We start from the raw sequence: 109,992 nt of genomic DNA, 5'->3' as shown, positions 1-109,992 counted from the left end.
TTTCCTTGAATTCAGCGCTTTGTTCCTGCCCCTTCATAGGGGGAGTCTCTAGGTCAGGTCACCCATGTCTGATTTAAGTCTTCAACTGCAGCAGGCCGCAAGCCAACTACCAGTTTCCACTTATTTCGATGAAGCGCTGTTCCAGCGCGAATTAAGCACGCTCTTCCAGCAAGGCCCGCGCTATGTCGGTCACCAGCTGGCGGTGCCCCACTCGGGCGACTATTACGCCCTGCCCCACGAGGCCGAAGGTCGGGCTTTGGTGCGCAACGCCCAAGGCGGGGTTGAACTCGTCTCCAACGTCTGTCGCCACCGCCAAGCGGTCATGTTGAACGGCCGTGGCAACCTCAGCACGCAGCAAAAAGGCAGCGCTGGCGGCAACATCGTCTGCCCGTTGCACCGCTGGACCTATTCCCCCAGTGGCCAGTTGCTGGGCGCCCCACATTTCGCGCACGACCCCTGCCTGAACCTGAACAACTACAAATTGCAGGAGTGGAACGGCTTGTTGTTTGAAGACAACGGCCGCAACATTGCCACCGATTTAGCAGGCATGGGTCCAAGGGCACAACTCAATTTCGATGGCTACGCGCTCGACCGCGTTGAGCTGCACGAGTGCAACTACAACTGGAAGACCTTCATCGAGGTCTATCTGGAGGACTACCACGTCGGCCCGTTCCACCCGGGCTTGGGCCAGTTCGTCACCTGCGACGACCTGAGCTGGGAGTTCAAGGAACACTATTCGGTGCAGACCGTGGGCGTATCGGGTGGCTTTGGCAAGCCTGGCTCGGACACTTACAAAAAATGGCACGAGGTGCTGCTGAAGTACCGCAACGGCCAACTGCCAGAGCGTGGCGCCATCTGGCTGACCTACTACCCGCACATCATGGTCGAGTGGTACCCGCATGTACTGACCGTGTCGACCTTGCACCCGATCAGCCCCAACAAGACGCTGAACATGGTGGAGTTTTACTACCCCGAAGAGATCGTGGCGTTTGAGCGCGAATTCGTCGAGGCCCAGCAAGCGGCTTACATGGAAACCTGCATCGAAGACGATGAAATTGCCGAGCGCATGGATGCAGGCCGCAGGGCCCTTATGGCAAGAGGTGACAACGAAGTTGGCCCTTACCAAAGCCCCATGGAAGACGGCATGCAGCACTTCCACGAGTGGTACCGCCGCCAGATGAAAACGCTCTGAGCTGCAAGCGCCGATGCAAGCCTCTTGGATGATATTGGCGTCGCTTTTTTTTGCGACCATGAGCGTTTGCATCAAGTACGCCGCGCCCCACTTTCACACTTTTGAGCTGGTGTTTTACAGGGGCTTGATTGGAATGGCCTTCATGGCCACGCTTTGCCGAGTTCAAAAAGTCCCCCTGAGCACCCAAATTCCCATGATGCATGTGTGGCGCTCCGTCATCGGGGTGGCCTCTTTGTCGGCCTGGTTTTACGCCATCGCACACCTGCCCTTGGCCACGGCCATGACGCTCAACTACATGAGCGGGGTGTGGGTGGCCGCGTTTTTGATCGGCGGCACTTTGGTCATGGGCCGGGTGCAGGACATTGGCCGCCAGGGACCACTGGTGCTCACGGTGATCGCAGGTTTCAGCGGCGTGGTCATGCTTTTGCGCCCCACCATTGAGCAAAACCAGTTGTTTGCGGGCGTCATCGGTTTGTTGTCGGGTTTGGGCGCCGCGTTGGCCTACATGCAAGTGGCGGCACTGGGCCGATTGGGTGAACCCGAATCGCGCACGGTGTTTTACTTTTCGATCGGCACCACCTTGGTGGGCGGTGTGGCCATCTTGTTCACGGGGGCCAGTGCCTGGACTTGGCCCACCGCGCTTTGGTTGTTGCCGATAGGGGTTTTGGCCGCACTGGGACAGCTGAGCATGACCATGGCTTACACCAAGGGCTCGACCCTGGTGGTGGCCAATTTGCAGTATTCGGGCATCGTATTTGCCGCACTCTACGGTTTGTTTTTATTTGGCGACCAAATCCCCTTGATGGGCTGGGCGGGCATGCTGCTCATCATCATGAGCGGCATCGCCTCGACAGCTTTGCGCAGCCGCACCCTGCCTCGCGCCCCGGCCGAAGAACATTGAATTTTGGAGACCCACGACATGTACACCTTGTTAATCACTGCTTCTCAATTGCAACAGCTGCAAGCCCAAGGCACGCCCTGTGCTGTGCTCGATTGCAGCTTTGATTTGATGAAGCCCGAACTGGCAGAGGGTTTTTTTGCTTCCGAGCGGATTGCGGGTGCATTCCCTGCCAATCTGGACAAAGACCTGAGCAACCATACTCCTGGTCAAGCCGTCAACGGAGGCCGCCACCCATTGCCGCAGCGCGAAACGGTGGCCCAGTGGCTGGGCAGCCTAGGCATCCACAACGGCATGCAAATCGTGGTGTATGACCGCCACAAAAGCGCCTACTGCGGCCGCTTGTGGTGGATGCTGAAATGGTTGGGGCACGACGCTGTGGCGGTGTTGGACGGTGGTCTGCAAGCTTGGAAAGACGCCGGGGGCGCACTGGATTCGGGGGCTGCGCCCACACCAAAGCCTGTGCCATTCGATCTGAAAGCCCCCTTGCGCCAATTGGTGCTGACCGAGACTGTCGCCCAGGATTTGGGCCGTCCACAGCAAACCATCGTGGACGCCCGTGCCGGTGCGCGTTACCGTGGCGACATGGAGCCACTCGACCCGGTGGCGGGGCATATTCCCGGCGCTTTGAACCGGCCATTCACCGACAACTTCACCGAAGACGGACGCTTCAAAAGCCCGGAACTGCTCAAAGCCGAATGGACCAAAGTGCTTGCAGGCCGCCCGGCCAGCAGCGTGGTGCACCACTGCGGCAGCGGCGTGACCGCCGTACCCAATGTCTTGGCGATGGAGTTGGCCGGATTTGGCCAGACCGCTTTGTATGCCGGCAGCTGGAGCGAATGGTGCCGCACGCCCGGCCTGCCCTGCGCCAAGGGCTAAGGCCCTTCAACTCAGTGCTGGTGCCCCCCCAGGGCACTGACCAACACCACCATGCCCATGCCCACGCCGAGCCAAAAGATTTGGGCGGCGGTTTCCCGGGCCGACAGGCGTTTTTGCAATTGCGGAATCAAGTCGGCCAAGGCCACATAGACAAAACTGCTGCTGGCCACCACCAAGAAAAATGGCAACCAGTCGTGCAAAGCATCGACCAGCACATAACCCACCGCACCACCGAACGCGGTGATGGCCCCGGCCATGGACACCTTGACGATCGCCGCACGGCGGCTGCTGCTGCCTTGGCGCAAAACAGCCAAATCGCCCATGTGGTGAGGTACTTCATGCGCCAACACAGCCAATGCGGCGATGACGCCCAAGCGCATGTCGGCGATGAAGGCCGAGGCGATCAAGATGCCGTCGCCAAAACAATGCACGCTGTCGCCTGCCAAAACGGCCCATTGACCACGAGGCGACTCGTCTGAATCTGCGCCATGGCTTGCGTGTTCGTGGCCATGGTGAGCATGGTGCCCATGGTCATGCCCATGGTCGTGGGAGTGTTCGTGCCCGTGGTGCCAAAGTTCAGCCTTGTCGAGCAAGAAGAAAAACACCAAGCCCAGCAAAAGCGTCAGAAACAACTGATGGGCACCGGCTTCACTTTCGAAAGCTTCTGGCAGCAAATGTAAAAAAGACGTGGCCATCAAGGCCCCGGCGGCAAGACTGAGCATGTGCTGGGTGTATCGGCTCAAAATACCAAAGCTCAGCCAAGCGGCGACCCAGACGCTGCCAATGCCCGCCACCAAAGTGCCCACCAATATCGCCAATAAAGTCATCATGTTTCCCGGGGTGCCCTGCACCCCATAAGAAACCGCCCCGAAGGGCGGTTTCTGCGTTCAAAAATCAGGCTACGCCATTGCGTTTGAGCCAGGCCAGCAAGCGTTGCCAGCCATCGTCTGCTGCCGCCTTGCGGTAGCTGGGGCGGTAGTCGGCATGGAAAGCGTGCGGGGCTTCAGGATAAACCACAAATTCGCTGGCTTTGGCCGCAGCTGGCCCTTGAGCCAGTTCAGTTTTCATCTTATCAACTGTGTCAAGGGGGATGCCCGTGTCGGCCGCCCCGTACAAGCCCAGCACCGGCGCCTTCAGGTTAGCGACCAAGGCCACAGGGTGAGCTGGCGTCAGAGGTGTGACATTGCCCACCAAACGGCCGTACCAGGCCACACCTGCCTTGATTTTGGGCTGGTGCGCCGCGTACAACCAAGTGATGCGCCCACCCCAGCAAAACCCGGTGATGGCCAGTTTGTCGGTGTTGCCGCCATTGGCAGCGGCCCAGGCAACCGTGGCGTCCAGATCGCCCATGACCTGCGCGTCAGGCACTTTCGAGATGATTTCGGCTTGCAGTTTGGCAATCTCGCCGTACGCACTCGGATCGCCCTGGCGCACAAACATTTCTGGTGCAATGGCCAAGTAGCCCGCTTGGGCCAGGCGGCGCGTGACGTCGGCAATGTATTCATGAACACCAAAAATTTCGGAGATCACCAACACCACCGGTAAACCCGTTTTGCCTGCCGGAGCACTGCGGTAAGCGGGCATTTTGAAACCATTGACGTCAATGGTCACTTCGCCAGAAACCAAACCCGTGACAGGGGTTTTGATGGCTGTTTGCGCCATGATCGGCATCGCGGAGGCGGCATAGCCGACACCAAAAGCCGCTTTCAAAGCCGTGCGGCGGGTGGCCACAGCGTCTCCTGCTTGTCCACCCAGCAGGGCTTGCGTGTCTTCAATCAAGTAGTGGTTCAAGGGATGTCTCCTCGGTTCTGCCAATAAAAAGAATGAGATCTTGGCACAGTCGCTTCGGGCTTGCACAAGGGCGGCGATTTAAACTACCGCCATGTCAGACATCGCCCTGCCTGTCCTGTATTCGTTTCGTCGTTGCCCCTACGCCATGCGGGCGCGGCTGGCTTTGCACGTCAGCGGGTTGGCGTATGAGCACCGTGAAGTGGTTCTGAAGCACAAACCGGCCCATATGTTGGCCCTCTCACCCAAAGGCACAGTACCGGTTTTATGGCTACGCAGCGCGGCAGGCGAGCAGGTGCTGGAGCAAAGTGTGGACATCATGCTGTGGGCACTGCGCCAGCACGACCCTCTGGGCTGGCTACCAGGCTCGGATGCGGATATGGAAGAAGCCATGGCTTTGATCACACACAACGACGGCCCTTTCAAGCGACACCTGGACCGCTACAAATACCCCAACCGTTCAGGCCTAGAGAGCGGCCAAGCCGACCGCGATGAGGCGGCTGACTGGTTGTTCTCGCTCAATGCCCGACTGGCTTCACAGGCTTATCTGGCAGGCGGGCAATGGGGCCTGACCGATGCCGCCATCGCCCCTTTTGTGCGGCAATACGCCCACACCGACCCCAGCTGGTTTGCCGCGCAGCCCTGGGACTCTTTGGCGCGGTGGCTCACCGCGTTTGAAGGCTCCGAGCTGTTCGCCACCATCATGCACAAGCATGCCGCCTGGCAAGAGGGCACTTGAAGCTCAGTGCGCCTGCTCCCAGTTCGGGCCAAAGCCCACTTCGGCCAAGAGCGGCACTTTCAAATCAGCCACCCCCGCCATGATGCGCGGCACCTCGGTTCGCACCCATTCGACTTCTGATTCAGGCACTTCAAACACCAATTCATCGTGCACCTGCATGATGACTTTGGTGGCCTTGCCTTGTTCGTCGAGCGCCTTTTGCACCGCGACCATGCTCAGCTTGATCAGGTCAGCCGCCGTGCCCTGCATGGGGGCGTTGATGGCGGCGCGTTCGGCCCCGGCGCGGCGCGGGCCATTGGGGCTGTTGATCTCGGGCAGCATCAGGCGGCGACCAAACACGGTCTCGACATAACCCAGCGCCTTGGCCTGCTCGCGGGTGGCGTCCATGTAGTGTTTGACACCCGCAAAGCGCTCGAAGTAGCGGGTGATGTAGTTCTTGGCGGCGGTGTTGTCGATGGAGAGCGCCTTGGCCAAGCCAAACGCGCTCATGCCGTAAATCAAACCGAAGTTGATGGTCTTGGCGTAACGGCGCTGCTCGCTGCTCACGGTGTCAGGCGTTGACCCAAACACCTCAGCCGCCGTGGCCTTGTGCACGTCTAGCCCTTCATGGAAGGCCTTGAGCAAGGCCGCATCGTCGCTCAGGTGGGCCATGATGCGCAGCTCGATCTGGCTGTAGTCGGCACTGGCGATCACGCAGCCTGCGGGGGCCACGAAAGCTTCGCGCACCTTGCGGCCTTCGGCGGTGCGCACCGGGATGTTTTGCAGATTGGGCTCGTTGCTCGACAAGCGACCTGTGACGGCCACCGCTTGCGCGTAATGCGTGTGCACACGCCCCGTGCGCGGCAAAGCCAGCTGCGCCAGTTTGTCGGTGTAAGTGCCTTTGAGCTTGGCCAGGCTGCGATGCTCCAGGATGCGGGCCGGCAGCGGGTAGTCCTCGGCCAGTTTTTCCAGCACCTCTTCGTCGGTGCTGCGGGCCCCGGTGGCGGTTTTTTTGATGACGGGCAGGCCCAGCTTGTCAAAAAATATCTCCCCCAACTGCTTGGGGCTGGCCAGGTTGAAGGGCTGCCCCGCGATCTCGTAGGCTTCTGTTTCGAGCTGCACGATACGCTCACCCAGCGCCTGGCTTTGCGCGGCCAGCGTGGGCGCGTCGATCAGCACGCCGTTGCGCTCGATGCGGTAGAGCGCTTCGCTGGTGGCGATTTCCAGGTCGTAGACGTACTTGAGTCCGGCATGCGCCTCGATCTGCGGCCACAGCGCCAAATGCACGTCCAGGCACTGGTCCGAGTCTTCACACGAATAGTGCGCGGCCTTGTCCACGTCCACCTGCGCAAACGGGATCTGGTGCGCACCCTTGCCGCACAGGTCTTCGTAGGTCACGCCCCGGCGGCCCACATGGCGTTCAGCAAGACTTGAAAGACCGTGCGGCTTGTGCACTTCGAGCACGTAGCTTTCCAGCATGGTGTCGTGCGCGTAGCCCTGCACCTCAATGCCGTGGTTGGCCAGCACATGGCGGTCGTATTTGATGTTTTGGCCCAGCTTGTGGCGGGCCGGGTTTTCCAGCCAAGGCTTGAGCTTGGCCAGCACCTCGGCCAGAGCCAATTGCTCGGGCGCACCCGGGCCGTTGTGGGCCAGCGGAATGTAGGCCGCCTCGCCGGGCGTGATGCTCAGCGAAATGCCCACAATCTCGGCACGCATGGCGTCCAGCGATGTGGTTTCGGTGTCGATGGCGGTGAGCGGGGCTTGCTCGATGCGGGCCAGCCAAGTGTCGAAGGCGGCCCAGTCGAGAACGGTGTCGTATTTCAGTTCACCTTGTACCGAACTGGCAGCGGTATCAAGCACAGGTGCTGCTGGTTCGTCTTCTTGAGCTGAGCCGAACAAATCCCCCATGCCCGTGTCTTTGGGTTTGGCCGCTTTGGATTTGGCCGCAGTCGCAGGCACAGCCCCACCCAGCGACTGCACCAGCCCTTTGAAACCATAGGTCTGGTAAAAATTCAGCAGCTTGTCCTTGTCGGGCTCGTGAAGGTGCAAGCTGGCCAGCGACGGCAAGTCGGGCACCCAGGCGGTCAAGTCGCAATCGGTTTTCATGGTCACCAGCGCCCGGCCCTTGGGCAGCCAGTCCACCGCTTGGCGCAGGTTTTCGCCCGCCACGCCCTTGATGTCGTGGGCGTTTTCCATCAACTTGTCGAGTGAGCCGTATTCCATCAGCCACTTGGCCGCCGTCTTGGGGCCGACCTTGGCGACGCCCGGCACGTTGTCCACCGTGTCGCCCACCAGGGTCTGGTAGTCGATCATCAGCGAGGGCGGCACGCCAAACTCGGCCGTCACGCCCGCCACATCGCGCACCTTGCCGTTCATGGTGTCGATGATGGTGATGTGCTCGTTGACCAACTGGCTCAAGTCCTTGTCGCCGCTTGACACCGTCACTGTGATGCCTTGCTGCGCCGCCACATGCGCCAAGGTGGCGATGACGTCATCGGCCTCCACGCCGGGCACGTCCAGCACCGTCCAGCCCATCAGGCGCACCAGTTCGTGGATCGGCTCGATCTGCGAGCGCAAATCGTCAGGCATGGGGCTGCGGTTGGCTTTGTATTCTGGGTACAACTCATCCCGGAAAGTGGGGCCTTTGGCGTCGAACACGCACACGGCATAGAGGGCCGGCACGTCTTTGCGCAGCCGCTCCATCATGTTGATCATGCCGCGAATTGCGCCTGTGGCGGCACTGGTTGGGTCACCGGGCACAGCCCGCAGGTCGGGCATGGCATGAAAAGCGCGGTACAAGTAGCTGGAGCCGTCGACCAGCAAAAGGCTGGGCTGAATGGAGGCAGGGGCGGTGTCGGTGTCAGGGGTGTTTTCGCTCATCCCCCGATTGTGTACCGGGTTAAAGCATTTTCGTCCCTCAGCAAATCGGGACATGGGTTTGCTTCGGGGCGATTTGGCAACGCGGAGCGCTCTGACCACTGACAACTCTCCAGATGGTGTGTGGTGGCTGCGCTGAGGCGATGTGGCAAAGCGAAGCGCCTCTGAGCCTTGGCGCAGCCACCACACACCATCACCTACGACAAAGGCAGACCCGCAAAGGGCTGACTGCGCTGGCCCTCAGAGTCGCTTCGCTTTGCCACATCGGCCCAGCGCAGTCAGCCTTTTGCGGGTCATTTGGGTCTTTTCGCCCTCTACAATCCGTGTTTTGCTCACCCAAGCCAGACCCCTCTGGCGCTTTGACGGTTTTCTCCCCCATGGCGGTATTCACCGAAGTCACTCCCTCGCAGGCCGACAGCCTGATGCAGTCCCTGAACTTGGGGACCCTCACCGAATTGCGCGGCATTGAAGGCGGCATTGAGAACACCAACTACTTCGCCACCACGACCCAAGGCGAGTACGTGCTCACCTTGTTTGAGCGCCTGACGCAAGAGCAACTGCCTTTTTACCTGTACCTGATGAAGCACTTGGCGGGCCGTGGCATCCCGGTGCCCGACCCGGCGGCCAACCGCGATGGCGACATCCTTCACACCATGAACGGCAAACCTGCCGCCGTGGTCAACAAACTCGCTGGCAAAAGCCAATTGCAACCGCAGGCCGTGCACAGCGCCGCCGTGGGCGACATGCTGGCGCGCATGCACCTGGCCGGGGCGGACTACAACCGCAGCCAACCCAACTTGCGCGCCCTGCCTTGGTGGAACGAGACCGTGCCGGTGGTGCTGCCCTATCTGGATGAAGCCCAAGCCGCCTTGCTGCGCAGCGAATTGGCCTTCCAAAACCACACGGTCAACACAGCAGCCTATGCTGCCCTGCCCCGCGGACCCGTCCATGCCGACCTGTTCCGCGACAACGTCATGTTCGATGGCGAGCAACTGACCGGCTTTTTTGATTTCTATTTTGCTGGCGTGGACACTTGGCTGTTTGACTTGGCCGTGTGCCTGAACGACTGGTGCATCGATCTGCCAACAGGGGTCCACCACAACGAGCGTGCCCAGGCCATGCTCAAGGCCTACAACCAAGTGCGTCCATTGAGCGGCGCTGAGCGAGAGCTGCTGCCTGCCCTTTTGCGGGCAGGGGCTTTGCGTTTTTGGATTTCACGGCTGTGGGACTACCATCTCCCCCGTGAAGCGTCCATGCTCAAGCCTCACGACCCGACCCACTTTGAACGCGTTTTGCGTGGTCGTGTCCAGCACCCTGTCTCAGCTTCTGCCTTGATCTGAACCCATGAATCTGCAAATCGTTCCCGCCCGCGCTGGCCTCAAATGGGCACGCCAGGGCATGCGCACCTTTTGGCGGCAGCCTTTGGCCATGTCGGGTCTGTTCTTCTTGTTCATGGCCACGGTGTCGGTGGTTTCCATGGTGCCCTTCATTGGGGGCGCTTTGGCCTTGGTGGTTTTGCCCGCCCTCACGCTGGGCATGATGGCTGCCACCCAAGTGGCCTCGGACGGCAAATTTCCCATGCCCAGCGTGCTTTTTGCGGCTTTCAAGAAAGGGCCGCACCGCCAAACCATGTTCATTTTGGGCATCTTGTACGCCGTGATCTTTTTGGTGGTGATGGGCTTGTCCACACTGGCCGATGGCGGCACCTTTGCGCAGGTGTACTTTGGCGGCGCCCCCATGACGCCGGAAGTGGTCACGACAGACTCGTTTCAGACCGCGTTGTGGGTGTCCATGCTCTTTTATATACCGCTGTCCATGATGTTTTGGCACGCGCCCGCCTTGGTGCACTGGTACGGCATGCCTGCTGTCAAAAGCCTGTTTTTCAGCTTCATGGCGTGTTGGCGGAACCTCAAAGCTTTCACCGTTTATGTCTTTGCTTGGGGTGTGATTTTCATGTCGGCCGCGGTCTTGGCCATGATCATCGCCAGCTTGCTGGGCAACCCGGGCCTGATGATGGCCACCTTCATGCCGATGGCCCTGATGGTGGCGGCCATGTTCTTCACGTCCATGCTGTTTTCGGTGCGCGACTGTTTCGCCACCGATGTCTATGACGAGCCGCCCGCCAGTGCGGAGCAGCCCGACTGACAGGCCATCAGTGGTGGTGGCCGTGTGCGCCGTGCGCATGGCGGTGCGTGACCTCTTCGGCTGAAGCGGCACGCACCTCTTGCACGGTCAAAGTCAACGTCAAGTGCTGACCGGCCCAAGGGTGGTTGGCGTCCAAAATCACCTTGTCGCCCTTGATCTTGACCACGTTGAACACCTGCTCCTGGCCTTCGGCAGAGCGACCGCGCAGCTGTCCCCCCACCTTCACGCCTGGCGGAAATTCGCTTTTGGGGATGGTTTGAACCAGGCTCTCGTCGCGCTCACCAAAAGCATCGGCCGGCGCCAGCTTCAAAGTGGTGGTGAAACCCACTTCTTGGCCTTCCAACGCAGCTTCGATTTTGGGGAAAGTGTTGTCATAACCGCCGTGCAGGTAAGACGTGGGCTCTTGTGTCTTATCGAGCAATTGACCTTGGGCATTCACCACTTTGTGGTGCATGGTGACAACGGTGTCTTGGGTGATTTTCATGGGGCTCTTTCGCTACAGGGAATCGGGATTAAACCAAGGTGAGTTTGGCGACGCTCAGCGCCAGCCATTTCACGCCGTGGCGCGGAAAATTAACTTGGGCACGGGCATCGGCCCCCGCGCCTTCGACGGCCAGGACTTTGCCCTCACCGAACTTGGTGTGGAACACTTGTTTGCCTGCAGAGATGCCGTGTTCGGGCGCGGCTTTTTGCAACGGAACAGGGGGGCTTTTGTAGGTTTCGGTGCTCAAACTGCTTTGACCCCAAGCCGGACGCGCATGGCGGTTGAAAGCAGGGGTTTGCGGCCAAGCACCGCCGGATGCACCGGAGCCAGCTGCAGTGCCTAAATTTGAGAAACCAGCGGTTTTGGGCGTCACCCACTTCAAGCAGGCTTCGGGCAATTCATCCAGAAAGCGGCTTTTCAAGTTGTAGCGGGTCTGGCCGTGCAGCATGCGGGTTTGCGAATGGCTCAGGTACAAGCGCTTGCGGGCACGGGTGATGGCCACATACATCAGGCGACGCTCTTCTTCGAGGCCATCGAAATCGTTCATCGAATTTTCATGCGGGAACAGGCCTTCTTCCAAACCGGTGATGAACACCGCATCAAACTCCAAGCCCTTGCTGGCGTGCACGGTCATGAGCTGCACCGCGTCTTCCCCGGCCTGCGCTTGGTTGTCGCCCGCCTCCAGCGAGGCGTGCGTCAAGAAAGCCGCCAGCGGGCTCATGATCACGCCGTCTTCGCTGAACTCGTCCACCGTGCCGAGGTCTGTGTCTGTTGAGCCACTCAAGCCTTGGCTGGCCGGGCTTTGCCCCAGGCCTGAGGTGCCTTGCGGCAAAGCCACCGCACTGCGCCCAAAACCTTCTTGGGTGACAAAACTCTCGGCGGCGTTGACCAATTCTTCCAAGTTCTCAACGCGGTCCGCACCTTCTTTTTCGGTGCGGTAGTGGTTGACCAGTCCGGTTTTTTCCAACACCAAGTCGATGATCTCGCGCAGCGTCATGCCCTCGGTCTGTTCGCGCAGCACATCGACCATGGCCACAAACGCGGCCAGATTCGCCCCGGCCTTGCCGGTGGTGGCACTCACCGCGTCGTGCAAGGAGCAGCCTGCAGCGCGGGCCGCGTCTTGCAATTGCTCGATGCTGCGGGCCCCGATGCCGCGCGGCGGAAAGTTGACCACCCGCAAAAAGCTGGTGTCGTCGTTCGGGTTCTCCATCAGGCGCAAATAGGCCAGCGCGTGTTTGATCTCGGCCCGTTCAAAAAAGCGCAAACCGCCATACACCCGGTACGGAAACCCGGCGTTGAACAGCGCGGTCTCCAGCACCCGGCTTTGGGCGTTGCTGCGGTACAGCAGCGCCACTTCCTTGCGCTCAAACCCGTCTTGCTTGACCAACTGACGCAGCTCTTCGATCAGCCACTGCGCCTCGGCAAAATCTGACGGCGACTCCACCACCCGCACCGGCTCGCCAGCGCCCTGATCGGTGCGCAGGGTTTTGCCCAAACGCGTCTTGTTGTGGCTGATCAGGTGGTTGGCCGAATCGAGGATGTTGCTGAAACTGCGGTAGTTTTGCTCCAGCTTGATCTGGTGCTTGACCTGAAATTCGCGCACAAAGTCGGCCATGTTGCCCACGCGGGCACCCCGGAAGGCGTAAATGCTCTGGTCGTCGTCGCCCACGGCCAAGATGGCGCATTCGCCTCCCTCGCCAGGCAAGCCCGCCAGCTGCTTGAGCCAGGCGTATTGCAGCTTGTTGGTGTCTTGAAACTCGTCCACCAGGATGTGCCTGAAACGGCGGCGGTAGTGCTCACGCACATGCGCGTTGTCGCGCAGCAACTCAAAAGAGCGCAGCATCAGCTCGCCAAAATCCACCACGCCTTCGCGTTGGCATTGCTCTTCGTACAGTTGGTACAACTCCACCTTGCGGCGGGTTTCGTCGTCGCGCACCGGCACATCGCCCGGGCGCTGGCCGTCTTCTTTGCAGCCCGAAATGAAATACTGCACCTTCTTCGGGGGGAAGCGGTCTTCGTCCACATTGAACTGCTTGCACAGCCGCTTGACGGCCGAGAGCTGGTCTTGTGTGTCCAGAATCTGAAAGGTCTGCGGCAAACCCGCCAGCTGGTGATGCGCCCGCAAAAACCGGTTGCACAGGCCGTGGAAGGTGCCAATCCACATGGCGTTCACGTTCACCGGCAGCATGGATTGCAGGCGCAACTTCATCTCTTTGGCGGCCTTGTTGGTAAAAGTCACCGCCAAAATGCCGCCGGGCGACACCTGCGAGGTCTGCAACAGCCAGGCGATGCGGGTGGTCAGCACCCGTGTTTTGCCCGAACCGGCCCCCGCCAGGATCAAAGCGTGCTCGGCAGGCAAGGCCACAGCCCGGTGCTGCTCATGGTTGAGCTGGGCGAGCAAAGGCGAAGTGTGCGCCGTGGGGTCGAAAAAGGGAGACATCATCCCGTTGATTGTAGAAAGTTCCGAAAGCAAGCCTGCGTTAAGGCTGAGCCATCGCTGCAGACCTTTGCGAACGCCGAAAACCTAAGGCAAACCCTAGGCATTTGGGTGTAAACGAGTATTTACAGAAGGCCAAATTACGGTTAAAACCGTATATACGGTTTGAGCAGAAAGGCCCGTCATGTCACTCATCCACTCTTTGGTAACGAAAATAAGCCGCATCCCTCAGGATCTGGCTTGCTTTTTCTATATGCCATCGGCCACGGGCTCATTCGAGCACGGCCATCAGAGCTTGGGACCCACGGCTTCGTCGTCTGTTTCACACCACAATTGGCCAGAGGCCGCTCGCAAGCCACTGCCCATGATCAAGATTGCGCCTCGCGTCAAACATTGATGGTGGCGCCACCAAACTGACGCAAACTGTCAGCCGATTCCAGTAGAATCAGACACCGGGCCCAAGATTCTTGTGCCCGGTTTTTTTTCGCTTGCGGTCCGCAACGGACCGGCAGTCAAGCAACAGAAACCGGCCAAGCCAAGCGCTCATTCGTTCCTTTTAACGATTCCTCTTTGGAGCTTGGTTTTCTCATGGAAATTTTTGATTACGACAACATCCTGTTGCTGCCACGCAAATGCCGCGTGGAAAGCCGTTCTGAGTGTGACGCGGGCGTAGAGCTGGGTGGCCGCAAGTTCCGCCTGCCGGTGGTGCCAGCCAACATGAAAACGGTGGTCGACGAGTCGATCTGCCTGTGGATGGCGCAAAACGATTACTTCTACGTCATGCACCGCTTTGACCTGGACAACGTCCAGTTCGTGCGCGACATGCACGGCAAAGGCGTATATGCCTCGATCTCGCTGGGCGTCAAAGCGCCAGACCGCGCCACCGTGGACCAGCTGGCTGCCGAAAACCTGGTACCCGAGTACATCACCATCGACATCGCCCACGGCCATGCCGACAGTGTGCGCGACATGATTGGCTACATCAAGGGCAAATTGCCCAAGAGCTTCGTCATCGCGGGCAACGTGGCCACGCCTGAGGCCGTGATCGACCTGGAAAACTGGGGCGCCGACGCCACCAAAGTGGGCGTGGGCCCCGGCAAAGTCTGCATCACCAAGCTCAAGACCGGTTTTGGCACGGGCGGCTGGCAGTTGTCTGCGCTCAAGTGGTGCGCCCGCGTGGCCACCAAGCCCATCATTGCCGACGGCGGTATCCGCAGCCACGGCGACATCGCCAAGAGCATCCGTTTTGGCGCGAGCATGGTCATGATCGGCTCGCTGTTTGCCGGCCACGAAGAGTCTCCCGGCAAGACCGTTGAGGTCGATGGTGAGATGTTCAAGGAGTACTACGGCTCAGCCAGCGACTTCAACAAGGGCGAGTACAAGCACGTGGAAGGCAAGCGCATTCTGGAGCCGATCAAGGGCAAGTTGGCCAACACGCTGATTGAAATGGAGCAGGACGTGCAAAGCTCGATCAGCTACGCGGGTGGCACCAAGCTGATGGACATCCGCAAGGTGAACTATGTGACATTGGGCGGCGACAATGCGGGCGAACACCTGTTGATGTGAACCCATCGTCGCTTGGACAAAAAAGGGAGCCTCATGGCTCCCTTTTTTGCGTTCAAAGGCGTTAGCGCAGAGCCCTGAGCGCCAGCATCAGACCGCTGACGACCAACAGGCCGCAAATGATCTGTCGCAGCCGGGCCACGGGCACAAGGTGTGCCACACGGTGCCCCAGCCAAACACCACCCAAGGCCACACCGATCAGCACCAGCCAGCGTTGCCAGAGCAGGTCACTACTCAATCGCCCCTCCCAGCCCATGCCCGCCAGCACGGTGCTGGCGGCCACGGTGATGATCATGGGTGTGCTGGCACGCATTTGCTGCACATCGGCCACACGGCGACTCAGCCAGGCCACCACAAGCGGCCCCGCGGTGCCAAACAGCATTTCAACCAAGCCAATGGCCGTGCCCACCGGATACGCCCAGATGGGCGCGGGCAGACCTGTGCGCTCTGCCGCCGGGCGCAAGGCATTGACGCCCACAGCCGCCACATACAAGCCCAGCAGCAAGAGTGGCCAGCTGGCCTGCAAATGCGGCATGAGCCACAAACCCAGCACAGTGCCCACCACCAGCCCGGGAAGTAAACGCCGCAACTCACGCCACTGAACCTGCCGCCAGTTCAGCCCACTGTGAAACGCTGAAGCGGGCACATCCATCAGCAAAGTCAACGCCACCACCTCAGGCAAGGGCCACTGCCAAGCCAGCAGCGGCACGATGACCAGTGCCGAGCCAAAGCCCGTCAACCCCAATACGGTGTAACCCAGCAAAACCACGCCCATGGGGTAAAGCCACTCTTGCATCCTGATTCCTTTTTGGCCGTCAATCGGTCAAATGCTTTTGAACAAAGTCGCGAAAAACCGCCATGACAGGCAACTCGGTTCTGCCCGCGAGCGTGATGAGGGCCAGTCGGGCCTGTCCTTGGAGGGGCGTGCCCATACCCAATTCCACCAAACGGCCTTGGGCCATGCCCTCTCGCGCAGCCCCCACGATGCCCAGGTAAATCGCATCGGTCTGGCTCGCCACATCGAGCAGGCTCGCAATGTCTTCACACTGCAAGGTGGTCATTTGCGCCGGATTGGCACGCGGCCCATAGTGGTCCACCAGCAAGCGGGCCACCTCTTGCGACAACTGAATCGAGGCGATGGGGAAAGCCAGCAAAGCCTCAAAAGGAACGTCTTTGGGGTGAAGACTGAGCAGCGGGTGCCCTTGGCGGCACACAAAGCCTGCGCGCATCTCCACCACATGCGTGATTTTCAAGTCGGGCGCGGCTTCCACACGCCGCACGTCCACCACCAGTGCATCGAGTTGCCGCTCGCGCAGCTGGGTCAATTGCAGCTCGGTGGACCCGCGTGAGACGGTCACCTGCACCGTGGGGTGGTGCCGGGCCATGTAAACCAGCCAAGGCGTCATCAACATGGCGCCGGGGCCGGAGCCCAAGCCCACCCGCAAGGTGCCCAGGCCACCCTGCTGCAACAAGGCAGCCCCTTGTTGGAGTTCCTGGGCTTCGTGCACGATGCGCCTTGCCCGCTCCAGAACCGAACGGCCCAAGGGCGTGAGTTCGTTTTTTTTGCCAACCCGGTCCACCAGCATCCCGCCCAGATCATCCTCCAGGGCCTGGATGCTGCGACTCAAGGCCGACTGTGTGATGTGCAGCTTTTCTGCCGCACGGCTGAAGGAGCCGGTTTCGGCCAGTGCCAGCCAATGCTCCAAGTGTCTGAGGTTCATGTATTCATTTTACGAATGAATATCAGAAAAATAAGTCATTGGACACATTGAATTGGCATTTTTACGATGCAGCCATGGTCACTTTAACCATGCAGAACCTCAAACCGGAGACATCATGAACGTCAAAACCCTTCTCAGCAGCTTGGTCGTGGTCGCCAGCGCCTTTGGCCCTGCCATGGCGCAGACCTACCCTTCTAAAACGATCAACCTGATCGTGCCCTACCCAGCGGGTGGGCCGTCTGACTTTTTTGCCCGCAAGGTACAGCCCGACGCGGAAGCCAAACTGGGGCAGACCATGATCATCGAGAACATTGGCGGGGCCGGTGGTGCGATCGGCATGGCCAAATTGGTCAACTCACCAGCCGACGGCTACACCCTGAGCCTGGGCAGCCCGATGGAGCTGGTGCTGGCCCCCATGGCCATCCAAGGCGTGAAGTACAAATCCGAAGACTTCAAGCTGGTGGCGCAATTTGCCACCACCACAACCATCTTGGCCGTGCGCAACTCGCTCAACGTCAAGACCGTCAACGACCTGCTGGCACTGGCCCGTAAGAATGCCGACAAACCTTTGAGCTACGGCAGCGTGGGTCCTGGCTCGCTGTACCACCTGGTGGGCGAAAAATTCTCCCAACTGACCAAGGTACAGATGCTGCATGTGCCCTACAAAGGCATTGCGCCTTTGCTCACCGACTTGATGGGCGGTCAAATCGACATGGCTTTCCTGCCCATGGCGGGCTCGATTCCCCAAACCATCATTGACGGAAAAATTCAGGGCTTGGCCGTGACAGCCAAAACCCCGCACGCTCTGTTCAAGCAGTTCCCGGCCATGGCCGCCATGAAAGGTCTGGAAGGCATGGACTTTGACATCTGGGCCGGTGTGCAAGTGCACAAAAACACCCCGGACGCCGTGGTCAACACCCTGAACAAGGCCTTTTATGCGGCCGCTGAAGTGCCCGAAACCCGCAAGGCCCTTGAAGCCAGCGGCAACGTGGTGTTGCCTTCACGCACCCCCACGGAACTGGCTCGCATTTACCTTGGCGACATCGAGCGCTACCGCGCCATCGCCAAATCGATTAATCTGCAAGCTCAGTAATCCACACCCCCCAAGAGGCCCTCCATGAACGCACCCAGCGAAGCTTTTCTGCACGACAAACTGCACGCCTTGCATGCCCAGGCGGATGAATTCATCGCGGTGCGCCGTGACATCCACAAGCACCCAGAGATGGGCTACAAGGAGTACCGCACCAGCGATCTGGTGGCCGAGCAATTGAGCGGCTGGGGCTACCAAGTCACGCGAGGTTTGGGCGGCACGGGCCTGGTCGGGCAGCTCAAAAAAGGTTCAGGAACGAAAAGCATCGGCATCCGTGCCGACATGGATGCTTTGCCAATTGACGAGGCCACTGGCCTGCCTTACGCCAGCTGCAACGTGGGCATCATGCATGCCTGCGGTCATGACGGTCACACCGCCATGCTGCTGGCAGCAGCCAAGCACATCGCCCAAAAAGGCATCTTCTCGGGCACCGTGAACCTGATCTTCCAGCCCGCCGAAGAAGGTCTGGGCGGCGCTAAGAAGATGATGGAAGACGGTCTGTTCAAGCGCTTCCCGTGCGACGCCATCTTTGCCATGCACAACATGCCGACACACCCGCAAGGCCACCTGGTCTTTCGCGACGGCTCGGCCATGGCGTCTTCGGACAACGTGACCATCACCTTGCACGGCAAAGGCGGGCACGGCGCCATGCCGCATGTGGCCGCTGACCCGGTGGTGGCTGGCTCAGCCATCGTCTTGGGGCTGCAAAGCATCGTGGCCCGCAATGTCGATCCGCAGCAGATGGCCATCATCACGGTGGGCGCGTTCAACGCCGGGGTGGCGAACAACGTGATCCCACAAACCGCCACGCTCAAACTGAGCGTGCGCTCGCTGGACCGCGATGTGCGCATCCTGCTCGAAAAGCGCATCACCGAACTGGTTCACGCGCAAGCCCAAAGCTACGGTGTCACGGCAAACATCGACTACCAACGCGGCTACCCTGTGCTGGTGAACCATCTGGCTGAAACCGATTTCGCCCGCGATGTGGCCGAAGAGCTGGTGGGGGCTGACAAAGTGATGCGCCAAGGCCGCGCCCTGAACGGCAGCGAAGACTTCGCCTTCATGCTCGAAGAGGTGCCAGGCAGCTACTTGCTGATTGGCAATGGCGATGGCACGGGTGACGGCCACGGGGCGTGCATGGTGCACAACCCGGGCTACGACTTCAACGACAAGAACGTGGCTGTGGGCTCGGCCTATTGGTCACTGCTGGTCGAGCGTTTCTTGCCTGCCTGAGCAAACGCTCACACCAAGCAAAAGGGCAAGCCTACTGGCTTGCCCTTTTTTTGGAGCGTCAGTTTCGATCAGGCTGATGGCAGCTCGATCAAGGTTTTGGCCAATGCATTCAAACGGCTGCCGACACGGGTCAAATCCGTCACCACGCTGAAGTGGTTCAACCCGGCCAACTCTTCGCAGACAGGCACCGTCTTGGGGCCCCAAGCCTGGTGGATCAAGCGGTTGTGACGCAAAAACTCTGGGCTCTCATCACCCCCCACAACGGTGAACAAAACGCCCTTGCGGGGCCGCTGCCATTTGGCAGGGCTGGCCATGCGCACATGCTGAGGCGTCAAGCGCAGATCGCCCTGCACAAAAGGCGTCTTGCGCACGGGTGCCAAATCAAACAAGCCCGAAATCGACATGGTTTTACGCACCAGGCCCGCAGGCAAATCGCGCCCCACGGCCTTCCAGTCACAGCCCAGCAACATGGCTGCCAAGTGACCACCAGCAGAATGACCGATCACGGTGATGTTGTTGCGGTCACCACCATGCTCGGCAATTTGCCGCCAAACCCAGGCGGTGGCCCGCGCCATTTGCAGGGCGATATCGGGCACTGTGACAGGCTGAGCATCACTGCCAGGACACAAAGCGTAATTGACCACCACGACACAGGCGCCCATGTCGCGCAAGGCTGGCGCGACAAAAGAATGGTCTGACTTGTCCAGGCTGCGCCAGTAACCACCATGAATGAAGATCACCACAGGTGCGTTGGCCTTGGCGGCAGGGAAGATGTCCAACATTTCACTGGGACCCTCACCATAGGGAACGTCCAGGCGGGGCTTGAGCGTGTCGCAGGCTTGAGCCGAGGCGTTTTTCCAGTGTTCGAAGTGATCTGCAAAATCGGGCACCAATGCCCGGTTGTTGTACATGCGGTCGTGCCAGGCGGCGTCTTTGATGGGCATGGTGGTCTCCTTTTAAATCTTCATTTCCAACCGAAGTTGGATGTTGCGCCAATTGCTGTCGATGGTGCGGGCCGTCTCTTGCTGCACACCCATGTTGAAAGTGGTGGCCGTTTCATAGTCACGCGGCAACAAATTGCTGACCGTCAAACGCAGGGCGGTCGCCGCCGAGAATCGCCACTGACCATACACGTCCAGCACGCGCTTGATGCCCTGGTAAGACAGTTGCTCTTGACTGCGTCGCGTATCGTAGTCGGGGTTCCAATTGACGTTACCCCCCAAGGTCAGAGGCACCCCCCTCAATCGGTAGTCGCCCCCTAAGTTGGCGGTCATGCTGGGTTGTTGGTCCAATCGGTTGTCGGGGCCGGGCACATCCTTGACCTTGGAGCGGAAAAAACTCACGTTGCTGCGAATGTCCACAGGCCAAGCCTCGGTCCAAGCCTGGTTCAATCGGAATTTAGCTTCCAGCTCGATACCCTGTGTGACGGCGTCGCCCACATTTTGGGGGCTGGACACCCAACGCTGTTGGCTGGACCAAGACACGCTCTGCAAACGGGTCTGGTAGCGGATCAGGTCTTGGATATTGCGGCGGAACACGTTGGCGCTGAGCACACCCCCGCCCTCCAGATAACGCTCAAATCCCAGGTCAACGCCGGTGGCCAACTCAGGCCGCAAGTCAGGGTTGCCGACCCGGTCAGGTTGGGTGGGGACGTTGCTGGGAAACAGGTCCGGCTGATAGTCGCGCGAATAACGCAAGGGGGCGACCATGTTGTACAGGGTGGGGGTTTTGTAACTGCGCGTCAGGCTCATGCGCACTTGGTCACGTTTGGCCGGATCAGGCTTCCACATGGCGTGCAGCAAAGGTGTCAACACCTGGCTCTTGTTGCTTTTAAAGTCCTCTCCCACTTGCCCCTCGGTCAAGATGCTCTCATAGCGAAGGCCTGCATAGGCCGACCAGTTGGGGTTGATCTTGAATTCATCTTGGGTGTAGGCTGCCCAACGGGCTGTTCGGGCCTTCAGGTTACCGCTCTCGTCGCCAGCGCCTGCGCTGGCCTCTTCGACACGCCGAACCCCTTCGTGTTCTAGACCACTGACCCATTGGTGGCCATTGTCCAAAACACGGGTCCATTTGCCGTTCAAACTGGTACTGCGGTCAGTGAAGCGCTGCTCGTCCAGCGCATTGGACAAGAGCCCAGTGCTACGGACAGCCGTCTGCGTGATGTGCTGGTCGTATTTGGATTGGCCCACCCCAAAACGCACTTCCAAGCGGTCATCGGCCGACAAGCGCTGCCCCCACTGGCCATTCAACCGCGCGGAAGCATATCGGCTTTCGTTGTCCGTCAGGGCGGTGTCGGTGATGGCTGGTGACGAGAGCCGCCTGGCATCCATGCGACCTTGAGCAGCGTATTCGGAGTAAATCAGAAAAGGTGTCAAGGTCAGTGTTTTGCCCTGCTCACCTTTCCACTGCAAGCGGGCATTGGCATGCACCCCTTGGCGACGTCCCGAAGATTCAGACAAACGCACTTGGTCATCCCGGTAATCTGAATCGATCTCGGTCAAACTCTGGTCAGCACGCTGGTTGTCCATGGCCGACAAAGTGAAGGTGCCGCTCAGGGGGGAAGTGTTGAGGTTGTGCACCCAGTTCAACATGCTCGAGCCTTGGCCATGCTCTTGGCTTCGGGTGATTTTCAAATCGTCTGGCGTGGCTTTTCGGCCTTCGCGCAGCACGATGTTGATGGTGCCTGCAATCGCACGGGCGCCGGTTTCGGCCGTAGGTGCTCGCAAAATCTCAATGCGCTCCACCTGTTCAGGGGTCAAAGAGTCGACCGAAAAACCCGGGGGCATGCGCTCACCGTCTAGCAAGATTTGGGTGTAGCCACCACCCAGTCCGCGCATCCGAATGGCGCCGCCACGGCCAGGTGCACCCTGCACCGTCACGCCCGGCAAGCGCTTGAGCACATCACCCAAAGTCGCATCACCTTGTTTTTCAAGCTCTTCACGCCCAATCACGATTTTGGAAGCCGTGGACTCTTGGCGTGCTTCGGAGTCGGTGTTGCGGTTGCCTCGGATTTCGACCTGCCCGAGGTCGGTGGCAACACCTGCTGCAGATGGGGCTTGGGCCAATGCGCCCATCGGCCCGGACAGCATGGCCACCGCTGATGCGACAAAGCCCAGCGAAAAGTGGGGCCCGTGCCCGGTCAAACGCTCAGAAAAGGCAGGGAAAGAAGATGGAGAGAAGGTATCGCGCATGAAGCCATTTTGACAGCCTCAATTGACGTCTGTTTGTCGACCCGGTAAAGACCGGGACTCCCACCCGATCAATCCTGCAGGCGCTTGCCCGTCAGACAAGCCGAACGCAGGCTCTTACTCGCCGGATTTGAACAAGGCCGCCACTTTGCGCTTGGGCTTGATGTTGGCCGAAATCGAGGAGCGAACGGTTTTAGGTCCGCTGGGTTCCCAGCTGGGCGGCACGTCGGTCGCCGCTGGCTCGTAAGGCTTTTGGAAAAATGGATCGCGGTTGATCGGCGCAGGACGGAAGCCACCGCGTCGCTCGTGGGGTGCATCCAGTGCATCACGGGGATCGTGCTCGCGGCGACGGCCCTCGGAGGTGCGTGAACGTGGACGATCTTCTGCACGCTCGCCCCATTTTTCGGGTGCTGGGCCTGCAGGTCGGGTGTCGAGCTGCAGCGTTTCCACTTCCAGCTTTTTCTTGATCAGCTTTTCAATGTCGCCCACCAAGCGGGCGTCAGACGGACTGACCAAGGTGACCGCCAAACCAGAAGCTCCGGCGCGTCCAGTGCGACCAATGCGGTGCACATAGTCTTCGGCGTTGAAAGGCACATCGAAGTTGAACACGGCTGGCACATCTTTGATGTCCAAGCCGCGGGCGGCCACATCGGTACACACCAGCAAATCGACTTCGCCTTTTTTGAAGGCTTCCAAAGCCTTCAAGCGTTCGTCTTGGCTCTTGTCGCCGTGCAAAGCCGCAGTGCGCAGGCCTTCACGCTCCAAGGAGCGGGCCAAGCGGCCGCAACCGAGTTTGCTGTTCACAAAGATGAACGCCTGCTTGATGCCCCGGTCGGTCAGCACCTTGCGGATCACGCGGCGCTTGTCGTCGTCTTGGGCGGCGTAAAAACGCTGCTCAACCGTCGAAGCCGTCTCGTTGGGACGGGCCACTTCGATGGTGATCGGGTTTTGCAGGTAGCTGCCGGCCAGGCGCTTGATCTCGGGCGAGAAGGTGGCAGAAAACAGCAGCGTGGTGCGCTGCTTGGGCAAAAAGCTCAAAATGCGCTGCAAATCGGGCAAAAAGCCGATGTCGAGCATGCGGTCGGCTTCGTCCAGCACCACATATTCCACTTGGTTGAGCACCGCGTTTTTGGCTTCGATGTGGTCAAGCAAACGGCCTGGCGTGGCGACGAGGACCTCAACGCCTTTTTTCAGCTCCAGGGTCTGGGGCTTCATGTCCATGCCACCAAAAACCACCGCGCTGCGCAGCTGGGTGTATTTGGCGTACATCTTGATTTGTTGGGCCACCTGGTCGGCCAGCTCACGCGTGGGCAACAACACCAAAGCGCGCACCGGGTGACGGGCGGGCGAGGTGGAGGGGTTTTCGTGCTTGAGCAGGCGCTGCAGCAGGGGCAACGAAAAAGCAGCCGTTTTGCCTGTGCCGGTTTGGGCTGCGCCCATCACGTCCTGGCCCGTCAACACCACTGGAATGGCTTGGGCCTGGATAGGGGTCATGGATTCGTAGCCCATTTCGGCTACGGCTCGTGCCAGCGTAGGCGCCAGCGATAAATTGGAAAAAGAGTCGGTCATTAACCCGCTATTGTCGCATTTTGGGCTGGCAGGCCAAAAACAGAGGGTGGAGCCTCAGGTTTTAGGCAGCGTCACGCCCACTTGGCCCTGGTACTTGCCACCCCGGTCCTTGTAGCTGGTTTCGCAAACTTCATCGCTTTCCAAGAACAAAACTTGGGCGCAACCCTCACCCGCATAAATCTTGGCAGGCAAAGGGGTGGTGTTGCTGAACTCCAGCGTCACATAGCCTTCCCACTCGGGCTCAAAAGGCGTCACGTTCACGATGATGCCGCAGCGGGCGTAAGTGCTTTTGCCCAAGCAAATGGTGAGCACGTTGCGCGGAATGCGGAAATACTCCACCGTGCGGGCCAGGGCAAAACTGTTGGGCGGGATGATGCAGACATCACCTTCGATGTCCACAAAGCTACGCTCGTCAAAGTTTTTGGGGTCTACCACTGTGCTGTAGATGTTGGTGAACACCTTGAATTCCGGCGCACAACGAATGTCATAGCCATAGCTGCTGGTGCCGTAGCTCACAATTTTTTGGCCGGCCGCGTTTTGGCGGATCTGTCCGGGCTCAAACGGCTCGATCATGCCGTGCTGCTCTGCCATGCGGCGGATCCATTTGTCGCTCTTGATGCTCATGGTGTGCCTTTGTAACGATCCGGCTATTTTAGAGTCTTACCCGGAGACCCTGCTCCGGGCTGGCCAGTCAGCGGGCGATGCGGCCCACGACCCCTTGCACCAAGTAGTTCATGCTCAAAATTTGGGCGTCTGTCAGGGTCTGCCCAGCAGGCAAGACCAACTTGCCCTCGTTGTCGCTGATCGGGCCAGCAAAGGGCTGCAGCTTGCCTGTGCCCACTGCTTTTTGCTGGGTCAATATTTCAGCCTGCACGGCCTTGGGCACCTTGGGGCCGAAGTCGCCCACGCGGATCATGCCGTCCTTCACCCCGCCCCAGACGCTGCCCGATTTCCACTGACCGGCCAATGCAGCCTTGACGCGGGCCGTGTAGTAGTCGCCCCACTGGTGTGTCACGGCGATGATTTGGGCATCCGGCGCAACCCGGCGCATGTCCGAGTGGTAGGCCACAGCCATCTTGCCGCGCTCTTGCGCAGCAGCCATCACGGCGGTCGACCCCGTGTGGAAAGCGATCACGTCCACATCCTGGTTGAACAAGGCCATGGCCGCTTCACGCTCTTTCGGAGGATCAAACCACGCGTTGAGCCAAACCACCTTGACAGTGGCTTTAGGGTTGACCGAGCGCATGCCGAGCGTGAAGGCGTTGATGCCCTGGAGGACTTCGGGAATCGGAAAGCCCGCCACATAACCGGCCACGTTCGTTTGTGTCATGCGCCCAGCCGCGATGCCCGCCAAATAGCGGCCCTCGTAATAGCGGGCATTGGAGGCCGCCACGTTGGGCGCGGTTTTGAAACCGGTCACCGACTCGAACTTCACGTTGGGAAAGTCTTTGGCCACCCGCAGCGTGGGCTCCATGTAGCCAAAACTGGGCGTGAAGATGATCTGATGGCCTTGGCTGGCCAGGTCGCGGATCACGCGTTCGGCGTCAGCGCCCTCGGGCACATCGGCCACAAAGGTGGTCTTGACCTGATCGCCCAAAGCCTTCTCAACGGCCTTGCGGCCCTCGTCGTGCTGACGCGTCCAGCCCGCCTCGGTGATGGGCGAGACATAGACAAAACCGGCCTTGATGGGCTCGGTGGCTGGTTTGGAGTTTTGTGCCTGAACGGCAGGAAGAAAAAAGCAGGCGGCCACGAGCGTGGCAGCGAGGTTTTTATACATGGTAGTCCTCTACATGGTCCCGGTGATACAGAAGACGAAGCCCGCCGAGACAGCAGACTCCGGGGTGGATTTTAACCACCATGCGGACGCGCTTTAATCCTGCTCAGCAAACCCCTGAAAGCAAGCTTTCAACTCATGCATCCAGCGGTGCTTGTCTTCCTCTGGTGCGAAGCTCGCTTCGATGCTGTTGGCGGCCAGCTTATAGGCTTGCTGAGCGCTCAAGTGCAGGGCGGCAAAAGTTTGCAGGTAGTTGTCGTTCAGGTAGCCGCCAAAGTAGGCCGGATCGTCCGAGTTGAGGGTGATGCACAGACCCGCATCCAGCATCTGGCCCAGGTTGTGGTCGGCCAAACTGTTGAACACACACAGCTTGAGGTTGGACAGCGGGCACACGGTGAGGGGCAGGCGGCTTTGGGCCAAGCGTTTCATCAACGCTGCATCGTGGATGGCCTGCACGCCGTGGTCAATGCGCTCCACCTGCAGCACATCCAAAGCGCCCCATATGTAAGAGGGGGGGCCTTCTTCACCCGCGTGAGCCACGCAGTGCAAGCCCAGCTCGCGGGCTCGGGCGAACACGCGGGCAAACTTTTCGGGTGGGTGACCCAACTCGCTCGAATCGAGCCCCACGCCGATGAAATGTTCGCGCCAAGGCATGGCTTCTTCCAAAGTGGCCAAAGCGTCGTCTTCGGACAGGTGACGCAAGAAACACAAAATCAAATCGGCGCTGATGCCCAGCTTGGATTGGGCATCACGGCAGGCGCGGTGCAAGCCTTCGATGACCGTGCCCATGGCCACGCCTCGCGCCGTGTGGGTTTGGGGGTCAAAGAAGAGTTCGGCCCGCACCACATGGTCGTCGGCGGCTTTTTCAAAATACGCCCAGGCCATGTCGTAAAAATCCTGCTCCTGCAGCAAGACACTCGCTCCGGCGTAATACAAATCCAGAAAACTTTGCAGATTGGTGAAGGCATAAGCGCTGCGCAGGGCGGGCACATCGGCATAGGGCAGTTGCACACCATTGCGCTGGGCCAGTGCAAAGATCAACTCGGGCTCCAATGAACCTTCTATATGAATGTGCAGCTCGGCCTTGGGCATGACGCGCAGCAACTCGGGCAGGCGCTCTGGGGGAATGGCGTGGACTTTGAACATGGTCAATCCTGAAAAAATTGGGCATGAATCACGGAAGCATCGAGATGCAAGAAAGTGCTGTTGTGCCGGTCGGTCAAAGGTCCACCACCCGGCACAACATGGCCACTGGGGTCATAACCGATGGCCTTGAACTTCCACTGTCCGTTGATCCACTTGAAGTTGCCGACATGCAAGCCCGCCGTGTCATGCAAAGCATGAACGCCCTCGTTGATTTTTTGAATGTGCATGCTGGCAGTATCCATGCAATTCAACGGCTTTGAAAATCGCCCCGCTCCATCCACCACGAGACCGCGAACCCAGCCACCAAGCCCCAGAAAGCCGCGCCAATGTTGAACAAACCGATGTCGGCCACAGTCACCAGCAAACTCACCAAGGCGCCAAGCGAAAACTTGCCCGTACCAAACGAAGCCACAAACGCGCCCTGCAAAACGCGCAGCATGGCCAAGCCGCCCAGCACCATGATGAACTCTTTGGGTGCAGCCAGCATCCAACCCGTGAAAGTGGGTGCCATCAGGCCGAACAACAGCGCCAGCACGCCAAACATCAGCGCCCCGGTGTAGTGGCGCGATTTCTCGCCAGACGAGGTGAGCAAGCCATTGGTTGGCCCCGTGAGGCAAGTGCTGACCGCGCCAAATACGGCGCTGATGGCGGCACCTATACCGCAGGCCACAGCGATCATGTTGACGGGTGGCTCGTGCCCGGCGTTTTTGAGCACGGCCACGCCTTGGCCGTTTTGCACCACCAGTACCGTGATGGCCAGGGGCACTACCAGCTCGAGCATTGCGGCAAACGACCACACCGGAGCCTGAATGACAGGCTGCGCCAAAGTCAGTTGCCCCACGGCAGCCGCATCGAGACGGCCAGATACCGCCACCGCCAAAGCGCCCACCAGCAAGGCACCAATGACCGGCGGCAGGCGCTTGCCCCAATCGGCCCGGGCAGACAGCAACAAAAAGACCGCCACCATGGGCGCTGCAATGGCCACGTCGCTCTGCAACGCCCGCACGATGTCCAGGCCAAAGCGCAAGAAAACCCCGGCCACCATGCCCATTACAATCGGCATGGGCAGCGCAGCCATGACACGCTTGACCCAGCCGCTCAGGCCCAGTACCAAAATCAGCGCACTGGTCGCATAAAAAGCGCCAATCACCTCGGCAAAACTCAGGTGCTGCAATGCTGGCCCCACCAAGACCGTGCCGGGTATCGTCCAGCCAAACGCCAGCGGCGTGGTGTAGCGCCAGCTCATGAGCAAACTGACCAGCCCGTTGACAAAAAACACGCCAAACACCCAGGACGCCAGCTCTTCAGGGGACAACCCGCCGCGGGTGCCTACCGACAAAATGATGGCCACGGGTCCGGTGGCAGCAAAGATGAAACCAATCAGCGCATTGGCAGCGTAAGTGGTCCCAAAGTCTTTGCGGATTTGCTGCCAAGACCTAGGATCTGCGGTGGAGGACTCCAAATGATTCAACAAAACAGGTGCTTTCATGGGGGCAAGGTGACTCCAGCGTATCAAAAAGCCAGCGGCACGTGTGACGCGACTTCAACGGCGCAAGAATCGACCAGACCCTGTTCCCACAGCTTTACCTTGGGAGAACGCCCACTCGCCATTGACCATGACACGTTCAATGCCTTCACACATTTGGCGGGGGCTTTCGTAGGTGGCTTTGTCTTGAATGATGCTGGGGTCCAGCAAAACCAGATCGGCAAACGCACCTTCACGCAGCACACCCCGATCGTGCAACCCAAACCGCTGAGCAGACAGACCCGTCATTTTGTGAATCGCCTCGGGCAAGCTGAACAGTTTTTCATCTCGACAGTAATGTCCTAAAACACGTGCAAAAGCGCCCCACAAACGAGGGTGAGGACGCTCATCGTGAGGCAATCCGTCAGACCCGATCATGCTCATAGGGTGAGCCAGCACACGGCGCACATCATCTTCTCGCATCTGGAAATAGCAGGCACCACCGGGCATCAGCCGCCTGCAGGCTTGCAATTGGTCTGTTCCCCACTCCTGTGCAATGTCTGCGAGATAACGACCTGCCATCTCCGGATAGGTGTCGCTGCGCGTGATCAGTATGTCAATGATCCCGTCAACCAGATCCTCTCGCAGCAAGGTCGATCCCGCGCTATAGGGATACACATCGGTGCCCACACTTTGGCGTTGACTCAGCCGCTCCAGCAAAGCCAGCGTTTCAATCGTCCGGCCCCAGTTACGTGGCCCGGCGCATTTGTGGTGCGACATGACCCATTGGGCTGCCCCGGATTGCGCAGCATCCGCAGCTTCCTGCATGGCTTTCAGGATGTCGTCCATCTCGCTTCGGATGTGCGTCACGTAAACGCCACCATGACGTCCGACCACACGGGTCAATGCTTCCATTTCCGCCATATCAGCAGAATAAGCCTGAAGGTAGAAAAGGCCAGAAGACAAGCCCAAGGCCCCTTGAGACAAGGCCTCATCGAGCAACACTGCCATATTCTGGGCTTCCTCAAGCGTCGCGGCACGTGTGAGGTCCTCCATGACCTTGGCGCGCAAGGTTGTGTGACCGATCAAGGCCCCGACATTGACGGCAGGCGGTTTGTCGGCAATCGCTTGGGCGTAATCGTTCAGGTGCGCAAAACGGAATTCGGACGTGTGCAGCAAATCCAGCGGAGAACCCGGGGCCTCACTGACCAAGGGCACGAGCGACAAGCCGCAGTTGCCCGTGATGACGGTGGTCACACCTTGTGACAATTTGGGCAACATGCTCGGATCGCGCAGCACGATGGCGTCGTCGTGGGTGTGCACGTCAATGAACCCAGGCGCGACGGTCAAGCCACCCACGTCAACGACTTCGTCGGCCAAAATCGACAAATTTCGACCAATTGTGGCAATGCGGTCACCCCGTACAAAGACATCTGCGATTCGAGCAGGTGCACCAGTGCCATCGACCAATTGCGTGTTGCGCAACAAAAGCGTTTTCATGCTTGAGCATCTTTCTCAACGGTGGACCATGCCCAGTCCACCGTGGGGTGTTGGTCCACATCCTGCCCATGGGCTTGCAAAACAGACTTGAACTGTGCAAGGTGCCTTGCTGCATCTGGCCCCAAGGCTTGCAGCACAAGAACCATCAATAATTCGATCACCAACAAATGGGCGATGTAAGCCTCAGTCCCTACACGCATCACGGCGTCAGGCGGCACACTCACCCCAATCACTACATCGGCCATCTGGGCCAAGGCCGTATCGGGTTGCGTGATGGCGATCACTTTGGCGCCTTGCGATCTGGCAAACCCCACAGCTTCCAACATGAACGGCATTCGACCCACATGCGAGATCGCCACTGCTACACCTGAAGGGCCCAAAGTGGCAGCAGAAATGAGTTGCTGGTGCGCATCGTGAACCGCATGTGCATGCCGCCCCAATCGAAATAATCGGCCTTGCAAATCACTCGCCATGAAAGCGGAAGTGGCGCCTACAGAATAACAGTCGATGCGCTCGGCCCCTGCCAGCAGAGTCGCTGCCTTTTCAAGGACCAGCGGATTCAGTTGCTGCTGCAGGGCGGTGATAGACGCGGCTGCACCGCTTAGGATTTTGTGCACGATGGCAGTGGTGCTGTCATTCATCGTGACCGAACTGTGCACAGGCACGAGGCGCGCCAAGTCTTGCGCCAAAGCCAACTTAAATTCGCGGACCCCCTCGAAGCCGAATTGCCGTGCCGTTCGCATGATGGTGGGCATCGACACACGGGCCTCTCGGGCCAACGCGTCAACACCTAAAGACAAAGCCCGCTCAGGATCCTGAAGCAAGGTAGCAATCACTTGCTGCTGAGCGCGTGGCAAGCTCGGTGCGACCGACTGCAATCGCTGGAGCAAAGAGGAAAATGGCTCAGTCATGGCGAACCGTTCTCAAAAGTTCACCGATACCGCGTCTACCACTCGGTACTCATCGTCCACCACCGGCATCCAGCGCCATTTGTCAAAGGTCGTGCAGGGATGCGAAATGCCGCAACCGAGCAATTGACCCACCACCGGATGCTGGTCTTGCGGTGCCTGCGCATCAAACCGCAAATACGCATGCTGATCGTTCAGTGCCGTTACGGCCCAATGCGCAGGAACGCCTCGGGTTCGGACATCGCCCACATGGGCACGCCATTCGGGAACGGGCATATCTAGGTCGTACGATACATCGCGCTTGCCCATCGCCAAAATGGCCAAGCCCGGCTCCGGGCAGGATTGCACCACACTGATCAGCTCAATGGCGGGGCGCAAAGTTTCCTGCAAATTCAATCGCTCCGCCACACATTTCAAATGCTGCCGATATTGGACATGGTCATGTGTCAAGTAACAACCCGATCGCAAGATGCCCCGAACTGGTCGTCTCAAATGGGCGGTCAAATGTTCTGCCACCAAATCAAAAATGGCCGAGCCACCTGCCGTGATCAGCACTTCGTCTGTTTCAAAACACTGGTCGCTATCACAGGCTATCGCCATTTTTTGCACTCGCGCCATCAATGCCGCCACATTGGCGCGGTCATGCTCGTGGTGACAAGTCGCCAAAGCACCTTCGTAGCACTCGATGCCGGCCAGTTGCACGGCTGGGCTCAAACGAATGGCCCGCGCCAGCGTGAAGGCTTCCTCATGGTCACGGCAACCTGTCCGTTTGCCCTCAATGCCAAGCTCCAACAGCACGGTGAACACCGTGCTCGACTGACGCTGATCACGCCACGCTTCGATCCAACGCAATTGGTCCATCGAATCGACCAAAAAATAAACCTGCAAACCTGCATGCGCTTGGAGCATAGCCGACAAGCTGTCGAGATCCACCGCTTGCAAGACCTGATTGGCAATGATGATGCGGCGCACACCGTGTCGAGCACCTAGGCCCGCCTGAAACACGTTGGCAAAACTGATGCCCCATGCACCAGCGGCCAGTTGGCGGGCATACAACTCAGGTGACATCGTGGTCTTGCCATGGGGGGCAATGTCCAGCCCGCGCGACCGGCAAAAATTTTGCATCCAGTCCAAGTTGTGCTGCAGCGCTGAGTTCTTGAGCACTGCCAGCGGAAATGACAAATCACCCTGCAGCAACTGCCAGCCCTGCCGATTGGCGTCTTTCAGATCGATGGGGCCCAAGTGTGATGGATAGCCCTTGACGGAAGCGTTCAGTTGCATGACTCAGCTCAATTCTTCATGTCGCCAACAGGCCACCAGACGACCCGCTGCGTTGGGGACGAGTTCAGGCATGGTTTCGGCACAGGCTGGCAAAGCATGTGCACAACGGGTGCGGAACACACAACCAGAGGGTGGATTCAGGGGGCTGGGGGGATCACCCTGCAAGTCCACCCGTGGAGCCACTTGTGTTGGATCGGGGACGGGCGCCGCTGACAACAACGCTCGGGTGTATGGATGGGCAGGCGAAGCAAATAGCTCAGTGGTCGGCGCAATCTCCATCACGCGCCCCAGATACAAGACCACCACACGATCGCACAGATACTGGACCACATCCAGATCGTGTGAAATGAAGAGCAGCGTCAAGCCCAGCTGATCGCGCAATTTGATCAGCAGGTTGACGATTTGCGCCTGAATCGACATGTCCAGCGCAGACAGCGGCTCGTCCGCCACGATGAACCGCGGCTGCGCCGCCAATGCCCTGGCGATACCCAGTCTTTGCTTCTGACCACCCGAAAATTCGTGTGCAAAACGACTGGCGTGCTCCGGCTTGAGTCCCACCAACTTGAGCAGTTGCGCAATGCGCGGACCGCGCTCTGAGCCCTCATGCAGCGCGTGTGTGCTGAGCACTTCATCCAGCATGTCACCCGCCCGCTGACGGGGATTCAAGCTGGGATCCTGAAACACCATTTGGACTTCGCGCCGCAAAGGGCGCATTTGCGAGGTGCTCAAACCGACCAATTCGCGGCCTTCGAACTGAACTGACCCCTGGGTCACCTCGATCAATTGCAAAACGGCCCGCCCTAAGGTGCTTTTGCCCGAGCCCGATTCGCCCACAAGACCCAAGGTTTCGCCTGGGGCGATTTCAAAGCTCACCCCACGCACCGCGCGGACACGCTGGGCCCCACGGCCAAACTCGACCGACAAATCGGCAATCTTCAGCATGGGTTTCATGAAAGCTGCTCCAAATGGCACGCTCGGGCATGGACCGCATTTCCTTGCCATTCTGGGGATTGAAGACTGCAGATGGGCAGCCTGGATGCACAACGCTCGGCGAAACTGCAGCCCGCACCCAGTCGGTCCATGGCCGGGGCTTGGCCCGGAATGTCCTGCAAGGCCATGCGGCGCCCTTCCTGCAAAGACAGCTGTCGAGCACGACCGGGCAGACACGCCAAGAGGCCTTGTGTGTAAGGGTGTGCAGGCTGCGCGAACAATGCGTGCACATTGGCCTGTTCGACCACCTGGCCCGCATACATCACAGCCACACGTTCTGCATGGTGCGCCACCACACCAAGGTTGTGGGTGATGAACAGGATGCTCATGCCGGTGTCGCGTTGCAAACGGGACATGAGTGACAGAATTTGAGCCTGAATGGTCACATCCAGCGCGGTAGTAGGCTCGTCAGCAATCAACACCTGAGGCTCGCAAACCATGGCCATGGCAATCATCACCCTCTGGCGCATGCCACCGGACAGCTGGTGCGGGTACTCGTCCAGCCGCTGTCCCGCAGCAGGGATCTCTACTTGTTGTAATGCATGCAAAGCCCGTTGGCGCGCATCGCGCTTGTTCAAACCCCAGTGGAGGCGAACCGACTCGGCGATCTGTTCACCCACCGTCAGCACCGGGTTCAGGCACGTCATGGGCTCCTGAAAGATCATGGCCATCTGGTGCCCGCGCAATTGCCGCATTTCGGTCTCACTCAGCTGCAGCACATCCCGAGTTTGTCCGGACGCATCGGTGAACAAAGCCTGGCCACCACATTGCCATCGGGCATTGCGCGCCAGCAAACGCATGATGCTGAGCGCCGTCAGTGACTTTCCACTGCCAGACTCCCCCACCAGCGCCAGCGTTTGACCTTCATGCAAATCAAAGCTCACGCCACGCACCAAAGGCACCGCCCCATTGCTCTGCATCAACGTGGTGGTCAAATTACGCACCTGCAAGCGCGGCACTGGTGATGCGGCTTCAGGGGAAATCATGTAGTACCTTTCAAACGAGGGTCGAGCAAATCGCGCACACCGTCACCCAGCAACTGCAAAGACAAAGCGGTCAACACAATTGCCATGCCAGGGTAAAAAAGTGTCCAGACCGCCCGATCGGCATGTTGTGTGCTGGCCGCCACCATGGTGCCCCAGGTCGGAATTTCAGCACCCGCCCCAACGCCCAGGAAAGACAAGCCTGCCTCAGCCAACAAGGCATAAGCAAAGATGAAACTCAGTTGCACCAAAATTGGCGACATCAAATTGGGCAAGATGTGCACGCGCAGCAACCTAGGCGTGCTCACACCCACAGCCCGGGCTGCTTCGACATATGGCAACTCGCGAATCACCAAGGTGCAAGCACGCACCACCCGAGCCACACGTGGCGTGTAGACCAGCGTCAAGGCCAGCACCACATTGACCGGGCTTGCACCCAGGATCGACACCAGCGCGATACCGAGCAAGATGTCCGGAAAAGACATCATTGCATCGACGCAGCGCATCAGCACGGCATCGAGTTTTTTGAAAAATCCCGCTAACAAGCCCAGCAAGGTGCCCAGCACCACCGCCAAAATGGCTGTGCCAGCGCCAATAGCCAACGAGTAACGTGCCCCATAAAAAATCCGGCTGGTGATATCGCGGCCCAACTCGTCCGTGCCGCTCCAAAAGGTCCAGCTGGGGGCCTTCAGACGCATGCTGACTTTCATGGCCATGGGCTCGTGCGGCAAGATCCACTGCCCGGCCACTGCCATGAACAGCATCAAGCCCAGCAGCAGGACGGCCATCAGGACCACCCGGCGGGCAAACAACTGAGTCAAAGTCTGTCGCCATTCAACCATGGCGCACCCTTGGATCGACAAAAACATACATCACATCGATCACAAAATTGATGATGACGTACACCCCGGCAATCGCCAGCAAGGCCCCCTGAATCACAGGGTAATCACGGCGCAAAACCGCACGCACCACCAGATTACCCAAGCCTGGCAGGTTGAACACGGTTTCTGTCACCACGGCCCCGCCGATCATCAGTGCCAGCGTCAGGCCCAGCACCGTCAAAATCGGCACCAGGGCATTGAGCAAAGCATGCTTGAGCACCACCACGCTTTCTGACAAACCCTTGGAACGCGCCGTTCGGATGTAGTCTTCGCTAAGGATATCGAGCATGGATGCGCGGGTAAAACGAATGATCAACGCTGAATTGAGCGTGCCCAGCACCAAGGCGGGCAGCATCAAATGATGGATGCGCATGGACCAACTTGCGCCCGGATCACCGTACCCTGACACCGGAAACCAGCCTGCGCCTACAGCAAGCAACTGAATGACCATCAGACCCATCCAGAAACTGGGCATGCTCGCGCCCAACATGGCCAGGGTGCTCACGCATTGATCGATCCACCGCCCGCGCCAAACGGCAGAAACAATACCGCATGGCACGCCGATCAGCATAGCCAAACTGACCGACAAAAAAGCCAGCCAGGCCGTAGGCTCCACGCGATCCAACAACACTTGCGTGACCGGCATTTGCAGAAAAATTGATTGTCCCAGGTTGCCTTTCAAAACCTCCCCCAACCAGAGTATGAATTGGCTGGTCAGCGGTTGATCGAGACCGTAGCGCTGTCGTGCCTGGGCGATGTCCTCCAGAGAAGCCTGGTCACCCAACAAGACCGCGATCGGGTCGCCAGCGGCCAGTCGGGTGAGGAGAAACACCAGCACAGAGACCAGGGACAGCACCGCCAGCATGCCGCCCAAGCGGCCTAGCAAAGTGCGTCCCAGGCTCGCCCAGGACATTCGGGACATCGATCAGTTCCTGCGGTTTATTTGGCCAAGCCGGTATTCCAGAAGAATGGCCAAGTTGAGGGGGTGTAGCCCTCCAGCTTGCTTGAACGCGCAGACAAACTGCTGAACTTGCCCACATTGATGTAGGGAACTTCGGTGTAAACCACTTGCTGCACAGGACCCCACAGCTGGGCTCGCTTGGCTGGGTCGGTCTGGCGATTGAAGTCACCCAAAGCTTTGGCCTTGGCAGGTGAGCTCCACCAGCCCGGTGCGCCTTCACCCAACTGCGGCGGGGACAGCATAGGCTCGGGGAACTGGCCCGAATGGGTCATGTAGATGTCCCACACCTTTGAATCACCACGGCGCTGTATCAAAGTGGCCCAGTCCACAACTTGCATCTCAGGCTTGAATCCGGCGGCGCGCAATTGCTCTGCCATCACTTGCATCATGGTGTGATGGAACTCAAAGTTTCGGCTGGTCAGCAAACGGACAGTCTCGCCCTTGTAGCCTGCTTTCTCAGCCATGTCTTTGGCGCGCTTGGCGTCTTGCTTGTTGTATTGGTCCGTACCAGCGGTCGAGTAAAACGGCGTGCCCTGTGGGAAGTGGTTACCTTCTGCTGTGAAGAACCGCTTATCACCATAAGCCGCCGTCAGCATTTCAGCTTCTCCGATGGCGATTTGGATGGCCTGTCGGATACCCTGGTTGGCCATGACACCCTCTTTGGTGTTGAGCACCAGGTATGGAAAACCGTAGGAGGGCGTGAGAATGGGCACCACACCTGCGCCGCCTTTTTCAACGCGCGACAAGGCTTCTGACGGCAACTGGTCGGCAAATTGAAACTGCCCGGACAATGCGCCTTCGACCCGCGTGTTGGCATTGGGCACAGGGACAAAACGCAACTCGTCAAGCAAAGCCTCGCGCTTACCTCCGTAGCCATTGGCCGGTTCGTTGCGCGCGCTGTAGGCGTCAAAGCGCGACAAAATCACGAACTGGTCTGCGCGACGCTCTTTGAAGCGGTAAGGACCGGTCCCGACAAAAGACGCCAGTGGCGTGGCGATGCTCTCCTTGGCCATGATCACCGCCATGCCCGATGGCAAGGCCAACTGGGCCAGCAAGGATGCGCTGGGTGCGCTGAATTTCCACTCAATAGCGTGGCTGCCTTTGGCCTCAAGACTCACCGTGTCTTTGGCCACCGACTTGCCTCGCGGGGCCATGTCCATCCAGCGCTTGAGTGAAGCCACCACATCCTGGGCATCCAGATCACGGCCGCTGTGCAACTTCACGCCCTTGCGGATGTTGATGGAATAGGTCAAACCATCTGCCGAGACCTTGGGCATGCCGTCGGCCAGCATGGGGGTAGCGTTCCATTTGCTGTCAAAGGTGTAGAGCGTTTCATACACATGCTGCATGATCGTGCCGACCAAGTCCGCAGTGGAGGCCATTGGATCCAAACTTTGCGGCTCTCCGATCATGGCCAGATTCGCTGCCCCCCCTTTGGGCGGCGCAGCGAATGACACCAAAGGCAGAGCAGCCAAAAGCAGAGTCAGCAAATGTCGACGAGGCAAACGCAGCATGAGAGTCTCCTAAAGAGGTGAGGGTTGATGTAAATTTTTTACATTTTTGACTCTAAATCAATTCTCTCAGAAGTTAAAACAGGGTTTTCCTGTAAAAAAATGTTGAATAATGTCTTTTCTTTTTCCAGAAAACCGCTAAGGAGACCCCTATGACAGTCGAAATGCTTGGTACATCGCCCATCGCTTCAGATCGTTTGGCGCGACCTATTTCTCCTGCCACTCGTGCTGGTGATTTTGTTTTTGTGTCTGGACAGGTTCCGACCAACGACCAAGGCGAAGTCGTATCCGGTGGCATCGAGGCTCAAACACGTCAGGTCTTTGTGCGCCTGCAGCAAGCGTTGGCCTTGGCGGGATGCACCTTGAACGATGTTTGCAAAGTCAGCGTTTGGCTTGACGATGCGCGTGACTTTGGAAGTTTCAACCGTGTTTATATGGAGTGCTTTGGCGAACACCGCCCAGCCCGCTCAACGGTAGAGTCTCGTCTGATGATCGATGCCAAAGTCGAAATCGACGTCACGGCCTACAAACCACGTTGAACCGGTCCGGCAACAAAAAAGGCTGCAAAGACATGGTCCTTGCAGCCTCTTGCAGGAAAGCCAATGCACTCAGCAGTGACTCCTCCTGACCAGATCCATCACTTGCCTGGAATCTTGCCTTCCACGCCCTTGACGTAGAACATCACGCCACCCAAGAACTTGTCGTCAGCGACAGCGTCTTTGGCCAGCACTTCTTTACCGGCTTGGTCGACGATCGGGCCTTTCCAGATGGAGAAGGTGCCGGCTTTCAAACCTGCTTTGATTTCGTCGATTTTCTTCTTGGTGTCTTCTGGCACGTCAGCGGCCACGTTGACCATGTCAATCGCGCCTTCTTTCACGCCCCACCAGCTTTGGCCAGTGCTCCACTTGCCTTCCAGGGCTTCACCCACGGCCTTGACGTAGTAAGGGCCCCAGTTGATCACAGCCGAACCCAGGTGAGCCTTCGGGCCATAAGCGGTCATGTCGGAATCCCAACCAAAAGCACGCTTGCCCAATTTTTCAGCGGTTTGCAACACGGCCGACGAGTCGGTGTTTTGCATCAGTACGTCCGCACCGCCATTGATCAGCGATGTCGCGGCTTCGGTTTCTTTCGGTGGGTTGAACCACTCGTTGACCCACACCACTTTGGTCTTGACCTTGGGGTTCACCGACTGAGCACCCATGGTGAAGCTGTTGATGTTGCGCACCACTTCAGGAATGGCGATCGAAGCCACCACACCCAATGTGTTGGTCTTGGTCATCTTGCCCGCGATCACGCCAGCCATGTAAGCGCCTTCGTAGGTGCGGCTGTCGTAAGTGCGCATGTTGTCAGCGGTTTTGTAGCCGGTGGCGTGCTCAAACTTCACATCTTTGCTGTCGGCGGCCACTTTGAGCATGGGCTCCATGTAACCGAAGGTGGTGCCAAAGATCAGCTTGTTGCCTTGGCCCACCATGTCGCGAATCACGCGCTCGGCGTCAGCGCTTTCTGGCACTTTCTCGACAAAACTGGTCACGACTTTGTCACCAAAGGCTTTTTCGACTTCTTTGCGGCCGTTGTCGTGCGCAAAGGTCCAGCCGCCGTCGCCCACAGGGCCGACATAGGCAAACGCGATCTTCAGGGGCTCGGCCTTGGCCGCAGCAGGGGCTTCAGCCTTGGGGGCTTCTTCTTTTTTGCCACAGCCGACCAGTGCAGCGGCGGCCACAGCGGTCAGGGCCACCATCTTGACGATGGAGCGCTTGGAGATGTCTGTCATGTCAGGTCCTTTAGAACAGGGTTACAGGGGTTGGAAAAACAAGATTATGAACCGGGATAAAACGGTTTACCCAGCGAGGCGGGCATGTTCACGCGAATCCAGGTCGGATTGCGCGAGATCAACGCCAAGACCACGATGGTGGCGATGTAGGGCAAAGCGGTCAACATTTGGCTTGGGACTTCTACGCCCATGCCCTGCAAGTGGAACTGCAACATGGTCACGCCGCCAAACAAATAAGCACCGAGCAAAACCCGTGCCGGCCGCCAAGTGGCAAATGTGGTCAGCGCCAGCGCAATCCAGCCCTTGCCTGCCACCATGCCCTCGACCCACAAAGGGGTGTAGCTCACCGAAATGTAAGCCCCGGCCAGGCCGCACAAAGCGCCCCCAGCCACCACCGCCGCCAATCGGATGCGTCGAACCGGGTAGCCCAAAGCATGGGCTGAGGCGGGCGATTCGCCCACCGCCCTTAGCACCAAACCGGTGCGACTTTTGTACAAGAACCAAATCAGGGCCACAACCAGGGCCATGGCCCCATAAACGAGCGGGTGTTGCTTAAAGAGCGCAGGCCCCAACAAAGGAATGTCCGCCAAACCCGCAATGGCGTAACTGGGTCGCTCTGGCAATTTTTCCTGGACATAGCCAATGCCCACAAAGGCGGAGAAGCCCACACCAAACAAGCTCAGCGCCAGTCCTGTGGCGTACTGGTTGGTGCCCAGCCAGATCACCAGCACCCCAAAAATGGCCGCCAACACGGCGCCTGCGCCCATGCCCGCCGCAAAGCCCAGCCAGTCGTTGCCGGTGTGCACCACACAGGCAAAGCCAGCAATTGCGGCGCACAGCATCATGCCTTCGGCCCCGAGGTTGACCACCCCGGCTTTTTCATTGATCAGCAAACCCAAAGCGGCCAGCGCCAGCACAGTGCCCGCGTTCAAAGTCGCGGCTATCAGCAAAGCATAAGACTCCATCACAGGCCCCCTTTCTTGGTGGCCACCCAGCGCAAACGGTAGGCCACCAGCGTGTCACACGCCAGCAAACAAAACAGCAGCAAACCCTGGAACACGCCGGTGATCGACTTGGGCAGCCCCAAACGCGACTGGGCCAGTTCACCGCCGATGTAAAACATGCTCATCAAGACTGCCGACAGCACCATGCCCGCCGGGTGCAAGCGCCCGACAAAGGCCACGATGATGGCGGCAAAGCCGTAGCCCGCAGGCACATAGGGCGTCAGCTGCCCAATGGGGCCGGCCACCTCCAAAGCACCCGCCAAACCCGCGGCGCCGCCCGAAGTGAGCAAAGCCACCCAAAGGGCTTTGCGCGAGGAAAAGCCTGCATAACGCGCAGCAGCTGGCGCCAAGCCTCCCACCTGCTGGGCAAAGCCTGCCCTCGTGCGGAACAAAAACACCCACAACAAGCCCGCCCCCACCAAGGCCAACAGCAAGCCCACACTCACGCGCGAACCGCTCATCAAACGGGGGATTTGCGTGACCGCCTCAAAGGTTTTGGACTGCGGAAAATTGAAACCCGCCGGGTCTTTCCAGGGGCCATAGACCAGGTAGCTCAGCACCATGTCGGCCACATAGACCAGCATCAGGCTGACCAAAATTTCACTGGCGTTGAAGCGGTCGCGCAGCAGCGCCGTGATACCCGCCCACAACATGCCGCCCAGCACACCCGCCAGAAGCACAGCCAGAACGATCCATCGGCCCGTGTCTTTGCCCGCCATCAGCGCCACGCCTGCGGCGCACACCGCGCCAATGACAAACTGGCCCTCCGCTCCGATGTTCCAAACGTTGGACCTGAAGCAGACCGACAAACCCAAAGCGATCACCAACAGCGGCGTGGCTTTCACCATCAACTCGCCCAGCGCATAGCCCGACTTGACGGGCTCCCAAAAGAACATTTGCAAACCGCGGACCGGGTCTTTACCGAGCGCCATGAACAGCACCACACCCAAAAAGACCGTGAGCACCAGCGCCAGCAGGGGCGAGGCATAAGTCCACAGGTGCGAGGCCTGAGGACGGGGTTCAAGCCGCAGCATGTTGTGCCTCCTTTGACTTATCCGTCTTGGAGACAGGCCACAAACCACTCATCCACTCGCCAACCAGTGCCACGGTGGCTTCATTTCGCGCCACAGAAGGCGACAAGCGCCCCTTCGCGATCACATGCAATCGGTCAGACAGCTCGAACAATTCTTCCAACTCCTCACTCACCACCAACACCGCACAACCGGCGTCGCGCAGCGCCAAAATTTCAGCGCGAATCTGCGCCGCGGCGCCCACGTCGACACCCCAGGTGGGTTGAGAGACGATGAGCAGCTTGGGGGCAGCGCTGATCTCACGCCCGACGATGAATTTTTGCAAATTGCCACCCGAGAGCGACTGCGCGGCAGCATCCGGCCCAGAGGCTTTGACCTTGAAGCGATCAATGACGCTGCGGGCTTGCTCGGCCAACGCGCCCATGCACAACCAGCCGCCCGCGCCCACGGCTTCGCTGCGGGTGAGCAACAGGTTTTGCGACAGGCTGAGCGATGGCACGGCGCCACGGCCCAAGCGCTCTTCGGGCACAAATTGAAGGCCCAACTGCCTGCGCGGCACGGGCCCCAATTCAGCCACCGCTTGACCGGCCAAGCTCACACTGGCCGCGCCGCATTGCAGGCCCGCCCGGATGTCTTCACCCGACAGCGCCCACATCAACTCTTTCTGGCCATTGCCCGAAACCCCTGCCAGGCCCACTACCTCGCCTGCACGCACTTGCAAATGGATACCCTCCAGATCCACGCCAAACGGATCTTGGCGCGTCAGGCTCAAGCCTTGGACCGACAAAACCACCTCGCCCGGCGCACGCGGCACATGCTGCAAAACCATCGGCTCTGCCCCAATCATCAGGCGGCTCAAGCTGGCATTGGTTTCCTCTCGCGGATCGCAGACGCCCGTGAGTTTGCCGCCACGCAGCACGGTGCAAGCGCTGCAAAGCGCACGTATTTCGTGCAGCTTGTGCGAGATGTACAAAATGCTCACGCCTTGGCTGACCAATTTGTGCAGCACCACAAACAACTTCTCGACCGCCTGCGGTGTCAACACCGAAGTCGGCTCGTCCAAAATCAAGAGCTTGGGCTCGGTCAAGAGCGCTCGGATGATCTCGACCCGCTGCATCTCGCCCACGCTCAAGGTGTGCACCGGGCGCTCGGGCTCCAGGTCCAAGCCGTATTCGCTGGCCTTGGCCACGATGCGCTCGGTCACTTCGGCCAGGCTCAGCGACTTGTCCAAGCCCAGCCACACGTTTTCGGCCACGGTGAGCGTGTCAAACAGGCTGAAGTGCTGGAACACCATGCTGATGCCGAGCTTGCGCGCTTCCTGCGGGTTGCGGATGTTGACCGGCTGGCCATTGAAGAGGACTTGGCCCTCATCGGGTTTGACCGAGCCGTAGATGATTTTCATCAAGGTGGACTTGCCCGCGCCGTTTTCACCCAGCACGGCATGGGCCTGCCCGGGCATCACGGTGAGGGACACGTCTTGGTTGGCCACCACGCCCGGATAGCGCTTGGTGATGCCTTGCAATGACAAGAGGGGTGTGGTCATGTCGGGTGCGATGGAAGATCGAGATAAGTCTCTTGCAAAGTCCGAGGCTAAAGTGTTGACCCGGCGGCCCTTGCAAGCCAAGAGATTGCCGCACAATGTACCACTGCCAACACCCCCTTTTCCCGGGTGTTTATCCCCGTATTCACCCCCGACTGCTTTATGCGCCAAGCCCCCCAACTGACAGAACGCCAAGCTTGGCGAGCCAGCCTGCTGTGGTTCCCAGAACCGTCCAAGCCGAACGCCCGCCACGAAAGCGACGGCTTGCTGGTGACCGCCCGCGAAGCCGACGGCATCGTGCGCATTCAGGCCATCGGCCCCTACCGAGAACTGGCCCCGCATTACCCCGACCTGCCCGTCACCCACTGGCCCGGCCTGTGCCTCGCGCCCGGCTTTGTGGATCTGCACATCCACTACCCACAAACCGACGTGATCGGCTCGCCCGCCGAAGGCCTGTTGCCTTGGCTGGAGCACTACACCTTTCCGCACGAAAAACAGTTTGCCGACCCCGCCTATGCCCACGAAGTCAGCGCGTTTTTTCTGGACGAGCTGATGCGCCACGGCGTGACCACGGCCCTGTGTTTTGCCACGGCCCACCCCGAGTCGGTCGACGCCTTCATGGCCGAGTCGCAAAAACGCCACCTGCGCATGATCACCGGCAAGGTGCTGCAAGACCGCCACAGCCCCGACGGCCTGCGCGACACCGACACGCCTTTGAGCCTGCGCCAGACCGAAGAGCTGATCCGCCGCTGGCACGGTGTGGACCGGCTGGGTTACGCCATCACGCCGCGCTTTGCGCCCACCAGTACCCGCGAGCAACTGCATGGTGCGGGCGAGATCGCGCAGCAGTTTCCGGATGTGTGGATCCAGTCACATGTGGCCGAGAACGTGGACGAGATCCGCTGGGTGAAAGAACTGTTCCCCGAAGCACGCAGCTATCTGGACGTGTACGACCGCGCAGGCCTTTTGCGCCAACGCTCGGTATACGCGCATTGCATTTACTTGGACGAAGCCGACCGCCGCCGCATGACCGAAGTGGGCGCAAGCGCCGCCGTCAGCCCCACCAGCAACTTGTTTCTGGGCAGTGGCTTCTTCGACTACCCTGCTTCCGACGCGGCTGGTTTGCGCTACGGCCTGGCCAGCGATGTGGGTGGCGGCACCAGCTTCAGCCCCTTTCACACCATGCACGCAGCCTACACCGTGGCGCGGCAAAGCACAGGCCGTCCCGGCGTCAGCCTCGCCCCCGAACACCTGTGGTGGCAACACACAGCGGGGGCTGCGGCTGCGTTGGACCTGAACGGCCAAGTGGGCAACCTGCTGCCCGGCTGCGAAGCCGATTTTGTGGTGCTCAAACCCCAAGCCACCCCCCTGCTGGCAAGGCGCACCGCACAAACCGAAACCTTGGCCGAATGGCTGTTTGCCATGATCGTGCTGGGCGATGAACGGCTGATTGCGCACACCGTCATTCAAGGGCAGCAAGTGGCCGACAATCGGGTATGACTGGCGAAAACGAACACCCCATCATCGACCCCAACGCAGCTCAGCGAGCAGCTGTGCGGCGCGGGATTGCGCAATTTCAAGAGCGCCTTCAGGCCGCAGGTCACGACTTCAGAGAGCCTCCGCCCGAACCGACCTCTTGTTGCGGCCGCGGCTGCAACGGTTGCGTGTGGGAAAGCTACGACGATGCGCTGATGTATTGGTACGAGGATGCGGGCGCATTGCTGGCTGGTTAAAGCCAAGAGCCAGCTCAACCCAAATGCTTACCCGCTTCGCGGCGCGTCAGTCCAGACAGCTGGCTGGCATGCTCAATTAAAAAGGTCCGAACGGCCTCTGGCTTCGTTCGTGCATGGTCCCGCAAGGCCCAACCAATGGCTTTACGAATGAAAAAGTCCGTCTCGTGCGCCAGAGTCAGCGCGTAGCGGAACAAACGCGCCTGATCGGTCTGACCACGCCAGCCCAGTTGGTGCAACATGGCCACACGGCGCACCCACAGATGGGGGTGAGTCAGGCAAACATCCATGTGCTCTTGCACACTGGGCTGGCTGGCTTTGGCGCGCAGCACGATGTCGCCCACCACCCCGGCCAGACCATCGACCGTGTCCCACCAAGGGTCGGTTTGCACCAGCAGCAAGATGCGCGGCAAGGCCTTCACATCCAGCCGCTTGTGGTGTTTGGCCAACCAATCAATGGCGGCATACCGGAATTCGCGCTCGGGCAGTTGCCACAGGGCATGGGCCAGCGCCAGCAGTTCATCGGCCGTACCCGCGAACTTAGGAAGCGTCTGGAGTGCCTCTTTCATGGCATCACGCCTTGGGCCTGCTCGGATGCCCAGAAACTCGAACTGATCGAGCATATAGGCCTTCATGGGCACGGCCTGCTGTGCATTGGCTTGCGCACGCAGGGCCGCTTCGATGGGCGGCAAGGACATGGCAACAAAGCTTGGGGTCATGGCTCAGGTCTTGGACATCGCGGTTTCAATGTCCAGTGCGCTCGAAGGGCGAACCAAGCGCGCGACTTCTTGCCCATCCCGCAACCATACCAAGGTCGGCCACAGCTTGACACGGAAGTTCCGGCCCAAAGGACGACCCGGACCGTCTTCAATTTTGAGATGCTGCCAATCTGTGGAGCTTGCCAAAGCTTGCGCGATCAGCGCCTGGGCAGCACGGCAATGACCGCACCATTCGGTGCCAAATTCCAGCAAGGTCAGGCCGTGGAAGGCCTGCACTTCGGACAGGCTGGGCGCTTCGATGGCGCTCAAGTAAGGTTTGAATGTGCTCATGAATTCAACGGGGTTTGACAAAACAAATGGGACACGGTGGACCGTAGCCACTGCAGACAAGGGTCTTTGTCAAAGCGGGCGCTCCAGTGCATGGACACGGTGAAGTCGCGCAGCGGCAATTCGGGCTCAATCAGGGCCAGTGCGCCTGCCTCGGCAAAGCCTTGCGCAAAATTTCGTGGCATCAAGACCGCCAAATCGCTGCTGCGCACGATGCCAGGTAAGGACAAAAAGTGGCTCACCGTGAGGCGCAGGCGGTGCTGCCAATGCATCAACTCCAAAATGCGCAGCGTGTCCGAATGGGTACGCACGGCGGCGAATTCCAGCTCGGCCAGCCACTCTTGTGTGTCGTCAGGTCCAGCGCGCTCTTTTTGCAACTGCATCCAACGCTTTGCAACCGGATGCCCCTGGCGCATCAGCACCACATAGCGGTCGCTCAGCAAGGGCTGTTGCAAGGTGTCGCTCACCTCGGGCAAAAAACCAATCGCCAGATCAAGCTGGCCGCTGTCGAGCGCCTGGGCAATTTTGTCGTGTGGCAAGGGCATGGTCTCCAAACGGATGCCGGGCGCTTGGCGCTGCAAGTCGAGCACCAGCTCGGGCAAAAAACGCGCCTCGCCAATGTCACTCAAGTGAACGCGCAACACGCGGCTGGAGCGCTGTGGGTCAAACACCTGCGAGACATTGAGTGCATCCTCGATCGTGCCCAGCGCCAACTGCACCGCCTGCGCCAGCCGGTCGGCGCGGGGTGTGGGACGCACGCCCGCTCCACTGCGTTCAAACAAGGCGTCGCCCAGCACCGCACGCAAACGCGCCAGGCCCTGGCTGGCAGCCGGTTGCGACATGCCCAGTTGCTGAGCGGCCAAGCTCACGCTGCGTGTGCGCCATACCGCGTCAAACAACCGCAGCAAATTCAGGTCCAGGTCTTTGATATTCATTTAGCGCATACCGTTTATTCATAATATTTTATGCACTTATACGTAAGATGGTCTTTGGTAGCCCTTTGCGGGCGCTACAACGCAAGGAGTGTGCTTTGGAAGTTTCATTTCACGAAGAAATCAAGGCCCTGCGCATGGGCGCGGGTGAGGTCTTTCATGGCGAAGGCATTTTGGCCATCACCAAGGGCCTGCTGCAGTCGGGCGTGAGTTATGTGGGCGGCTACCAAGGCGCCCCGGTCTCGCACCTGCTTGATGTGATGGTACAGGCCAAGCCCTACATGGACGAACTGGGCGTGCATGTGGAGGCGTGTTCCAACGAAGCCTCGGCCGCGGCCATGCTGGGCGCGTCCATCCACTACCCGATTCGCGGTGCGGTGACCTGGAAGTCGATTGTGGGCACCAACGTGGCGGCCGATGCGTTGTCCAATTTATCCTCGCCCGGCGTGACCGGGGGCGTGCTGATCGTGGTGGGTGAAGACTACGGCGAAGGCGCGAGCGTCATCCAAGAGCGCACCCACGCTTATGCGCTCAAGTCGGGCATGTGCCTGCTCGACCCTCGACCCGAATTGGGCCAAATGGTCAACATGGTGGAGCACGGTTTTCGGTTGTCCGAAGCGTCCAACATGCCGGTGATGATGGAGCTGCGCATCCGTGCTTGCCATGTGCGCGGCCAGTTTGTGGCCAAGGGCAACCAAGCGCCCAAGTTGTCCAAAAAACACCTGATCGACGAACCCGCAGGCTTCAACTACATGAAGCTGGCGCACCCGCCTGTGACCTTTGCGCAAGAAAAACGCAAAGTCGAGCACCGCTTGCCCGCCGCACGCCAGTACATTGCCGAACAAGGCTTGAACGAGTACTTTGAAGGCACCCAACACCGCCACCTCGGCCTCATCGTGCAGGGCGGCCTCTACAACACACTGATTCGCGCCCTGCAGCAGTTCGACTTGGCCGATGCCTTTGGCGTGACCAGCCTGTCGGTGCTGGTGCTGAACGTGACCTACCCGCTGGTGCCTGACGAACTGGTGAATTTCTGCAAAGACAAATCGGCGGTGCTGCTGCTCGAAGAAGGCCAGCCCGAATACATCGAGCAAGAACTCGCGCTGATGCTGCGCCGCCTCGATCTGCAAACCCCGCTGCACGGCAAAGACATGCTGCCCTCGGGCGGCGAATACACCGCCGAAGTGATGGCCCAGGGCCTGCTGAAATTCATGGACCGCCACCAAAGTGATGCCGTGCCCGAGGCCACGCGGCAATGGCTGGCCACCAACGGCGAGCGCCGCCAGCAAGTGCAAACCCTGTTGGGCAGCCCGCTGCCCGCACGGCCACCCAGCATGTGCATTGGCTGCCCCGAGCGGCCCGTGTTCTCGGCCCTCAAGTTGGCCCAGCAAGATGTCGGCCCAGTGCACATTTCAGGCGACATCGGCTGCCATGCCCTGGCCACTTTCGAGCCGTTCTCAGTGGGTCACTCCATCTTGGGTTACGGCATGAGTTTGGCCAGCCGGGCGGGCGTGTCGCCGGTCATGAAACGCCGTGTTTTGTCGGTCATGGGCGATGGCGGCTTTTGGCACAACGGCTTGCTGACGGGCGTACAAAGTGCGCTGTTCAACGGCGACGACGCGGTGCTGCTGATCTTCAAGAACGGCTACACCTCGGCCACCGGCACGCAAGACATCATCAACACGCCCACCGACATCGCCAAAGAACTGGCGGGCGACAAACGCCAGAGCATGGTGCACACCAACCAGACCATCGAGTCCACCCTCAAAGGCCTGGGCGTGCAGTGGCTGCGCACGGTGCACACCTACGAAGTGAGCCACATGCAAGCCACGCTGACCGAGGCCTTCACCACCGAGTTCCAGGGCCTGAAAGTGATCGTGGCCGAAGGCGAATGCCAGCTGGAGCGCCAGCGCCGCATCAAGCCCTGGCTGGCCTCGCTGCTGTCCAAAGGCGAGCGGGTGGAACGCGTGAAATACGGTGTAGACGAAGACGTGTGCAACGGTGACCACGCCTGCATCCGCCTCTCGGGCTGCCCCACCCTCACGCTCAAAGACAACCCCGACCCGCTGAAAGTCGACCCAGTGGCCACCGTGATCGACGGCTGTGTGGGCTGTGGCCTTTGTGGCGAAAACGCGCACGCGGCCACACTGTGCCCATCGTTCTACCGCGCCGAAGTGGTGCAAAACCCCAAGTGGCACGAACGCCTGTGGGCCCGCTGGCAAGGCCTGGCCACACGCTGGTTGCAACCGGCTTGAACGCCCATTTGAGGAACACACCATGACCCAACCGATTTCAATCTTGCTGTGCGCCCTGGGCGGCGAAGGCGGCGGCGTGCTGGCCGACTGGCTGGTCGACGTGGCCCGCCACGCAGGCCACCCGGCGCAAGCCACCTCCATTCCCGGCGTGGCGCAGCGCACCGGGGCCACCACCTATTACCTCGAGGTCTACCCCCTGCCCCACAGCCAACTGCAAGGCCGATTGCCGGTGCTGGGCCTGAACCCGCTGCCGGGTAGGCTTGATGCACTCGTCTCATCCGAGCTGCTGGAGACCGCACGCCAAATTGGCAACGGACTGGCTTCAAGCGACCGCACGCTGGTGATCAGCGCCTCGTCGCGGGCGCTGACCACCGCCGAGAAGATGACCATGGGTGATGGGCGTCGCCCTGAAGGCCCGCTGCTCGACGTGGTGGCTGCGCACAGCCAACGCCACCACGTGATGGACATGGCCAGCCTGTGCCAGCAAAGCGGCACCATGGTCAGCGCCGTCATGCTGGGTGCCATTGCGGGCAGTGGCTTGCTGCCTTTTTCGCGGACACATTACGAAGCCGTGTTGGCGGGCCCAAGCAGTTCGGCCAAAGCCAGCTTGCGCGGCTTTGCGCTGGCTTTTGACGTGGTGACGCGTCAGCGCGAACAAGCGCAGTATGTCGAGCATGTCATGAAACCTGCTTTGCCTGCGCCTTCTGCATCTGAATCTTCATCGGCTGCCCTGCCTGCAGATGTGGCCGCCAAGTTTCCCGCTGCGCTGCACCCCTTGATGGGCCTGGCGCACCAGCGCTTGGTGGAGTACCAAGGGCCCGCTTATGCCCGCCTGTATGTGCAGCGGCTCGAACGCTTGCTCAGTGCAGAAGCCAATTCACCCGAAGCCACCCGCCCCGTGACATTTGAAGCCACCCGCTGGCTGGCCCTGTGGATGGCCTTTGACGACATCATCCGCGTGGCCGACCTGAAAAGCCGCGCCAGCCGCTGGGACCGCGTGACGCAAGAAGTCAAAGCCAAAGAGGGCGACGTGCTCAAGGTGTACGACCACTTCAAACCCGGCGTGCCTGAGCTGGCCGCCCTGTTGCCGCAAGGCCTGGCCAACCGGCTGCTGCGCTGGGACCGCGTCCGCGTGGCCCGAGGCCTTGCGCCTTGGTCCATGCCGCTCAAGGTGGCGCGGCATGCACTGTGGGGCATGGCCAGCTTGCGCTTCTTGGCCAGCCTGCGCTTGCTGCGCCCCCTGGGCAGCCGCTATGCCACCGAGCAAACCTTGATCGAAGAATGGCTGGGCGGCATCGAGGCAGCCACACGCCAATCGCCCGCGCTGGGTCTGGAGTTGGCGCGTTGCGGGCAGCTCATCAAAGGCTACGGCAGCACCAACGAGCGCGGCAAGGACAACCTGCTGCACATCCTGCGCCATGTGTGTGGCCCAGCCTCCCAAGTGCCTGTCGCCGAGCAAGCTGAGACCGTAGCACGCATCCGCGACGCGGCTTTGCAAGACGAAGCTGGTCAAGCACTCGACCAAGCTTTGCTCCAACACGGCGCACCAGCCCGCCCGGTCAAGGAACAACCCGTGCTGTGGATGAAAAATCCGCGACTGCAAAAAAACTGACCTGCCCTCATCATCCCCATTGGCACCTTCCAACCCTAGGAGACAAACATGCAAAAAACCAAATTCTTCTCACGCCGTGTCATCGGCACCGCCCTGATCGCCATCGCGGCGGGCCCTGCCCTGTGCCTGAGCACCGCCGCGCAAAGCTGGCCCACCAAGCCGGTCAAGATCGTGGTGAACTTTCCGCCGGGTGGCGCAGCCGACCAGATTGCCCGCGCCATTGGCGTGCCCTTGGGCGAAGCGCTGGGCCAGCCTGTGGTGGTCGAAAACCGGGGCGGTGCCAACGGCAACCTCGGCGGTGAAATGGTCGCCAAATCTCCTGCCGACGGCTACACCCTGCTCATGAGCTCCGGCGGCATGGTGTCGGTCAACCCACACATCTACGCCCGCATGCCCTTTGACCCCGCCAAAGACCTGGTGCCCGTGGCATCGGCCGCACGGGTGCTGGTGTTTCTGGTGGCCAAACCCAACTTTCCGGCCAACAACATTCAGGAATTTTTAGCCCATGTGAAGGCCAACCCCGGTCGCTTGTCGTATGGCTCGGCAGGCAACGGCAGCTCGCCCCACCTGGCTGGCGAAATGATGAAAAGCCAAGCCGGTCTGTTTGCCGTGCATGTGCCCTACCGCGGTGCAGCGCCAGCACTGCAAGACGTGCTGGCCGGTCAATTGGACTTTTACTTTGATCCGGGCATTGGCCTGGGCCAAGTGCGGGCAGGCAAGCTCAAGCTGCTGGCCGTGGGCAGCATGAAGCGCTCGCCCCTGTTCCCGAATGTGCCCACACTCGACGAAGCAGGCCTGAAAGGGTTTGATGCCGATTCGGTGTTCGGCTTTTATGCACCTGCGGGCACGCCCGCCGATGTGGTCAACCGTGTCAACCGCGAGATCAACCGCATTTTGGGCACCCAAGCTTTGAAAGACCGCATCCAGAACCTGGGCGGTGAGGCCCTGCCCTTGACCCCCGCCGAGTTCGGTGCCCGTGCGGCGGACGATTCCAAACGCTTTGGCGCCATCATCCGCGAACGCAAGATCAGCGGGGATTGAAGCGGGTCAGACCCCGGCCAACTCGCGCAGCGCTTGTGGGTTGGGCAAGCCCAACACACGGCCGCTGCCGCTGATCAGTTGGCGCTCGCGCAAGTGGCGCAGCACACGAGAAAACGTTTCGGGTGCAATGCCCAATTGCGCAGCAATGGTGCGTTTTCGCTCGGTCAGCTTCACGGCCAAACTGCCCGACTGATCGGTGGTTTGGGCATGGCGCAGCAGCCATTCGGCGCAACGCGCATCGGCGTCTTTGGCCAAACGACTGACCGCCGTTTCAGTTTGTTGGCGTTGCGAACGGGCCATGTCCATGAGGAGGGTCTGGGAGGCCTCTGGCAAGGCTTTCACCTCGGCCACGAAGTCGCCCACGCCCACGTATTGCACATGCACTTCTGTCTCAGCCACCGCATCGACCGCGTGAGGCAGACCCAAAAGGCCCGAAGCGGCTTCGAGCCAGAACGGCCCCTCGACCACGCCCAGCTGATGGGCGATTTGGCCATCCACCATCACCCCCAGCAGCACACGCCCTTGCATGACGTGCACGATACAGTCCACCGCATCGCCTCGGTTGAGTAACACGGTGCCTGGCGCCACGGCGGCCACAGGCTCGGACAAAGGGGTCAAAGAGGTATCCAGCATGGTGGACCCGAATGTGCCAGACCCGGTGGCTGCCGGGTTTGACACAAATCAATAACGCCGCATCACAGTACCAAAATAGCCCGAAAGTCGTTCACATTGGTGTGCGTCGGTCCGGTGATGACCAGGTCACCCAGGGGGTCAAAGAAGCCATAGGCGTCGTTGCGCTGCAGGTGTTCGCTCACTTTTATCCCTTTGTCGGCAGCGCGGGTGAGCGTATCGGGGGCCACTTGTGCCCCGGCGTTGTCTTCGATGCCGTCGATGCCGTCGGTATCGGCCGCCAGCGCCCACACGCCTGGCTGGCCATGCAGGGCCTCTGCCAAACCCATGCAAAACTCGCCCGCCCGACCACCACGCCCGCGTGGCGTGCCTGCAGGCTGGGGCTTGATGGTCACCGTGGTTTCACCCCCGCTCAAGATCACGCAGGGCTTGGTAAAGGGCCCTAAGCCCTTGGCCGCAGCGCGGGCCAACGCGGCGTGCACCTTGCCCACCTCGCGCGATTCACCCTCCATTTCGTCGCTCAAGATGTAAGCGTTCAGTCCCTGAGCACGGGCAGCCGCCGCTGCGGCTTCGAGGGATTGCTGGGGCGTGGCGATCATGTGTACGCTGTGCCCCGCAAACACGGGCGAGCCGGGCTTGGGTGTTTCCCAAACACCCAACTGCAAAGCCTGCAGCACCGAGTCGGGCACCGTGATGGCATAGCGTTTGAGGATGGCCAGCGCATCGGCGCAGGTGCTGGCATCGGGCACGGTGGGGCCGCTGGCAATGATGGACGGGTCATCGCCCGGCACATCGCTGATGGTGAGCGTGACCACCCGCGCAGGGCTGCATGCCGCTGCCAAGCGCCCGCCTTTGATGCGCGAGAGGTGTTTGCGCAGGCAGTTCATTTCAGAAATATTGGCGCCGCTGTCCAGCAGCTGTCGGTTGATGTCTTGCTTGAGCTGCAAATCGATGCCGTCGGCAGGCAAGGTCAGCAGCGATGAACCGCCGCCAGAGATCAGGCACAGCACCAGGTCGTCGGCCGTCAGGCCTTTCGTCAATTCCAAAATGCGCTCGGCCGCTTCCAAACCCGCTGCATCGGGCACGGGGTGGGCGGCTTCGACCACCTCAATGCGCTCGGGCAAACCCGCTGGGCGGGGTGGTGTGTGGCCGTAGCGCGTGACCACCAGGCCCGACAACGGCGCATCTGCGGGCCACAAAGCCTCCACGGCTTGCGCCATGGCGCCCCCGGCTTTGCCAGCGCCAAGCACCAGGGTGCGGCCCTTGGAAGGATCTGGCGGTGTTGGCAAATGGGCTGCGGTGTTGTGCAGGGGCAAAGCGCGTTGCACGGCCACCTCGTAAAGCCCATTCAGAAAGGCTTGGGGGTCTTGCGGAGAATTTGGAGAAAGCTTGGCATCTTGCATGGGCAAATTGTGCCCCAAGGCAGGTAAAGTTCTGTCCATGACCACCCTCCTCATCCACCGCGCCCGCTGCATCGCCACGATGGACGATGCCAACACCGAACTGAATGACGCCTCGCTCTTGATCCGAGACGGCCGGATCGAACGCATCATCCCCGCGAATGAAAACGTCGACGAACTGCTCACGCAAGTCGACGAAGTGATCGACGCCCGCCGCCATGTGGTGGTGCCGGGCTTGATCAACACCCACCACCACATGTACCAGTCGCTCACGCGGGCGATTCCGTCGGTGCAAAACGCCGAGCTGTTCAGTTGGCTGAAGGGCCTGTACCCCATCTGGGTGGGTCTCACGCCCGAGATGGTGCGTGTGTCAGGCCAGGTGGCCATGGCCGAGCTGTTGTTGAGTGGTTGCACCACCAGCAGTGACCACCTCTACATTTACCCTAACGGCGTGCGGCTGGACGAAAGCATCGAAGCGGCGCACACCATGGGCATGCGCTTCACGGCCACACGCGGCAGCATGAGTGTGGGCGAGAGCCAAGGTGGTTTGCCACCCGACAGCGTGGTCGAAAAAGAACCCGCCATCTTGAAAGAAACCCAGCGCCTGATCGAGACCTGGCATGACGCGAGTTTTGGGTCCATGACGCATGTGGCCGTGGCCCCCTGCTCGCCCTTCAGCGTGAGCCAGGACTTGATGCGCGAATCGGCAAAATTAGCCCGCGCCCACGGCGTGCGTCTGCACACCCACCTGGCCGAAAACGACCACGACATTGCGTACACCAAAGAGATGTTCAATTGCACCCCCGCGCAATACGCCGAGGACTTGGGCTGGGTGGGCCACGATGTGTGGCACGCCCACGGCGTCAAACTCGACGACGAAGGCACCTACCTGTTCGCCAGAACCCGCACCGGCATTGCCCACTGCCCGTGCAGCAACATGCGCTTGGCCAGCGGTATCTTGCCGCTGCGCAAAATGCTCGACGCGGGTGTGCCCATTGGCCTGGGTGTGGACGGCAGCGCCAGCAACGATGCGGCGCATTTGCTGAACGAAGCCCGCCAGGCCATGCTGCTGGCGCGTGTGGATCGGGCCTTAGAACCGTTCGGTTGTGACCACGGCCCCGCCGACATGACCCCTCGCGACGCCCTGCGCCTGGCCACACGCGGTGGAGCTGAGGTGCTGGGCCGCGCCCACGAGCTGGGGCAGATCAAAGCAGGCTATTGCGCCGACATCGCGATGTTCCGCACCGATACGCTGAGCATGGCGGGCGGCGCGGTGCACGACCCGGTGGGGGCGCTCTTGCTGTGCGCCAGCGACAACGCCGACTACACCATCGTCAATGGCCGCGTGGTGGTGCGCCAAGGCCAGATCACCACCGTGGACATGGGGCCGCTGATCGAGCGGCACAACCAGCTGGCTTTGCAGCTGGCTTTGGGTGTGAACTGAGCTAGAGGGCCATGCCCGCCAGCGCCCTCAAGTAAGCCTCCCCACGCGCCTCGGCAAACAAGTCCAGCGCCAGCGTGAAGCCCGCCTGCACCACCAAGCCGATGCCGATTGCGGTGGCCGGGTCCCATTTGGAGAAGAACGCGATCAGGCAGGCCCCGAGCACGAGCAGGGCCAGCTCAACGGATTTGTACAGCTTGAAGTTGGCCATCACCGTTTCCATGCGCTCGGTTTCGGCTTGTTTGAACTCGGCTGGTGCACTCACGAGTTGCGTGCTGAGCTTGGCCAGTTGGGCATCGGTGCGCGCAAAAATGGTGACGCCCACCACCAGCTGCATCAGCGCCACCACCACCAAAGGCAGCGCCATCCAGCGCAGGCGGTGGCCGTGGGACCACAGCCAAACCGCCAGGCCTATGGCCATCAAGGCCGCCAGCATGAAAAGCACGCTTTCCTGCTTCTCCCCGACAAAATAATCCGTCATGTCCTTCACCATGTGCAGGTCTCCTGTGTTCATGTTCTGTGCCCCTCAATGCCACTGGGCGTCCATGCCCGCACGCCCCTGCCGATAGGCCGCAGGCGTGGTGCCGGTCCAGCTTCTGAACGCTCGGATGAAAGAGTTGCTTTCCTGAAAGCCCAGCAGCCACGAAATCTCGCCCGCTGAAATGTCGGTTCGGCGCAGGTAATGCTGCGCCAGGGCTTGCCGCACCTCGCTCAGCACTTCTTGAAACCCCACCGATTCTTCGGCCAGCTGCCGCTGCAAGGACCGCTTACTCACCGCCAAGCGCTGGGCCACCGCGTCGATGCTGCTGATGCCTGCGGGCAGCGTCTCCAGCAACACGGCCCTGACCCGCTCGCGCATGCTCGCTTGTGCATCGAGTTCAGACAGCCGCTGCTTCAGGCCCGGCTCAAAGGCCGTCCACATGGCCATGTTTTCCGTCAAAAAGGGGCGGTTTGCATCCTGCGCGGAAAAGTCAATTTGAATGTGTACTGCTGTGCCCAAATCGCAACCCAGATAGGCTTTGTATGCCAGCAGATCTTCTGGCAACTCGGGCACCGAAGCCCTTAAGGGCTCGATCCGCTCGCGCGTGGCCAAGCGGGCCAGTTGAGTGAAGAACACCAACTCCGACACCCCCAAGCTGCGGGGAATCGGCTCGTCGCTCCCGTAGCAGCTGAGCGTGACTTGCGTGCGGTCAGCGCGGATGTCGACCGCCATGTTCAAAGGCCCAATCAGGCGCTTGTATTGCGCCAGCCGCTGCAGTGCAGTGTTCAAGTCAGGGCTGCACAAGCAAGCGAACAGGGCCGGATCAAAGGCCTCTACCGACATGGCTTGCGCCAGCTTCAGGGCCAATTCGTCGCCGCCTGCGGCCAGCTCCAGTCCACGCCACAGGTCAAAGTACTGCGCAGGCGACAAGCTCGCGCCCGGGCGCACAAACAAGTCAGCCGGCAAACGTGCCAAGCTCAGCACATCAGCAGGGGCGTAACCCATATCCAAGATGAGGAGTTTCCAACCCATCTGCACGGCAAAGCGTGTGGCCTGTTTCACGGTAGGGTGCTTTCTGGCATGTTGGGAAGTTTCGAGGGTCGGACTACTTGGCTTGGCTCATGATGGCCATGTCAAAGATGCGGTCCCCGAAATACTTGCGGATGAACATCAGGGGCTTGGCCATTTTGCCGATGACGTAACGGGTTTTGGGTCGGCGTGAACGCACAGCCTGCAGTATGGCATCGGCCACCACCGATGGCGGCGAGGCGGCACCCGCTTTGGCATAGGTGCTGCGCATCGCCTTGGCCATGCCCTGCGCCATGACGTGGTAAGGGCCTTGGCCCGAACGCGCCAGCATGGGCTCGAGCATCACGCCACCCCATTCGGTGGCAATGACACCGGGCTCGATGATCACCACCTGAATGCCGAACGGCGCTAACTCGATGCGCAAGCAATCGCTCCAGCCTTCCACCGCGTGCTTGGTGGCGTGGTACCACGAGCCCAGCGGGGTGTACATCTTGCCGCCCATGGACGAGATGTTGATGACCTTGCCCGCCCCTTGGCGGCGCATGTGTGGCAGCGCCAATTGTGTGAGCCGCGCCATGCCAAACAGGTTGACTTCAAACTGGTAGCGGGCGTCAGCCAGGGTCGAATCTTCCATCGCGCCGTACATCCCAAAGCCCGCGTTGTTCACCAAGACATCGATGCCCCCGTGCCCCGCCGTGATGGTATTCACGGCCGCAACGATGTCGGCGTCTACAGAAATATCCATCTGCAGCGGTATCGCACCCAGGGCCCGCAGGTCTTCCATTTGCGACAAGCGACGGGCCGCGACGTAAACCACTAGGCCCTCTTGCAGCAGCCGCTTGGCCGTTTCTTTGCCCATGCCGGACGAAGCGCCGGTGACGAGGGCCACTTGTTTTGCGGGGGATGTAGATGCCATGAAAAACTCCGTTCGTGAATGTGTTTCGAATGGCGTGATGGTCGCCGTTGGGGCGCGAAGCGTCACCATCGGATCGCGCCAATGCACATGCCGAAGATGCCAAGTCTCTTGGCCGTCCTTCAAGGAACAAGTTGTTCGCTCAGGTCACAACTGTTAACACTGCGCAAGCCCAATTCGCTGTCCTACACTGAGGCCATGATCCAAGGTCTCGTTCAACTCTTCCTCTTTCAGGCCCTTGGAGAGCTGCTCTCCAAGTTCGCCCTGCCCTTCATCCCCGGGCCCGTGTTGGGTTTGGTGTTGTTGCTCGCTTTTCTGGGCTTGCGTGGTCATGTGCCCGCGTCCATGGACCTGGTGGGCAGCGGCATCTTGCAGCACTTGGGGCTCTTGTTCATCCCCGCATCGGTGGGCGTAGTGCTGTATTTGCCGGTGTTGCAGGCCAACGCCTGGGCCATCACGGCGGCGCTGGTACTGAGCGTGGTGGCCACGGTGGCGGTCACCGCCTTGGTGCTCAAACTGTTCGCCCAAAAGGACAGCCCGCCATGAACAACACCCTTCCGCCCATCTCCGACATTTGGGTTTACCTCTCGGGCAGCCCGCTGCTGGCCTTGGTGCTCACGCTCAGCGCATACCTGCTGGGCCTGACCTTGTACGAGCGCAGCCAGCGCAACCCACTGGCCAACCCGGTGCTGATTGCGGTGCTTGTGGTGTGCATGGGCATCAGCGTGATCGACATGCCCTATGCCCAATACTTTGAAGGCGCACAGTTTGTGCACTTTTTGCTGGGCACGGCCACGGTGTCGTTGGCCATCCCCATTTACAAAGGCTTTGCCTCGCTCAAGGGCCGAATGGGGGTGTTGCTGCTGTCGCTCATGGCGGGTGGCATCACCTCGGTGCTGACGGCCGTGGGGATGGCGCGGTGGCTGGGTGTGGACGAAGCGCTGGTGCGTGGCCTGGTCGCCAAGTCGGTCACCGCGCCGATTGCCATGGGCATTGCCGAGCGCGTGCAAGCCTCGCCCACCTTGACCGCCATCTTTGCGGTGAGCACCGGCATCTTGGGTGCGGTGTTAGGCCGCTATGTGCTGGACGCCCTGCGCGTGACGGCCTGGTGGCAACGCGGCTTTGCCTTGGGCGTGGCCGCACACGGCATTGGCACCTCACGCGCTTTCAGCGTGAACGCAGAGGCTGGGGCCTATGCCAGTTTGGGCATGGGGCTGCATGGCATCGCAGGGGCCATGCTGATCCCGTATGCGGTGGCCTGGTGGTTTTGACGGAGGTAGGCAGCAGCGCCATGGGGGTCAGTTCGGCACAATTGACCGCCATAATCGGTGTTCCCCGAGCCATGCACGCCCGTGTGTCGCCCTCGCCAACTTCTGATGACCGACCTTGCGCCATGCACCGCACCATTTTTGACACCCCGATCGTGAACACTGTCTTGAGAACAGGCTCTTTGGCGTTTCTCAAAGCCGCTGGCTGGAAGATCGAAGGCAGCTTGCCCCAGGGGGTGACCAAATGCGTGCTGATTGCTGCGCCCCACACCAGTAACTGGGATCTGCCCTACACCTTGATGGTGGCGTTTGCCTTGCGCCTGCAGATTTACTGGATGGGCAAGAGCAGCATCTTCTCGTTTCCGTTTGGCCCGGTCATGCGCTGGCTGGGCGGCATAGCGGTCAACCGCTCACAAGCCTCCAACCTGGTGGACTCTTGCGCACAAGAATTGGTCAATGCCGAAGGCGCCGTGCACTTGGTGGTACCGCCTGAAGGCACACGCAGCAAAACCCGCTATTGGAAAACCGGCTTTTATTACATCGCCTTGCAAGCGCAGGTGCCTATCGTCATGGCCTACATGGACTACTCGCGCAAGGCCAGTGGCTTGGGGCCTTTGTTCTACCCATCGGGGGACATCGAGAAGGACATGGTCGCCATCAAAGCGTTTTATGCGCCTTTCAAGGGCAAAAATGCAGACCAGTTTGAGACACCCCCTGAAAATCCATAGGTCTCTCACGCAATGGGCTAAGCACATCTAGCAACGGCTGTTAGACCGATGGCGTGGGGCAGCCGCTACCCCATCGCCCATTCACTCACTCGGTTTTGGCACCTGCCTGAAACCATCGACCGAACAAGGCACGGTCTTCCTCGGTCAATCCTGTGGCGTTTCCCATGGGCATTTGCTTGGTCACCACCACTTGTTGGTACATGTTTTGAGCGTTTTGCTTGATCAACTCAGGGCTGTCCAAGCGCACGTTCTTCATTTGCACCTGCGCACCATGGCATGACAGGCAGTGCGTCCCCACCAGGCTTTGCACTTGTGCAAAGCTCACGGGCAATGCAGGCGCGGCAGATGCCTTGGGAGGGGCGGGACGCAAGGCCACGATCACGCCCAAGATCATCACCACACCCACGGCCGCAAAGGGCCAAGGGTTGGCCGCACGGCCCAAGTGGTAGCCGTGGCGCTGCACAAAGAATTGACGAATCAAGGCACCGGCCAACATCATCACAAACAGGAGCACCCAGCGCTGTTCATGTGTGTACAAGAAGCTGTAGTGGTTGCTCAGCATCGCAAAGATGACGGGCAGCGTGAAGTAGGTGTTGTGCACGCTGCGCTGTTTGCCGCGCTTGCCGTGGATGGCCAAGGCGTTGGCGTCATACGTCTCACCGCTGGTCATGGCCGCCACCACTTTGCGTTGGCCGGGGATGATCCAGAAAAACACATTGGCGCTCATGGCGGTCGCGATCATCGCACCCACCAACAAGAAAGCGGCACGACCTGCAAACAGCTCATTGGCCAACCAAGAGCAAAAAGCCACCACCACAATCATCAGGCCCGCCACGATCAGCTCGCCATTTTTTCGGAAACCGAAGACGCGGCAAATGATGTCGTACACGAACCAGAATGCCACCAGCATGCCGACAGCGGCCGAACCGGCCATCACAGGCGTCCAGTCCATCAATGACTTGTCGATCAGGAAAGTCCCTGCGTTGTAGAGGTAGAGCACCGTGAACAGCGCAAATCCGCTCAGCCAAGTGGAATAGCTTTCCCAATAGAACCAATGCAACTTGGTGTGGATCTTTTTAGGGGCCACCATGTATTTTTGGGGGTTGTAAAAACCGCCGCCATGCACCGCCCACATGGCACCGCCCACGCCTTTTTCGAGCAAGTCAGGCGAATTGGGTTTTTGCAGGTTGTTGTCCAGAAAGACAAAGTAGAACGAGGAACCAATCCAGGCGATGGCGGTGATGACATGCACCCATCGCAGCAACAAATTGGCCCATTCCAGAAAATACGATTCCATGAAGGATTCTCCAACCTGCTCACCACCGCGGGCCCTGTGAGCGGGTATTCGGTCGCGAACATGAATCCGGAGATTCCTGCGCCGCTGCGACCAGTGCACCGAAGTGTATACAGTTTAAAGCTGCGATTCCAGTCTTCCCATCTCACTTTGGCCTAGGGGAAACGAGCATCTCCCGTTCCAAGCGTTTGCAAAAGTTGTGCCGCCACCGCAACGGCAATGACTTCAGGCTCTTTTCCCGTGATGCCTGGCACGCCAATCGGACAGGTGATGTGGCCGATCTCTCGGGCGGTGAACCCACGGTCTTCTAGGCGGTGCCGAAAGGTGGCCCATTTGGTCTTGCTGCCAATCAAGCCCACAAAAGGCAAATCACCCCACTCCTTTTGGCGCTTCAAGCACGCGATCACAATGTCCAAGTCCTCAGCATGGCTGAAGCTCATGATCAGCACCCGGCTGCCCGGCGCCAGATCGGCCACCGCAGCCTGTACCGGGTTGGAGTGTTCACAATCCACCCCGTCAGGCACGTCGGCAGGGAAAATTTCGTCGCGACTGTCCACCCAACGCACGGCAAAGGGCAAGGTGACCAGTGTTTGCACAAGGGCCTTACCCACATGCCCGCCCCCAAACAAGGCCAAGGGCGTGCGGGGGGGGGGCAACTGCATTCGCAGCCGAGGCAGGTCAGCAGCACTGATCTGCTCAAACACGAGGTCGACGGCACCACCGCAACATTGCCCCAAACTGGGCCCCAAGACCTGGCGCAAGTGGATTTGCTCAGTTTGCCCTTTCAAGAGGAGCCGAGCATGCGCCAGCGCTTGAAACTCCAGATGGCCACCACCGATCGTGCCCTGCTCGGCTTCGGCAAACACCACCATGTGCGTGCCGGGCCCTCGGGGCACAGAGCCCTGTGTGGCGCGCACAGTCACCAGCACCGCTTTGTCGGTGTTCAGCCTTTGAAGGGCTTGCTCAATCCAATTCACGCTTGTGTGTCCATTCAATGTTGAGGAATGCGGCCAGCTTGCTCATCTGGCCCTGACGATGCCACAATCCACCACAGCTCAGAGTATGCCAAGGACAAGGTCTCAACATGACGCCACGTTTGCCAACCATTCACAAATATGTCAACCCAAGTTGGTTGGCTCTGGGTTCCGCTGCTTTGGCTTTACTCAGTGGCTGCAGCACCCCACCACCGGCCCCCGTGACACCGCCACCAGCACCCGCGCCTGCACCCGTGACGCCTGCAGCCAAAATTCCCGAAAAAATCTTAGCCCCCTCGGGCCCTACATCGTTGGCCCGCAACAGCAAAGAGTACCGAAAGGACGCTGCCGGTCATTTGTACGGCATGCATGCGCACCGCATCTACAAAGGCCGCATGCCGCCCATGCTCGAAGCAGTGGGCGTCTTGAATGTGGACATAGACCAAAAAGGATCGGTCAAAGCGGTGAACTGGATGCGTGCACCCAAACATGTCCCCCACGTCATGGCAGAGATTGAGCGCATGGTCAAAGCCTCAGCCCCTTACCCTGTGCCCAAACACATGAGCCAGGTCACCTACACCGATGTGTGGCTGTGGCACAAAAGCGGCAAATTTCAGCTCGACACCCTGACAGAAGGTCAAGACTGAAGCGCTGGACCTGCCACCACCCAGCAGTTTCAAGCCGCCTGAACCTGCTCGTGTGCAGCACCGGGCAACAGGGTCAGAATCAGCGTGGTGGCCACTGAGAAGCCCGCCAGCAGCAAAAGAGAGCTGCTAAAGCCCATGGCCTTGACCACAGGCCCCAAAGCCCAAACCGACAAAGAACTGACCGCGAACGAAACGCCCAGGCGCATGCCCGAAACGCGGGAGCGCAAGCGGTCATCGACATAGCGGGCGATCATGAAATCGGTGAAGGGAATGGCCCCGAAGATGAACACCATCACCCCAATGAGCGCCGCAAACAACCACCAACCCTGCGCTTGAGAGGCCAGTAACAGCATGGGAATCTGCGCCATCACCATGAACATGAAAAAGCGCTTGAGTGGGAAACGGTTGATCAGATGCCCCACCACCACTTGGGCCACCGAAGCCACGGCGTAGACCAAGGCCAGTAGCAGGCCCAAAGCGGCCGGGTCTTCCATCACGCCCTGAAAGCGCTCGGCCAGCAAGGGGCCGTTGCCATTGGTTGTGAAATTGAACAACACGCTGCTGGTGATGGCAGCAGCCGTCATGACCACCAGCGCACGGGCCAGCAAGGGCGCAGGCAAACTCACCTTGGCCCCTCCCTTGCGCTTGGCGGGTGACGAGACCTCTTTCGGGCACGCGCGTGCGAAGACCCAACCGCAAAGCAACGCCGCCAGGCCCGGCAAAACAAAAGCCGCCCGCCAGCCTTGCCACTGGATCAAAAAGCCGGTGAGCAAAGCCGCCACGGCCACACCCAGGTTACCGGCCAGACCATTAAAACCAATGGTGGCACCCGGGTTGGACGAGCGCTCCAGCAACATGGGGATGCCCACCGGGTGGTAAATCGATGCGAACACGCCAATCAGCGTCAAGCATGCGGCCAACTGCCAAGGCGTTTGCGCGAAAGCCGTGAGAATGGAGGCCGCGCCAATGCCAAAGAAGAAGACCAGCATCATGCTCCGGCGACCCCATAAATCGCCCAAACGCCCGGCAGGCAAAGAGCCCAGACCAAACATGAAAAAAGCGCCAGCACCATAAGGCATGAGGTCTTGCCACTGGGCCAGGCCCATGTCGAGAGCGATGGTGCTGACTGCCGCTGCAAAAATCAGCAAGAACAAATGGTCCAGCGCATGCGCGATGTTGAGCAGGCCACGCACCATGCGAGGGTGATCCGCGTTCGCTTCAGATGCCATCACATTCCCCACGGCAATTGGGCATGAATCAGCCTTGCGCCTCATCACCCGGATGGTCAGCGGATTGATGCTCGGCAGAGGTATTGGCCGGCTTGGCTTGTGCCGTGGGCTCAGGCATGAAACACATCTTTTCCCCATCCCAGCGCTGGCCACACCAGCACAGGCCTTCGGCGTTGATGATGCAAGTGCCGGTGCCGCAGCACCGTGGATCGTCTGACATGGGCCTGCTCCTGAAACGTATTGAGTGATGGTTGCAGGATGCCTGAAATCGTTTCAGGCATCCCACATGGGACATCACATCCCTGCAGTGGCCTTGGCTTTTTCGCACGCCATCAGGATGCGCTCGGGCGTGGCCGGGGCGTCCATGTAGACCACGACTTTGTGGTCGGCGCTGGCGGCCACCGCATCGCGCAAGGCAAAGAAGGCCGACAGACCCAACATCAAAGGCGGCTCTCCCGTGGCTTTGCTGTTGAAAGGTGTGGGCTTGATGTTGGCGTTATCGAAGAATGACACCTTGAAGTGTTCAGGAATGTCGCCCGCCACCGGGATCTTGTAGGTACTCGGGCCATGCGTGAGCAGCTTGCCCTTTTTGTCCCAAATGCACTCTTCCATGGTGAGCCAGCCCATGCCTTGCACATAAGCGCCTTCGATCTGGCCTTTGTCGATCGCGGGGTTGATGCTGCGGCCCACGTCGTGCACGATGTCCACGGCTTTGAGCCACCACTCGCCTGTGCGGGTGTCGATTTCCACTTCGCTCACGGCCGCGCCGTAGCAGTAGTAATAGAACGCACGGCCATTCAGGGTGGCGAAGTCGTATTTGATTTCGGGCGTCATGTAGAAACCCGTGACCGACAAGCCCACACGTTCCATGTACGCCTGCTTGGTCACATCGGCCCACTTGACGGACTTGCCGCCGCCGTGCACTTCGTTGTTGGAAAAGGTCACATCGGCTTCGGTGCAAGCCAACATGCGGGCCGCCACGGGTTTGAGGCGCTCGCGCATTTGCGCAGTGGCGTTCATGATGGCCGCGCCGTTGATGTCGGCACCGCTCGAAGCGGAGGTGGCCGAAGCGTTGGGCACTTTTTGCGAATCGGTCGCGGTGATGCGCACATGGTCTACGCTGATGCCCAAGCCATCGGCACACACCTGCGCCATCTTAGTGTTCAGGCCTTGGCCCATTTCGGTGCCACCGTGGTTGCAGCTGACCGAGCCGTCCATGTAGACCACCAGCAATGCGCCGCCCTGGTTCAGGTGTGTGGCGGTAAAGCTGATGCCGAACTTGAGCGGCACGAGCGCCAAACCGCGCTTGCGGGTTTTGCTCTTGGCGTTGAAGGCATGTACCTGAGCGCGACGCTCGGCGTAGTTGGATTCCTGCTCCACCTGGTCGATCACCTTGTCACCCACCCAGTCTTCAATGAGCTGGTTGTATTGGGTGGTCATGGTGTCGGGCGAGCCGCTGATGGCCGGGTCTTTGTAGAGGTTGAGCTTGCGCACTTGCAGTGGGTCTTTGCCCAAAGTCATGGCGATTTCGTCCATCACCGTCTCGATGCCGAACATGCCTTGCGGGCCGCCAAAGCCGCGGAAAGCGGTCGCGCTTTGTGTGTTGGTTTTGCAGCGGTGGCTGACCAGTTTGAGCGCGGGCAGGTGATAAGTGTTGTCGATGTGCAAGCAAGCGCGGTCGTTCACAGGGCCGGAGTAGTCGGTGCTGTAACCGCAGCGCGACATGAGCGTGATGTTGGCGCCCAAAACGCGGCCGTTGTCGTCAAAGCCCACTTCGTAGTCGATGCGGAAATCGTGGCGCTTGCCAGTGATGGTCATGTCGTCGTCGCGGTTCACGCGCAGCTTGACGGGCTTTTGCAGCTTGTGCGCGGCCAAAGCAGCGCTTTGACTGAAGATGCTGGCATTGCCCTCCTTGCCACCAAAGCCGCCACCCATGCGGCGACAGATCACCTCCACATCGTTGGTGTGCAGGTTCAGGGCATGCGCGGCTTCGCGCTGGTTGCCGTCGGGGTGTTGGGTCGACACGTACAAGGTCAGCTGGCCGTCTTCTTTAGGCACGGCATAAGTGATCTGGCCTTCCAGATAGAACTGCTCTTGCTGGCCCGTGTTGGTGCTGCCTTTGATCTTGTGGGGCGCGTTGGCAATCGCCGCTGCGGCGTCACCACGCGTGATGCCTTTGGGCGGCATGATGAAACTGCTCGCGGCCATCGCATCTTCGATGGTCAAGATGGGCGTGAGTTCTTTCACCAGCACCTTGGCTTTTTTGGCGGCTTCGCGGGCGTAGAGCATTTCTCGCGCCACGACCACGGCCACGGCCTGGCCAATGAACTCGACCTTGCCTGCGGCCAGAAACGGGTCGTCGTGGATGATGGGGCCGCAATTGTTTTCGCCGGGGATGTCTTTGGCGGTGTAGACGGCGACGACGCCGTGCTCCTTGAGGATGGCTGCGCGGTCAATGCCGTCGCCAATCAACTCGCCATGCGCCACGGGCGACAAGATGAGCGCGGCATACAAAGTGCCCGCGTGTTCAGGGATGTCGTCGATGTAGGTGGCCGAGCCTGTGACGTGCAAGTGCGCGGACTCGTGAACGATGTCGGTGCCTTGCTGAACGCCCGAATCGGGCAACAGGTTTTTGATGGGGGTAGGAGCGTTCATTCTTGCCTCTGGAGTGAGGGGACAGAGCAAATTTGCTGCGCAAATATTGGTCTATCCCCTGGTTTTAAGATTGTTCTTCAACGAATTCGAGCACCAGGTTGCGGGCGACCAAGGCGCGGTAGGCCCAAGTGGCACGCAAGCCGTCGCGTGCTGTGAAGCTGGTTGCAATCGCGGCGTCCAGATCGGTCGATTTCACATCGGCAGGCGCACGGCCTTCCAGCACGGCTTCGAGCTTGGGCGCACGGCAAGGCGATGGGGCCAGGCCGTTGTAGGCCAGCTTCACGCCAGAGAGCTTGCCGCCTTGCAGCGTGTAGCTGATGGCCGCGCAGGTTGCCGAAATGTCTTGTTCAAAACGCTTGCTCACCTTGTGGGCGCGGAACACCTGGCCGGCCACAGGCTTGGGCAGCTCAATGGCTTCGATGAACTCACCGGGTTCCATCACATTTTTCTTCATGCCCGTATAGAAGTTGTCCATCAACACCTTACGGGTCTTGTCGCCCCGGCGCAGCACCAAGCTGGCACCCAAAGCCATCAGGCAAGGCATGGTGTCACCAATCGGCGAGCCGTTGGCGATGTTGCCTGCCAGCGTGGCTGTCGAGCGGATGGGGGGCGAACCAAAGCGGCGCAGCACTTCGGTGAAGTCAGGGTAAGCCTGGGCCACCAGCGCTTCGACTTGCGTGAGCGACACGGCTGCGCCAATGCGCCAGGCGCTGGCGGTCTCGGTCACTTGGCGCAGCTCTTTGACGTTGCCCAAATACATGATGTGATCTGGGCGCGAGAACTGCTTGTTCACCTGCAGACCAATTTCAGTACTGCCTGCCAAGAGCGTGGTGGTGGGGTTCTTGACCAGGTAGTCGGCCACTTCAGCGAGAGTCGCGGGCGAGACGAATTCATTGCCTTTGCGGGTGCGCACCACGGGCTGCACGATGATGTCGCCGTCCAAGCTCAGCGTGGGCACTTTGGCGCGTTGGATTTCTTTGAGCAGGGGCACATCGGCGCTGTCGTCAAGCTTGAGCGCCTCGGGCTTGGCACAAGCCTTGGTTGCCGAATCGATGATCGGCTTGTAACCGGTGCAGCGGCAAAGGTTGCCGCTCAGGGAATCTGTGATCTGCTGGCGGTTGGGCATGGGCAAAACCTGCACCAGGTTCACCAGACTCATCACGATGCCGGGCGTGCAAAAGCCGCACTGCGAACCATGGCACTTGATCATCTCTTCCTGCACCGGGTGCAGCGTGCCGTCGGCTTTTTTCAGGCTCTCGACGGTTTTGACAGATTTACCATCCAGCGAAGGCAACAATTGAATACAAGCATTGGTGGCCACATAGTCCACGCCCGTGCCTGCGGCGTTGAGCTCACCCACCATCACCACACAAGCGCCGCAATCGCCTTCAGCGCAACCCTCTTTGGTGCCGGTGCGGTGCATTTGCTCACGCAAATAGTCCAGAACGGTGGTGGTGCGGCGCTCGCCTTGGGCTTCGACGATGCGGCCGTCGAGCACAAAGCGCACGGTGTTGGTGACTTGGGTCATGGTTGGGGGGAATCGGTATGTGAACGTGAAGACCCCGATTTTAAGGAGCCAGGGCCTTCCTTGGGCAGCTTTTCGTCAGATTAATTGGGATCTGACCCCAATTCAATCAATTGGGGTCAGATCCCAATTGTCTTAAGAGCCGCGGTAGGTGGAGTAACTCCAAGGGCTTGCCAGCAGGGGCACGTGGTAGTGCTGGTCTTCATGTGCAACCCCAAAGTCCAGAGACACGCGGTTCAGAAAGTTGGGCTCAGGCAGCTCGACGCCTTTGGCTTTGAAGTAGTCGCTCACATTGAAGACCAAACGGTAGGTGCCTTTGCGCAGGCTGGCGTGGTCATACAGCATGCCATCGGGGTTGCGCCCGTCGTGGTTCAGGGTGAAGCTTTTGACCAAAGTGGCCTGATCGCCTTGGGTGGTGTACAGGGCCACCTGCATGCCCGCAGCGGGGCAGCCGTGCATGGTGTCCAAAACGTGTGTGCTCAATCCCATGGTGTGCTCGCTTGTCTAGAGTGGGGGTGAAAAAGGGTGGTTTTGGCAAGGCTTTCAAAAGCCCTTTAAACCGGTCGACCGAAGTGTATACAATTTTGCTTTCGGCGGCTATGATTTGCGCCAACGGCCCCAAAACAAAGGGCACACCAGCCTGAGAAACTGCGAGACATGGAAACTTCCACCACGCACCACATCGTCGAATCACTGACCCGCGCCATTGTGGAGCACCGGCTCTTGCCCGGCTCCAAACTGGCCGAGCAAAAGCTGGCCGACCACTTTGGCGTATCGCGCACATTGGTGCGCCAAGCGCTGTTTCAGTTGTCGCAAAACCGTTTGATCCGCCTGGAGCCCGCACGCGGCGCGTTTGTGGCAGCACCATCGGTCGAAGAAGCCCAGCAGGTGTTTGCCGTGCGCCGCATGTTGGAGGCTGAAATGACCCGCGCCTTTGTGCAGCAGGTCACGCCCGAACAAATCGTGGCCCTCAAGGAACACATCCAACAAGAGCGCGAAGCTGTGACGCAGGGCGACATCACGGGCCGGACCGAGTTGCTGGGCGACTTCCACGTGCGTATGGCCGAGTTGATGAATAACGACGTGCTGGCCCAGGTGCTGGGCGAGTTGATTTCGCGCTGCGCCTTGATCACGCTGATGTACCAGTCGCGCAACGAGGCCGAGCACTCCACCGACGAGCATGTGGCCATCGTGGCCGCCCTCGAAGCGCATGACGCTGACTTGGCCGTGCGCCTGATGCATGAACACCTGCTGCACGTCGAAGCCAGCCTGACCTTTGACCGCAAAGTGCCCACCCACGACATTTCCCTGGCCCTTGCCTGAGCCCTTAGACACGACCATGAGCACTTACGACTCCACCCTCCCCTACCCCCGCGACCTCAAAGGTTACGGACGCCATGTGCCACACGCCCAGTGGCCAGGTGGCGCACGCGTGGCAGTTCAATTTGTCTTGAACTACGAAGAAGGCGGCGAAAACTCGGTGTTGCACGGCGATGCGGGTTCCGAGCAGTTTTTGTCTGAAATGTTCAACCCCGCTTCCTTCCCTGAGCGGCACATCAGCATGGAAGGCATTTACGAATACGGCTCGCGTGCCGGCGTTTGGCGCATCCTGCGCGAGTTTGAAAAGCGTGGCCTGCCGCTCACCGTGTTTGGCGTAGCCACCGCGCTGCAAAAGCACCCCGAATTGACCGCCGCCTTCAAAGAACTGGGCTACGACATCGCCTGCCATGGCCTCAAGTGGATCCATTACCAAAATATCGATGAAGCCACCGAACGCGCCCACATGGCCGAGGCGATGGAGATCATTCAGAAGTTGACCGGTGAACGCCCTCTGGGCTGGTACACCGGGCGCGACAGCCCCAACACGCGCCGCCTGGTGGCCGACTTTGGCGGCTTTGAATACGACAGCGACTACTACGGCGACGACCTGCCGTTCTGGATGAAGGTGCGAAAGTCAGACGGCACCGACGCGCCCCAGCTCATCGTGCCCTACACGCTGGACTGCAACGACATGCGCTTTGCGCTGCCCCAGGGCTATTCACACGCCGACCCGTTCTTTCAGTACATGAAGGACACCTTTGACGCGCTGTATGCCGAAGGTGACCCGAGCGGCGACAACGCCCCCAAGATGATGAGCATCGGCATGCACTGCCGCTTGCTGGGACGCCCGGGCCGCATCACCGCCCTGCAACGCTTTTTGGACCACATCCAGTCCCACGACAAGGTCTGGGTGGCGCGGCGCATCGACATCGCGCGGCATTGGAAAGCCACATACCCCTACAAGGATTGAACATGGCCCTGACCCTCGACCAACTTAACCAAGCATCCGCTGCAGAAGCCGCGCAGATGCTCGACGGCCTGTACGAGCACTCACCCTGGATCGCCGAGCAGGCTTTGGCTCAACGCCCCTTCACATCGCTGGCGCACCTCAAACACGCCATGTGCGAAGTGCTGGCACACGCTGGGCGCGACGCGCAGCTGGGCCTGATCCGCGCCCACCCGGAGTTGGCAGGCAAGGCCATGGTCAGCAAGTCGCTCACGGCAGAGTCGACCAACGAACAAACCAAGGCGGGCTTGACCGACTGCACGCCCGAAGAGTTCGCCAAGATCCAAAAGCTCAACGCCGATTACAACGCCAAGTTCGGCTGGCCCTTCATCTTAGCCGTGCGCGGTCCACGGGGTGTGGGTTTGAGTAAAAAACAGATCATCGAGGCGTTTGAGCGACGCCTGTTCGGTCACCCCGACTTTGAGTTGGCCGAGTGTCTGCGCAACATCCACCGCATCGTCGAGATCCGCCTGAACGACAAGTTTGGCGTGGAGCCCACGCTGGGCCACCAGGTCTGGGACTGGCAAGAAAAGCTGGCGCAACACTCGGACCCTGGTTTTGCCGAAGCAGGCCAGCTGACAGTGACTTACCTCACCGATGCGCACCGCGCCTGCGCCCAGCGCATCACACAAAACATGCGTGACTGTGGTTTTGACGAGGTCTACACCGACGCCGTGGGCAACGTGGTGGGCCGCTACCACCCGGCCACCGCAGGCGGTAAATACCTCATGACGGGCAGCCACTACGACACCGTGCGCAACGGCGGCAAGTACGACGGGCGCTTGGGCATCTTTGTGCCCATGGCTTGTGTGCAGCAGCTGCACCAACAGAGCAAACGCTTGCCCTTTGGTATTGAAGTTGTGGCATTTGCCGAAGAAGAAGGCCAACGCTACAAAGCCACCTTCCTCGGTTCAGGAGCGCTCATTGGCCAGTTCAACCCCGCTTGGCTGGAGCAGCAAGATGCCGATGGCATCACCATGCGTGCAGCCATGCAGCATGCGGGCCTGTGCATCGACGACATCCCCAAAATCCAGCGCGACCCAGCGCAGTATCTCGGCTTTATCGAAGTGCACATCGAGCAAGGCCCGGTGCTCAATGAAGTCAACATCCCGCTGGGCGTGGTCACCTCCATCAATGGCAGCGTGCGCTACCTGTGCGAGGTCTTCGGCACGGCCAGCCATGCGGGCACCACCCCCATGGACCGCCGCCGCGACGCCGCTTGTGCTGTGGCCGAACTGGCGCTCTACATGGAGCAACGCGCCACCCAAGACGGCGACAGTGTGGCCACCATTGGCCAGCTGCAAGTGCCCAACGGCTCGATCAATGTGGTGCCCGGGCGCTGCACCTTCAGCCTGGACATGCGAGCCCCCACCGATGCACAGCGTGACGCACTGGTGGCCGACGTGATGAGCCAACTTGACCAAATTGCCGAGCGCCGAGGTGTGCGCGTCAAAGCCGAGCTGACCATGAGCGCCGCCGCTGCGCCCAGCGCCCCCGAGTGGCAAGCACGCTGGGAACGCGCCGTGAGCGCCTTGGGCGTGCCGCTGTTCAAGTTGCCCAGCGGCGCAGGCCACGACGCGATGAAGCTGCACGAAGTCATGCCACAAGCCATGCTGTTTGTGCGCGGCGAAAACGGGGGCATCAGCCACAACCCACGCGAATCGACCACCAGCGACGACATGCAACTGTGCGTCGACGCCTTCACCCATGTTTTGAACCAACTCTCTCAGGAACTGCCATGAGCGCTACCGAAACTCAATACCAACAACTCGACGCTTGGATCGACGCGCACTTCGACGAACAGGTCAAGTTCTTGCAGGCCCTGGTGCAAGTGCCGACCGACACGCCTCCGGGCAACAACGCGCCACACGCCGAGCGCACCGCCGAGTTGCTCGCGCCCATGGGCTTTGACGCAGAAAAGCACCCTGTGCCCGCCTTCGAAGTCAACGCCTATGGTCTGGAGTCGATCACCAACCTGATCGTGCGCCGCAAATACGGCGAAGGCAAAACCATCGCCCTGAACGCCCACGGCGACGTGGTGCCTCCCGGCGAAGGCTGGACACACCCACCCTACGGCGGCGAAATCCACAACGGCGCGATGTACGGCCGCGCCACCGCCGTGAGCAAGTGCGACTTTTCGACATTCACCTTTGCCACGCGTGCGTTGGAGTCCTTGAACGCACCCCTCAAAGGCGGTGTTGAACTGCACTTCACCTACGACGAAGAATTTGGCGGCGAAATGGGCCCCGGCTGGTTGCTGGCCAAGGGCCTGACCAAGCCTGATCTGATGATCGCGGCAGGCTTCAGCTACCAGGTCGTCACCGCGCACAACGGCTGCCTGCAAATGGAAGTCACCGTGCAAGGCGAGATGTCGCACGCCGCCATCCCCGACAGCGGCACCGACGCGCTGCAAGGCGCGGTGCACATCCTGAATGCCCTGCTCGCGCTCAACACGCAATACCTGAAGGTCACGTCCAAGGTCGAGGGCATCACCCACCCGTATTTGAACGTGGGCCTGATCGAAGGCGGCACCAACACCAACGTGGTGCCCGGCAAAGTCAGCTTCAAGCTTGACCGCCGCATGATCCCCGAAGAGAACCCGGCCGAAGTGGAAGCCAGCATCCGCCAAACCATTGCCGACGCCGCTGCCAGCTTCAAGCCCCCACGCGGTGGCCATGTGCTGAAAGTGGATGTGCGCCGCATGCTGCTGGCCAACGCCATGAAACCACTGGCGGGCAACCAACCGCTGGTCAGCGCCATTCAGAAACACGGTGAACAAGTTTTCGGCGAAGCCATCCCTGCCCTGGGCACGCCGCTGTACACCGACGTGCGCCTGTACGTGGAGCGCGGCATCCCCGGCGTGATCTACGGCGCAGGCCCCCGCACCGTGCTCGAGTCCAACGCCAAACGTGCCGACGAGCATGTGCAGTTGGAAGACCTGCGCCGGGCCACCAAAGTTGTGGCGCGGACCTTGCTGGATTTGCTGGCCTGAACATGAGCGCGCCGCAGCTTGACACCCTGCTCCAGCGCGTGCAGGCCTGCACCACCGACCAACATGTGGCCGATTACCAGCGCGACGGTGCGGTGTGCATCCGCAACCTGTTCACGCCAGACGAAGTGGAATTGCTCAAAAGCGGCATCGAAGCCAACCTGGCCCAGCCCAGCCCGCGCGGCATGGTGGCCAGCAGGCCCGACGACCCGGGGCGCTTTTTTGAAGACTTTTGCAACTGGCAGGACATCCCGCAGTACAAGCGCTTCATCTTCGACACGCCCCTGGCCGCACTGGGGCAGCGCCTGATGCAAAGCCAGACGGTGCGCCTGTACCACGACCACCTGCTGGTCAAAGAGCCCGGCACGCGCCAGCGCACGCCCTGGCACCAGGACCAGCCGTACTACAACGTGGACGGTCTGCAAAACATCAGTTTCTGGATTCCGGTGGACCCGGTGTCCCGCCCGTCCACGCTGGAGTTTGTCGCGGGCTCACACCGTGGCCCCTGGCTCATGCCACGCACCTTCATGACGAACCAAGCCAAATGGTTCCCAGAAGGATCCCTGGCTGAATTGCCCAACATCGACCAGCACCGCGAAGACTTCCCCATCATCGGCTGGGACTTGCAGCCGGGCGACTTGGTGTGTTTTCACATGCTCAGCCTGCACGCTTCAGCAGGCGTGGACGGCATACAACGCAGGCGCGTGTACTCGGTGCGCTTTTTGGGCGACGACATGACCCACGCGCCACGGCCTTGGGTCACTTCGCCGCCCTTCCCAGGGCTAGACTAAGAGCTGCCTGCCGGAGTGCCGATGGACCATGCGCTGTTTCCCTTGATGGCGGTTTGAAGCATTACGGGTTGTCTCGAGAGTATCTGGCGTTACTTCCTCTTTGGGGATAATCCAACGCATGTGATTAACCAGCCAGGAGTGAACGTGCGTACAGATTTGAATCGCCGTCAAACCTTGGGCCTGCTGGCCAGTTGCTTGGCCTTGCCAGGAGTCAGCAGAGCACAAACCACTTACCCCTTGGCTGATGTGCATTCGCATTTGGGTTTGATTCAAAAATCTATCGCCCGCGCCGATTTTCTAGAACAAGCACAAGAAGCCCGCTTGGGTTTGATGGCTTGGTGCGTGGTGCCCGATGGCCCCTGGTTACGCGCCACCCCTTCAGGTATTGAACAAAGAGCTGAGCCGGGCAAGGGGCAACTGGCCTTTGAGTTCAACCGAAAAATAGGCGACATCAAGTCTTATTTGCAAGACAAAAAAATCCCATTCATCACCACCGCTGCTGATGTTGATGAAGCGATGTCGGGCAAACCCTATGTGGTTTTGTCTTCAGAGGGCGCCGACTTTTTGGAAGGGCAGTTAGACGATCTGTCAAAAGCACATGCGCAGGGTTTGCGTCATTTGCAACTGGTGCATTACATCCGCAGCCCCATCGGTGATCTTCAGACCATCGCCCCCCGATTCGGCGGCTTGACGCCCTTGGGGCAGTCTCTGGTGGCCGAGTGCAACAAGTTGGGCATCCTCATCGATTTGGCACACAGCGATCCGATCAGCGTCGAGCAGGCTTTGGAAATTTCTAAAAAACCCATGATCTGGTCACATGGCTGGGTCTCCATGACACAAGGGCGCTTTGACGACAGATTTGGCGTTTTGGCGCGAAGGCTGGCGATCAGCAATGCCAAAAAAATAACCGACAAAGGCGGCATCATTGGGTTGTGGTCGCTGGGTATCAGCGAAGGGGGGAGAGCTCTGTACCCTGAATACCCCATTGCACTTGACCCCAACAAGCGCCACAAAACCTATGCAGAGGGCATTGCCAAAATGGTCAAAGAACTTGGCGCCGACCACGTTTGTTTTGGTACCGATATTGAAGGCGTGGGGTCTAACGGGGTCGTGAACTACTACCGCGAATTGAGATTGGTCGCCAATTTGTTGTCTGACACCGGACTGAGCGACTCTGAAATTCAAAAAGTTTGCATCGGCAACTACGCACGCGTGTTGAAAGCGGCCATGAGTCCAACTTGAATGCAAATCCTCCAACCTCAGGGTAAACGAGGTAACGGTTGGCATTTAATTTTGTATACAGTTTCGAACACAAAGAAGCACACATCTAGTTTCTTTGCGGTTTTCCCCCCTCTGTTTACTTTTCAGGAGACCCCTCCATGAGTTCAACCATCCACCCCGTGGACGAGCATTTGCCCAATGGCAAGCTCGCCGCTTTGGGCCTGCAACATGTGCTGGTGATGTATGCCGGCGCGGTGGCCGTGCCCCTGATCGTCGGCCGCGCCCTCAAACTCAGCCCTGAACAAGTGGCGATGCTGATCTCCGCCGACCTGTTTTGCTGCGGTTTGGTCACGCTGATCCAATCGCTCGGTGCCACACAGTGGTTTGGCATCAAATTGCCCGTGATGATGGGCGTGACGTTTGCTTCTGTGGCCCCCATGGTCGCCATGGCCAACAACAACCCGGGCGTGCAAGGCGCCGGGCTGATCTTTGGCGCCATCATTGGTGCGGGGGTGATATCGATCTTGATTGCGCCCATCGTGAGTCGGATGCTGCGGTTTTTCCCGCCTGTCGTCACCGGCACCATCATTGCCGTCATCGGCATCAGCTTGATGCGTGTGGGCATCAACTGGATTTTTGGCAACCCCTTCGGCCCCACAGCGCCCAGCATCCCTAACCCGGAACACCTGGCCTGGCTCGATGCCGCCAAACAAGCGGCCAGCACGGGTGCGGTGCCCCCAGTGCCTGCCGGCATGAACATTGTGGGCTCGGTGCCCAACCCCAAGTACGCGCAGCTGTCGCACATCGGCATCGCCGCCATCGTGTTGGTGTCTATCTTGCTGATTGCCAAGTACGCCCGTGGCTTTGTGGCCAACATTTCGGTGCTGCTGGGCATCGTGATCGGTGGTGTGGTGGCCACGGCCGCTGGCCTCATGAACTTCGACAAAGTCAGCAAAGCCGGCTGGTTTGACTTGGTTCTGCCCTTCGAAATCGCCACGCCCGTCTTTGACCCGATCCTGATCCTGACCATGACCTTGGTAATGATTGTGGTGATGATCGAGTCGACCGGCATGTTCCTCGCCTTGGGCGATCTGACCGGCAAAAAAGTCGATCAAAAAATGCTCACCGCAGGTCTGCGCACCGACGGTCTGGGTACGCTGATTGGCGGTATCTTCAACACCTTCCCCTACACCAGCTTCTCGCAAAACGTGGGTTTGGTGGGTGTGACGGGCGTGAAAAGCCGCTTCGTCTGCGTGGCAGGCGGCGTGATCCTGATCGTGCTGGGTCTGCTGCCCAAAATGGCGGCCTTGGTTGAGTCGCTGCCCACCTTCGTCTTGGGTGGTGCGGGCTTGGTGATGTTCGGCATGGTGGCCGCCACCGGTATCCGTATCTTGGCCAGCGTGGACTACAAAGGCAACCGCAACAACCTGTTCATCGTGGCGATTTCGATCGGCTTTGGCATGATCCCGCTGATCGCACCGCGCTACCTGCAATGGATGCCCCACAGCATCCACCCGCTGATCGAGTCGGGCATCTTGCTGGCCTCCATCAGCGCTGTGCTCTTGAACCTGTATTTCAACGGCTCCAAGGGTGACAGCCGCGACGCGATTGAAGCGGCCAAACAAGCCGAAGCGCATTGAAAAGGTGCGTGGATACTTTTAACCCCATTTTGGTGCCACAGAAACGTCGCTTCGGCACCAAAAAAGGGGGTTTCTAGGGGATGAACCTGACACAGCTTGTCAGAACCATGGTCGATAATGGCACCGAATTTGCTAAACAAGATTCACCGTTTATTTGACCCTGGAGCCCCCTTATGAACAAGCGTTTCTTCATCAAAGCCACAGCCGCATTGGCAGCTGTGGCTTCTTTCGGTTTGGCGCAAGCCCAGACCACCCCCATCAAGTTTCAGATGGACTGGCGCTTTGAGGGCCCTGCTGCTTTCTTTCTGGTCCCCGGCACCAAAGGCTATTTCAAAGATGCCAAGCTGGACGTGACCGTCGACTCTGGCAACGGTTCCGGTGGCGCAGTCACCCGTGTGGCCTCGGGCACTTACGACCTGGGCTTTGCCGACTTGGCCGCCCTGATGGAATTCCACGCCAACAACCCTGACGCCCCCAACAAGCCTGTGGCCATCATGATGGTCTACAACAACACACCCGCTTCGGTGATGGCTTTGAAGAAGTCCGGCATCAAGACACCTGCCGACTTGGCTGGCAAGAAGCTGGGCGCTCCTGTGTTTGACGCCGGTCGTCGTGCTTTCCCCATCTTCCAGAAAGCCAACAGCATTGGCAACGTGGCCTGGACCGCGATGGACCCACCCCTGCGCGAAACCATGTTGGTGCGTGGTGACGTGGACGCTATCACCGGCTTCACCTTCACTTCCTTGCTGAACATCGAAGCGCGTGGCGTGAAAGCCGAAGACGTGGTGGTCATGCAGTACCCCGATTTCGGCGTCAAGCTCTACGGCAACGCGATCATCGCCTCGCCCAAGATCCTGAAGGAAAACCCAGCCGCTGTGAAAGCGTTCCTGACTGCCTTCACCAAGGGCGCCAAAGACGTGATGGCTGATCCGGCCAAAGCCATTGAATCGGTCAAGGCCCGTGACGGCATCATCAACGTGGCCCTCGAAACTCGCCGCTTGCAACTGGCCATCGACACCGTTATCAACAGCCCATCGGCCCGCGCCGAAGGCTTTGGCCAGATCAACGGCCCACGCTTGACACTGATGGCTTCGCAAGTGTCGGACGCGTTCAACACCAAGACCCGCGTCAAGGTTGAAGACATCTGGAACGGTGCGTTCTTGCCCACAGCCAAAGAGCTGGACATCCTGCCCAAAGGCAAGAAGTAAATCAGCGCGAGCTGCGGGGCCATCGCCCCCCTGCGCCTAGCCCACCTTCACCCTTCTGGGGTCGGTGGGCTTTTACAGGGCGTAGCGTGTATACACTTTCGAACACCATTTTCGAGCATTCACCATGACCCAAGAATCATTCGTTGATTTCCAGAATGTCTGGCTCGCCTACAACGACGAGTTGCTGGCGCAAAACCACTTCGCGGTTGAAGACATCAACCTGCAAGTCAAACAAGGCGAGTTCATCGCCATCGTTGGGCCATCGGGCTGCGGCAAGTCCACCTTCATGAAGCTGACCACCGGCCTGAAGATGCCCAGCAAAGGCCGCATCCTGGTGGACGGCCAGCCTGTCACCGGTCCGCTCAAGATCAGCGGTATGGCGTTTCAGGCTTCATCGCTTCTGCCGTGGCGCACCACGCTCGACAATGTGTTGCTGCCGCTCGAAATCGTGGAGCCCTACCGCACGAACTTCAAACAGAAAAAAGCCGAATACGTGGAGCGCGCACGCAAGCTCCTGAACACCGTGGGATTGGGTGGCTATGAAGACAAATTCCCTTGGCAACTCTCGGGCGGCATGCAGCAACGCGCCAGCATTTGCCGGGCTTTGATCCATGAGCCCAAGATGCTCTTGCTCGACGAGCCCTTTGGTGCGCTCGACGCGTTCACGCGTGAAGAGCTCTGGTGCATCTTGCGCGACTTGTGGACCGAGCAAAAGTTCAACGTGATTTTGGTCACGCACGACCTGCGCGAATCGGTGTTTTTGGCCGACACGGTGTACGTGATGAGCAAGAGCCCCGGCCGCTTTGTGGTGAAAAAAGAAATCGATCTGCCGCGGCCGCGTGATCTAGAAATCACCTACACCCCCGAATTCACCAACATCGTGCACGAGCTGCGCGGTCACATCGGTGCCATGCGCAAAACCGGCGCGGCCATCAACCAATAAGCGGGAGCCCCCTCATGAACAAGAAATCCCTCGAAACCTGGTCGCCCTGGATCTTGCTGGTGCTGAGCTTGCTGATCTGGGAAGGCCTGTGCCGCGCCTTCAACGTCTCTGAATTCGTTTTCCCAAGTCCTTGGCGCATTGCAGAACAAACCGTGGAATACCGCGACGTGATCGCAGGTCACGCCTGGCGCACCTTCTGGGTGACCATGGTGGGCTTTGGCATTGCCATTGTGGTGGGCGTCCTGCTGGGGTTCATCATCGGAAGCTCGCGCTTGGCCTATGCCGCCGTGTACCCACTCATGACCGCCTTCAACGCGCTGCCCAAAGCGGCGTTCGTGCCGATCTTGGTGGTGTGGTTTGGCATCGGCATCGGCCCCGCTATCTTGACGGCTTTCTTGATCAGCTTCTTCCCAATCATGGTGAACATCGCCACCGGTTTGGCCACGCTCGAGCCTGAGCTCGAAGACGTGCTCCGCGTATTGGGCGCCAAACGCTGGGACGTGCTGGTCAAAGTCGGCCTGCCCCGCTCCATGCCTTACTTTTACGGCTCTCTCAAAGTCGCGATCACACTGGCCTTTGTGGGCACCACCGTGTCCGAGATGACCGCATCGAACGAAGGCATTGGTTACCTGTTGATCTCGGCCGGATCGGCCATGCAGATGGGTCTGGCATTTTCGGGTCTGGTGGTGGTGGGTGCCATGGCCATGGTCATGTACGAGTTGTTCAGCTACATCGAAAAGCACACCACCGCTTGGGCACATCGCGGCTCGCAGGGTGAATAAAACGTGTGAACGGTTAGACGTGAAGTTGGACAAACCCATCGACTGCGCCATATGACTTGGCTCGCACGTCTGGATTTGGACTACACGCTCGAAGCCGAGCGCAGCGTGGCCCGCTACCTGCACCAAGGCCCGCTGCGCATCTTGCAAAGCCTCTACCCCGAAGGCGATGCGGTCTGCCACAACGTGCTGGTGCACCCGCCCAGCGGCTTGGTGGGTGGCGACACACTCGACATGCGCGTCACTGTCGGACCCGGCGCACATGGCTTGGTGACCACGCCCGGCGCCACCCGCTTTTACAGAAGCGAAGCAGGCTTGGCCACCCAACAGGTGCATGCCCAATTAGAAACAGGTTCACGACTGGAATGGTTGCCTCTCGAAGCCATTGCCTACAACGGGTGTGAGGGTCTCAACCGTGCTGTGTTCGACCTGGCTCCTGGGGCTGAATTGATCACATGGGACATCACCGCCTTAGGGTTGCCAGCGGCAGACATGCCTTTCACTCAAGGTGCATTCCGCCAACACCTGGAAATTCCCGGCGTGTGGCTGGAACGCGGCACGATCAACGCCAGCGACACCCGATTGATGAACAGCCCGCTGGGCCTGGCAGGCCAGCGCTGTATGGCCACACTGGTGTTTGCAGCGGGCAGTGCCATCGCTCAAGAACGCTCTGATCGCGCCCTGGCCTGTGCGCGTGAGTTGCTTGAAGCGTCTGAACTGCGGCTGACTGCGGGAGCTACATCGCCTCACCAACAGGTGATCGTGCTGCGGGTGCTGTCGCCCGTGACCGAGCCGGCCTTTCAACTGCTGCGAATGGTGTGGGCTGCTTGGCGGCATGAGCTGTGGGGGTTGCCAGGAGACGTTCCGCGGTTGTGGAACATGTAACCCCAGAGATTTTTTCTCCCAAGCGCCAGTTCATCACTCATTCAGCAGGCCACAGGCTCTTTTTCCAAGGCCTGGTTCAATCAGAGAGTGATCTGGATCACTGTGAGGCGCTGGGCCTCGTGTTCAGATGCGGATGATGTTTGTTTTGCTATGAACTCCACCGCGCATTGGATGGGTTTGCTGACCGCCCTGGGGGTGGGTTTGCTGATCGGTGTGGTGCGCGAGCGGCGACACCAACCCGGTAGAACCAAGGCTGGCACGCGAACGCATGCGCTGGTGGCGATGCTCGGCTATGTGAGTTGGAGTTTGGGCACTTGGCCATTTGTGGCCATTGTGCTGGTGATTGGTGCGTTGGTGATTGGCGGTTATCAGGCCACCGCCCAAAGCGATCCCGGCCAGACGGGCGAGGTGGCCTTGCTGGCGACATTGATGCTGTCGGCGCTGGCGCAGCACAACCCGAGCTTGTCTGCGGCTCTCGGTGTGCTGGCTGCCGCAGCACTGGTCGTGATGCCGCTGCTGTCGGACCTAAAGATAGACCCCTGGGGTGTGCTGCAACCCACCACGCTGTGGCGCATCGTGGTACTGGTCATGGCGGTCGGCATGCTGGGCCATGTCGCACAGCGTACGCTAGGGGGGCGTTGGGGTATGCCACTGGCGGCATTCTTTTCGGGTTTTGTGTCCTCCACTGCCGTGGTCGTCAGTACGGGTCAGCGCGTGCGGGTAGGGCAAAGTGAGGCACTGCCTGCAGCGGCTTGAGCCCTGCTGGCCAATCTGGCGTCGTTGACGCTGTTTGCCGGGGTGCTGGGGGCCGCATCACCGACGCTGCTGTTTGCCATGCGCTGGCCACTGGTCTTGGCGGGCCTTGGCTTGCTTCTGGTGGTGCTGCTCGCCTTGCGTCGCATCGATGGGGACGGTAGCAATACCCCAACAGGGCGTGCCTTCAAGCTCACTCATGCCCTCGGCATGGCCAGCATCATCGCCTTGATGTCCTTGCTCGCCGCTTGGCTGCAACATGCTTTTGGCGATGTCGGTGTGCTGGTGGCAGCCCTGTGTGTGGCATGGGTAGAAGTGCATGCCGCAGCCGCCAGCATTGCCCAACTGGAACAGACAGCCGGCATGACGCCTGAGTGGGCGCACTGGGCACTGGTGGCCGTGCTGGCCTCCAGCGCAGTGGCCAAAACCGCTTTGGCGATGGCCAGCGGTGGGTTTCACTATGCCCTGGCCGTAGGACTGGGATTCGTGGTTATGGTGGCGGGCTGTGCGGTTGGCGTGTTGTGGTTTGTCTGAAGGGGCCTTGCTGGATGAAAGTCTGCTTGAGGCTGTAAGCGGACCATGACAAGCTGGAACCAAGTGCAGGAACCACAGTAAAGCTGCCACTGCCTCACGATGTGGGCTGGCTTTTTCTATCCTCACCATGCCTTATTTGATGTGATTTAGATGTCTTTGTTTTGAATTGATATTGCGAAAAAAAGAGCAAAAAACCCCTCAAATCCGTCCAATTTCCGTCCACTCCGACCATTTTTCGTCCACTAAAGCAGAGTTTCTTTGAAGTTTTTTGTTGAAATTTGGTGCTGTAACTACATGATTTATAAGGATAAAAGTTCTTAAATGCCCCAATTCCGTAAACTCTTGCCGAGCCCTGCTAAGGGAGTATGGGGTGTAGAGCCTCATCGAGGGTTCGAATCCCTCCGTTTCCGCAAGTGACCTAGTAAAAATGCGCCTTCGGGCGCATTTTTCATTTCTGTAGGCCATTTTGTAGGCCATTTTTTCAACGTTAGCGGAACTGTTCTCGCTCTTTTCTAAAGTGTCCCTGTCGAGGCGTCGGAAGCTTGTGACGTCATTTGTAAGCCCGCCCCCAGCAAGATCGTGGTGATAGTAGTCTCGAACCGAATGTCCCCTGATAGTAGGTGCGCCAGCAGTGATAGTAGACATCTCGGGCTGGGTGATAGTAGTCACACTTGATAGTAGTTCCGCTGACAAAGGTGGCAGAAGATGGTAATAGTAGCTGCTACCCACCCCCAGTAGGACCCCCAAGACCAAGGGGGTGGGGGGATCTATTCATGGTGTGCTCTCACAGCAAAGGTCATTTTTTGAGCTTGAATAAGCTGCAGAGAAGTTGGCCAGAAGAATCCCTACCCAGTCGCTGATGCTTTCCCCTACCCGCTAGTAGTAAGAGCTGGATGCTGTCAGTCCCGAAACCCGCCAGGCCTATCTGGACGTAGTGCAGGGCTGATCAAGCCTGCGCCCAGCGTGTCTTGCAGGCCGCCAGGCTCGTGGTGCGAAACACCCGCGATCATGCAGGGAGCAAGCCAAGACCCACGAGATCTTGGCGCGCTTGCGAGGCAGAAACAAAACGCACGCCTTGCCATCCATGTTGAACGGCGACATCGATGTTGCGCTGCATATCGTCCAAGAAAACGGTCGGCGTGTGATGCAGACCCAAATGCTCGGTGGCTGTTTTGAAAATGATGGGGTCTGGTTTGACTTGTTGGACACGGGCAGAAAAAATCCCGTTATCGAACCACTGAAAAAATGCATGGTCTTGCTCAATCCATTGGGCCAAACCCAAAGGCATGTTGGACAAGTAAACCAGCCTATGGCCCGCTTCACGCAAATCAGACATGAGTTCGACCGTGTCTTGCTTGACCGTCATGTGAGGCGATAAGGCATCCACCAAAGCCAAGATATCCTGGCTTGCCAAGCCTGTGCGCCGTTCGATGCGCTCGGCAAGTTCTTTGGGCTCCACCAAACCCAGGTCGAATTGGGCCCAATCACCGTGCACGTTCATGGTCTGAAAAATCTGGTCATTCAGGTGCTTGGCCGAGGCGTCATCCTGAGCATGGTGTGGCATGACCTGTTTCAACAGTGTCAAAGGTGCCCAATGGAAAACAACGCCACCCAAATCAAAAACCACTACGGACTTGGCCATATTTTTAACCCTCAAGAAAAAGTTGTTCGAATCCTATCAGTTGTGCTAGCGACAAACCTGGTGACTTGACTCGCCAGCGACATCGCTCTCCATTTTGAACAAGTCAACCAAAACACCTTGGTGCAAGTTACTTGGCCATGCGCTGGCCATTGGCTGATGAGGTGAAGAGCTTTCAGGGTAATCCCTGCCTTTTAAATCTGGCCAATTTGGCGGGGTAAATCGCCTCATAATGCTGGTGCAAATCCATGCAAATGGAAGTCAGTCAACCGAATTTTTTTGTCGATTTCGGGCTCGGTGCGAAAAATCAATCTCAATCAAACAGGAGACTAGCAAAATGAAAAAGACGTTCTACTTGATGGCGATGGCGGTTTCTGCGGGAACCTTGTTCTCGAGCCATGCTTTGGCGCAAGACAACTGCTCCAACCGCGGGCAACTCGACACCATTTATTGCGACGCCAACAACGACATGGTCGCTGACGTGCCAACGGATCCCTCCAAACAGCGTGATCCTTCTACTTTGGTGTTTGCATGGTCTCCCACCGAAAACCCAGCGGTTTACAAGTCGATTTATGAGCCGATCATGGCCAGCTTGCAAACATGCACCGGTAAAAGGGTTGCATTCTTTAACGTCCAGTCGAACTCCGCTCAGATCGAAGCGCAGCGAGCAGGCCGCATGCACGTCGCTTTGTACGCCACTGGAGCCATTGGTTTTGCGGTGAACATGGCGGGTGGCGTGCCTTTTGTTGGTATGGGCAATGCCCAAGGTGTTGGTGGTTATCAGGTTTATGCCATCGTGAGGGCCGACAGCCCTTTCAAGAAGCTTGCAGACTTGAAGGGCAAGAAAGTGGCCCATGTGTCCCCGACTTCGAACTCTGGCAACTTGGCTCCACGGGTCTTTTTTACAGAACAAGGACTGACCCCCGATACCGATTACAAACCACTGATGTCTGGTGGGCACGACAAGTCCATCATCGGTGTGAGTTTGGGTGACTACGAAGCTGCGGCAGTGGCTTCCGATATTTTTGAGCGCATGACCGAGCGCGGCCAAGTCAAGGCGCAAGACTTCCGCATCATCTGGAAAAGCCAAGTGTTCCCGACCACAGGTTTTGTGATGTCGCACGACCTGAAGCCCGAACTGCAAAAGAAAATCACGGACTGCATGGTTTCCTATAAATTCACTGATGAGCTGAAGAAGGAATACAACGGCATGGACCGATTCCTGCCCATCACCTACAAAGAAACTTGGAAGCCCATCCGCGAAGTGGCTGAGCGCTCTGGCACGCCTTACAACCGCGCCGCCTTTGAAGCTCAGCAAAAGCGCGACGCCGATGCGGCAGCCAAACGCGCCGCAACTGCAGCAGCACCCGCACCCAAGCAGTGACCGTGGTTAAAACATGACCCATGCACAAGCACTTGTTATCAAGGAACTGAGCAAGGAATACGTCGCTGGCAAACCCATCCTCAAGTCCATCAACTTGACGGTTGATGGCCGTGGTATCACGGCCATCATCGGTCCATCTGGCACGGGTAAATCCACTTTGGTCAGATGCATCAACCGCTTGGTGAATCCAAGCCATGGTCAGATTCACTTTCAGGGAAAAGACCTGGCCAGTTTGACGGGTTCCGAGTTGCGCAATGCGCGTCGAAAGATCGGCATGGTGCACCAGGAATACAACTTGGTGGAGCGTCTGTCCGTGATGGAGAACGTGCTCTCAGGCCGATTGGGCTACATGCCCGCTTGGAAGGCTTGGTTGCGCAAATATTCGGCATCGGACATTCAGCACGCCTTTGAATTGCTGGAGGCTGTCGGTTTGGGCGATTTCGCCAACCGCCGGGCCGATCAGCTGTCTGGCGGTCAACGCCAACGGGTGGGTATTGCCAGAGCCTTGATGCAAGAGCCGGATTTGATTTTGGCCGACGAACCCACATCGTCACTTGATCCCAAGACCTCGGTCGAGGTGATGGAAATCATGGTGAAGTTGACCAGCGCTCGTGGCATCCCTGTGATCATCAACATCCACAACGTTGAATTGGCCAAGCGTTTTGCCAACAGGATCATTGGCATGGCTCACGGGCAAGTGGTGTTCGATGGGGTTCCAGAGGCGCTGAAAGCCCACCACTTGGCTGAAATTTATGGTGGTGAGAGTTGGATGGATGCCGAATGAGAGCAGCCTTTGTGCCCAACTGGCCCAAGCGAATCGCCTTCTTGGCGTTCGCTCTCTATGTGTTGTACGCCTTGTCCACCTTGGGCGTTACCTGGGATCGTTTTTCCCGGGGTTTGGCGCAAGGGGCGAAGTTTTTAGATCGGCTGTGGCCACCGAATTTCGCTCCCGACTTGCTCGTCTTGATGAGCGAGGGTTTGCTCGAGTCCTTGCAGATCGCTGTTCTGTCCACTTTTGTGGGCATTCTTTTGTCCATCCCCATTGGACTGATGGCCGCTCGCAATTTGGTGCCCAGTTGGCTGTCTTGGTTGGGTCGTGGTGTCATTGCCCTGGCCCGTTCGTTTCACCCGATGATCGTCGCCATTCTTTTCGTCAAAGCCGTGGGGTTTGGCGCATTGGCGGGAATCTTGGCGCTCATTGTTTCTTCGATAGGTTTCATCGCCAAGTTGTTGGCAGAGGCCATTGAAGAGATGAACATGAAACAGGTTGAGGCCGTCAGGGCCACAGGCGCTTCTTGGTTGAACGTGCTCATCGTGGGTGTTGTGCCTCAAGTGATGGCCCGTTTCGTGGGTTTCTCTGCCTACCAACTCGACTCCAATTTGCGCAACTCCACCATGGTCGGTATTGTGGGCGGCGGTGGCATTGGCGCCACCTTGTTCACGGCCTACCAACGTTTTGATTACGATTTTGTGATGACGATTTTGTTGGCCATCATCGCCATCATCATGGTGTCCGAGGTTTTCTCAGGTTGGTTGAGAAAGGTGTTTCAGTGAGCGCACCACACAATACCATTCAGCCACCCTCGGAGGGCGAACGCATTTGGCAACGTTTCACCTTGGCGCAGCGCTTGGGTCGATTCACGTTTTACTTGTTGGCGGTTGCGGCCATCGTTTGGTCGGCTCGCAAAGTGGAAATCATCCCTGAGTTCCTGTACGACGCGCACTTGCAAACTTGGGATTTGTTTCAACGCATGTGGCCCATGGACTGGGCCTACTATGCCAAAGGTGTTCATGGAGCGCTGATTGAAACCTTCCACATCGCCACCTTGGGCACATTGCTGTCGCTGATCCTGGGCTTTCCCGTGGCGCTCTTGGCAGCGAAAAACATCACGCGCTCAAAAACACTAAATTGGATCGCTCAGTTCATTTTGGTGTCTTCAAGGTCGGTGAACTCTCTGATCTGGGCCTTGCTGTTTGTGGCCATCTTTGGTCCAGGTGCGTTGGCGGGCGTCTTGGCCATTGGGTTTCGTTCCATCGGTTTTGTTGGCAAGCTGCTGGCCGAGGCTTTTGAAGAGGCTCGGCCAGGCCCGATCGAGGCTTTGGTGTCAACCGGTGCTCAACCCGCATCAATTTTGAGCAAAGGCTATTGGCCCCAAGTCGAGCCAAGTTTTTGGTCAGTGGCCTTGTTCCGCTGGGACATCAACATCCGTGAAAGCGCTGTATTGGGTCTGGTGGGGGGCGGCGGTATCGGCGTGGCCTTGGACAGTGCACTGAGCAACCTCTATTGGGACCAAGTCGGCCTGATTTTGTTTGTCATCTTCGTCGTGGTATTGCTGACCGAGGTGGTCACCTCCTTCATTCGGAGCAAGATCATTTGAGCGTCGCTCGCACTGTTGGGCCTCTGGGACGCCAGTCTGTGCTGGACGATTTATCAGGTGGTCTGGTGGTGTCCTGCCAGCCTGTGGCGGGTGGTCCCATGGATCACGACGATATCGTGCTGGCCATGGCCTTGGCCAGTCAAGCCGGAGGTGCGGTGGCTGTGCGGATTGAGGGGGCTCGACGTGTGGGGATGGTCGCGCCCAAGCTACAGATTCCAGTGATCGGCCTCGTGAAATGCGATCTCGCCAACAGCCCCGTGCGCATCACGCCCCGCTCAGCAGAGGTTGCAGCCTTGGCCGACGCCGGTGCTTGGATGATTGCCAGCGATGCCACCCATCGGCACCGACCTGAACCCATTGAATCCCTTTTGGATGCCATTCATGCCCGGGGTTGTCTGGCAATGGCGGATTGCGCCACGGTGGCAGAAGGCATGGCAGCGCATCGCATGGGTTTTGATTGCGTCGGTTCGACCTTGAGTGGTTACACAGCAGAAAACACCGTGCCCAGCTACGCAGCGCCCGACAGCGACATGGTCCGTCAACTCAGCCAACAGGGTGTTTGGGTGATCGCAGAGGGCCGCATCGCATCGGCCGAGATGGCGTCTCAAGCCTTTTCATGGGGTGCCAAAGCCGTGACCGTAGGCTCAGCCTTGACGCGCTTGGAGTCCATGGTGTCCGTTTATGTACAGGGCATGCAAACACGGCATTGAATCAATCACGGGCTTTGAATCATTCAAGACGCATGCTTATGGCAAAGAATACGCATGAAAATTCATTTATGTGATAGCCGCGAAGAGGCCACCCGATCAGCTGCAGCTTTGGTGTATCAACAAGTGGCTGCGAAGCCCTGCAGTGTGCTGGGATGGGCGACTGGCGGCACGATGGATGCTCTTTACTCGGAACTGGTGTTGCTCCAACAACAGCGTCCATTGTATTGGCGGGAATTGGTCAGCTTCAATTTGGATGAATACGTTGGGTTGTCAACGGATCACCCCAAGTCGTATCGTTTCTACATGCGACACCGGGTATTCATTCCCCTGGGCATCAACGAAGACTGTACACACCTGTTGCGCGGGGATGTATCCGATTTGGATGACGCGTGTATGGCCTATGAACGGGCCATCGCGGAGGCCGGTGGAATTGATTTTCAGTTGCTGGGTATCGGAGAAAATGGCCACATTGGTTTTAACGAACCCGGTTCGAGCATGGATTCACGGACGCGGTTCACTCGCTTGACGTTACAAACTATCGAGGCCAATCAACGCTTTTTTGCGCCTGGTGAATTTCAGCCGCACACGGCACTGACCATGGGAATCAAGACCATTCTTGAGGCCAGACAAATCGTGATGTTGGCGCTTGGCGCGAAAAAATCTGCAGCCGTTGCTGCGATGGTTGAGGGCCCCTTGAGTGAACTGTGCCCCGCGAGTGCGCTGCAAATGCACCCAGCAACGACGCTGGTTTTGGATCCCGATGCCGCGCAATCTCTGACACAGCAGAATAATCACCGCCGAGCCCATCCGATCAAGGACCTCAAGGCTTGAGGTTTTCATGGGACCTGGTCAATAGGGTGTATGTGATCAGGCAAACAACGCTGCTGCGTTTTCGGACATCGGCAACATTCTTTGGCTGTTGTGAAATTCGTCCGCCGATCCGTTGTGCCATTCGCTCAACCGATACAACGTAGCAAATTGAAAACCCAGAGTTGCTGCACCCATACCCCCCACCAACTCAGTCCCACGGCGAACGTTGTCCTGCATCCAAGCCGGCAAGAAGAGATGGTATGGATTTCGACGGACCTCGCCAGCATGAAAAGACGTTCCCGTCATCTGATCTGTGAGGATGTCTTCGCTCACCTCCACCATCAGGTTGGGGTCTGTCATGGGGTGCCAATACTCGGTCTCAATCAAGGCCGTTTTGAAGCCGGTGTCCGTTTTCATCAGCGCATCCATGACCAGAAAATGAACCCCCATGTGGGTGGCGTTCCAATCATGTTTATGTGGGAGAAAGATGGCACGGGGTTGCTCCGACAACAGAAGCCCGGCAATCAACTGAACCATGGCTGCCCAGTGCTCGGGGTCTTCTCGTCGGCAGCTCAAGTTCACCCGTTCAAGTCCGTTCGGTGCCGTTTGAATTAGGCCAAAACCCATGTAACCGCAAGCCCCTTTCAATTCGGTCAAACGTTCACTTTGGCGAGCCTTGGCAGAGCCAAGCGTCACGGCAACATTCATCACGTTCCAGCCCGATTGGCGTCTCAAGCGCAAAGGTAAGGCGCCGATGATGCACTCGTCATCAGGGTGTGGAGAAAAGATCAATGCCTTGGGAGCCCCTTCAGCCAAGGGCGGATGGGAAGCCGGCGCAACCCCACCCAAAGGATAGGCTTGACCTTCTTCGAAAGAACGGGCGTAGGCAGCCGCGAGCGAGGCGTAGGGGTTCATAGTTCGACCAGTCTAACCAATTCACACGTTGGACTGCATTGAACTTTCTGGTTCTGGCTGATAGTTTCCTTCGTTTTAGTCAAGCCAGCGGGAGGCTAAAACTCGCACCCACGCGGTGGCCTTCAACGTCTTCGTGGCCATATGCACCAGCTTTTGTCGGTATTGGCCACCGTCTCCGCTTGAGACGCCTGATCTTTCTGAGAACCTTCCAACTTAACTGCAAAGTCTGTTTCCGCGTTCCGCGATGTGTAATCTGTTGCTTGCCGACTTACTTGACGTACAAGCTGAGTCTGCAAGTGAAACTGGTAGCGGCTTGTCCATACCGAATTTGTAATGTCTTTTAATGGCAGACGGCTTCACGACAGTAGATATGACCCGATGACCGCCATCGCTGCATACCGGCCCTCCGCCAGACCGCTCCCCTTTATTGCAGCAAGAGTGCTTCAGCAACACCTCAAATCGCCACCAACTGTTGAATGTTCTTTTCCTTCATCTCACTGCCTGGCCCACGGGCAATCACCTCGCCGCGCTCCATCACCAAATACTGGTCGGCCAGTTCTTCGGCAAAGTCGTAGTACTGCTCACACAGCAGCACCGCCATGCGCTGGCCCTGCAGACCCACGTCGGCCAATTGACGGATCACCCGGCCGATGTCCTTGATGATGCTGGGCTGAATGCCTTCAGTCGGCTCGTCCAGGATGAGTAAACGCGGCTTGGCTGCCAGTGCACGGGCAATGGCCAGCTGTTGTTGCTGGCCACCTGAAAGGTCACCGCCCCGGCGGTGCAGCATTTGTCTCAGAACAGGGAACAACTCAAACAACTCCGGCGGAATCGGTGAGCCGCCCGGCTGTGTGGCCAAACCCATCAGCAAGTTGTCTTCCACCGTCAAGCGGGCAAAGATTTCCCGGCCTTGAGGGACATAACCGATGCCGGCTGCGGCGCGTTCATAGGGTTTCGCATTCGTCAGGTCTTGGTTGCTGAGGGTGACGCTGCCGCTTTTGATGGGTACCAAGCCCATGAGCGATTTGAGCAAGGTGGTTTTGCCCACGCCGTTGCGGCCCAGCAATACGGTGACTTGCCCTTGCACGGCGCTCAGGCTCACATCGCGCAGGATGTGCGAGCCGCCGTAATACTGATGGATGTTCTTGACTTCAAGCATGGTCAGCGCCCTAAATAAACTTCGATCACACGCTCGTCGGCTTGCACCTGATCTAGCGTGCCCTGGGCCAGAACTGAACCGTCGCACAACACCGTGACGATGTCCGAGATGGTGCGGATAAAGCTCATGTCGTGCTCCACCACCATCAGCGAATGCTTGCCCTTAAGGGTGAGGAACAACTCGGCCGTGCGCTCGGTTTCATGGTCGGTCATGCCGGCCACGGGTTCATCGAGCAAGAGCAGCTTGGGATCTTGCATGAGCAACATGCCGATCTCCAGCCACTGCTTTTGCCCGTGGCTGAGCAAGCCAGCGGGTTTGCTGACGCTGTCCGCAAGGTGGATGGTGTGCAGGACTTCGGCCAAGCGGTCATTTTGGCGTGAATCGAGCTTGAAGAACATCGAAGCTTTCACGCCTTTGGGTGTCTTCAAAGCGAGTTCGAGGTTTTCAAACACGGTGAGGTGCTCGAACACCGTGGGCTTTTGGAACTTGCGGCCGATGCCCAGCTGTGCGATTTCGGGTTCGTTGTGGCGCAGCAAATCAATCGTGCTGCCGAAGAACACGGTGCCTTCATCAGGCCTTGTCTTACCGGTGATGATGTCCATCATGGTGGTCTTGCCCGCACCGTTGGGGCCGATGATGCAACGCAGCTCACCCGGCGCGATGTCGAGTGACAGCTTGTTGATGGCCTTGAAGCCGTCAAAGCTCACGCTCACGTCTTCCAGATACAAGATGCGACCGTGGGTCACATCAACCTCATTCGCGTCTTGCAGCACGCGACCATAGCCGGCACTGCGGCCACCGGATTCGGTGGACTCTAAGCGCAGCTGGGCGGAATTTGCCACACGCTCAGCGCCTTGTTTGAGCAGGTCAGGCGTCATGCCGCACCGCCTTTCTTGCTTTTGAATTGGGTCACCAAACCCACAACCCCTTTCGGCAAGTACAAAGTCACCGCAATGAACAGTGCTCCCAAAAAGTACAACCAAAATTCAGGCGCAGTCACCGTGAGCCAGCTCTTGGCACCGTTGACCAAAAACGCACCAGCAATCGGACCGATCAAGGTGCCACGGCCACCCACCGCGGCCCATACCGCCATCTCGATCGAATTGGCGGCGCTCATTTCACCGGGGTTGATGATGCCGACCTGAGGCACATACAAAGCCCCTGCAATGCCGCACATCACGGCTGAGATCACCCAGATGCTGAGCTTGTAAGGCAGTGGCGAATAGCCTGAGAACATGACCCGCGTTTCGGCATCGCGAATCGCCATCAGCACCCGCCCATACTTGCTGCCCACCAGCCAACGTGCAAACAAAAAGAAGCCCAAGAGGGTCAATCCGGTCAACACAAACAGTGTCATGCGCATGTTGGGGGTGGCAATCGGCAGGTCCAATATGCGTTTGAAATCGGTGAAACCGTTGTTGCCGCCAAAACCGGTTTCATTGCGGAAGAACAAGAGCATGGCCGCATAGGTCATGGCCTGGGTGATGATGGAGAAGTACACCCCCTTGATGCGTGAACGAAAGGCAAAGTAGCCGAACACAAAGGCGATCAATCCGGGCACCAACACCACCAGAAAAAGTGTGGCGATGAAACTGTCTGACAGGGTCCAGTGCCAAGGCAACTCTTTCCAGTCGAGGAAAACCATAAAGTCTGGCAACTCGCTTTTGTAGTTACCATCTTGCCCGATCTGGCGCATGAGGTACATGCCCATGACATAGCCGCCCAGAGCGAAGAACAGGCCATGGCCCAACGACAGGATGCCCGTGTAGCCCCAAATCAGGTCCATGGCCAGCGCACAAATGGCGTAACACATGATCTTGCCAATCAGGGACACGGCAAAGTCACTCAAGTGCAAGGGGCTGCCTGCAGGTACCCACAAGTTGAGCACCGGGGCCAGCACGCCCACCATGATGAGCGCCAACAGAAAAGCGGCCCAAGCTTTGCGGCCCAGCAAAGGCGCGTGTGTAGGAAGTTCAAAATTTTTCATATTCTTGTCCCTGTTCACGCTTCAGCGCTGCGACCCTTCATCGCGAAGATACCTTGAGGGCGCTTCTGGATGAAGACGATGATGAACACCAACACCGCAATTTTGGCCAGCACCGCACCGGTCCAACCTTCGAGCAGCTTGTTGGCGAGGCCCAGCCCCAAAGCGGCATACACCGTGCCCGCCAGCTGGCCCACCCCGCCCAGCACCACCACCATGAACGAGTCCACTATGTAGCTTTGCCCCAAATCAGGGCCGACGTTGCCCACCTGGCTCAGGGCGCAACCAGCCAAGCCGGCAATGCCCGAACCCAAAGCGAATGCGTAGGTGTCGATGCGGGCCGTGTTCACACCCATGCACGAAGCCATGGGGCGGTTTTGCGTGACGCCGCGCACAAACAAACCCAGGCGCGTTTTGCCAATCAAGAGCGCCATGCCGATCAGCACCGCAGCGGCAAACACGATGATGAGCACGCGGTTCCAGGGCAGTTGCAAATTGGGCAGCAACTGCAGCGATCCGCTCATCCACGAGGGGTTTTCAACCCCCACGTTTTGCGCCCCAAACAAGCTGCGCACGCCTTGCATGAGCACCAAGCTGATGCCCCAGGTGGCCAGCAACGTTTCAAGCGGGCGGCCATACAAATGTTTGAGCACCGTGCGCTCCATGACGGCGCCCACCAAAGCGGCCATGAGAAACGACACGGGAATCGCTACAAGCAAGTACGCATCGAAAGCGCCCGGCAGGTATTGACGGAACAGGGCCTGCACCACATAAGTGGCATAAGCGCCGATCATCATCAGCTCGCCGTGTGCCATGTTGATCACACCCATCAAGCCGTAGGTGATGGCGAGCCCCAAAGCCACCAACAGCAAAATGGAGCCCAGGCTGGCCCCAGTGAACAAGGTGCCCAGGCGTTCGCCCCAGCGCAGGCTCTCCTGCACGGTGGTCAAAGCTGTTTGAATTTGCTTTTTCACCGAAAGGTCTTGCTCTTGGGCCAGTTGCTGGTTCAGCAAAAGCAAGGTTTCTGGCTGTTGGCTGTCGGCCAGTTCGCGGGCAGCCAGCAATCGGTCATTGGGCACCTCGCTGACCAGCATGGCGGCTGCACGCGCTTGGCGCACCAGGCTTTGGACGGTGGCATCTTTTTCGGTGGCCAGCGCTTTGTCGAGCAAAGGTCTGCGGCTGGCATCGGGTTCTTTGAGCAAAGACAAGGCGGCCAGTCGGCGCACCTTCACCTCTGCACTGAACAATTTCAAGGCCGCTAGGGCCGTGTCCAGTTCACCGCGCAGGCGGTTGTTCAGCATCACATCTTCGGCCTCTTGCGGCACGGACACCGCTTGTCCGGTCACCGGGTTCAGGCCTTGGCCATCGCGCACCACCAGCACCTGGTCCTTGGCCACTTTGACCACATCGTCGGCCAACGCTTGCAAAAATGCAGCGGTCTTCTCATCGCCTTGGGCCACCGCTTGCGCCAAAGCCTGCACACGCGCATCGCTTTCGCCCACAGAAATCGCCAGGGCTTCGTCCATGGTCAAGGCGTGCGCTGCCGACAGACCCCACACAGCACTGGCGATCCACGCGGCTTTCAAAATCCATCGTTTCATCTTGAACATCTCTTGGTCGGGCGCAAATGGGCCTCTTCGGTCAACTTTCAGAAAAAGGGGAGGGACTGTGCCCTCCCCTTTTTTCAGAACGCGTTCAAACGATCACTTCTTGGCAGGTTCGTCAGGCTTGACGTCGTTACCGGGGATGAAGGGGCTCCATGGCTTGGCCTTCACGGGGCCAGGTGTCTTCCAGACCACGTTGAACTGGCCGTCAGCCTTGATCTCGCCGATGAAAACCGACTTGTGCAGGTGGTGGTTTTTCTCGTCCATCTTGCTGGTGATGCCGCTTGGCGCCTTGAAGGTCTGACCCGCCATGGCCGCGATCACTTTGTCGGTGTCAGTGGACTTGGCTTTTTCAACCGCTTGCTTCCACATGTTGATGCCGATGTAAGTGGCTTCCATCGGGTCGTTGGTGAGAGGCTTGTCTTTGTGACCGGCGATGTTTTTGGCCTTGGCATACGCTGCCCACTTCTTGGTGAACTCGTCGTTGGCGGGGTTCTTGATGCTCATGAAGTAGTTCCATGCGGCCAAGTGACCCACCAAAGGCTTGGTGTCCACGCCGCGCAGTTCTTCCTCACCCACCGAGAAGGCCACGACGGGCACGTCTTTCGCTTTCAGACCCGCGTTGCCCAGTTCTTTGTAGAAAGGTACGTTGGAGTCACCGTTGATGGTGGAGACCACAGCGGTCTTGCCACCTGCAGAGAATTTCTTCACATCGGCCACGATGGTTTGGTAATCGCTGTGGCCAAACGGGGTGTATTTTTCGTCGATGTCTTTGTCAGCCACGCCTTTGCTTTTCAGGTAGGCACGCAAGATTTTGTTGGTGGTACGGGGGTACACATAGTCGGTGCCCAGCAAGACCCAACGCTTGGCCGCGCCGCCTTCTTTGCTCATCAGGTAATCCACTGCAGGGATGGCTTGTTGGTTGGGTGCAGCGCCTGTGTAGAACACGTTTTTGCTGAGTTCTTCACCTTCGTATTGCACGGGGTAGAACAGCAAGCCGTTCATTTCCTCCACCACGGGCAAGACCGATTTGCGCGACACGGATGTCCAGCAACCGAAGATAACCGAGACTTTGTCTTGGCCGAGCAGCTGTTTGGTTTTTTCAGCGAACAGGGGCCAGTTGGAGGCGGGGTCCACGATCACGGGCTCGAGCTTCTTGCCGAGCACACCACCCTTGGCGTTGATCTCGTCGATGGCCATGAGCACGGTGTCTTTGAGCACGGTCTCGGAAATGGCCATGGTGCCGGACAAGCTGTGCAGCACGCCCACCTTGATGGTGTTGCCCGCTTGCGCTTGGGCTTGGGTTGCAAACGTCAAGCTGCCAGCCACAATGGCGGCGGCGGTTGCGAGGGCTTTGAGATTGCCACGACGATTCATCATGAGATCACTCCAATCTGGAAAGTAGGTTGTTGAAACAAACACGCGGAGACTTGCAACGCTGAATCACTCTTTGCAAACGCCGTGCCAACTTCAGGGAGAACCCTGATTCACCCCAATGGACACGCTGTTTCCCTAGGAAAAAAATCACCGCTCTATAAGGGGCACAGTCTTTGCTACATTGAGGGGATCGAATGCACCAACTCTTTCAGAACGCACCAAAATGGAACTCACTCCTCGTGAAAAAGACAAGCTGCTCATCTTCACAGCGGCACTTTTGGCCGAACGCCGCAAGGCGCGTGGCCTGAAACTGAACTACCCCGAAGCCATTGCCTTGATTTGCGCAGCTGTCATGGAAGGCGCACGGGATGGGAAGACCGTGGCGCAACTGATGAGCGAAGGGCGCACCGTCTTGACGCGTGCCGACGTGATGGATGGCATCGCCGAAATGATCCCCGACATCCAAGTCGAAGCCACTTTCCCAGACGGCACCAAATTGGTGACCGTGCACCAACCCATCGTTTGAGAACAAGCAGGAGCTGAAATGAAAAAAATTGCCTTCACACTTTCTTTGGCCCTCTCGCAACTGGCCAGCAACGCTTTCGCTCACGACGGGCACGGCCTAGGTGGCCACCACTGGCATGCCACCGATGTGCTGGGGTTTGTGGTTGCAGCTGCCTTGGTGGCCGTGGCCGTCTATTTCGGTAAAAAGTGAGCACCGCATGATTCCCGGCGAACTCTTGATCGATTCCGGCCAACACGCCCTCAATGTTGGCCGTCGCACTTGCACCCTGGTGGTGCAAAACGCCAGTGACCGCCCCATCCAGGTAGGTTCGCACTACCACTTTGCCGAAACCAACGCAGGTCTGAGCTTTGACCGCGCTGCTGCACGTGGCATGCGCTTGAACATTGCATCGGGTACGGCAGTTCGATTTGAGCCCGGCCAGCAACGCACCGTGGAGCTGGTGGATTACTCGGGTGACCGGGTGGTGTTTGGCTTTCGCGGCTTAACGCAAGGGAAACTCTGACATGGCCCACATCGACAAACGTGCATACGCCGAAATGTTTGGCCCCACCGTGGGCGACCGCGTTCGCCTGGCCGACACCAGCTTGGTGATCGAAGTGGAAAAGGACTTGACGCTGCATGCCGGAGGCTACGGCGAAGAGGTCAAGTTCGGCGGCGGTAAAACCATCCGTGACGGCATGTCGCAATCGCAAAGAACGAACACCGAAGGTGCGATGGACTGCGTGCTCACCAACGCGCTCATCATCGACCACTGGGGCATCGTCAAAGCCGACATCGGCTTGCGCGGCAACCGCATCGCCGCCATTGGCAAAGCGGGCAACCCCGACACACAGCCGGGCGTGGACATCGTCATCGGCCCCGGCACCGAGATCATCAGCTGCGAAGGTCTGATCGTCACCGCAGGTGGCATCGACTCACACATCCATTTCATCGCACCCCAACAGATTGACGAAGCACTGGCCAGCGGCGTGACCACCATGCTGGGTGGGGGCACAGGCCCGGCCACCGGCACTTTTGCCACCACCTGCACACCGGGACCCTTCAACATTGAGCGCATGATGCAGGCGGCCGACGCCTTTCCGATGAACCTGGGGTTTTTAGGCAAGGGCAATGCCAGCTTGCCTGCTGCGCTGCACGAGCAAATCAGTGCAGGCGCGATTGGTCTGAAGCTCCACGAAGACTGGGGCACAACGCCCGCAGCGATTGACAACTGCTTGACGGTGGCCGAAGAAACCGACACGCAAGTGGCGATCCACACCGACACGCTCAATGAGTCGGGCTTTGTGGAAGACACGGTGGCCGCCTTCAAAGGCCGCACCATCCACACCTTCCACACCGAAGGCGCGGGTGGCGGGCACGCCCCGGACATTTTGAAAGTGGTGGGCGAGGCCAATGTGCTGCCCTCTTCCACCAACCCCACAAGGCCTTACACCATCAACACACTCGACGAGCATGTGGACATGTTGATGGTCTGCCACCACCTGGACCCAGCGATTGCCGAAGACCTGGCCTTTGCCGAGAGCCGTATCCGCAAAGAAACCATTGCGGCCGAAGACATCCTGCACGACCTGGGTGCCATCAGCATGATGAGCAGCGACAGTCAGGCCATGGGCCGGGTGGGCGAGGTCATCATCCGCACTTGGCAAACCGCCCACAAAATGAAGCAGCAGCGCGGCAGCCTGCCCGGCGACACCGATCGCCACGACAATGCCCGCGTCAAACGCTACATCGCCAAGTACACGATCAACCCGGCCATTGCCCACGGCATGAGCCACGAAGTGGGCAGCATCGAAGTGGGCAAATGGGCTGACTTGGTGATCTGGAAGCCCGCCTTCTTTGGCGTCAAACCTGCACTGATCATGAAAGGTGGCTTCATCGCGCTGGCCGCCATGGGTGACCCGAACGCCTCCATCCCCACACCACAACCGGTGCACTACCGCCCCATGTTTGGCAGCTATGGCGGGGCACTGTCTCGCGGCTCATTGACCTTTGTGTCGCAAGCGGGTTTGCAAGCGGGCTTGGGTGCGCGTTATGGCTTGGCCAAAACACTGAGTGCTGTGAAAAACATCCGCCAAGTGGGCAAGAAGGACATGATTCACAATGACTACGCACCTCGTATGGAAGTCGATGCACAGACCTACGCGGTGCGCGCCGACGGCCAGCTGCTGGTCTGTGAACCCGCGACCAGCCTGCCCATGACGCAACGCTACTTTCTGTTCTGATGATCCTCTGCTCCAAACTCATGCCCCAAGGCCGTGGCCTGGCCCGTGTGCTGGTCCAACGCGCCAGCACCATCACGCTCGACTGGGACACCCGACAAAAAAGCCGCTTTGATGCAACAGACAGCGCAGGGCGCGCCCTTGGCGTATTTTTAGCTCGGGGCACTGTGGTGCGCGGTGGCGATGTGCTGGTGGCCGAAGACGGCTCGCTGGTGCGGGTGGTGGCCGCGCCCCAAGACGTACTGCACATCACCGCTTGCACAGAACACGGCTCACCGTTTGACCTGACCCGCGCCGCCTACCACTTGGGCAACCGCCATGTGCCGATTGAGCTGCAGCCCGACCACCTCAAGATCGAACCCGACCATGTGCTGGCCGACATGCTGCGGGCCATGTACATGACGGTCGTGGCGGTGTCAGCGCCCTTCGAGCCTGAGAGTGGCGCTTATGGCGACCACGGTGGGCATTCCCATGGCGGACATTCCCATGGTGGGCATGGGCATGACCACGACCGCGCGCATTCACACGACCACAAAGCCGCTGTCGCCGAACCGCATGTGCATGGACCCGACTGCACACACGATCACGCTGCACCGCCCGTCGCCAAGCGCATCGCTATCCCCATCCGCTCTGCCCCTGCCGCGCCCCATGTGCACGGCCCCAACTGCAACCATGACCACTGAGTCCGCGCCTTCGGGCCTGCTGCAACTGATCTGGCTCGCCTCGCCTGCTTTGCCCATCGGTGGGTTTTCATACTCTGAAGGCCTGGAATCAGCCATTGAGCAAGGCTTGGTGCATGACGAACACAGTTCGACCGATTGGGTGGTGGACCAGTTGCACCTGACCCAGTCGCGCGGCGACATGTCGGTGCTGGCGCAAGCCATCCCAGCCTGGCAATACGGCGACACTGCGCGGCTGCAAGCCCTGAACAATTGGGTCATGACCACCCGCGAAACCGCTGAAATGCGCCTGCAAACCGAACAAATGGGTCGCTCTTTGCTCGACTGGCTGCGAAACCTCCAGCAGGCCAGCGGCGATCAATTGCGGCTGTGTGCCAGCCTGCCTGTGACCTACCCACTGGCCATGGCGCTGGCATTGTCTTTGGCATACACGCCGCTGGACCAAGCCCTACAGGCTTACGCTTTTGGCTGGTCTGAAAACATGACCCAAGCTGCGCTGAAGTCAGTGCCTTTGGGCCAAAGTGCGGGCCAACGCATGCTGGCTCGGCTGGCCCGTGAAATCCCTTTGGCGGTAAAAACCGCCATGCAAATCAGCGACAACGACCGCCAAGCCTTCAGCCCCATGCTGGCCATCTTGTCCTCACGCCACGAAACCCAATATTCCAGAATTTTCAGATCATGAGCTCTGCACTGCACCACATCCCGAAACGCACCCAAAAACTGCCGCCCCTGCGTGTGGGCATTGGCGGGCCGGTCGGCTCCGGCAAAACCACGCTGCTCGAGATGCTGTGCAAAAACATGCGCGAGCGCTGGGACCTGATCGCCATCACCAACGACATCTACACCAAGGAAGACCAGCGATTGCTCACGGTGAGTGGTGCCCTGCCAGCCGAACGCATCATGGGTGTAGAAACAGGCGGCTGCCCGCACACGGCCATCCGCGAAGACGCGTCCATCAACCTCGAAGCGATTGACCGCATGTTGGAGAAGTTTCCGAACGCCGACGTGGTCTTCATCGAAAGCGGCGGCGACAACCTGGCCGCCACCTTCAGCCCCGAACTGTCTGACCTGACGATCTATGTGATTGACGTGGCCGCAGGAGAAAAAATTCCCCGCAAGGGCGGCCCTGGCATCACCAAGAGTGACCTGTTCGTCATCAACAAGACCGACTTGGCGCCACATGTAGGGGCCGACTTGCAAGTGATGCGCGACGACACCAACCGCATGCGCCCCAACCCAGAGACCCGCCCCTGGGTGATGACCAACCTCAAAACGCTGGACGGCCTGGCCGAGGTGGTCGCCTTCATTGAAAAGCGCGGGATGCTCGGCCAGGGTTGACCGACTGTTTTAGTCGTTACAATTCACCCCCAAGGAAGCGTGGCAGAGTGGTCGATTGCACCGGTCTTGAAAACCGGCGACTCGAAAGGGTCCGTGAGTTCGAATCTCACCGCTTCCGCCAGTGACGCATAAAAAACGCCCCTCGCAAGGGGCGTTTTGCATGGCGCAGCGAATTTCAGCTCTTGCCCACCAGCATCGCCTCCACCAACTCCTGCACAGCCAATGCCTCTTCGGCAGTGGCCAATTTGTGCGGCTTGCCTTGCAACCACAAGTCCACTTCGCTCAACTGTCGATGTAAGGCACTGGTGCGGGGGTCTTCGGTGGTCCAGTCCAAGGCTTCTTGCCATGGGCCGCCGTCAGAGCGCCACAGTTGGTAGAACTCGCGGAACTGATGGTTCATGCGACTGCCGCGCACGGTGACTTCTTGGCGGTCGGGCTGCTGCCCTCCGGTGGTGGCCATCACCGTCACGGGTTTGCCGTCGGCCGTGGTCAATCGGGCCAGCATGTCCAGCTCGCACAGCGAGGCATCGTCGGGGTAACGTGGCAAGGCCTGCTGCAAAGTCAATGGACCCAAAAACCGACCGGCGAGAAACAGGAAGTGCGAAATCACCTCTCGGGTGTAACCACCTTCGTGACGCAGGCGCAGCCAATCGGCGTCTTTTTGCCAAGCACGGGGCCAAGCGGGGTAATTCACCACGATGTCGATGCCCAACAGCTCGCCCGTTTCACCCGCCTGAATGGCGCGACGCAACTCGTCAAAACCACGAGAAGCGGCTTGTGTGAAGTTGACCACGCCAGGCAAACGGGCCCGGGCCAGCTGATTCACCAGATCACGGCTTTGCGCATTGTCGGTGCCCAGGGGTTTTTCCATGAACACACCTTGCCCGGCCGCTGCGGCCTGCAAGGCATAGGTTTTGCGCGGTCCCGGCGGGCACGCTAAATAAACCACATCGGCGCCCGCCATGGCGGCTTCGGGACTGGCGGCAACCGGAACATCCGGTATGAGTTCGCGCGTTTTAGTGACGGAATCGACCGATGGATCCCAAACACCGCAAACATCAAAAGCGGTGTGTCGCCATGCGTTTTCCAGCATGCGTCGGCCCATGATGCCAAGCCCAATGATGGCCAATCGATGTGTCATGTATTTCTCCTGAAGCCATGAGCTTAACCCCAGAAAAATTTGGGCGATGATGATTCCAGAAATTCGATAAAATCGTATATATGGAAAAAACCAACAGTACCAACAGCCCATTTGCAACCGCTTACCTGCGGTTTTTGCAGTTGGCCAAAGTCATTCAAGCCCTGCCCGATGGCATGGAAATGGATGCCAACGAGAAGGCTTTGCTCCAAGCCGTGGTTCTTCGCTGGTACGAAAATCAGCCCATGACCGTGCGCGAAGCCATTGCACTCGCTGATCTGGGCTCCCCCGCCACGTTGCACAAGCGGATCACACGGCTGCGCGAAAAGGAAATGCTCAGCACGTTGAATTTGGAAGGTGATCGCCGCGCCAAATTTTTGATCCCGACCCAACGCACCTTGGATTACTTCAGCCACCTGGGGCAATCCATGCAAGCAGCGCACCAACAAACACCCGCATGAGTTCCTTCATCGGCTCCTCCCTTCAAAAAACAGCACTGGCTTTGCTCAGTGCTGTTTTGTTTGTGGGATTCTTCGAGCTCAACGACTGGATGTTTCACGACTTTGAACACAAGCATGGCATCAACTGGTTGTTCTTGCCCGCTGGCTTCAGAGTCATCTTGGTTTTGGTGCTGGGCCTGCCCGGTGCAATGGGTTTGATGCTGGGCAGCTGGTACATCGATGCAGGTCTGATCTATGGTCCCAACCCGTTGCTAGCCTTTTTGAATGGGGTCGCAGGCGGTTTAACCCCTTGGTTGGTGATGAAATACCTGCAAAAACAACGGTGGTTGAGCGATCAACTTCAAACGCTCAACCCCTTGCAGCTGCTGAACTTGACGCTGGCCACCTCAGCAAGCAGCGCTGCGGCACACCAAATCGTCTGGCATTGGTTGGAACGTCCCCTGACCGATGTTTGGGTGGATGTGTGGCCCATGTTCATTGGCAATGTGACTGGGGCTTTGGTCATGCTCTATGGTTTCAAGTTCATCTTGGACAGGATGCGCGTCAGAAACTGAAACCGCTGAAATGGCATAAGACCTCAGTCACCCTCGGCCAAAAACAGCGCTTGCAGGTCACTCAAAAAGTCAAAGCCTTTTTCTGTGGGCCAAACCCGGTGCAGGTCACGGCCAATCAAGCCCAGTTTTTCAGCCTCTTGCAGGCCTTTTTGGATGCTGGTCATGGCCAGGCCCGTGCGGTCCACGTAGTCGGCCAAATCAAAACCACCCCGCAAACGCAGCGCATTGAGCATGAACTCAAACGGCAAGTCTTGACGCGAGACCTCGGTACTTTGTGTGACGGGCTCGCCCTTCATGGCCTGCTGCATGTACAGCGCAGGCTCGCGGTAACGCACTTGCCGCAGCACACGGTGCGCAAAACTGAGCTTGCTGTGCGCCCCGGCGCCAATGCCCAAATAGTCGCCAAACTGCCAGTAGTTCAGGTTGTGGGCGCATTGGTGGCCCGGCTTGGCATAGGCTGAGACCTCGTAGCGGTTGAGCCCCGCCAAGCCGGTCAGCTCGGTGATGCGGTCCATCATCTCGTAAGCCAAATCGTCTTCAGGCAAGGCGGGTGGGAACTTGGCGAACACCGTGTTCGGCTCGATCGTGAGGTGGTAGATCGAGATGTGCGGTGGCGCAAAGGCCAGCGCAGTCTGGATGTCTTGTGTCAAGCCTTCCAGCGTTTGGCCGGGCAAGGCGTACATCAGGTCAAGGTTGAAGGTGTCAAACACCTGCGCCGCTTCGGTCACGGCGGCCAAGGCCTGGTCACGGTCGTGCACACGGCCCAAGGCCTTCAAGTGCGCATTGTCAAAACTCTGCACGCCAATCGACAAACGGGTGATGCCTGCTTGCCTGAAAGCCTTGAAGCGGTCTTTCTCAAAGGTGCCGGGGTTGGCTTCCATGGTGATTTCGGCATCTGGCGCCAATCGCACACGGGCGCGGATGCCGCCCACCAAACGGTCAATGGCTTCGGGCGAAAACAAGCTGGGTGTGCCGCCACCCAAAAACACGGTCTGGATGCTGCGACCCCAGATCAAAGGCAAGCTCGCTTCGAGGTCGGCAAACAGCGCGTTGATGTAGGCGACTTGTGTCGACACCGGGTCAGCGCCTTCTCGGAATTCATGCGAGTTGAAATCACAATACGGGCACTTCTTGATGCACCAAGGCAGGTGCACATAGAGCGACAAAGGCGGCAAGGCGTTCAGTTGAAGCACGCCAGGGCGCATGGCGTGCACCGGGTCCATGTTGTCGCTCATGTCTGGCTCACGCGGCAGCGCCATCCAGCCAGCGTTCACGCATCAATGCCAACATGGCTTGTGCGGCGCGGCCCCGGTGGCTGTTGGCGTTTTTCACTTCAGGCGGCAGCTCGGCAAAGGTCTTGCCAAACTCGGGCAAAAACATGACCGGATCAAAACCAAAGCCATTGCTACCCCGGCGCTCGGGCGTGATCTGCACCACCACGCGGCCCACAGCAACCAGGGGTTCCGGGTCGTCGGCGCTGCGTAAGGCCACCAAGGTGCTGACCATGGCGGCACGGCGATTCGTGATGCCTTGCATTTGTTCCAGCAAAGCGCTCACATTGGTGTCGTCACCCTTGGGGTAACCAAATCGTGTGGCGTAGAACGCCGTGTCCACACCCGGCTGACCGCCAAAAGCATCGACACACAAACCCGCATCGTCGGCCAGGGCAGGCAAGCCGCTCAGCTGCGCCGCATGGCGCGCTTTGGCCAGGGCGTTTTCCACAAAGGTCTTGAAGGGCTCTGCCGCCTCGGGGATGTTCAGCTCGGACTGGCGCACCAGCGTCATGCCCAGCGGCGCAAACAAGGTTTGCAACTCGGCCAATTTGCCCGCGTTGTTGGAAGCCAGAACGATTTTCATGAGTGGGCGGTATCAGGCGCTGAAAGTTAGGGTTTGGGGCGCGTCGTGCGCTTGCTTTTGCAGCTGCACCAGCTGGGCAATGCCTTTTTCGGCCAAGGCCAGCATGCGGTCCATCTCGACACGGGTGAAGGCCACGCCTTCTGCCGTGCCCTGCACTTCCACAAAGTTGCCAGCGCCGGTCATCACCACATTCATGTCGGTGTCGCAGGCCGAGTCTTCGGGGTAATCCAAGTCCAGCAAGGCGGTGCCGTTTTTCAGGCCAACCGAGATGGCGGCCACGCGGTCAAGGATGGGCGACTCGCTCAGTTTGCCAGTGGTCATGAGCCAGTTGACGGCGTCTTGCGCCGCCACAAAAGCACCAGTGATGCTGGCGGTGCGGGTACCACCATCGGCTTGCAGCACGTCGCAATCGAGGTGAATGGTGCGTTCGCCCAGTTTTTTCAGGTCAAACACGGCACGCAAGGACCGGCCAATCAGGCGCTGAATCTCTTGAGTGCGGCCGCTTTGTTTGCCCCGGGCAGCTTCACGGTCGCCCCGGGTGTGGGTGGCGCGGGGCAGCATGCCGTATTCGGCCGTGACCCAGCCTTCGCCGCTGCCTTTTTTGTGACCCGGCACCTTTTCTTCGACCGAAGCGGTGCACAGTACGCGGGTCTGGCCAAATTCGATCAGCACCGAGCCTTCGGCATGCACGGTGTAACCGCGGGTGATGCGCACCGGGCGCAGGGCGTCGGCAGGGCGACCGGTTCGAACGTAAGAGCTGGTGGTGTTCATGATGGCGCAGAGATAAAGTGAATGCTTGGCCCTGACAATGCGCCCGGCAATTCGCAGGCGGGTCAGACCCAAGAGTTTGAGATAATGCCTCGTTTAATGCTCAGCTGTTAGGCTCAGCATTTGCAGTGCACAAAGGCCAGTTTGGCCATGCGCTGCCACAAGGAACTTGACTCATGCCAGTTTACAGTATGACCGGATACGCCAGCGTGCAGCACAGCCCGCTGGCTTTAGACGGTGAAACCCCTGCCAGCGCGGCCCCAACAGCCCGGCTGGGGTTCGAAATCCGCTCGGTCAACAGCCGTTTTCTGGACCTGAGTTTCCGCCTGCCTGAAGATCTGCGCCAGCTCGAACCTGGACTGCGCGAACTGATCACCCGCCAGATCAAACGCGGCAAAGTCGAAGTGCGTGCCAGCCAGGACGCGGGCGATGGCGCCACCCTGCAAGCCCCCAACCACCAAGCCCTGCAAAAAATCGCGGCCTTGCAAGACAAAATTCAGGATTGGCTGCCCGATGCACGGCCGCTGAGCGTGGCCGACGTGTTACGCATGACTGCAGGCAGCTCAGGCCAAGCAGCGCCCGACGAAGCCACCTGGATGCAACTGGCCAACCAAGCCGTGGATGCCCTGCGCGAGGCCCGCGCCCGTGAAGGCGCCCGCCTGACCGAGATGCTGCAGAGCCACATTGATCAGCTGCGCGGCCTGGCCGAGCAGGCCGTGCCCTTGGTGCCGCAACTGGTCGAGCAGCAGCGCCAGCGCTTTTTGGAGCGCTGGAAAGACGCCATGGCGCTCGCCGACGGGAGCCACTTGCCCGAAGCCGCACAAGACCGGGCGCTGACCGAAGCCACCGCTTTTGCGATCCGCATCGATGTGGCCGAAGAACTCACACGCCTGCGCTCACACCTGGACGAACTCTCCCGCCTGCTGACCAAAGGCGGCGACATCGGCAAACGCCTGGACTTCTTGATCCAGGAACTGCACCGCGAAGCGAACACATTGGGATCGAAATCGGCCGTGCTCGAGATGACGCGCATCTCGGTGGACATGAAGGTGCTGATTGAGCAAATGCGCGAACAAGTCCAGAACATCGAATAAAGAGCCCCAGCATGGATTACCCAGGAAACCTGTTTGTCGTGGCTGCCCCCAGCGGGGCCGGCAAGTCCAGCTTGGTCAAAGCCTTGATGGAGTTGGATTCTCGCGTGCAGCCAACTGTCTCGCACACCACCCGTGCGCCCAGGGGCCAAGAAAAGCATGGCCGGGAATACTTTTTCACCTCGGCGCAAGAGTTTGATGCCATGGTGCTGGGCGACGCCTTCGTCGAGTGGGCCCATGTTCATGGCCAGCGCTACGGCACATCCAAGAGGATGATTGAAGACCGCATGGCTCAGGGTGCAGACGTGATCCTGGAAATTGACTACCAAGGCGCTTTGCAAATCAAGAAGATGTACGCCAATGCGGTGCTCATTTTCATCCTGCCCCCCAGCTGGGAAGAATTGCGGTCTCGATTGGAGCGTCGCGGCGAAGATGCGCCAGACATCATCGCGTTGCGCCTGCAAAATGCGGCCATCGAAATCGCCCAGGCCCCTGAATTCGACTTCGTTATAATCAACGAAGTATTTGATCGTGCCTTGTTTGACCTCAAAGCGGTTGTTCACGCCCAGCGTCTCAAGTACCACGTTCAGCGCCGTGCCCGGCCTGACACCTTCCAAGCGCTCAAAATGGCTTGAACCCAGCACCAAAATTTTCAAGGAAAACATCATGGCCCGCATCACTGTTGAAGATTGCCTGGAACAAATCCCGAACCGCTTTCAGCTGGTTTTGGCCGCGACTTACCGCGCCCGCATGCTGAGCCAAGGTCACACCCCCCGCATCGAAAGCAAAAACAAGCCTGGCGTGACTGCTCTGCGCGAAATCGCCGCAGGCAAGGTTGGCATCGAGATGCTCAAGCGCGTGTCCTGATCAACCCCTGTCCGGCTATTGCCGGATCTGCAAAAGCCCCAGCCATGGGGCTTTTTTTCGTCTGAAGTACAAGCCCCCAACGGCTTGCGTTACATTGATGTCATGAGCACTGTCACGCCACCGTCATCCAAAACTGGTCACAGCCGCCCCAAGGCCATTGCCCCAGCAGCGGCCAACGCGGCGGCGGCCAGTTTTGCGGTGTTGGAAGCCCAAATTGGCTACTTGAGTGAAGCCGACATCGAGGTGGTACGCAAAGCCTACAAATTTGCCGACGAAGCCCACTTGGGCCAAATGCGCAAAAGTGGCGAGCCTTACATCACCCACCCGATCGCAGTGGCGGGTTTGTGCACCGAATGGAAGCTCGATGCACAGGCCTTGGCAGCCGCCCTGTTGCACGACGCCATGGAAGACTGTGGCATCACCAAGATAGAGTTGATTGAGCGATTTGGCTCCCCAGTTGCCGAACTGGTGGATGGCCTGACCAAGCTGGACAAATTGGAGTTCAACACCCGAGAAGAAAACCAAGCCGAGTCGTTTCGCAAAATGCTCTTGGCCATGGCCCGTGATGTGCGTGTGATCTTGATCAAACTGGCCGATCGCACCCACAACATGCGCACCATGTCAGACATGCCGCGCAGCAAATGGGGCCGCATCGCGTCTGAAACGCTGGAGATTTACGCCCCCATTGCCCACCGCTTGGGTCTGAACCAGATTTACCGCGAGCTGCAAGACCTGGCCTTCAAGCACCTGTTGCCTTGGCGCTATGCGGTCTTGACCAAAGCCGTCTCCCGCGCTCGCAACCGCCGACGGGACCTGATCCAGAAAGTCAAAGCGGACGTTGAAGCCGTTTTTGCGCAAGCCAAAATGGGCGTGCGCATCAGTGGGCGCGAAAAAACGCTCTACTCCATCTACAAAAAGATGGACGACAAGCACCTGAGTTTTGCGCAAGTCACCGATATTTATGGTTTTCGGGTCATCGTGCCCTCGGTTGTCGACTGCTACACCGCCTTGGGCTGGTTGCACCAGATTTACAAACCCGTGCCGGGCAAGTTCAAGGACCACATCGCGATTGCCAAAGTCAACGGTTACCAATCGCTGCACACCACGCTCGTGGGTCCATCGGGTGTGAACGTGGAGTTCCAAATGCGCACCGAGGCCATGCACCTGGTGGCCGAGTCGGGCGTAGCGGCGCACTGGCTGTACAAAGAACACGAAGCGGCCAGCGCCCAATCGGCACGCTTGGGCACACAGTGGTTGCAGTCCTTGCTCGACATCCAGACCGAAACGCGTGATGCGGCCGAATTTTGGGACCACGTCAAAGTCGATTTGTTCCCCGACGCGGTCTATGTCTTCACACCCAAAAGCCAGATCATGGCCTTGCCACGGGGTGCCACGGTGGTGGACTTCGCCTACGCCATCCACAGCCGCGTGGGCGACCACGCCATGGCTGCACGCATCAATGGAGAGCAGGTCCCGCTCAAGACAGAATTGAAGAATGGCGATGTGATCGAGGTGATCACTGCGCCTGTGTCTGCCCCCAACCCCGCTTGGCTCGGGTTTGTTCGTACTGGGCGGGCCCGCTCCAAAATTCGCCACCATCTCAAAACCATGGCCCAAACCGAATCGGTGGAATTGGGCGAAAAACTCCTGAGCCAATCCTTGCGGGCTGAGGGCATTGAGAAATTGCCAGAGGACAACGAGGCCAACCAGGCCTTGTGGGAAAAGTTGTTCCGTTTTACCGGCAACCGCAACTTGGCCGACTTGCTCATGGACATTGGTCTGGGCAAACGCATCGCCACCATCGTGGCGAAACGCTTAGCAGCTTTGTTGTCTGAAAACGGGCAAAAGCCCGACGCGCTGCTGATGACACGCGAGCGCTTTACCGCGCACGAATCCATTTCTCAAGGCGCAATCACCTTGGATGGCAGCGAAAACGCATCGGTGGTCTATTCCCGTTGTTGCCGCCCCCTGCCAGGCGATGACATCGTGGGCTATTTAGGCCGTGGCGAAGGTCTGGCGGTTCACACCCGGGACTGCGCTACAGCACGGAAGTTAGAGCACAAGGACAGTGAGCGCTTCATCGGTGTGGAGTGGTCAGACGAGATGACGCGTAGTTTTGAAACCGGCATCAACGTCACCGTGATCAATGGCCAAGGCGTTTTGGCCAGGGTGGCAGGCGCATTGGCCAGCGCGGAGACCGACATCGTTCATGTGGACATGGGCCATGAAACGCCACAAGACACCGCAGAGCTGAAGTTTGTGGTGGCGGTCCGGGACACGACCCACCTGGAGCAAGTCATGCGCCACCTCAAGCGCACGCCTTCGGTGATCAAGGCCGACCGTCAAACCAATAAAGGCATCACCAGCACTTGATGGGGTCTGGCACTCAAGCCGGGGCGGGGTAGCTGACGTTCAAAACCTCGATCAGCATCACACCCGCCGGGGTGACCAGTTTGAGTTCATCACCTTCGCGTGACTTGAGCAAGGTGCGGGCAATGGGCGATACCCAAGTGACCTGCCCTTGCAAGCTGTCAGCCTCGTCAATGCCCAAGATCGTGACCGTGCGTTCTGATCCAGAAGCCTCGACATACGTGACCGAAGCGCCAAAATAAACTTGGTCACTGCCATGGTGAATCGTGGGGTCTACCACCTCTGCCAACTCTAGCCGCTTGGTCAAAAACCGGATCCGCCGATCGATTTCGCGCAATCTTTTTTTGCCGTAGAGGTAATCCCCGTTTTCAGATCGATCACCGTTGCTGGCCGCCCAGTGCACAATTTCGACCACTTTGGGCCGCTCATCATCCATCAAGGTAAACAGCTCAGCTCTGAGGCGTGCGTAGCCCTCGGGCGTTATGTAGTTGCGCGCACCCGATGGCAAGGCTGGCAAACCCAGTTCTTCGTCATCGTCACCGTCCGTCTCTTTGGTGAATGCTTTGCTCATGCGTGCGTTTGACTGCTAGAAAAAAGAAAAAGCCCACAACTTTCGTTGTGGGCTTTCTAATTTTTGGTGCGGCTGGCAGGAATCGAACCCACGACCCCTTGGTTCGTAGCCAAGTACTCTATCCAGCTGAGCTACAGCCGCATCATGCATCGAATTATAGCAAGC

104 protein-coding genes, 2 tRNA genes and 1 pseudogene are annotated in these 109,992 nt (G+C 59.1%); 52 read left to right on the top strand and 55 right to left on the bottom strand.

Going from position 1 to position 109,992, the window contains the following annotated elements; genetic code table 11:
- Nucleotides 1-64: 64 nt before the first annotated feature.
- The 3 genes from SWE17_RS12435 to SWE17_RS12425 are packed head-to-tail and all read left to right on the top strand — an operon-like array spanning nucleotide 65 to nucleotide 2,969.
- Nucleotides 65-1,192, top strand: coding sequence for an aromatic ring-hydroxylating dioxygenase subunit alpha (locus SWE17_RS12435; RefSeq protein ID WP_322993404.1), 1,128 nt, complete (start codon nucleotides 65-67; stop codon nucleotides 1,190-1,192).
- 13 nt (nucleotides 1,193-1,205) lie between these two features.
- On the top strand, nucleotides 1,206-2,093 hold the full coding sequence (locus SWE17_RS12430) for a DMT family transporter (RefSeq protein ID WP_108311583.1): 888 nt from the start codon (nucleotides 1,206-1,208) through the stop codon (nucleotides 2,091-2,093).
- 18 nt (nucleotides 2,094-2,111) lie between these two features.
- Nucleotides 2,112-2,969 carry a sulfurtransferase gene (locus SWE17_RS12425; RefSeq protein ID WP_322993403.1) on the top strand — a complete coding sequence of 286 codons (858 nt, stop codon included), beginning with the start codon at nucleotides 2,112-2,114 and terminating at the stop codon, nucleotides 2,967-2,969.
- Nucleotides 2,970-2,980: 11 nt separating this feature from the next.
- On the opposite strand, the gene SWE17_RS12420 is transcribed toward SWE17_RS12425, so the two are convergent.
- Nucleotides 2,981-3,796, bottom strand: a complete 816-nt coding sequence (locus tag SWE17_RS12420) for a ZIP family metal transporter (protein ID WP_322993402.1) — start codon at nucleotides 3,794-3,796, stop codon at nucleotides 2,981-2,983.
- A gap of 67 nt (nucleotides 3,797-3,863) precedes the next feature.
- A complete protein-coding gene (locus SWE17_RS12415; RefSeq protein WP_322993401.1) occupies nucleotides 3,864-4,760 on the bottom strand; it encodes a dienelactone hydrolase family protein in 897 nt (298 codons plus the stop codon).
- 91 nt (nucleotides 4,761-4,851) lie between these two features.
- Between SWE17_RS12415 and SWE17_RS12410 the strand changes: the two genes are divergently transcribed.
- Nucleotides 4,852-5,496, top strand: coding sequence for a glutathione S-transferase (locus SWE17_RS12410; RefSeq protein WP_322993400.1), 645 nt, complete (start codon nucleotides 4,852-4,854; stop codon nucleotides 5,494-5,496).
- Nucleotides 5,497-5,499: 3 nt separating this feature from the next.
- On the opposite strand, the gene polA is transcribed toward SWE17_RS12410, so the two are convergent.
- Nucleotides 5,500-8,355 carry a DNA polymerase I gene (gene polA / locus SWE17_RS12405; RefSeq protein WP_322993399.1) on the bottom strand — a complete coding sequence of 952 codons (2,856 nt, stop codon included), beginning with the start codon at nucleotides 8,353-8,355 and terminating at the stop codon, nucleotides 5,500-5,502.
- A 374-nt stretch (nucleotides 8,356-8,729) separates the two neighbouring features.
- On the opposite strand from polA, the gene SWE17_RS12400 reads away from it, so the two are divergent.
- Nucleotides 8,730-9,692, top strand: coding sequence for a homoserine kinase (locus SWE17_RS12400; RefSeq protein WP_322993398.1), 963 nt, complete (start codon nucleotides 8,730-8,732; stop codon nucleotides 9,690-9,692).
- A gap of 4 nt (nucleotides 9,693-9,696) precedes the next feature.
- Entirely contained in the window at nucleotides 9,697-10,497 is an 801-nt protein-coding gene (locus SWE17_RS12395; protein ID WP_322993397.1) for a BPSS1780 family membrane protein, read from the top strand.
- Nucleotides 10,498-10,504: 7 nt separating this feature from the next.
- Here SWE17_RS12395 and SWE17_RS12390 read toward each other — a convergent pair whose 3' ends face one another.
- Together SWE17_RS12390 and SWE17_RS12385 are read right to left on the bottom strand one after the other, a co-directional pair.
- Nucleotides 10,505-10,981 carry a peptidylprolyl isomerase gene (locus tag SWE17_RS12390; RefSeq protein WP_322993396.1) on the bottom strand — a complete coding sequence of 159 codons (477 nt, stop codon included), beginning with the start codon at nucleotides 10,979-10,981 and terminating at the stop codon, nucleotides 10,505-10,507.
- Nucleotides 10,982-11,009: 28 nt separating this feature from the next.
- Nucleotides 11,010-13,424: a UvrD-helicase domain-containing protein gene (locus SWE17_RS12385; RefSeq protein WP_322993395.1), complete on the bottom strand. Its 2,415-nt coding sequence runs from the start codon at nucleotides 13,422-13,424 to the stop codon at nucleotides 11,010-11,012.
- 582 nt (nucleotides 13,425-14,006) lie between these two features.
- Here SWE17_RS12385 and SWE17_RS12380 point away from each other — a divergent pair.
- A complete protein-coding gene (locus tag SWE17_RS12380) occupies nucleotides 14,007-14,984 on the top strand; it encodes a GMP reductase (RefSeq protein ID WP_100174323.1) in 978 nt (325 codons plus the stop codon).
- Nucleotides 14,985-15,045: 61 nt separating this feature from the next.
- On the opposite strand, the gene SWE17_RS12375 is transcribed toward SWE17_RS12380, so the two are convergent.
- The gene (locus tag SWE17_RS12375; protein ID WP_322993394.1) at nucleotides 15,046-15,777 is read right to left on the bottom strand and encodes a sulfite exporter TauE/SafE family protein; all 732 of its coding nucleotides are present in this window, start codon (nucleotides 15,775-15,777) and stop codon (nucleotides 15,046-15,048) included.
- Nucleotides 15,778-15,796: 19 nt separating this feature from the next.
- Entirely contained in the window at nucleotides 15,797-16,702 is a 906-nt protein-coding gene (locus SWE17_RS12370) for a LysR family transcriptional regulator (protein ID WP_322993393.1), read from the bottom strand.
- A gap of 115 nt (nucleotides 16,703-16,817) precedes the next feature.
- Here SWE17_RS12370 and SWE17_RS12365 point away from each other — a divergent pair, with 115 nt between their 5' ends.
- Together SWE17_RS12365 and SWE17_RS12360 are read left to right on the top strand one after the other, a co-directional pair.
- On the top strand, nucleotides 16,818-17,795 hold the full coding sequence (locus SWE17_RS12365) for a tripartite tricarboxylate transporter substrate binding protein (protein WP_322993392.1): 978 nt from the start codon (nucleotides 16,818-16,820) through the stop codon (nucleotides 17,793-17,795).
- Nucleotides 17,796-17,819: 24 nt separating this feature from the next.
- Nucleotides 17,820-19,025, top strand: a complete 1,206-nt coding sequence (locus tag SWE17_RS12360; protein ID WP_322993391.1) for a M20 aminoacylase family protein — start codon at nucleotides 17,820-17,822, stop codon at nucleotides 19,023-19,025.
- Between the two features lie 68 nt (nucleotides 19,026-19,093).
- Here SWE17_RS12360 and SWE17_RS12355 read toward each other — a convergent pair whose 3' ends face one another.
- The 16 genes from SWE17_RS12355 to SWE17_RS12280 all read right to left on the bottom strand — a co-directional run bounded on the left by SWE17_RS12355 (nucleotide 19,094) and on the right by SWE17_RS12280 (nucleotide 37,185).
- Nucleotides 19,094-19,969, bottom strand: coding sequence for an alpha/beta hydrolase (locus SWE17_RS12355; RefSeq protein ID WP_322993390.1), 876 nt, complete (start codon nucleotides 19,967-19,969; stop codon nucleotides 19,094-19,096).
- A gap of 12 nt (nucleotides 19,970-19,981) precedes the next feature.
- Nucleotides 19,982-22,216, bottom strand: a complete 2,235-nt coding sequence (locus tag SWE17_RS12350; RefSeq protein WP_322993389.1) for a TonB-dependent receptor — start codon at nucleotides 22,214-22,216, stop codon at nucleotides 19,982-19,984.
- Between the two features lie 114 nt (nucleotides 22,217-22,330).
- Nucleotides 22,331-23,782: a DEAD/DEAH box helicase gene (locus tag SWE17_RS12345; RefSeq protein ID WP_322993388.1), complete on the bottom strand. Its 1,452-nt coding sequence runs from the start codon at nucleotides 23,780-23,782 to the stop codon at nucleotides 22,331-22,333.
- Nucleotides 23,783-23,836: 54 nt separating this feature from the next.
- Nucleotides 23,837-24,406, bottom strand: a complete 570-nt coding sequence (gene dcd, locus SWE17_RS12340; protein ID WP_019425458.1) for a dCTP deaminase — start codon at nucleotides 24,404-24,406, stop codon at nucleotides 23,837-23,839.
- A 67-nt stretch (nucleotides 24,407-24,473) separates the two neighbouring features.
- Complete coding sequence (locus SWE17_RS12335) at nucleotides 24,474-25,559, bottom strand: BMP family ABC transporter substrate-binding protein (protein ID WP_322993387.1); 1,086 nt, start codon at nucleotides 25,557-25,559, stop codon at nucleotides 24,474-24,476.
- A 93-nt stretch (nucleotides 25,560-25,652) separates the two neighbouring features.
- The gene (locus SWE17_RS12330; RefSeq protein ID WP_322993386.1) at nucleotides 25,653-26,702 is read right to left on the bottom strand and encodes an adenosine deaminase; all 1,050 of its coding nucleotides are present in this window, start codon (nucleotides 26,700-26,702) and stop codon (nucleotides 25,653-25,655) included.
- Between the two features lie 2 nt (nucleotides 26,703-26,704).
- Nucleotides 26,705-26,929 carry a hypothetical protein gene (locus SWE17_RS12325; RefSeq protein WP_322993385.1) on the bottom strand — a complete coding sequence of 75 codons (225 nt, stop codon included), beginning with the start codon at nucleotides 26,927-26,929 and terminating at the stop codon, nucleotides 26,705-26,707.
- A 20-nt stretch (nucleotides 26,930-26,949) separates the two neighbouring features.
- Nucleotides 26,950-28,191 carry a benzoate/H(+) symporter BenE family transporter gene (locus tag SWE17_RS12320; protein WP_322993384.1) on the bottom strand — a complete coding sequence of 414 codons (1,242 nt, stop codon included), beginning with the start codon at nucleotides 28,189-28,191 and terminating at the stop codon, nucleotides 26,950-26,952.
- Between the two features lie 54 nt (nucleotides 28,192-28,245).
- Nucleotides 28,246-29,667, bottom strand: a complete 1,422-nt coding sequence (locus SWE17_RS12315; RefSeq protein WP_322993383.1) for a D-aminoacylase — start codon at nucleotides 29,665-29,667, stop codon at nucleotides 28,246-28,248.
- Nucleotides 29,664-30,578, bottom strand: coding sequence for a MurR/RpiR family transcriptional regulator (locus SWE17_RS12310; protein WP_322993382.1), 915 nt, complete (start codon nucleotides 30,576-30,578; stop codon nucleotides 29,664-29,666). Before SWE17_RS12310 ends, SWE17_RS12315 begins: the two co-directional genes overlap by 4 nt.
- 12 nt (nucleotides 30,579-30,590) lie before the next feature.
- A complete protein-coding gene (locus SWE17_RS12305; RefSeq protein WP_322993381.1) occupies nucleotides 30,591-31,856 on the bottom strand; it encodes an amino acid deaminase in 1,266 nt (421 codons plus the stop codon).
- Between the two features lie 3 nt (nucleotides 31,857-31,859).
- The gene (locus SWE17_RS12300; protein WP_322993380.1) at nucleotides 31,860-32,807 is read right to left on the bottom strand and encodes an oligopeptide/dipeptide ABC transporter ATP-binding protein; all 948 of its coding nucleotides are present in this window, start codon (nucleotides 32,805-32,807) and stop codon (nucleotides 31,860-31,862) included.
- Entirely contained in the window at nucleotides 32,804-33,832 is a 1,029-nt protein-coding gene (locus SWE17_RS12295; RefSeq protein ID WP_322993379.1) for an ABC transporter ATP-binding protein, read from the bottom strand. Before SWE17_RS12295 ends, SWE17_RS12300 begins: the two co-directional genes overlap by 4 nt.
- A complete protein-coding gene (locus SWE17_RS12290) occupies nucleotides 33,829-34,671 on the bottom strand; it encodes an ABC transporter permease (RefSeq protein ID WP_322993378.1) in 843 nt (280 codons plus the stop codon). Before SWE17_RS12290 ends, SWE17_RS12295 begins: the two co-directional genes overlap by 4 nt.
- Entirely contained in the window at nucleotides 34,664-35,623 is a 960-nt protein-coding gene (locus tag SWE17_RS12285; protein WP_322993408.1) for an ABC transporter permease, read from the bottom strand. The genes SWE17_RS12290 and SWE17_RS12285 overlap by 8 nt, the downstream gene beginning before the upstream one ends.
- A gap of 26 nt (nucleotides 35,624-35,649) precedes the next feature.
- A complete protein-coding gene (locus tag SWE17_RS12280; RefSeq protein ID WP_322993377.1) occupies nucleotides 35,650-37,185 on the bottom strand; it encodes an ABC transporter substrate-binding protein in 1,536 nt (511 codons plus the stop codon).
- Nucleotides 37,186-37,334: 149 nt separating this feature from the next.
- Between SWE17_RS12280 and SWE17_RS12275 the strand changes: the two genes are divergently transcribed.
- Nucleotides 37,335-37,721, top strand: a complete 387-nt coding sequence (locus SWE17_RS12275; RefSeq protein ID WP_322993376.1) for a RidA family protein — start codon at nucleotides 37,335-37,337, stop codon at nucleotides 37,719-37,721.
- Nucleotides 37,722-37,819: 98 nt separating this feature from the next.
- On the opposite strand, the gene SWE17_RS12270 is transcribed toward SWE17_RS12275, so the two are convergent.
- The 4 genes from SWE17_RS12270 to SWE17_RS12255 are packed head-to-tail and all read right to left on the bottom strand — an operon-like array spanning nucleotide 37,820 to nucleotide 42,531.
- Nucleotides 37,820-38,953, bottom strand: coding sequence for a BMP family ABC transporter substrate-binding protein (locus SWE17_RS12270; protein ID WP_322993375.1), 1,134 nt, complete (start codon nucleotides 38,951-38,953; stop codon nucleotides 37,820-37,822).
- Between the two features lie 44 nt (nucleotides 38,954-38,997).
- Complete coding sequence (locus tag SWE17_RS12265) at nucleotides 38,998-39,918, bottom strand: ABC transporter permease (RefSeq protein WP_322993374.1); 921 nt, start codon at nucleotides 39,916-39,918, stop codon at nucleotides 38,998-39,000.
- On the bottom strand, nucleotides 39,918-40,991 hold the full coding sequence (locus tag SWE17_RS12260) for an ABC transporter permease (protein ID WP_322993373.1): 1,074 nt from the start codon (nucleotides 40,989-40,991) through the stop codon (nucleotides 39,918-39,920). The genes SWE17_RS12265 and SWE17_RS12260 overlap by 1 nt, the downstream gene beginning before the upstream one ends.
- Entirely contained in the window at nucleotides 40,978-42,531 is a 1,554-nt protein-coding gene (locus tag SWE17_RS12255; protein WP_322993372.1) for an ABC transporter ATP-binding protein, read from the bottom strand. Before SWE17_RS12255 ends, SWE17_RS12260 begins: the two co-directional genes overlap by 14 nt.
- A gap of 159 nt (nucleotides 42,532-42,690) precedes the next feature.
- On the opposite strand from SWE17_RS12255, the gene guaD reads away from it, so the two are divergent.
- The gene (gene guaD, locus SWE17_RS12250) at nucleotides 42,691-44,028 is read left to right on the top strand and encodes a guanine deaminase (protein WP_322993371.1); all 1,338 of its coding nucleotides are present in this window, start codon (nucleotides 42,691-42,693) and stop codon (nucleotides 44,026-44,028) included.
- Entirely contained in the window at nucleotides 44,025-44,261 is a 237-nt protein-coding gene (locus SWE17_RS12245) for an oxidoreductase-like domain-containing protein (protein WP_322993370.1), read from the top strand. The genes guaD and SWE17_RS12245 overlap by 4 nt, the downstream gene beginning before the upstream one ends.
- Before the next feature lie 14 nt (nucleotides 44,262-44,275).
- Here the strand turns inward: SWE17_RS12245 and SWE17_RS12240 are convergent, their stop codons facing one another.
- The 3 genes from SWE17_RS12240 to SWE17_RS12230 are packed head-to-tail and all read right to left on the bottom strand — an operon-like array spanning nucleotide 44,276 to nucleotide 46,239.
- On the bottom strand, nucleotides 44,276-44,956 hold the full coding sequence (locus tag SWE17_RS12240) for a DNA alkylation repair protein (protein WP_322993369.1): 681 nt from the start codon (nucleotides 44,954-44,956) through the stop codon (nucleotides 44,276-44,278).
- A 24-nt stretch (nucleotides 44,957-44,980) separates the two neighbouring features.
- Complete coding sequence (locus SWE17_RS12235; protein ID WP_322993368.1) at nucleotides 44,981-45,307, bottom strand: thioredoxin family protein; 327 nt, start codon at nucleotides 45,305-45,307, stop codon at nucleotides 44,981-44,983.
- Nucleotides 45,304-46,239 (bottom strand): LysR family transcriptional regulator, encoded by a 936-nt coding sequence (locus SWE17_RS12230; protein WP_322993367.1) that lies wholly within the window; start codon nucleotides 46,237-46,239, stop codon nucleotides 45,304-45,306. The genes SWE17_RS12235 and SWE17_RS12230 overlap by 4 nt, the downstream gene beginning before the upstream one ends.
- A gap of 95 nt (nucleotides 46,240-46,334) precedes the next feature.
- Between SWE17_RS12230 and SWE17_RS12225 the strand changes: the two genes are divergently transcribed.
- The 3 genes from SWE17_RS12225 to SWE17_RS12215 are packed head-to-tail and all read left to right on the top strand — an operon-like array spanning nucleotide 46,335 to nucleotide 51,144.
- Complete coding sequence (locus SWE17_RS12225) at nucleotides 46,335-48,491, top strand: indolepyruvate ferredoxin oxidoreductase subunit alpha (RefSeq protein ID WP_322993366.1); 2,157 nt, start codon at nucleotides 46,335-46,337, stop codon at nucleotides 48,489-48,491.
- Between the two features lie 22 nt (nucleotides 48,492-48,513).
- Entirely contained in the window at nucleotides 48,514-50,103 is a 1,590-nt protein-coding gene (locus SWE17_RS12220; RefSeq protein WP_322993365.1) for an indolepyruvate oxidoreductase subunit beta family protein, read from the top strand.
- Nucleotides 50,104-50,151: 48 nt separating this feature from the next.
- Entirely contained in the window at nucleotides 50,152-51,144 is a 993-nt protein-coding gene (locus tag SWE17_RS12215) for a tripartite tricarboxylate transporter substrate binding protein (RefSeq protein WP_322993364.1), read from the top strand.
- Between the two features lie 6 nt (nucleotides 51,145-51,150).
- Here SWE17_RS12215 and SWE17_RS12210 read toward each other — a convergent pair whose 3' ends face one another.
- Nucleotides 51,151-51,777 (bottom strand): Crp/Fnr family transcriptional regulator, encoded by a 627-nt coding sequence (locus tag SWE17_RS12210; protein WP_322993363.1) that lies wholly within the window; start codon nucleotides 51,775-51,777, stop codon nucleotides 51,151-51,153.
- A 62-nt stretch (nucleotides 51,778-51,839) separates the two neighbouring features.
- Nucleotides 51,840-53,177, bottom strand: coding sequence for a glycerate kinase (locus tag SWE17_RS12205; protein ID WP_322993407.1), 1,338 nt, complete (start codon nucleotides 53,175-53,177; stop codon nucleotides 51,840-51,842).
- 37 nt (nucleotides 53,178-53,214) lie between these two features.
- On the opposite strand from SWE17_RS12205, the gene SWE17_RS12200 reads away from it, so the two are divergent.
- On the top strand, nucleotides 53,215-54,618 hold the full coding sequence (locus SWE17_RS12200; protein WP_322993362.1) for an 8-oxoguanine deaminase: 1,404 nt from the start codon (nucleotides 53,215-53,217) through the stop codon (nucleotides 54,616-54,618).
- Between the two features lies 1 nt (nucleotide 54,619).
- On the opposite strand, the gene SWE17_RS12195 is transcribed toward SWE17_RS12200, so the two are convergent.
- From SWE17_RS12195 to SWE17_RS12185, 3 genes are read right to left on the bottom strand one after another with little or no spacing between them, the layout of a single operon-like run.
- The gene (locus tag SWE17_RS12195) at nucleotides 54,620-55,129 is read right to left on the bottom strand and encodes a hypothetical protein (protein ID WP_322993361.1); all 510 of its coding nucleotides are present in this window, start codon (nucleotides 55,127-55,129) and stop codon (nucleotides 54,620-54,622) included.
- 12 nt (nucleotides 55,130-55,141) lie between these two features.
- Nucleotides 55,142-56,158 (bottom strand): AraC family transcriptional regulator, encoded by a 1,017-nt coding sequence (locus SWE17_RS12190; RefSeq protein WP_322993360.1) that lies wholly within the window; start codon nucleotides 56,156-56,158, stop codon nucleotides 55,142-55,144.
- 43 nt (nucleotides 56,159-56,201) lie between these two features.
- Nucleotides 56,202-57,041 carry an oxidoreductase gene (locus SWE17_RS12185; protein ID WP_322993359.1) on the bottom strand — a complete coding sequence of 280 codons (840 nt, stop codon included), beginning with the start codon at nucleotides 57,039-57,041 and terminating at the stop codon, nucleotides 56,202-56,204.
- Between the two features lie 195 nt (nucleotides 57,042-57,236).
- Between SWE17_RS12185 and SWE17_RS12180 the strand changes: the two genes are divergently transcribed.
- The 3 genes from SWE17_RS12180 (at nucleotide 57,237) to SWE17_RS12170 (ending at nucleotide 59,034) form a co-directional block, all read left to right on the top strand.
- On the top strand, nucleotides 57,237-57,584 hold the full coding sequence (locus SWE17_RS12180) for a CidA/LrgA family protein (RefSeq protein ID WP_322993358.1): 348 nt from the start codon (nucleotides 57,237-57,239) through the stop codon (nucleotides 57,582-57,584).
- Nucleotides 57,581-58,309 (top strand): LrgB family protein, encoded by a 729-nt coding sequence (locus SWE17_RS12175; protein WP_322993357.1) that lies wholly within the window; start codon nucleotides 57,581-57,583, stop codon nucleotides 58,307-58,309. Before SWE17_RS12180 ends, SWE17_RS12175 begins: the two co-directional genes overlap by 4 nt.
- A gap of 122 nt (nucleotides 58,310-58,431) precedes the next feature.
- Nucleotides 58,432-59,034 carry a lysophospholipid acyltransferase family protein gene (locus tag SWE17_RS12170; RefSeq protein WP_322993356.1) on the top strand — a complete coding sequence of 201 codons (603 nt, stop codon included), beginning with the start codon at nucleotides 58,432-58,434 and terminating at the stop codon, nucleotides 59,032-59,034.
- Between the two features lie 85 nt (nucleotides 59,035-59,119).
- Here SWE17_RS12170 and SWE17_RS12165 read toward each other — a convergent pair whose 3' ends face one another.
- A complete protein-coding gene (locus SWE17_RS12165; protein ID WP_322993355.1) occupies nucleotides 59,120-60,331 on the bottom strand; it encodes a urate hydroxylase PuuD in 1,212 nt (403 codons plus the stop codon).
- Nucleotides 60,332-60,483: 152 nt separating this feature from the next.
- Complete coding sequence (gene xdhC / locus SWE17_RS12160) at nucleotides 60,484-61,305, bottom strand: xanthine dehydrogenase accessory protein XdhC (RefSeq protein ID WP_322993354.1); 822 nt, start codon at nucleotides 61,303-61,305, stop codon at nucleotides 60,484-60,486.
- A gap of 107 nt (nucleotides 61,306-61,412) precedes the next feature.
- On the opposite strand from xdhC, the gene SWE17_RS12155 reads away from it, so the two are divergent.
- Nucleotides 61,413-61,949: a hypothetical protein gene (locus tag SWE17_RS12155; protein WP_322993353.1), complete on the top strand. Its 537-nt coding sequence runs from the start codon at nucleotides 61,413-61,415 to the stop codon at nucleotides 61,947-61,949.
- A gap of 29 nt (nucleotides 61,950-61,978) precedes the next feature.
- Here SWE17_RS12155 and SWE17_RS12150 read toward each other — a convergent pair whose 3' ends face one another.
- From SWE17_RS12150 to uraH, 5 genes are all read right to left on the bottom strand, one after another.
- Entirely contained in the window at nucleotides 61,979-63,178 is a 1,200-nt protein-coding gene (locus tag SWE17_RS12150) for an MFS transporter (protein ID WP_322993352.1), read from the bottom strand.
- 28 nt (nucleotides 63,179-63,206) lie between these two features.
- On the bottom strand, nucleotides 63,207-63,398 hold the full coding sequence (locus tag SWE17_RS12145; protein WP_322993351.1) for a hypothetical protein: 192 nt from the start codon (nucleotides 63,396-63,398) through the stop codon (nucleotides 63,207-63,209).
- Between the two features lie 74 nt (nucleotides 63,399-63,472).
- Nucleotides 63,473-65,833: a xanthine dehydrogenase molybdopterin binding subunit gene (xdhB, locus tag SWE17_RS12140; protein ID WP_322993350.1), complete on the bottom strand. Its 2,361-nt coding sequence runs from the start codon at nucleotides 65,831-65,833 to the stop codon at nucleotides 63,473-63,475.
- Between the two features lie 64 nt (nucleotides 65,834-65,897).
- Entirely contained in the window at nucleotides 65,898-67,361 is a 1,464-nt protein-coding gene (gene xdhA / locus SWE17_RS12135) for a xanthine dehydrogenase small subunit (protein ID WP_322993349.1), read from the bottom strand.
- Nucleotides 67,362-67,493: 132 nt separating this feature from the next.
- Complete coding sequence (uraH, locus tag SWE17_RS12130; RefSeq protein ID WP_019425501.1) at nucleotides 67,494-67,847, bottom strand: hydroxyisourate hydrolase; 354 nt, start codon at nucleotides 67,845-67,847, stop codon at nucleotides 67,494-67,496.
- A 168-nt stretch (nucleotides 67,848-68,015) separates the two neighbouring features.
- Here uraH and SWE17_RS12125 point away from each other — a divergent pair, with 168 nt between their 5' ends.
- The 12 genes and pseudogenes from SWE17_RS12125 (at nucleotide 68,016) to SWE17_RS12070 (ending at nucleotide 81,427) form a co-directional block, all read left to right on the top strand.
- Nucleotides 68,016-68,681, top strand: coding sequence for a GntR family transcriptional regulator (locus SWE17_RS12125; protein ID WP_205872531.1), 666 nt, complete (start codon nucleotides 68,016-68,018; stop codon nucleotides 68,679-68,681).
- Between the two features lie 16 nt (nucleotides 68,682-68,697).
- Nucleotides 68,698-69,648, top strand: a complete 951-nt coding sequence (gene puuE / locus SWE17_RS12120; RefSeq protein WP_322993348.1) for an allantoinase PuuE — start codon at nucleotides 68,698-68,700, stop codon at nucleotides 69,646-69,648.
- A gap of 2 nt (nucleotides 69,649-69,650) precedes the next feature.
- Nucleotides 69,651-71,426: a 2-oxo-4-hydroxy-4-carboxy-5-ureidoimidazoline decarboxylase gene (uraD, locus tag SWE17_RS12115; RefSeq protein WP_322993347.1), complete on the top strand. Its 1,776-nt coding sequence runs from the start codon at nucleotides 69,651-69,653 to the stop codon at nucleotides 71,424-71,426.
- Nucleotides 71,423-72,676, top strand: a complete 1,254-nt coding sequence (locus tag SWE17_RS12110; protein ID WP_322993346.1) for a M20 family metallopeptidase — start codon at nucleotides 71,423-71,425, stop codon at nucleotides 72,674-72,676. The genes uraD and SWE17_RS12110 overlap by 4 nt, the downstream gene beginning before the upstream one ends.
- A gap of 2 nt (nucleotides 72,677-72,678) precedes the next feature.
- Nucleotides 72,679-73,464 (top strand): phytanoyl-CoA dioxygenase family protein, encoded by a 786-nt coding sequence (locus SWE17_RS12105; protein WP_322993345.1) that lies wholly within the window; start codon nucleotides 72,679-72,681, stop codon nucleotides 73,462-73,464.
- A gap of 144 nt (nucleotides 73,465-73,608) precedes the next feature.
- Nucleotides 73,609-74,706: a dipeptidase gene (locus tag SWE17_RS12100; protein WP_322993344.1), complete on the top strand. Its 1,098-nt coding sequence runs from the start codon at nucleotides 73,609-73,611 to the stop codon at nucleotides 74,704-74,706.
- A 137-nt stretch (nucleotides 74,707-74,843) separates the two neighbouring features.
- A complete protein-coding gene (locus tag SWE17_RS12095) occupies nucleotides 74,844-76,325 on the top strand; it encodes a nucleobase:cation symporter-2 family protein (protein WP_322993343.1) in 1,482 nt (493 codons plus the stop codon).
- 173 nt (nucleotides 76,326-76,498) lie between these two features.
- Entirely contained in the window at nucleotides 76,499-77,533 is a 1,035-nt protein-coding gene (locus SWE17_RS12090) for an ABC transporter substrate-binding protein (RefSeq protein ID WP_322993342.1), read from the top strand.
- A gap of 124 nt (nucleotides 77,534-77,657) precedes the next feature.
- A complete protein-coding gene (locus SWE17_RS12085; protein ID WP_322993341.1) occupies nucleotides 77,658-78,476 on the top strand; it encodes an ABC transporter ATP-binding protein in 819 nt (272 codons plus the stop codon).
- Between the two features lie 14 nt (nucleotides 78,477-78,490).
- Nucleotides 78,491-79,258, top strand: a complete 768-nt coding sequence (locus SWE17_RS12080; RefSeq protein WP_100117841.1) for an ABC transporter permease — start codon at nucleotides 78,491-78,493, stop codon at nucleotides 79,256-79,258.
- Nucleotides 79,259-79,309: 51 nt separating this feature from the next.
- Complete coding sequence (locus tag SWE17_RS12075; RefSeq protein WP_322993340.1) at nucleotides 79,310-80,140, top strand: urease accessory protein UreD; 831 nt, start codon at nucleotides 79,310-79,312, stop codon at nucleotides 80,138-80,140.
- Nucleotides 80,141-80,290: 150 nt separating this feature from the next.
- A pseudogene (locus tag SWE17_RS12070) lies at nucleotides 80,291-81,427 on the top strand (MgtC/SapB family protein).
- Nucleotides 81,428-82,433: 1,006 nt separating this feature from the next.
- Here SWE17_RS12070 and SWE17_RS12065 read toward each other — a convergent pair.
- Complete coding sequence (locus tag SWE17_RS12065) at nucleotides 82,434-83,069, bottom strand: HAD family phosphatase (RefSeq protein ID WP_322993339.1); 636 nt, start codon at nucleotides 83,067-83,069, stop codon at nucleotides 82,434-82,436.
- Between the two features lie 334 nt (nucleotides 83,070-83,403).
- Between SWE17_RS12065 and phnD the strand changes: the two genes are divergently transcribed.
- Genes phnD through nagB form a run of 6 tightly spaced genes read left to right on the top strand, consistent with a single transcriptional unit; the run spans nucleotide 83,404 to nucleotide 88,369 of the window.
- The gene (phnD, locus tag SWE17_RS12060) at nucleotides 83,404-84,450 is read left to right on the top strand and encodes a phosphate/phosphite/phosphonate ABC transporter substrate-binding protein (RefSeq protein WP_322993338.1); all 1,047 of its coding nucleotides are present in this window, start codon (nucleotides 83,404-83,406) and stop codon (nucleotides 84,448-84,450) included.
- A gap of 13 nt (nucleotides 84,451-84,463) precedes the next feature.
- Nucleotides 84,464-85,234, top strand: a complete 771-nt coding sequence (phnC, locus tag SWE17_RS12055; protein ID WP_322993337.1) for a phosphonate ABC transporter ATP-binding protein — start codon at nucleotides 84,464-84,466, stop codon at nucleotides 85,232-85,234.
- Nucleotides 85,231-86,004, top strand: coding sequence for a phosphonate ABC transporter, permease protein PhnE (gene phnE / locus SWE17_RS12050; protein ID WP_322993336.1), 774 nt, complete (start codon nucleotides 85,231-85,233; stop codon nucleotides 86,002-86,004). The genes phnC and phnE (SWE17_RS12050) overlap by 4 nt, the downstream gene beginning before the upstream one ends.
- Nucleotides 86,001-86,828, top strand: a complete 828-nt coding sequence (gene phnE / locus SWE17_RS12045) for a phosphonate ABC transporter, permease protein PhnE (RefSeq protein ID WP_322993335.1) — start codon at nucleotides 86,001-86,003, stop codon at nucleotides 86,826-86,828. Before phnE (SWE17_RS12050) ends, phnE (SWE17_RS12045) begins: the two co-directional genes overlap by 4 nt.
- Entirely contained in the window at nucleotides 86,825-87,538 is a 714-nt protein-coding gene (locus tag SWE17_RS12040; RefSeq protein WP_322993334.1) for an N-acetylmannosamine-6-phosphate 2-epimerase, read from the top strand. The genes phnE (SWE17_RS12045) and SWE17_RS12040 overlap by 4 nt, the downstream gene beginning before the upstream one ends.
- Nucleotides 87,539-87,592: 54 nt before the next feature.
- Nucleotides 87,593-88,369 (top strand): glucosamine-6-phosphate deaminase, encoded by a 777-nt coding sequence (gene nagB, locus SWE17_RS12035; protein ID WP_322993333.1) that lies wholly within the window; start codon nucleotides 87,593-87,595, stop codon nucleotides 88,367-88,369.
- Between the two features lie 36 nt (nucleotides 88,370-88,405).
- Here nagB and SWE17_RS12030 read toward each other — a convergent pair whose 3' ends face one another.
- The 6 genes from SWE17_RS12030 to urtA all read right to left on the bottom strand — a co-directional run bounded on the left by SWE17_RS12030 (nucleotide 88,406) and on the right by urtA (nucleotide 95,387).
- The gene (locus SWE17_RS12030) at nucleotides 88,406-89,263 is read right to left on the bottom strand and encodes a PIG-L family deacetylase (protein ID WP_322993332.1); all 858 of its coding nucleotides are present in this window, start codon (nucleotides 89,261-89,263) and stop codon (nucleotides 88,406-88,408) included.
- 454 nt (nucleotides 89,264-89,717) lie between these two features.
- Nucleotides 89,718-90,422: an urea ABC transporter ATP-binding subunit UrtE gene (gene urtE / locus SWE17_RS12025; protein WP_322993331.1), complete on the bottom strand. Its 705-nt coding sequence runs from the start codon at nucleotides 90,420-90,422 to the stop codon at nucleotides 89,718-89,720.
- Between the two features lie 2 nt (nucleotides 90,423-90,424).
- Nucleotides 90,425-91,300 carry an urea ABC transporter ATP-binding protein UrtD gene (gene urtD / locus SWE17_RS12020; RefSeq protein ID WP_322993330.1) on the bottom strand — a complete coding sequence of 292 codons (876 nt, stop codon included), beginning with the start codon at nucleotides 91,298-91,300 and terminating at the stop codon, nucleotides 90,425-90,427.
- Nucleotides 91,297-92,409, bottom strand: coding sequence for an urea ABC transporter permease subunit UrtC (urtC, locus tag SWE17_RS12015; protein ID WP_322993329.1), 1,113 nt, complete (start codon nucleotides 92,407-92,409; stop codon nucleotides 91,297-91,299). The genes urtD and urtC overlap by 4 nt, the downstream gene beginning before the upstream one ends.
- 14 nt (nucleotides 92,410-92,423) lie before the next feature.
- Nucleotides 92,424-94,007, bottom strand: coding sequence for an urea ABC transporter permease subunit UrtB (gene urtB / locus SWE17_RS12010; protein WP_322993328.1), 1,584 nt, complete (start codon nucleotides 94,005-94,007; stop codon nucleotides 92,424-92,426).
- 102 nt (nucleotides 94,008-94,109) lie between these two features.
- On the bottom strand, nucleotides 94,110-95,387 hold the full coding sequence (urtA, locus tag SWE17_RS12005; protein ID WP_322993406.1) for an urea ABC transporter substrate-binding protein: 1,278 nt from the start codon (nucleotides 95,385-95,387) through the stop codon (nucleotides 94,110-94,112).
- Between the two features lie 223 nt (nucleotides 95,388-95,610).
- Here urtA and SWE17_RS12000 point away from each other — a divergent pair, with 223 nt between their 5' ends.
- The 8 genes from SWE17_RS12000 (at nucleotide 95,611) to SWE17_RS11965 (ending at nucleotide 100,271) form a co-directional block, all read left to right on the top strand.
- Nucleotides 95,611-95,913: an urease subunit gamma gene (locus SWE17_RS12000; RefSeq protein WP_100117850.1), complete on the top strand. Its 303-nt coding sequence runs from the start codon at nucleotides 95,611-95,613 to the stop codon at nucleotides 95,911-95,913.
- An 18-nt stretch (nucleotides 95,914-95,931) separates the two neighbouring features.
- The gene (locus tag SWE17_RS11995) at nucleotides 95,932-96,102 is read left to right on the top strand and encodes a hypothetical protein (RefSeq protein WP_322993327.1); all 171 of its coding nucleotides are present in this window, start codon (nucleotides 95,932-95,934) and stop codon (nucleotides 96,100-96,102) included.
- 7 nt (nucleotides 96,103-96,109) lie between these two features.
- Nucleotides 96,110-96,415, top strand: coding sequence for an urease subunit beta (locus tag SWE17_RS11990; protein WP_322993326.1), 306 nt, complete (start codon nucleotides 96,110-96,112; stop codon nucleotides 96,413-96,415).
- Nucleotide 96,416: 1 nt separating this feature from the next.
- On the top strand, nucleotides 96,417-98,135 hold the full coding sequence (gene ureC / locus SWE17_RS11985) for an urease subunit alpha (protein ID WP_322993325.1): 1,719 nt from the start codon (nucleotides 96,417-96,419) through the stop codon (nucleotides 98,133-98,135).
- The gene (gene ureE / locus SWE17_RS11980; RefSeq protein ID WP_322993324.1) at nucleotides 98,135-98,815 is read left to right on the top strand and encodes an urease accessory protein UreE; all 681 of its coding nucleotides are present in this window, start codon (nucleotides 98,135-98,137) and stop codon (nucleotides 98,813-98,815) included. Before ureC ends, ureE begins: the two co-directional genes overlap by 1 nt.
- Nucleotides 98,805-99,494 carry an urease accessory protein UreF gene (locus tag SWE17_RS11975; protein ID WP_322993323.1) on the top strand — a complete coding sequence of 230 codons (690 nt, stop codon included), beginning with the start codon at nucleotides 98,805-98,807 and terminating at the stop codon, nucleotides 99,492-99,494. The genes ureE and SWE17_RS11975 overlap by 11 nt, the downstream gene beginning before the upstream one ends.
- A complete protein-coding gene (gene ureG / locus SWE17_RS11970) occupies nucleotides 99,491-100,150 on the top strand; it encodes an urease accessory protein UreG (protein WP_322993322.1) in 660 nt (219 codons plus the stop codon). Before SWE17_RS11975 ends, ureG begins: the two co-directional genes overlap by 4 nt.
- Before the next feature lie 33 nt (nucleotides 100,151-100,183).
- Nucleotides 100,184-100,271 (top strand) — tRNA-Ser (locus SWE17_RS11965).
- A 54-nt stretch (nucleotides 100,272-100,325) separates the two neighbouring features.
- On the opposite strand, the gene SWE17_RS11960 is transcribed toward SWE17_RS11965, so the two are convergent.
- Nucleotides 100,326-101,291 carry a Gfo/Idh/MocA family protein gene (locus tag SWE17_RS11960; protein WP_322993321.1) on the bottom strand — a complete coding sequence of 322 codons (966 nt, stop codon included), beginning with the start codon at nucleotides 101,289-101,291 and terminating at the stop codon, nucleotides 100,326-100,328.
- An 80-nt stretch (nucleotides 101,292-101,371) separates the two neighbouring features.
- Here SWE17_RS11960 and SWE17_RS11955 point away from each other — a divergent pair, with 80 nt between their 5' ends.
- Together SWE17_RS11955 and SWE17_RS11950 are read left to right on the top strand one after the other, a co-directional pair.
- Nucleotides 101,372-101,749 carry a hypothetical protein gene (locus tag SWE17_RS11955; RefSeq protein ID WP_322993320.1) on the top strand — a complete coding sequence of 126 codons (378 nt, stop codon included), beginning with the start codon at nucleotides 101,372-101,374 and terminating at the stop codon, nucleotides 101,747-101,749.
- Entirely contained in the window at nucleotides 101,746-102,303 is a 558-nt protein-coding gene (locus tag SWE17_RS11950; protein ID WP_322993319.1) for a hypothetical protein, read from the top strand. The genes SWE17_RS11955 and SWE17_RS11950 overlap by 4 nt, the downstream gene beginning before the upstream one ends.
- A gap of 23 nt (nucleotides 102,304-102,326) precedes the next feature.
- Here the strand turns inward: SWE17_RS11950 and hemW are convergent, their stop codons facing one another.
- From hemW to rph, 3 genes are read right to left on the bottom strand one after another with little or no spacing between them, the layout of a single operon-like run.
- A complete protein-coding gene (gene hemW, locus SWE17_RS11945; RefSeq protein WP_322993318.1) occupies nucleotides 102,327-103,538 on the bottom strand; it encodes a radical SAM family heme chaperone HemW in 1,212 nt (403 codons plus the stop codon).
- Between the two features lie 7 nt (nucleotides 103,539-103,545).
- Nucleotides 103,546-104,160 (bottom strand): RdgB/HAM1 family non-canonical purine NTP pyrophosphatase, encoded by a 615-nt coding sequence (gene rdgB, locus SWE17_RS11940; protein WP_322993317.1) that lies wholly within the window; start codon nucleotides 104,158-104,160, stop codon nucleotides 103,546-103,548.
- Between the two features lie 12 nt (nucleotides 104,161-104,172).
- Nucleotides 104,173-104,931, bottom strand: a complete 759-nt coding sequence (rph, locus tag SWE17_RS11935) for a ribonuclease PH (protein WP_322993316.1) — start codon at nucleotides 104,929-104,931, stop codon at nucleotides 104,173-104,175.
- A 188-nt stretch (nucleotides 104,932-105,119) separates the two neighbouring features.
- Between rph and SWE17_RS11930 the strand changes: the two genes are divergently transcribed.
- The 4 genes from SWE17_RS11930 to SWE17_RS11915 all read left to right on the top strand — a co-directional run bounded on the left by SWE17_RS11930 (nucleotide 105,120) and on the right by SWE17_RS11915 (nucleotide 109,259).
- Entirely contained in the window at nucleotides 105,120-106,022 is a 903-nt protein-coding gene (locus SWE17_RS11930) for a YicC/YloC family endoribonuclease (RefSeq protein ID WP_322993405.1), read from the top strand.
- An 11-nt stretch (nucleotides 106,023-106,033) separates the two neighbouring features.
- On the top strand, nucleotides 106,034-106,654 hold the full coding sequence (gene gmk, locus SWE17_RS11925) for a guanylate kinase (RefSeq protein ID WP_322993315.1): 621 nt from the start codon (nucleotides 106,034-106,036) through the stop codon (nucleotides 106,652-106,654).
- Nucleotides 106,655-106,685: 31 nt separating this feature from the next.
- Nucleotides 106,686-106,886 carry a DNA-directed RNA polymerase subunit omega gene (gene rpoZ, locus SWE17_RS11920; protein ID WP_062402588.1) on the top strand — a complete coding sequence of 67 codons (201 nt, stop codon included), beginning with the start codon at nucleotides 106,686-106,688 and terminating at the stop codon, nucleotides 106,884-106,886.
- A 102-nt stretch (nucleotides 106,887-106,988) separates the two neighbouring features.
- Entirely contained in the window at nucleotides 106,989-109,259 is a 2,271-nt protein-coding gene (locus SWE17_RS11915) for a bifunctional (p)ppGpp synthetase/guanosine-3',5'-bis(diphosphate) 3'-pyrophosphohydrolase (protein ID WP_322993314.1), read from the top strand.
- Between the two features lie 13 nt (nucleotides 109,260-109,272).
- Here the strand turns inward: SWE17_RS11915 and greB are convergent, their stop codons facing one another.
- Both greB and SWE17_RS11905 read right to left on the bottom strand, forming a co-directional pair.
- On the bottom strand, nucleotides 109,273-109,827 hold the full coding sequence (gene greB, locus SWE17_RS11910; RefSeq protein WP_322993313.1) for a transcription elongation factor GreB: 555 nt from the start codon (nucleotides 109,825-109,827) through the stop codon (nucleotides 109,273-109,275).
- Nucleotides 109,828-109,891: 64 nt separating this feature from the next.
- Nucleotides 109,892-109,968 (bottom strand) — tRNA-Arg (locus SWE17_RS11905).
- Nucleotides 109,969-109,992 lie beyond the last annotated feature (24 nt).

Origin of the sequence: Limnohabitans sp., assembly GCF_034680285.1 — a bacterium.
GTDB lineage: Bacteria > Pseudomonadota > Gammaproteobacteria > Burkholderiales > Burkholderiaceae_C > Limnohabitans_A.
Note: the sequence above shows the minus strand (reverse complement) of the source record. Positions and strands in the feature narration are given on the sequence as shown.

What these genes read in the sequence shown, in the direction of transcription:
- SWE17_RS12170 (WP_322993356.1), top strand. Translation starts at nt 58,432, where the DNA reads ATGCACCGCACCATTTTTGACACCCCGATCGTGAACACTGTCTTGAGA.
- phnE (WP_322993336.1), top strand. Translation starts at nt 85,231, where the DNA reads ATGAGAGCAGCCTTTGTGCCCAACTGGCCCAAGCGAATCGCCTTCTTG.
- SWE17_RS12380 (WP_100174323.1), top strand. Translation starts at nt 14,007, where the DNA reads ATGGAAATTTTTGATTACGACAACATCCTGTTGCTGCCACGCAAATGC.
- urtE (WP_322993331.1), bottom strand. Translation starts at nt 90,422, where the DNA reads ATGCTTGAAGTCAAGAACATCCATCAGTATTACGGCGGCTCGCACATC.
- SWE17_RS12335 (WP_322993387.1), bottom strand. Translation starts at nt 25,559, where the DNA reads ATGTATAAAAACCTCGCTGCCACGCTCGTGGCCGCCTGCTTTTTTCTT.
- SWE17_RS12285 (WP_322993408.1), bottom strand. Translation starts at nt 35,623, where the DNA reads ATGTCCTGGGCGAGCCTGGGACGCACTTTGCTAGGCCGCTTGGGCGGC.
- puuE (WP_322993348.1), top strand. Translation starts at nt 68,698, where the DNA reads ATGAGCACTTACGACTCCACCCTCCCCTACCCCCGCGACCTCAAAGGT.
- urtB (WP_322993328.1), bottom strand. Translation starts at nt 94,007, where the DNA reads ATGAAACGATGGATTTTGAAAGCCGCGTGGATCGCCAGTGCTGTGTGG.
- SWE17_RS12365 (WP_322993392.1), top strand. Translation starts at nt 16,818, where the DNA reads ATGAACGTCAAAACCCTTCTCAGCAGCTTGGTCGTGGTCGCCAGCGCC.
- rpoZ (WP_062402588.1), top strand. Translation starts at nt 106,686, where the DNA reads ATGGCCCGCATCACTGTTGAAGATTGCCTGGAACAAATCCCGAACCGC.
- SWE17_RS12165 (WP_322993355.1), bottom strand. Translation starts at nt 60,331, where the DNA reads ATGGAATCGTATTTTCTGGAATGGGCCAATTTGTTGCTGCGATGGGTG.
- guaD (WP_322993371.1), top strand. Translation starts at nt 42,691, where the DNA reads ATGCGCCAAGCCCCCCAACTGACAGAACGCCAAGCTTGGCGAGCCAGC.
- SWE17_RS12090 (WP_322993342.1), top strand. Translation starts at nt 76,499, where the DNA reads ATGAACAAGCGTTTCTTCATCAAAGCCACAGCCGCATTGGCAGCTGTG.
- SWE17_RS12325 (WP_322993385.1), bottom strand. Translation starts at nt 26,929, where the DNA reads ATGCACATTCAAAAAATCAACGAGGGCGTTCATGCTTTGCATGACACG.
- greB (WP_322993313.1), bottom strand. Translation starts at nt 109,827, where the DNA reads ATGAGCAAAGCATTCACCAAAGAGACGGACGGTGACGATGACGAAGAA.
- SWE17_RS12095 (WP_322993343.1), top strand. Translation starts at nt 74,844, where the DNA reads ATGAGTTCAACCATCCACCCCGTGGACGAGCATTTGCCCAATGGCAAG.
- SWE17_RS12290 (WP_322993378.1), bottom strand. Translation starts at nt 34,671, where the DNA reads ATGGTTGAATGGCGACAGACTTTGACTCAGTTGTTTGCCCGCCGGGTG.
- SWE17_RS12345 (WP_322993388.1), bottom strand. Translation starts at nt 23,782, where the DNA reads ATGACCGACTCTTTTTCCAATTTATCGCTGGCGCCTACGCTGGCACGA.
- SWE17_RS12305 (WP_322993381.1), bottom strand. Translation starts at nt 31,856, where the DNA reads ATGCAACTGAACGCTTCCGTCAAGGGCTATCCATCACACTTGGGCCCC.
- SWE17_RS12085 (WP_322993341.1), top strand. Translation starts at nt 77,658, where the DNA reads ATGACCCAAGAATCATTCGTTGATTTCCAGAATGTCTGGCTCGCCTAC.
- SWE17_RS12175 (WP_322993357.1), top strand. Translation starts at nt 57,581, where the DNA reads ATGAACAACACCCTTCCGCCCATCTCCGACATTTGGGTTTACCTCTCG.
- phnD (WP_322993338.1), top strand. Translation starts at nt 83,404, where the DNA reads ATGAAAAAGACGTTCTACTTGATGGCGATGGCGGTTTCTGCGGGAACC.
- dcd (WP_019425458.1), bottom strand. Translation starts at nt 24,406, where the DNA reads ATGAGCATCAAGAGCGACAAATGGATCCGCCGCATGGCAGAGCAGCAC.
- SWE17_RS12220 (WP_322993365.1), top strand. Translation starts at nt 48,514, where the DNA reads ATGACCCAACCGATTTCAATCTTGCTGTGCGCCCTGGGCGGCGAAGGC.
- SWE17_RS12230 (WP_322993367.1), bottom strand. Translation starts at nt 46,239, where the DNA reads ATGAATATCAAAGACCTGGACCTGAATTTGCTGCGGTTGTTTGACGCG.
- SWE17_RS12185 (WP_322993359.1), bottom strand. Translation starts at nt 57,041, where the DNA reads ATGGCATCTACATCCCCCGCAAAACAAGTGGCCCTCGTCACCGGCGCT.
- SWE17_RS12260 (WP_322993373.1), bottom strand. Translation starts at nt 40,991, where the DNA reads ATGCTGCGGCTTGAACCCCGTCCTCAGGCCTCGCACCTGTGGACTTAT.
- SWE17_RS11930 (WP_322993405.1), top strand. Translation starts at nt 105,120, where the DNA reads ATGACCGGATACGCCAGCGTGCAGCACAGCCCGCTGGCTTTAGACGGT.
- SWE17_RS12355 (WP_322993390.1), bottom strand. Translation starts at nt 19,969, where the DNA reads ATGCCCATCAAAGACGCCGCCTGGCACGACCGCATGTACAACAACCGG.
- urtC (WP_322993329.1), bottom strand. Translation starts at nt 92,409, where the DNA reads ATGAAAAATTTTGAACTTCCTACACACGCGCCTTTGCTGGGCCGCAAA.
- SWE17_RS12375 (WP_322993394.1), bottom strand. Translation starts at nt 15,777, where the DNA reads ATGCAAGAGTGGCTTTACCCCATGGGCGTGGTTTTGCTGGGTTACACC.
- SWE17_RS11990 (WP_322993326.1), top strand. Translation starts at nt 96,110, where the DNA reads ATGATTCCCGGCGAACTCTTGATCGATTCCGGCCAACACGCCCTCAAT.
- xdhA (WP_322993349.1), bottom strand. Translation starts at nt 67,361, where the DNA reads ATGACCCAAGTCACCAACACCGTGCGCTTTGTGCTCGACGGCCGCATC.
- SWE17_RS12425 (WP_322993403.1), top strand. Translation starts at nt 2,112, where the DNA reads ATGTACACCTTGTTAATCACTGCTTCTCAATTGCAACAGCTGCAAGCC.
- SWE17_RS11950 (WP_322993319.1), top strand. Translation starts at nt 101,746, where the DNA reads ATGAGTTCCTTCATCGGCTCCTCCCTTCAAAAAACAGCACTGGCTTTG.
- SWE17_RS12240 (WP_322993369.1), bottom strand. Translation starts at nt 44,956, where the DNA reads ATGTCCTTGCCGCCCATCGAAGCGGCCCTGCGTGCGCAAGCCAATGCA.
- uraH (WP_019425501.1), bottom strand. Translation starts at nt 67,847, where the DNA reads ATGGGATTGAGCACACACGTTTTGGACACCATGCACGGCTGCCCCGCT.
- SWE17_RS12080 (WP_100117841.1), top strand. Translation starts at nt 78,491, where the DNA reads ATGAACAAGAAATCCCTCGAAACCTGGTCGCCCTGGATCTTGCTGGTG.
- SWE17_RS12000 (WP_100117850.1), top strand. Translation starts at nt 95,611, where the DNA reads ATGGAACTCACTCCTCGTGAAAAAGACAAGCTGCTCATCTTCACAGCG.
- SWE17_RS12420 (WP_322993402.1), bottom strand. Translation starts at nt 3,796, where the DNA reads ATGACTTTATTGGCGATATTGGTGGGCACTTTGGTGGCGGGCATTGGC.
- SWE17_RS12400 (WP_322993398.1), top strand. Translation starts at nt 8,730, where the DNA reads ATGGCGGTATTCACCGAAGTCACTCCCTCGCAGGCCGACAGCCTGATG.
- SWE17_RS12065 (WP_322993339.1), bottom strand. Translation starts at nt 83,069, where the DNA reads ATGGCCAAGTCCGTAGTGGTTTTTGATTTGGGTGGCGTTGTTTTCCAT.
- SWE17_RS12430 (WP_108311583.1), top strand. Translation starts at nt 1,206, where the DNA reads ATGCAAGCCTCTTGGATGATATTGGCGTCGCTTTTTTTTGCGACCATG.
- ureG (WP_322993322.1), top strand. Translation starts at nt 99,491, where the DNA reads ATGAGCTCTGCACTGCACCACATCCCGAAACGCACCCAAAAACTGCCG.
- SWE17_RS12155 (WP_322993353.1), top strand. Translation starts at nt 61,413, where the DNA reads ATGACGCCACGTTTGCCAACCATTCACAAATATGTCAACCCAAGTTGG.
- SWE17_RS12255 (WP_322993372.1), bottom strand. Translation starts at nt 42,531, where the DNA reads ATGACCACACCCCTCTTGTCATTGCAAGGCATCACCAAGCGCTATCCG.
- SWE17_RS12370 (WP_322993393.1), bottom strand. Translation starts at nt 16,702, where the DNA reads ATGAACCTCAGACACTTGGAGCATTGGCTGGCACTGGCCGAAACCGGC.
- SWE17_RS12110 (WP_322993346.1), top strand. Translation starts at nt 71,423, where the DNA reads ATGAGCGCTACCGAAACTCAATACCAACAACTCGACGCTTGGATCGAC.
- xdhB (WP_322993350.1), bottom strand. Translation starts at nt 65,833, where the DNA reads ATGAACGCTCCTACCCCCATCAAAAACCTGTTGCCCGATTCGGGCGTT.
- SWE17_RS12235 (WP_322993368.1), bottom strand. Translation starts at nt 45,307, where the DNA reads ATGAGCACATTCAAACCTTACTTGAGCGCCATCGAAGCGCCCAGCCTG.
- SWE17_RS12385 (WP_322993395.1), bottom strand. Translation starts at nt 13,424, where the DNA reads ATGATGTCTCCCTTTTTCGACCCCACGGCGCACACTTCGCCTTTGCTC.
- SWE17_RS12180 (WP_322993358.1), top strand. Translation starts at nt 57,237, where the DNA reads ATGATCCAAGGTCTCGTTCAACTCTTCCTCTTTCAGGCCCTTGGAGAG.
- phnC (WP_322993337.1), top strand. Translation starts at nt 84,464, where the DNA reads ATGACCCATGCACAAGCACTTGTTATCAAGGAACTGAGCAAGGAATAC.
- SWE17_RS12280 (WP_322993377.1), bottom strand. Translation starts at nt 37,185, where the DNA reads ATGCTGCGTTTGCCTCGTCGACATTTGCTGACTCTGCTTTTGGCTGCT.
- polA (WP_322993399.1), bottom strand. Translation starts at nt 8,355, where the DNA reads ATGAGCGAAAACACCCCTGACACCGACACCGCCCCTGCCTCCATTCAG.
- SWE17_RS12210 (WP_322993363.1), bottom strand. Translation starts at nt 51,777, where the DNA reads ATGCTGGATACCTCTTTGACCCCTTTGTCCGAGCCTGTGGCCGCCGTG.
- SWE17_RS12030 (WP_322993332.1), bottom strand. Translation starts at nt 89,263, where the DNA reads ATGAACCCCTACGCCTCGCTCGCGGCTGCCTACGCCCGTTCTTTCGAA.
- ureE (WP_322993324.1), top strand. Translation starts at nt 98,135, where the DNA reads ATGATCCTCTGCTCCAAACTCATGCCCCAAGGCCGTGGCCTGGCCCGT.
- nagB (WP_322993333.1), top strand. Translation starts at nt 87,593, where the DNA reads ATGAAAATTCATTTATGTGATAGCCGCGAAGAGGCCACCCGATCAGCT.
- SWE17_RS12270 (WP_322993375.1), bottom strand. Translation starts at nt 38,953, where the DNA reads ATGACAGACATCTCCAAGCGCTCCATCGTCAAGATGGTGGCCCTGACC.
- SWE17_RS12150 (WP_322993352.1), bottom strand. Translation starts at nt 63,178, where the DNA reads ATGGCATCTGAAGCGAACGCGGATCACCCTCGCATGGTGCGTGGCCTG.
- SWE17_RS12350 (WP_322993389.1), bottom strand. Translation starts at nt 22,216, where the DNA reads ATGCGCGATACCTTCTCTCCATCTTCTTTCCCTGCCTTTTCTGAGCGT.
- gmk (WP_322993315.1), top strand. Translation starts at nt 106,034, where the DNA reads ATGGATTACCCAGGAAACCTGTTTGTCGTGGCTGCCCCCAGCGGGGCC.
- SWE17_RS11955 (WP_322993320.1), top strand. Translation starts at nt 101,372, where the DNA reads ATGGAAAAAACCAACAGTACCAACAGCCCATTTGCAACCGCTTACCTG.
- SWE17_RS12125 (WP_205872531.1), top strand. Translation starts at nt 68,016, where the DNA reads ATGGAAACTTCCACCACGCACCACATCGTCGAATCACTGACCCGCGCC.
- SWE17_RS12390 (WP_322993396.1), bottom strand. Translation starts at nt 10,981, where the DNA reads ATGAAAATCACCCAAGACACCGTTGTCACCATGCACCACAAAGTGGTG.
- SWE17_RS12145 (WP_322993351.1), bottom strand. Translation starts at nt 63,398, where the DNA reads ATGTCAGACGATCCACGGTGCTGCGGCACCGGCACTTGCATCATCAAC.
- SWE17_RS12410 (WP_322993400.1), top strand. Translation starts at nt 4,852, where the DNA reads ATGTCAGACATCGCCCTGCCTGTCCTGTATTCGTTTCGTCGTTGCCCC.
- SWE17_RS11915 (WP_322993314.1), top strand. Translation starts at nt 106,989, where the DNA reads ATGAGCACTGTCACGCCACCGTCATCCAAAACTGGTCACAGCCGCCCC.
- SWE17_RS12435 (WP_322993404.1), top strand. Translation starts at nt 65, where the DNA reads ATGTCTGATTTAAGTCTTCAACTGCAGCAGGCCGCAAGCCAACTACCA.
- SWE17_RS12275 (WP_322993376.1), top strand. Translation starts at nt 37,335, where the DNA reads ATGACAGTCGAAATGCTTGGTACATCGCCCATCGCTTCAGATCGTTTG.
- SWE17_RS11995 (WP_322993327.1), top strand. Translation starts at nt 95,932, where the DNA reads ATGAAAAAAATTGCCTTCACACTTTCTTTGGCCCTCTCGCAACTGGCC.
- rdgB (WP_322993317.1), bottom strand. Translation starts at nt 104,160, where the DNA reads ATGAAAATCGTTCTGGCTTCCAACAACGCGGGCAAATTGGCCGAGTTG.
- SWE17_RS12075 (WP_322993340.1), top strand. Translation starts at nt 79,310, where the DNA reads ATGACTTGGCTCGCACGTCTGGATTTGGACTACACGCTCGAAGCCGAG.
- urtA (WP_322993406.1), bottom strand. Translation starts at nt 95,387, where the DNA reads ATGAATCGTCGTGGCAATCTCAAAGCCCTCGCAACCGCCGCCGCCATT.
- SWE17_RS11975 (WP_322993323.1), top strand. Translation starts at nt 98,805, where the DNA reads ATGACCACTGAGTCCGCGCCTTCGGGCCTGCTGCAACTGATCTGGCTC.
- rph (WP_322993316.1), bottom strand. Translation starts at nt 104,931, where the DNA reads ATGAACACCACCAGCTCTTACGTTCGAACCGGTCGCCCTGCCGACGCC.
- SWE17_RS12205 (WP_322993407.1), bottom strand. Translation starts at nt 53,177, where the DNA reads ATGCAAGATGCCAAGCTTTCTCCAAATTCTCCGCAAGACCCCCAAGCC.
- SWE17_RS12265 (WP_322993374.1), bottom strand. Translation starts at nt 39,918, where the DNA reads ATGGAGTCTTATGCTTTGCTGATAGCCGCGACTTTGAACGCGGGCACT.
- SWE17_RS12300 (WP_322993380.1), bottom strand. Translation starts at nt 32,807, where the DNA reads ATGAAACCCATGCTGAAGATTGCCGATTTGTCGGTCGAGTTTGGCCGT.
- uraD (WP_322993347.1), top strand. Translation starts at nt 69,651, where the DNA reads ATGGCCCTGACCCTCGACCAACTTAACCAAGCATCCGCTGCAGAAGCC.
- SWE17_RS12315 (WP_322993383.1), bottom strand. Translation starts at nt 29,667, where the DNA reads ATGAAAACGCTTTTGTTGCGCAACACGCAATTGGTCGATGGCACTGGT.
- SWE17_RS12395 (WP_322993397.1), top strand. Translation starts at nt 9,697, where the DNA reads ATGAATCTGCAAATCGTTCCCGCCCGCGCTGGCCTCAAATGGGCACGC.
- SWE17_RS12310 (WP_322993382.1), bottom strand. Translation starts at nt 30,578, where the DNA reads ATGACTGAGCCATTTTCCTCTTTGCTCCAGCGATTGCAGTCGGTCGCA.
- SWE17_RS12200 (WP_322993362.1), top strand. Translation starts at nt 53,215, where the DNA reads ATGACCACCCTCCTCATCCACCGCGCCCGCTGCATCGCCACGATGGAC.
- SWE17_RS12330 (WP_322993386.1), bottom strand. Translation starts at nt 26,702, where the DNA reads ATGTTCAAAGTCCACGCCATTCCCCCAGAGCGCCTGCCCGAGTTGCTG.
- hemW (WP_322993318.1), bottom strand. Translation starts at nt 103,538, where the DNA reads ATGAGCGACAACATGGACCCGGTGCACGCCATGCGCCCTGGCGTGCTT.
- SWE17_RS12245 (WP_322993370.1), top strand. Translation starts at nt 44,025, where the DNA reads ATGACTGGCGAAAACGAACACCCCATCATCGACCCCAACGCAGCTCAG.
- SWE17_RS12320 (WP_322993384.1), bottom strand. Translation starts at nt 28,191, where the DNA reads ATGAAAGCACCTGTTTTGTTGAATCATTTGGAGTCCTCCACCGCAGAT.
- SWE17_RS12195 (WP_322993361.1), bottom strand. Translation starts at nt 55,129, where the DNA reads ATGAACACAGGAGACCTGCACATGGTGAAGGACATGACGGATTATTTT.
- ureC (WP_322993325.1), top strand. Translation starts at nt 96,417, where the DNA reads ATGGCCCACATCGACAAACGTGCATACGCCGAAATGTTTGGCCCCACC.
- SWE17_RS12295 (WP_322993379.1), bottom strand. Translation starts at nt 33,832, where the DNA reads ATGATTTCCCCTGAAGCCGCATCACCAGTGCCGCGCTTGCAGGTGCGT.
- SWE17_RS12215 (WP_322993364.1), top strand. Translation starts at nt 50,152, where the DNA reads ATGCAAAAAACCAAATTCTTCTCACGCCGTGTCATCGGCACCGCCCTG.
- SWE17_RS11960 (WP_322993321.1), bottom strand. Translation starts at nt 101,291, where the DNA reads ATGACACATCGATTGGCCATCATTGGGCTTGGCATCATGGGCCGACGC.
- SWE17_RS12360 (WP_322993391.1), top strand. Translation starts at nt 17,820, where the DNA reads ATGAACGCACCCAGCGAAGCTTTTCTGCACGACAAACTGCACGCCTTG.
- SWE17_RS12105 (WP_322993345.1), top strand. Translation starts at nt 72,679, where the DNA reads ATGAGCGCGCCGCAGCTTGACACCCTGCTCCAGCGCGTGCAGGCCTGC.
- urtD (WP_322993330.1), bottom strand. Translation starts at nt 91,300, where the DNA reads ATGACGCCTGACCTGCTCAAACAAGGCGCTGAGCGTGTGGCAAATTCC.